General features: G+C 67.9%; 101 protein-coding genes, 2 tRNA genes and 1 pseudogene (2 of these 104 only partly in view). 40 read left to right on the forward strand and 64 right to left on the reverse strand.

Going from position 1 to position 115343, the window contains the following annotated elements; translation table 11 throughout:
* From wecB to MC45_RS01790, 8 genes are all read right to left on the reverse strand, one after another.
* A protein-coding gene (wecB, locus tag MC45_RS01755) for a non-hydrolyzing UDP-N-acetylglucosamine 2-epimerase (protein ID WP_038658762.1) crosses the window boundary here: on the reverse strand, window positions 1-170 show its 5' portion. The gene continues 967 nt to the left of window position 1, outside the view; only the first 170 of its 1137 coding nucleotides appear in the window; its start codon is at window positions 168-170; its stop codon lies beyond the left edge, outside the window.
* Window positions 171-193: 23 nt separating this feature from the next.
* Window positions 194-955 (reverse strand): HesA/MoeB/ThiF family protein, encoded by a 762-nt coding sequence (locus tag MC45_RS01760; RefSeq protein WP_038658765.1) that lies wholly within the window; start codon window positions 953-955, stop codon window positions 194-196.
* Entirely contained in the window at window positions 952-1347 is a 396-nt protein-coding gene (locus MC45_RS01765; protein WP_038658768.1) for a hypothetical protein, read from the reverse strand. The genes MC45_RS01760 and MC45_RS01765 overlap by 4 nt, the downstream gene beginning before the upstream one ends.
* Window positions 1344-1790, reverse strand: a complete 447-nt coding sequence (gene dut, locus MC45_RS01770; RefSeq protein WP_038658771.1) for a dUTP diphosphatase — start codon at window positions 1788-1790, stop codon at window positions 1344-1346. Before dut ends, MC45_RS01765 begins: the two co-directional genes overlap by 4 nt.
* A 31-nt stretch (window positions 1791-1821) precedes the next feature.
* Window positions 1822-3003, reverse strand: coding sequence for a bifunctional phosphopantothenoylcysteine decarboxylase/phosphopantothenate--cysteine ligase CoaBC (gene coaBC / locus MC45_RS01775; RefSeq protein WP_038658774.1), 1182 nt, complete (start codon window positions 3001-3003; stop codon window positions 1822-1824).
* A complete protein-coding gene (locus MC45_RS01780; RefSeq protein WP_038666218.1) occupies window positions 3000-4121 on the reverse strand; it encodes a hypothetical protein in 1122 nt (373 codons plus the stop codon). The genes coaBC and MC45_RS01780 overlap by 4 nt, the downstream gene beginning before the upstream one ends.
* A 4-nt stretch (window positions 4122-4125) precedes the next feature.
* On the reverse strand, window positions 4126-5661 hold the full coding sequence (gene ubiB, locus MC45_RS01785; protein WP_038658776.1) for a 2-polyprenylphenol 6-hydroxylase: 1536 nt from the start codon (window positions 5659-5661) through the stop codon (window positions 4126-4128).
* A gap of 292 nt (window positions 5662-5953) precedes the next feature.
* Entirely contained in the window at window positions 5954-6700 is a 747-nt protein-coding gene (locus MC45_RS01790; protein WP_038658779.1) for a class I SAM-dependent methyltransferase, read from the reverse strand.
* A 55-nt stretch (window positions 6701-6755) separates the two neighbouring features.
* Between MC45_RS01790 and mutM the strand changes: the two genes are divergently transcribed.
* Together mutM and rpsT are read left to right on the forward strand one after the other, a co-directional pair.
* Window positions 6756-7571 (forward strand): bifunctional DNA-formamidopyrimidine glycosylase/DNA-(apurinic or apyrimidinic site) lyase, encoded by an 816-nt coding sequence (mutM, locus tag MC45_RS01795; RefSeq protein ID WP_038658782.1) that lies wholly within the window; start codon window positions 6756-6758, stop codon window positions 7569-7571.
* 265 nt (window positions 7572-7836) lie between these two features.
* The gene (gene rpsT, locus MC45_RS01800) at window positions 7837-8100 is read left to right on the forward strand and encodes a 30S ribosomal protein S20 (protein WP_038658785.1); all 264 of its coding nucleotides are present in this window, start codon (window positions 7837-7839) and stop codon (window positions 8098-8100) included.
* 3 nt (window positions 8101-8103) lie between these two features.
* Here the strand turns inward: rpsT and MC45_RS19175 are convergent, their stop codons facing one another.
* Window positions 8104-8439: a hypothetical protein gene (locus tag MC45_RS19175; protein ID WP_156143755.1), complete on the reverse strand. Its 336-nt coding sequence runs from the start codon at window positions 8437-8439 to the stop codon at window positions 8104-8106.
* 93 nt (window positions 8440-8532) lie between these two features.
* Between MC45_RS19175 and dnaA the strand changes: the two genes are divergently transcribed.
* Window positions 8533-9951, forward strand: a complete 1419-nt coding sequence (dnaA, locus tag MC45_RS01805; RefSeq protein ID WP_038658788.1) for a chromosomal replication initiator protein DnaA — start codon at window positions 8533-8535, stop codon at window positions 9949-9951.
* Window positions 9952-10193: 242 nt separating this feature from the next.
* On the opposite strand, the gene trpS is transcribed toward dnaA, so the two are convergent.
* Genes trpS through secB form a run of 3 tightly spaced genes read right to left on the reverse strand, consistent with a single transcriptional unit; the run spans window position 10194 to window position 13313 of the window.
* Window positions 10194-11207 (reverse strand): tryptophan--tRNA ligase, encoded by a 1014-nt coding sequence (gene trpS / locus MC45_RS01810; protein ID WP_038658791.1) that lies wholly within the window; start codon window positions 11205-11207, stop codon window positions 10194-10196.
* An 8-nt stretch (window positions 11208-11215) separates the two neighbouring features.
* Window positions 11216-12778: a murein biosynthesis integral membrane protein MurJ gene (gene murJ / locus MC45_RS01815; protein WP_038658794.1), complete on the reverse strand. Its 1563-nt coding sequence runs from the start codon at window positions 12776-12778 to the stop codon at window positions 11216-11218.
* Between the two features lie 25 nt (window positions 12779-12803).
* The gene (gene secB, locus MC45_RS01820) at window positions 12804-13313 is read right to left on the reverse strand and encodes a protein-export chaperone SecB (RefSeq protein ID WP_038658797.1); all 510 of its coding nucleotides are present in this window, start codon (window positions 13311-13313) and stop codon (window positions 12804-12806) included.
* 195 nt (window positions 13314-13508) lie between these two features.
* Here secB and MC45_RS01825 point away from each other — a divergent pair, with 195 nt between their 5' ends.
* The 3 genes from MC45_RS01825 (at window position 13509) to MC45_RS01835 (ending at window position 16714) form a co-directional block, all read left to right on the forward strand.
* Entirely contained in the window at window positions 13509-14159 is a 651-nt protein-coding gene (locus tag MC45_RS01825; RefSeq protein ID WP_137898062.1) for a Tim44/TimA family putative adaptor protein, read from the forward strand.
* Between the two features lie 646 nt (window positions 14160-14805).
* Window positions 14806-16173, forward strand: coding sequence for a murein transglycosylase A (mltA, locus tag MC45_RS01830; RefSeq protein WP_038658803.1), 1368 nt, complete (start codon window positions 14806-14808; stop codon window positions 16171-16173).
* Entirely contained in the window at window positions 16139-16714 is a 576-nt protein-coding gene (locus MC45_RS01835; protein ID WP_038658806.1) for a Smr/MutS family protein, read from the forward strand. Before mltA ends, MC45_RS01835 begins: the two co-directional genes overlap by 35 nt.
* Here the strand turns inward: MC45_RS01835 and dapE are convergent.
* From dapE to rpmH, 7 genes are all read right to left on the reverse strand, one after another.
* Window positions 16711-17829 (reverse strand): succinyl-diaminopimelate desuccinylase, encoded by a 1119-nt coding sequence (dapE, locus tag MC45_RS01840; protein ID WP_038658809.1) that lies wholly within the window; start codon window positions 17827-17829, stop codon window positions 16711-16713. The two genes, MC45_RS01835 and dapE, sit on opposite strands and share 4 nt — an antisense overlap.
* Window positions 17826-18488 carry a glutathione S-transferase gene (locus MC45_RS01845; protein ID WP_038658813.1) on the reverse strand — a complete coding sequence of 221 codons (663 nt, stop codon included), beginning with the start codon at window positions 18486-18488 and terminating at the stop codon, window positions 17826-17828. Before MC45_RS01845 ends, dapE begins: the two co-directional genes overlap by 4 nt.
* Before the next feature lie 96 nt (window positions 18489-18584).
* Window positions 18585-19250 (reverse strand): ribosome biogenesis GTP-binding protein YihA/YsxC, encoded by a 666-nt coding sequence (gene yihA / locus MC45_RS01850; RefSeq protein WP_052075471.1) that lies wholly within the window; start codon window positions 19248-19250, stop codon window positions 18585-18587.
* A complete protein-coding gene (yidC, locus tag MC45_RS01855; RefSeq protein ID WP_038658816.1) occupies window positions 19247-20950 on the reverse strand; it encodes a membrane protein insertase YidC in 1704 nt (567 codons plus the stop codon). The genes yihA and yidC overlap by 4 nt, the downstream gene beginning before the upstream one ends.
* 16 nt (window positions 20951-20966) lie before the next feature.
* Entirely contained in the window at window positions 20967-21179 is a 213-nt protein-coding gene (yidD, locus tag MC45_RS18805; protein ID WP_081974295.1) for a membrane protein insertion efficiency factor YidD, read from the reverse strand.
* On the reverse strand, window positions 21176-21604 hold the full coding sequence (rnpA, locus tag MC45_RS01860) for a ribonuclease P protein component (RefSeq protein ID WP_425423992.1): 429 nt from the start codon (window positions 21602-21604) through the stop codon (window positions 21176-21178). Before rnpA ends, yidD begins: the two co-directional genes overlap by 4 nt.
* Window positions 21605-21660: 56 nt before the next feature.
* Window positions 21661-21795 (reverse strand): 50S ribosomal protein L34, encoded by a 135-nt coding sequence (rpmH, locus tag MC45_RS01865; RefSeq protein WP_031393806.1) that lies wholly within the window; start codon window positions 21793-21795, stop codon window positions 21661-21663.
* 224 nt (window positions 21796-22019) lie between these two features.
* Here rpmH and MC45_RS01870 point away from each other — a divergent pair, with 224 nt between their 5' ends.
* On the forward strand, window positions 22020-23528 hold the full coding sequence (locus MC45_RS01870) for a YifB family Mg chelatase-like AAA ATPase (protein ID WP_038666224.1): 1509 nt from the start codon (window positions 22020-22022) through the stop codon (window positions 23526-23528).
* On the opposite strand, the gene MC45_RS19180 is transcribed toward MC45_RS01870, so the two are convergent.
* Window positions 23521-23679 carry a hypothetical protein gene (locus MC45_RS19180; RefSeq protein ID WP_156143756.1) on the reverse strand — a complete coding sequence of 53 codons (159 nt, stop codon included), beginning with the start codon at window positions 23677-23679 and terminating at the stop codon, window positions 23521-23523. The two genes, MC45_RS01870 and MC45_RS19180, sit on opposite strands and share 8 nt — an antisense overlap.
* Window positions 23680-23943: 264 nt before the next feature.
* Here MC45_RS19180 and MC45_RS01875 point away from each other — a divergent pair.
* Window positions 23944-24028: transfer RNA gene (locus MC45_RS01875), tRNA-Leu, on the forward strand.
* 105 nt (window positions 24029-24133) lie between these two features.
* Here the strand turns inward: MC45_RS01875 and MC45_RS01880 are convergent.
* Entirely contained in the window at window positions 24134-26440 is a 2307-nt protein-coding gene (locus MC45_RS01880) for a TonB-dependent receptor (protein WP_038658821.1), read from the reverse strand.
* 84 nt (window positions 26441-26524) lie between these two features.
* A complete protein-coding gene (locus tag MC45_RS01885; RefSeq protein ID WP_038658823.1) occupies window positions 26525-27781 on the reverse strand; it encodes an MFS transporter in 1257 nt (418 codons plus the stop codon).
* Window positions 27782-28078: 297 nt separating this feature from the next.
* On the opposite strand from MC45_RS01885, the gene MC45_RS19735 reads away from it, so the two are divergent.
* The 7 genes from MC45_RS19735 (at window position 28079) to MC45_RS01915 (ending at window position 33670) form a co-directional block, all read left to right on the forward strand.
* Complete coding sequence (locus MC45_RS19735) at window positions 28079-29872, forward strand: methyl-accepting chemotaxis protein (RefSeq protein ID WP_052075473.1); 1794 nt, start codon at window positions 28079-28081, stop codon at window positions 29870-29872.
* Window positions 29873-29994: 122 nt separating this feature from the next.
* Window positions 29995-30384, forward strand: a complete 390-nt coding sequence (locus tag MC45_RS01895; RefSeq protein WP_038658827.1) for a MerC domain-containing protein — start codon at window positions 29995-29997, stop codon at window positions 30382-30384.
* 41 nt (window positions 30385-30425) lie between these two features.
* Complete coding sequence (locus MC45_RS01900; protein ID WP_038658829.1) at window positions 30426-30893, forward strand: Fur family transcriptional regulator; 468 nt, start codon at window positions 30426-30428, stop codon at window positions 30891-30893.
* Between the two features lie 53 nt (window positions 30894-30946).
* Entirely contained in the window at window positions 30947-32872 is a 1926-nt protein-coding gene (gene dxs, locus MC45_RS01905; protein WP_038658832.1) for a 1-deoxy-D-xylulose-5-phosphate synthase, read from the forward strand.
* On the forward strand, window positions 32869-33021 hold the full coding sequence (locus MC45_RS19470; RefSeq protein ID WP_169742513.1) for a hypothetical protein: 153 nt from the start codon (window positions 32869-32871) through the stop codon (window positions 33019-33021). Before dxs ends, MC45_RS19470 begins: the two co-directional genes overlap by 4 nt.
* 56 nt (window positions 33022-33077) lie before the next feature.
* Window positions 33078-33266, forward strand: coding sequence for a hypothetical protein (locus tag MC45_RS01910; RefSeq protein ID WP_245640816.1), 189 nt, complete (start codon window positions 33078-33080; stop codon window positions 33264-33266).
* A complete protein-coding gene (locus MC45_RS01915; RefSeq protein WP_038658838.1) occupies window positions 33263-33670 on the forward strand; it encodes a PIN domain-containing protein in 408 nt (135 codons plus the stop codon). Before MC45_RS01910 ends, MC45_RS01915 begins: the two co-directional genes overlap by 4 nt.
* 9 nt (window positions 33671-33679) lie before the next feature.
* On the opposite strand, the gene MC45_RS01920 is transcribed toward MC45_RS01915, so the two are convergent.
* Window positions 33680-34351 (reverse strand): RBBP9/YdeN family alpha/beta hydrolase, encoded by a 672-nt coding sequence (locus tag MC45_RS01920; RefSeq protein WP_038658841.1) that lies wholly within the window; start codon window positions 34349-34351, stop codon window positions 33680-33682.
* Window positions 34352-34554: 203 nt separating this feature from the next.
* Between MC45_RS01920 and MC45_RS01925 the strand changes: the two genes are divergently transcribed.
* From MC45_RS01925 to MC45_RS01945, 5 genes are all read left to right on the forward strand, one after another.
* On the forward strand, window positions 34555-35289 hold the full coding sequence (locus tag MC45_RS01925; RefSeq protein ID WP_038658844.1) for a TlyA family RNA methyltransferase: 735 nt from the start codon (window positions 34555-34557) through the stop codon (window positions 35287-35289).
* 89 nt (window positions 35290-35378) lie between these two features.
* Complete coding sequence (locus MC45_RS01930) at window positions 35379-35930, forward strand: TspO/MBR family protein (protein ID WP_169742514.1); 552 nt, start codon at window positions 35379-35381, stop codon at window positions 35928-35930.
* A 32-nt stretch (window positions 35931-35962) separates the two neighbouring features.
* Window positions 35963-36247 (forward strand): accessory factor UbiK family protein, encoded by a 285-nt coding sequence (locus tag MC45_RS01935; RefSeq protein WP_038658846.1) that lies wholly within the window; start codon window positions 35963-35965, stop codon window positions 36245-36247.
* 96 nt (window positions 36248-36343) lie between these two features.
* Window positions 36344-36847, forward strand: coding sequence for a type III secretion system chaperone family protein (locus tag MC45_RS01940; protein WP_038658848.1), 504 nt, complete (start codon window positions 36344-36346; stop codon window positions 36845-36847).
* Window positions 36847-37641: a pyrroline-5-carboxylate reductase family protein gene (locus tag MC45_RS01945; protein WP_038658851.1), complete on the forward strand. Its 795-nt coding sequence runs from the start codon at window positions 36847-36849 to the stop codon at window positions 37639-37641. Before MC45_RS01940 ends, MC45_RS01945 begins: the two co-directional genes overlap by 1 nt.
* Before the next feature lie 41 nt (window positions 37642-37682).
* Here MC45_RS01945 and MC45_RS01950 read toward each other — a convergent pair.
* Window positions 37683-37757 (reverse strand) — tRNA-Gln (locus MC45_RS01950).
* Between the two features lie 79 nt (window positions 37758-37836).
* A complete protein-coding gene (locus MC45_RS01955; protein ID WP_038658854.1) occupies window positions 37837-38943 on the reverse strand; it encodes a branched-chain amino acid aminotransferase in 1107 nt (368 codons plus the stop codon).
* Between the two features lie 60 nt (window positions 38944-39003).
* On the opposite strand from MC45_RS01955, the gene MC45_RS01960 reads away from it, so the two are divergent.
* Entirely contained in the window at window positions 39004-39492 is a 489-nt protein-coding gene (locus MC45_RS01960; protein WP_038658858.1) for a MarR family transcriptional regulator, read from the forward strand.
* A gap of 212 nt (window positions 39493-39704) precedes the next feature.
* On the opposite strand, the gene MC45_RS01965 is transcribed toward MC45_RS01960, so the two are convergent.
* A complete protein-coding gene (locus MC45_RS01965; protein WP_038658861.1) occupies window positions 39705-40115 on the reverse strand; it encodes a hypothetical protein in 411 nt (136 codons plus the stop codon).
* A 128-nt stretch (window positions 40116-40243) separates the two neighbouring features.
* Between MC45_RS01965 and MC45_RS01970 the strand changes: the two genes are divergently transcribed.
* The 3 genes from MC45_RS01970 to MC45_RS01980 all read left to right on the forward strand — a co-directional run bounded on the left by MC45_RS01970 (window position 40244) and on the right by MC45_RS01980 (window position 45569).
* Complete coding sequence (locus MC45_RS01970) at window positions 40244-40924, forward strand: DUF6445 family protein (RefSeq protein ID WP_038658864.1); 681 nt, start codon at window positions 40244-40246, stop codon at window positions 40922-40924.
* Between the two features lie 158 nt (window positions 40925-41082).
* Window positions 41083-43995, forward strand: a complete 2913-nt coding sequence (locus MC45_RS01975; protein WP_038658866.1) for a TonB-dependent receptor — start codon at window positions 41083-41085, stop codon at window positions 43993-43995.
* A gap of 77 nt (window positions 43996-44072) precedes the next feature.
* Window positions 44073-45569: a tryptophan halogenase family protein gene (locus MC45_RS01980; RefSeq protein WP_038658868.1), complete on the forward strand. Its 1497-nt coding sequence runs from the start codon at window positions 44073-44075 to the stop codon at window positions 45567-45569.
* 234 nt (window positions 45570-45803) lie between these two features.
* Here MC45_RS01980 and MC45_RS01985 read toward each other — a convergent pair whose 3' ends face one another.
* Window positions 45804-46856, reverse strand: a complete 1053-nt coding sequence (locus MC45_RS01985) for a LacI family DNA-binding transcriptional regulator (protein ID WP_038658871.1) — start codon at window positions 46854-46856, stop codon at window positions 45804-45806.
* Window positions 46857-47000: 144 nt separating this feature from the next.
* Here MC45_RS01985 and MC45_RS01990 point away from each other — a divergent pair, with 144 nt between their 5' ends.
* From MC45_RS01990 to MC45_RS02005, 4 genes are all read left to right on the forward strand, one after another.
* Window positions 47001-48824 carry an alpha-amylase family glycosyl hydrolase gene (locus tag MC45_RS01990; protein ID WP_038666230.1) on the forward strand — a complete coding sequence of 608 codons (1824 nt, stop codon included), beginning with the start codon at window positions 47001-47003 and terminating at the stop codon, window positions 48822-48824.
* A complete protein-coding gene (locus MC45_RS01995; protein ID WP_038658874.1) occupies window positions 48821-50428 on the forward strand; it encodes an alpha-glucosidase in 1608 nt (535 codons plus the stop codon). Before MC45_RS01990 ends, MC45_RS01995 begins: the two co-directional genes overlap by 4 nt.
* Window positions 50425-52518: a glycoside hydrolase family 97 protein gene (locus MC45_RS02000; protein WP_038658877.1), complete on the forward strand. Its 2094-nt coding sequence runs from the start codon at window positions 50425-50427 to the stop codon at window positions 52516-52518. Before MC45_RS01995 ends, MC45_RS02000 begins: the two co-directional genes overlap by 4 nt.
* Before the next feature lie 355 nt (window positions 52519-52873).
* Entirely contained in the window at window positions 52874-54379 is a 1506-nt protein-coding gene (locus tag MC45_RS02005; RefSeq protein WP_038658880.1) for an MFS transporter, read from the forward strand.
* A gap of 36 nt (window positions 54380-54415) precedes the next feature.
* On the opposite strand, the gene MC45_RS02010 is transcribed toward MC45_RS02005, so the two are convergent.
* The 6 genes from MC45_RS02010 to MC45_RS02035 form a co-directional block, all read right to left on the reverse strand.
* A complete protein-coding gene (locus MC45_RS02010; protein ID WP_245640817.1) occupies window positions 54416-57235 on the reverse strand; it encodes a TonB-dependent receptor in 2820 nt (939 codons plus the stop codon).
* 388 nt (window positions 57236-57623) lie between these two features.
* Window positions 57624-58406 carry an energy transducer TonB gene (locus tag MC45_RS18545; RefSeq protein ID WP_156143757.1) on the reverse strand — a complete coding sequence of 261 codons (783 nt, stop codon included), beginning with the start codon at window positions 58404-58406 and terminating at the stop codon, window positions 57624-57626.
* Window positions 58396-59889 carry a surface lipoprotein assembly modifier gene (locus MC45_RS02020; protein ID WP_081974298.1) on the reverse strand — a complete coding sequence of 498 codons (1494 nt, stop codon included), beginning with the start codon at window positions 59887-59889 and terminating at the stop codon, window positions 58396-58398. The genes MC45_RS18545 and MC45_RS02020 overlap by 11 nt, the downstream gene beginning before the upstream one ends.
* A gap of 28 nt (window positions 59890-59917) precedes the next feature.
* The gene (locus MC45_RS02025; protein WP_038658883.1) at window positions 59918-60700 is read right to left on the reverse strand and encodes a Slam-dependent surface lipoprotein; all 783 of its coding nucleotides are present in this window, start codon (window positions 60698-60700) and stop codon (window positions 59918-59920) included.
* 114 nt (window positions 60701-60814) lie between these two features.
* Window positions 60815-63919, reverse strand: a complete 3105-nt coding sequence (locus MC45_RS02030; RefSeq protein WP_245640818.1) for a TonB-dependent receptor domain-containing protein — start codon at window positions 63917-63919, stop codon at window positions 60815-60817.
* Window positions 63920-64093: 174 nt separating this feature from the next.
* Window positions 64094-64636, reverse strand: coding sequence for a sigma-70 family RNA polymerase sigma factor (locus MC45_RS02035; RefSeq protein ID WP_052075476.1), 543 nt, complete (start codon window positions 64634-64636; stop codon window positions 64094-64096).
* A 198-nt stretch (window positions 64637-64834) separates the two neighbouring features.
* Here MC45_RS02035 and MC45_RS02040 point away from each other — a divergent pair.
* The 4 genes and pseudogenes from MC45_RS02040 to MC45_RS02055 all read left to right on the forward strand — a co-directional run.
* Window positions 64835-65512: pseudogene (locus MC45_RS02040) on the forward strand (TonB-dependent receptor plug domain-containing protein); the annotation flags it as partial.
* A 65-nt stretch (window positions 65513-65577) separates the two neighbouring features.
* Window positions 65578-65856 carry a TonB-dependent receptor gene (locus MC45_RS02045; RefSeq protein ID WP_038658889.1) on the forward strand — a complete coding sequence of 93 codons (279 nt, stop codon included), beginning with the start codon at window positions 65578-65580 and terminating at the stop codon, window positions 65854-65856.
* A 218-nt stretch (window positions 65857-66074) separates the two neighbouring features.
* Window positions 66075-67829 (forward strand): tryptophan-rich sensory protein, encoded by a 1755-nt coding sequence (locus MC45_RS19635; RefSeq protein ID WP_156143758.1) that lies wholly within the window; start codon window positions 66075-66077, stop codon window positions 67827-67829.
* Window positions 67830-67883: 54 nt separating this feature from the next.
* Window positions 67884-68150: a hypothetical protein gene (locus MC45_RS02055; RefSeq protein WP_038658893.1), complete on the forward strand. Its 267-nt coding sequence runs from the start codon at window positions 67884-67886 to the stop codon at window positions 68148-68150.
* 13 nt (window positions 68151-68163) lie between these two features.
* Here the strand turns inward: MC45_RS02055 and MC45_RS19185 are convergent, their stop codons facing one another.
* Genes MC45_RS19185 through MC45_RS02070 form a run of 4 tightly spaced genes read right to left on the reverse strand, consistent with a single transcriptional unit; the run spans window position 68164 to window position 69484 of the window.
* Entirely contained in the window at window positions 68164-68322 is a 159-nt protein-coding gene (locus MC45_RS19185; RefSeq protein WP_156143759.1) for a hypothetical protein, read from the reverse strand.
* Window positions 68319-68501: a hypothetical protein gene (locus MC45_RS02060; protein WP_156143760.1), complete on the reverse strand. Its 183-nt coding sequence runs from the start codon at window positions 68499-68501 to the stop codon at window positions 68319-68321. The genes MC45_RS19185 and MC45_RS02060 overlap by 4 nt, the downstream gene beginning before the upstream one ends.
* 26 nt (window positions 68502-68527) lie before the next feature.
* Window positions 68528-69031, reverse strand: coding sequence for a metallophosphoesterase family protein (locus MC45_RS02065; protein WP_038658899.1), 504 nt, complete (start codon window positions 69029-69031; stop codon window positions 68528-68530).
* Window positions 69032-69037: 6 nt separating this feature from the next.
* A complete protein-coding gene (locus MC45_RS02070; RefSeq protein ID WP_052075477.1) occupies window positions 69038-69484 on the reverse strand; it encodes a winged helix-turn-helix transcriptional regulator in 447 nt (148 codons plus the stop codon).
* Window positions 69485-69535: 51 nt separating this feature from the next.
* On the opposite strand from MC45_RS02070, the gene MC45_RS02075 reads away from it, so the two are divergent.
* The gene (locus tag MC45_RS02075) at window positions 69536-70144 is read left to right on the forward strand and encodes an NAD(P)-dependent oxidoreductase (RefSeq protein ID WP_038658905.1); all 609 of its coding nucleotides are present in this window, start codon (window positions 69536-69538) and stop codon (window positions 70142-70144) included.
* On the opposite strand, the gene MC45_RS02080 is transcribed toward MC45_RS02075, so the two are convergent.
* The 15 genes from MC45_RS02080 to glpK form a co-directional block, all read right to left on the reverse strand.
* The gene (locus tag MC45_RS02080; protein ID WP_038658908.1) at window positions 70138-71331 is read right to left on the reverse strand and encodes a histidine-type phosphatase; all 1194 of its coding nucleotides are present in this window, start codon (window positions 71329-71331) and stop codon (window positions 70138-70140) included. The genes MC45_RS02075 and MC45_RS02080 overlap by 7 nt on opposite strands.
* 57 nt (window positions 71332-71388) lie before the next feature.
* Window positions 71389-73059, reverse strand: a complete 1671-nt coding sequence (locus MC45_RS02085; protein ID WP_038658911.1) for a hypothetical protein — start codon at window positions 73057-73059, stop codon at window positions 71389-71391.
* Window positions 73060-73072: 13 nt separating this feature from the next.
* On the reverse strand, window positions 73073-74149 hold the full coding sequence (locus MC45_RS02090) for a protein-glutamate methylesterase/protein-glutamine glutaminase (protein ID WP_038658913.1): 1077 nt from the start codon (window positions 74147-74149) through the stop codon (window positions 73073-73075).
* Between the two features lies 1 nt (window position 74150).
* Window positions 74151-75002 carry a CheR family methyltransferase gene (locus MC45_RS02095; protein WP_281177478.1) on the reverse strand — a complete coding sequence of 284 codons (852 nt, stop codon included), beginning with the start codon at window positions 75000-75002 and terminating at the stop codon, window positions 74151-74153.
* Entirely contained in the window at window positions 74999-75502 is a 504-nt protein-coding gene (locus tag MC45_RS02100; RefSeq protein ID WP_038658916.1) for a chemotaxis protein CheW, read from the reverse strand. The genes MC45_RS02095 and MC45_RS02100 overlap by 4 nt, the downstream gene beginning before the upstream one ends.
* Entirely contained in the window at window positions 75499-77316 is a 1818-nt protein-coding gene (locus MC45_RS02105; protein WP_038658919.1) for a methyl-accepting chemotaxis protein, read from the reverse strand. Before MC45_RS02105 ends, MC45_RS02100 begins: the two co-directional genes overlap by 4 nt.
* A gap of 103 nt (window positions 77317-77419) precedes the next feature.
* A complete protein-coding gene (locus MC45_RS18550; protein ID WP_038658922.1) occupies window positions 77420-79366 on the reverse strand; it encodes a methyl-accepting chemotaxis protein in 1947 nt (648 codons plus the stop codon).
* Between the two features lie 50 nt (window positions 79367-79416).
* Window positions 79417-79893: a chemotaxis protein CheW gene (locus MC45_RS02115; RefSeq protein WP_038658924.1), complete on the reverse strand. Its 477-nt coding sequence runs from the start codon at window positions 79891-79893 to the stop codon at window positions 79417-79419.
* A gap of 4 nt (window positions 79894-79897) precedes the next feature.
* Window positions 79898-81841 (reverse strand): chemotaxis protein CheA, encoded by a 1944-nt coding sequence (locus tag MC45_RS02120; protein WP_038658927.1) that lies wholly within the window; start codon window positions 81839-81841, stop codon window positions 79898-79900.
* The gene (locus MC45_RS02125; RefSeq protein WP_038658930.1) at window positions 81838-82206 is read right to left on the reverse strand and encodes a response regulator; all 369 of its coding nucleotides are present in this window, start codon (window positions 82204-82206) and stop codon (window positions 81838-81840) included. The genes MC45_RS02120 and MC45_RS02125 overlap by 4 nt, the downstream gene beginning before the upstream one ends.
* Complete coding sequence (locus MC45_RS18810; protein WP_038658933.1) at window positions 82203-82517, reverse strand: STAS domain-containing protein; 315 nt, start codon at window positions 82515-82517, stop codon at window positions 82203-82205. Before MC45_RS18810 ends, MC45_RS02125 begins: the two co-directional genes overlap by 4 nt.
* Before the next feature lie 292 nt (window positions 82518-82809).
* Entirely contained in the window at window positions 82810-83286 is a 477-nt protein-coding gene (locus MC45_RS02135) for a cupin domain-containing protein (RefSeq protein WP_081974299.1), read from the reverse strand.
* Complete coding sequence (locus MC45_RS02140; protein ID WP_038658936.1) at window positions 83283-84389, reverse strand: Gfo/Idh/MocA family protein; 1107 nt, start codon at window positions 84387-84389, stop codon at window positions 83283-83285. The genes MC45_RS02135 and MC45_RS02140 overlap by 4 nt, the downstream gene beginning before the upstream one ends.
* Window positions 84390-84659: 270 nt before the next feature.
* Complete coding sequence (locus MC45_RS02145; protein ID WP_081974300.1) at window positions 84660-86945, reverse strand: TonB-dependent receptor; 2286 nt, start codon at window positions 86943-86945, stop codon at window positions 84660-84662.
* A 254-nt stretch (window positions 86946-87199) separates the two neighbouring features.
* Entirely contained in the window at window positions 87200-88690 is a 1491-nt protein-coding gene (glpK, locus tag MC45_RS02150) for a glycerol kinase GlpK (protein WP_038658939.1), read from the reverse strand.
* Window positions 88691-88765: 75 nt separating this feature from the next.
* On the opposite strand from glpK, the gene glpD reads away from it, so the two are divergent.
* From glpD to MC45_RS02165, 3 genes are all read left to right on the forward strand, one after another.
* Complete coding sequence (gene glpD, locus MC45_RS02155; protein WP_038658941.1) at window positions 88766-90247, forward strand: glycerol-3-phosphate dehydrogenase; 1482 nt, start codon at window positions 88766-88768, stop codon at window positions 90245-90247.
* Between the two features lie 117 nt (window positions 90248-90364).
* On the forward strand, window positions 90365-91720 hold the full coding sequence (locus MC45_RS02160; protein WP_038658944.1) for a carboxylesterase/lipase family protein: 1356 nt from the start codon (window positions 90365-90367) through the stop codon (window positions 91718-91720).
* A complete protein-coding gene (locus tag MC45_RS02165) occupies window positions 91717-92730 on the forward strand; it encodes an SMP-30/gluconolactonase/LRE family protein (protein ID WP_245640819.1) in 1014 nt (337 codons plus the stop codon). The genes MC45_RS02160 and MC45_RS02165 overlap by 4 nt, the downstream gene beginning before the upstream one ends.
* A gap of 13 nt (window positions 92731-92743) precedes the next feature.
* Here the strand turns inward: MC45_RS02165 and MC45_RS02170 are convergent, their stop codons facing one another.
* The 5 genes from MC45_RS02170 to MC45_RS02190 form a co-directional block, all read right to left on the reverse strand.
* Entirely contained in the window at window positions 92744-93169 is a 426-nt protein-coding gene (locus tag MC45_RS02170) for a bactofilin family protein (RefSeq protein ID WP_081974301.1), read from the reverse strand.
* A gap of 4 nt (window positions 93170-93173) precedes the next feature.
* The gene (locus tag MC45_RS02175) at window positions 93174-94382 is read right to left on the reverse strand and encodes a M23 family metallopeptidase (protein ID WP_052075768.1); all 1209 of its coding nucleotides are present in this window, start codon (window positions 94380-94382) and stop codon (window positions 93174-93176) included.
* Between the two features lie 210 nt (window positions 94383-94592).
* Window positions 94593-97586, reverse strand: coding sequence for a ligand-binding sensor domain-containing diguanylate cyclase (locus MC45_RS02180; protein ID WP_038658947.1), 2994 nt, complete (start codon window positions 97584-97586; stop codon window positions 94593-94595).
* Between the two features lie 109 nt (window positions 97587-97695).
* Window positions 97696-98715, reverse strand: coding sequence for a copper resistance protein B (locus MC45_RS19895; RefSeq protein WP_038658950.1), 1020 nt, complete (start codon window positions 98713-98715; stop codon window positions 97696-97698).
* Window positions 98712-100406, reverse strand: coding sequence for a copper resistance system multicopper oxidase (locus MC45_RS02190; protein ID WP_038666257.1), 1695 nt, complete (start codon window positions 100404-100406; stop codon window positions 98712-98714). The genes MC45_RS19895 and MC45_RS02190 overlap by 4 nt, the downstream gene beginning before the upstream one ends.
* Window positions 100407-100587: 181 nt before the next feature.
* Between MC45_RS02190 and MC45_RS02195 the strand changes: the two genes are divergently transcribed.
* Window positions 100588-100863, forward strand: coding sequence for a DUF1488 family protein (locus tag MC45_RS02195; protein ID WP_038658953.1), 276 nt, complete (start codon window positions 100588-100590; stop codon window positions 100861-100863).
* A gap of 59 nt (window positions 100864-100922) precedes the next feature.
* Here the strand turns inward: MC45_RS02195 and MC45_RS02200 are convergent, their stop codons facing one another.
* A complete protein-coding gene (locus tag MC45_RS02200; protein WP_038658956.1) occupies window positions 100923-101447 on the reverse strand; it encodes a Ros/MucR family transcriptional regulator in 525 nt (174 codons plus the stop codon).
* Window positions 101448-101766: 319 nt separating this feature from the next.
* On the opposite strand from MC45_RS02200, the gene nhaA reads away from it, so the two are divergent.
* Window positions 101767-103158, forward strand: a complete 1392-nt coding sequence (gene nhaA / locus MC45_RS02205) for a Na+/H+ antiporter NhaA (protein WP_038658958.1) — start codon at window positions 101767-101769, stop codon at window positions 103156-103158.
* 157 nt (window positions 103159-103315) lie between these two features.
* Window positions 103316-106117: a TonB-dependent receptor gene (locus tag MC45_RS02210; protein ID WP_038658961.1), complete on the forward strand. Its 2802-nt coding sequence runs from the start codon at window positions 103316-103318 to the stop codon at window positions 106115-106117.
* Window positions 106118-106123: 6 nt separating this feature from the next.
* Here MC45_RS02210 and MC45_RS02215 read toward each other — a convergent pair whose 3' ends face one another.
* From MC45_RS02215 to MC45_RS02230, 4 genes are read right to left on the reverse strand one after another with little or no spacing between them, the layout of a single operon-like run.
* Window positions 106124-107185, reverse strand: a complete 1062-nt coding sequence (locus MC45_RS02215) for an LLM class flavin-dependent oxidoreductase (protein WP_245640820.1) — start codon at window positions 107183-107185, stop codon at window positions 106124-106126.
* A 28-nt stretch (window positions 107186-107213) separates the two neighbouring features.
* A complete protein-coding gene (locus tag MC45_RS19640; protein ID WP_038658967.1) occupies window positions 107214-108188 on the reverse strand; it encodes a phospholipase C/P1 nuclease family protein in 975 nt (324 codons plus the stop codon).
* A 17-nt stretch (window positions 108189-108205) separates the two neighbouring features.
* Window positions 108206-109348 carry a YdcF family protein gene (locus MC45_RS02225; RefSeq protein WP_038658970.1) on the reverse strand — a complete coding sequence of 381 codons (1143 nt, stop codon included), beginning with the start codon at window positions 109346-109348 and terminating at the stop codon, window positions 108206-108208.
* 2 nt (window positions 109349-109350) lie between these two features.
* The gene (locus tag MC45_RS02230) at window positions 109351-111882 is read right to left on the reverse strand and encodes a TonB-dependent receptor (protein ID WP_038658973.1); all 2532 of its coding nucleotides are present in this window, start codon (window positions 111880-111882) and stop codon (window positions 109351-109353) included.
* A gap of 219 nt (window positions 111883-112101) precedes the next feature.
* Here MC45_RS02230 and MC45_RS02235 point away from each other — a divergent pair, with 219 nt between their 5' ends.
* Window positions 112102-114276 carry a TonB-dependent siderophore receptor gene (locus tag MC45_RS02235; RefSeq protein ID WP_245640821.1) on the forward strand — a complete coding sequence of 725 codons (2175 nt, stop codon included), beginning with the start codon at window positions 112102-112104 and terminating at the stop codon, window positions 114274-114276.
* Window positions 114277-114425: 149 nt separating this feature from the next.
* Here MC45_RS02235 and MC45_RS02240 read toward each other — a convergent pair whose 3' ends face one another.
* Together MC45_RS02240 and MC45_RS02245 are read right to left on the reverse strand one after the other, a co-directional pair.
* The gene (locus MC45_RS02240) at window positions 114426-114716 is read right to left on the reverse strand and encodes a hypothetical protein (protein ID WP_038658976.1); all 291 of its coding nucleotides are present in this window, start codon (window positions 114714-114716) and stop codon (window positions 114426-114428) included.
* Between the two features lie 122 nt (window positions 114717-114838).
* Window positions 114839-115343, reverse strand: partial view of a LysE family translocator gene (locus MC45_RS02245; protein WP_038658979.1) — the 3' portion only. The gene runs 125 nt beyond the window's last position; the window shows 505 of its 630 coding nt (coding positions 126-630); the start codon falls outside the window, past its right edge; its stop codon occupies window positions 114839-114841.

Below are 115343 nucleotides of genomic sequence, written 5' to 3' on the forward strand. Positions count from 1 at the left end.
CCGGCGATGGCGAGCACCTGGTCGAGCAGCCCGCGATGCTGCGCGGTGACGCAGGTCACCGTCTCGATGCCGCCCGCCGCCTGTAGCGCCCGCACGACGGGGAACAGCTTGATCGCCTCGGGGCGGGTGCCGAAGACGGTGAGGATCCTGGGGCGGCTGGCGCTGGTCATGCCGGCTGACTAGCGGCCGTCGCTTAATTTCGGGCTAAGCCACAGGTCGGGCAGCCGGGATCCTTCGGCATCGTCAGCGTCCGGAAGCGCAGCGACAGCGTATCGGCCAGCAGCAGCTTGCCGGCGCTGTCCTCGCCGAAGGCATGGATCGCGCGCAGCACCTCGAGTGCGGCGAGGCTGCCGATCGCCCCCGCCATCGGCCCCAGCACGCCGTCCTCGGCACAGGTCGCGCCGGGCCGGTCGGGATCGCTGCCGACGAAGCAGCGATAGCAGGGCTTGCCCGGCTCCCAGCCGCGGAACACCCCCAATTGCCCGTCGAACTGGCCGATCGCCGCCGAGACGAGCGGCACCCGCGCGGCATGGGCCGCATCGGCGACGATCAGCCGCGTCGCGAAATTGTCGCAACCGTCGAGCACCACGTCGGCCTCGGCGAGCAATGCAGCGACGTTGCCGGCGTCGACGCGTATCGGTCGCGCCACCGCGGCGACATGCGGGTTGAGCCGCCGCGCCGCCGCCGCCGCCGTCTCCGCCTTGCCCGCGCCGATCTCGGCGGTGGCATAGATCGTCTGGCGTTGCAGGTTGGACAGATCGACATGGTCGTCGTCGACGATCGTCAGCCGCCCGATGCCCGCCGCGGCGAGATAGGGGATCGCCGGCGATCCGATTCCGCCCGCGCCGATGACCACGACATGCGCCGCGGCGAAGCGCTGCTGACCGGCGCCGCCGACCTCCTTCAGGACGATGTGCCGGGCGTAGCGGGTCAGTTCCTCGTCGGAGAGCGTCACGCCGACCAGGAGAAGGTGAGGCTGGTCCGATACCAGGTATCGATATCCGCCACGCCGGGGGCGATATTGCCGCGCGCCATGCTGGAGACGAGGCCCGCGGCATATTGCTCGACCGAGGGGCAGGCGATCGCCCGCGGCACCACCCGCTTGGGCTGGCCGCCGGCACCGACCAGCACCGCGAGATCGACCTTGAGCACATAGCCCTGTGGCGACGGCGTCGCGGCGTTGCACCGCCCCGCCTTCACCTCGGCGCGGACGAAGCTCGACAGATTGGCGCCATCGTCGGGATCGCGGCTGTAGGGCAATGGATGCAGCGCGCTCCAGTCCTGCGGCGGCATCGGCATGGGCGATGCACCGGCGAGCTGGGCTGCCAGGAGAATTGCTGTGATCATCGGCCGGTCGATCCGAACCCTCCGCTTCCACGGTCGGTATCGTCGAGCGCGTCGACGATTGCCAGCGTCGCGCGCTGAACCGGGGCGGGGACGAGTTGGGCGATGCGTTCGCCGCGGGCGATCGCGAACGGGGCCTCGCCGAGGTTGATGAGGATCACCTTCACCTCGCCGCGATAGTCCGAATCGATCGTGCCGGGCGTGTTGAGGCAGGTGATGCCGTGCTTGATCGCCAGACCCGAGCGCGGGCGCACCTGCACCTCATAGCCCTCGGGTATCGCGATCGCGAAGCCGGTCGCCACCGCCGCGCGCGCGCCCGGCGCCAGCGTCAGCGCCTCGGCCGCCACCACGTCCATCCCCGCCGCACCCGCGGTCGCATAAGCGGGCGGCGGCAGCCCCTCGCCATGCGGCAGGCGGTGGAGGCGGATGGCGATGGCTTGGCTCATGGCGCAGGGCTAGCCTGCCTGCGCGAACAGATCAAGAACCGGACAGCGTCTCGGCGATCCGTTGCGCCAGCCGCCGGGCGACGTCGGCCTTGGGCAAACGCTCCCAATGTTCGACGCCGTCGGCGGTGGCGAGATGCACGGTGTTGGCGTCGCCGCCGAACACGTCGCCCGACACGTCGTTGGCGACGATCCAGTCGGCGTTCTTGCGCAGCCGCTTGGCGACCGCCTGTTCGACGACGCGCTCGGTCTCGGCGGCGAAGCCGATCATCAGTCGCGGCCGGCGCGGCCCGTGCGCCAGCGTCGCGAGGATATCCTCGTTCTCGGCGAGCACCAGCGCCGGCGGCGCGTCGCCCTTCTTGACCTTCTGCGGCGCGGCGGCGACCCGCCAGTCGGCGACCGCGGCGACCATCACCGCCGCATCAGCTGGCAGCGCGTCTTGGACCGCCGCCGCCATCTCGGCCGCGGTGACGACGTCGACCCGCCGTACCCCCGCCGGGGTGGCGAGCGTCACCGGCCCGGCGACCAACGTCACCGTCGCGCCGAGATCGGCGAGCGCACCGGCGATCGCGAACCCCTGCCGCCCCGACGAGCGATTGGCGATATAGCGGACCGGATCGATCGGCTCGTGCGTCGGCCCCGCGGTGACCAGCACGTGCCGGCCGGCGAGCGGCGTCGCGCGCGGCGCGAGCATGCGGTCAACGGCCGCGGCGATCGCGTCGGGCTCGGGCAGCCGGCCGGGACCGAACTCGCCGCACGCCATCGCCCCTTCGTCGGGTTCGAGGATCGTGATGCCGTCGGCGCGGAGCTGCGCGACGTTGCGGACGGTCGCTGCATGCTGCCACATCCGCACGTTCATCGCCGGCGCCGCCAGCACCGGCGTATCGGTGGCGAGCAGCAGCGTCGTCGCCAGATCGTCGGCGATGCCCCCCGCCATCCGCGCCAGCAGATCGGCGGTGGCGGGCGCGATGACGACCAGATCGGCCTGCCGGCTGAGCTGAATATGCCCCATCTCCGCCTCGTCCTTGAGATCCCACAGGCTGGTATAGACCTGGTCCTCGCTCAACGCGGCGAGCGTCATCGGCGTGACGAAATGGCTCGCGCCCTCCGTCATCACGCAGCGCACCCCATAACCGCGCCGGCGCAGCAGCCGGATCAGTTCGCACGCCTTATAGGCAGCGATGCCGCCGCCGACGATCAGCAGGATACGCGTCATCGAACGATCCTCTTCACCGTGATCCGCCGCCGGTCGCTCACCGCCGCCAGCAGGTCGCGCGCGCCATCGGGCACGAAGACGAGGCCGACAAGCAGCAACGGCGCCACCAGCAGCCCCCAATAAAAGGTATCGACCCGCCCGAACACGCTCAGCACCGCGGCATAAGCGGCGATCACCACCAGCACGCGCAGCCCCAGCACGTCGCGCCACGCCGCCCAGCCGAACAGCGCCAGCCCGACCAGCGGCGCGGCGAGCCAGAGCGGCACGATCATCAGCGCGGTCGACAGCGTCATCGTCCGCACGAAGAAGCCGAAGCCGAGATGCCCCGACCAGCCCGGCGACTGCGGATCGAGCGGCCCGACCACTTCGGCCACCGCATGCGCATGTGCCGCCAGCGCCAGCGCGAGGATCGCCCCCGCCGCGATCCACGCCGCGCCTTCGCGCCGGTCGCCGCCGGCGAGCGCCAGGATCGCCATCAGCAGCAGGTACAGCCCCGCGGTCTCGCGGATCAGCGCCGCCGACAGGCCGAAGGCGACTGCGGGCAGCCACTGCCCGTCGCGATGCACGCCGAGCGACAGCGCGATTAGCAACCCCGCCCAGATCTCGTGGAAGGCGAGCAGGTCGCGCTGCACGAACGCCATCAGTCCGGCGGCAAGCAGCACCATCGCGACGATCCGCGGCGGCGGCCGCGCGAACGCCGGCGCCAGCCGCCGATACCAGGCAAGCGCCACCGCCGCGGCGAGCAGGTAAAGCAGGATCACGACAATCGCGTGCGGCACCGCCGCCTGCACCATCGCCAGCGTCGGCAGGCGAAAGGTGACGAACGGCTTGAGCGGGTAATCGCCCGCGCGCATCGCATCCGCCGCGGTGGCATAATAACCGCCGCCATGGCGGACGTTGGCGACGATCGTCTCGTACAGCACGACGTCGGCTTGATCGTCGCTGCGCTGCGCCGCATCGCCGCTCGCCGCCGGCGGGACGGGCGCGGCGAAGACCAGCAGGCACGCGAGCAGCAGCAGCGCCAGCGCGACCAGCGCCGCCGCGGCGTTGCGCGGCGCCAGTCCGGCGAACCGCGACGGCTGCGCCAGCCACAACGGGGCAGGGACGCGCCGCATCATCGCCTCAGTGGCCGACCAGCCAGGTCGCGGCGACGCTCGCCGCCGCGCTGGCCGCCGCGACCGCGGCATAGCGCCAGCCGCCGCCGATCCGTACCACCTCGATCTCGCGCAGCGGCGGGGCAGGGGGCTCGCCCCCCGGCGCCGGATAGCGCGCCTCGATCCGCCGGATCAGCTCGGGCAGGCCGGCGATCGTCTTGACGTCGGCGATCAGCCGGTCGGCGATCGCCGCTTCCGGCCCCAGCTCGGTACGGATCCACTCGCGCACGAACGGCGCCGCCGATTCCCACAGGTTGATGTCCGGATCGAGCCGCGTCGCGACCCCCTCGACCATCACCATCGTCTTCTGCAACAGCAGCAGATGCGGCTGCGTCACCATATCGAAGTCGCGCGTGATCGAGAACAGCCCGTCGAGCATCATCCCGATCGACATGTCCTTGACCGGCAGCCCGCGCATCGGCTCGCCGACCGCGCGCAGCGCCGTCGCGAACTCGGCGACATTGTGATGGCTCGGCACATAGCCCGCCTCGAAATGGATTTCGGCGACGCGCCGGTAATTGCCGGTGATCAGCCCGTAGAGGATCTCCGCCAGCCACACCCGCGCGCGCCGGTCGATCCGGCCCATGATGCCGAAGTCGATCGCCGCGATGCGGTTGCCGGGCAAGGCGAACAGATTGCCCTGATGCATGTCGGCGTGGAAGAAGCCTTCCGCGATCGCCTGCCGCAGGAACGCCTGCACCAGCGTATTGGCCAGCTTGGGCAGGTCGTAGCCCGCCGCGACCAGTGCGGCGCGGTCCGACAGCTTGATCCCGTCGATCCACTCGACGGTCAGCACCCGCGCGGTCGAGCGCTGCCAGTCGATCGCAGGCACGACGAAATCGGGCTCGGCGGTCATCGATTCGGCTAGTTCGGATGCCGACGCCGCCTCGCGCCGGAAGTTGAGCTCGCGCGCGGTCCAGCGCTTGAAATTCTCCACCGTCAGCCGCGGCCGCAGCCGCCGCGCCTCGATGCTCATCCCCTCGAGCTGCGCCGCCGCCCATTCATAGGTGGCGATCGCGCGGGTGAAATCCGCCTCGACGCCGGGCCGCAGCACCTTGACCGCGACCGTCCGGCCGTCGGTGGTCACCGCGCGATGCACCTGTGCGATCGACGCGGCGCCGACCGGATCCTCCTCGATGCTGGCGAACAGGTCGGACGGCGGCCGGCCGAAGCTGCCCTCCATTGCCGCGGCGATCGTCGCATAGGGGACCGGCGGCAACTGATCCTGCAACCGCAGCAGATCCTGCGTCGCTTCCTCGCCGACCAGATCGGGCCGGGTGGCCAATGTCTGCCCGAGCTTGATCGCCGCCGGCCCGATCGCCTGAAAGGCATCGGCATAGCGCGGCACCTTGGGCACGCGCGCACCCAGCCGCGCCACCCGTGCCAGCCGCCGCACCGGCGCCGGCGTATTGGGATCGCGCTCGATCCCGCGGAGCGCTCCGTGCCGCGCGAGGATGCGCCCCCATTTCAGGAGCCGCCAGACGTGGACGACCGAAGCGGTCATGACGGCATGGCGATCGAACCGGCCGCCGCACTCCAGTCAAGCCGTTGCCACACCCGCCACGTCACCCCGGAACAAGTCGTGACACCTGCGGAATTTCGCCAGTGCTCCTGCGAAAGCAGGAGCCCAGGGGTTCCAAGCGCCGTAAAGGGTTGTTCTGCTTGGCCCTGGGTTCCTGCTTTCGCAGGAACACTGTGGTGATCCACCAGCACCGCAGACTGTCGCTGAAGTCCCGACCGAGTCCGGGGTGACGGGTCTTGCGAGGCGGCGGCATCGAAACCGCCAAACGACCCCATCAAATCTTCCACCCGGAGTGGATCGCGACGAGCCCGCCGAGGATCGGTTCCGCCTTGGTCCGCACGAAGCCGGCATCGGCGATCATGCCCTTGAACGTCGGCATGTCGGGGAAGCGCCGGATCGACTCGATCAGATAGCGATAGCTGTCGGCGTCCTGCGCGAGCAACTGGCCGAGCTTCGGCACCATCTTGTGCGAATAGCCGTCATAGACTTCCTTGAACCCCGGCCAGGTCGTCGTCGAGAATTCGAGGCAGAAGAACCGGCCGCCGCGGCGCAGCACGCGATGCGCCTCGCGCAGCGCCTTGGGGATGTCGGTGACGTTGCGGATGCCGAAGGCGATCGTATAGGCGTCGAAGAACCGGTCCGGGAAGGTCAGCGTCTCGGCATTGGCCTCGGTCCACACCAGTCCGTCGATGCCGCGCTTGGCGGCGCGCTCCATGCCGACTTCCAGCATCGCCGGATTGATGTCCGCCACCGTCACCGACGCGCCCGACGCGGCGAGGCGGAAGGCGATGTCGCCGGTGCCGCCCGCCATGTCGAGGATCTGCTGCCCCTCCTGCGGCTGCACCCGCCGAACGAAGCGATCCTTCCACAACCGGTGCATGCCGCCCGACATCGCGTCGTTCATCAGGTCGTAGTTCTTGGCGACGCTGGAAAAGACGCCGCCGACGCGGGCGGTCTTCTCATCGGGGGCGACGTCCTCGTAGCCGAAGGATACGGTTCCGGTGGTGGCGGTGTCGGTCATGCCACCGCCCTAGCCGCCGCTTGTGGCCGGGGCAAACGCAACCTAGCTGTTTGACGTGCCAGAACTCCCCGAAGTCGAAACCACCGTCCGCGGCCTCACCCCCGTGCTCGCCGGCCAGCGCCTGACCCTCGTCGAGCCGCGCCGCGCCGACCTGCGCAAGGCGATCCCGCCCGACCTGCGCCAGCGGCTTACCGGCGCCACCGTCACCGCGCTCGGCCGCCGCGCCAAATACGGCATGATCGACACCGATCGCGGCGATACGCTGATCTTCCATCTCGGCATGTCCGGCCGCTGGCGGGTCGATCCCGCCGAACGCCTCGCCCACGACCATCTGCTCATCGAGACGGGGGAGGGGCGCAGCCTCGCGCTCAACGATCCGCGCCGCTTCGGCTTCCTCGATCTCGTCGAAACCGCTGCGCTCGCCGCTTATCCCCCCTTCGCGGCGATGGGGCCGGAGCCGCTGGGGGAGGAGTTCACCGGCGCCTATCTCGGCGAGGCGCTGAAGGCGCGCGCCGCGCCGATCAAGGCGATGCTGCTCGACCAGCGCATCGTCGCCGGGCTCGGCAACATCTACGTCTGCGAGGCGCTGCACGTCGCGCGCATCGCGCCGACCCGCGCCGCTGGCCAGATCGCTTTGCCGCGACTCGAGCGGCTCGCGGTGGCGGTGCGCGAGGTGCTGCTGGCGGCGATCGACGCGGGCGGCTCGACCCTGCGCGACTATGCCCGCCCCGACGGCGAGCTCGGCTATTTCTCGAAGCAGTTCCTCGTCTACGGCCGCGAGGGCGAGCCCTGCCATTGCGGCGGCACCGTCAAACGCCGGGTGGATAGCGGCCGGTCGACCTTCTACTGCCCGAAATGCCAGAAGAGTTGATCCCCTCCGCCTAAACCTCGTCATCCCGGCGGAAGCCGGGACCCATGGTCACGGGACGCGGGGGGAGCGTACAATGGCGGCCATACCGTATCCATAGGTCCCGGCCTTCGCCGGGGTGACGAGCGGGGTGAGGAACCGGTGGCAAAACACCCCGCAACGGTTGACCCCGACCCCCGGCTTCGCTAAGGGCGCTGCCTTCGAGAGGGCGTAGGGTGATCCGGCGCCTCTTCTGACATCGACCAATCTACTCGCAAGGACGTACCGAATGGCGAATACGCCGCAAGCCAAGAAGCGCATCCGTCGCAACGATCGCCGCGCCGAAATCAACGGTAACCGCATCGGCCGCATCCGTACCTTCATCAAGAAGGTCGAAGCGGCACTGGCGTCGGGCGACAAGGCTGCGGCGGACACGGCCCTCGCAGCGGTGCAGCCCGAGCTGCAGCGTGGCGTCGCCAAGGGCGTCCTCCACAAGAACACCGCGAGCCGCAAGTTCTCGCGCCTGACCAAGGCGGTCGGCACGCTCGCCTAAGCCTTACCGTTCAGTGAGTTTTGACCCGTCGGGACGCATGTCCTGGCGGGTTTTTTGATGTCCGGAACGGGCGCAAAAGGAACGAACCGGGAAAGCGGGAGAACACCGCGATTCGTGTTGGCTGGCATTCACGGCAGTCGTGCGGAAACGGGCAGAAAATGTAGCGTTTTCAACTGCTTGTAAGATTTCCGAACGCGTTTCTGCGGGCTTCGGGCTGTCAATCCCGTTTATTTCAACAATGTGACCTGCCGAGGGGTTGATCGACTCGGCCCAGGCTTCATAACTCGACTCCACCGCAGCGATGTTCATCGCGGTCGGGGACCTGAACAGCGTGGGCATGCCGGACGGCCGTTGGCCGTAAGGGGGATTTGTCTGTCTTGAATACGGCCGCCGGGCGACATTTCGTCGCTTTCGGCAACGAAGGGGTATGCGTTGAACGATCGACAGGCAGCGGCAGTGACGGAGACTGAGGCGCAGCGCGCCTGGGCTCGCGTCCGCTGCAACCTGCGCGAATCCGCCGGCGCGCGGCTCTTCGAGCAATGGCTGAAGCCGATGGAGCTGATCGAGGACGGCGACCCCGAATCGATCCGCCTCGGCCTGCCGTCGGCGTTCATGACCAACTGGGTCCGCAACCATTATGCCGACCGGCTGCTGCTCGAATTCCGCGCGCTGCTGCCCGACGTGCGCGGCGTGTCGATCGAGACGCGCATCGCCGCGCCGGTCGCGATCAAGCTGGTCGCCGAACCGCCCGCGCCGGTCGCCGCCGTCGCGCCGGCGCCTGCCCCGGCGCCGCTGGCGGTGGCCGCGCCGCTCCGTCCGGCTGCCGATCGCCCGCCGCTCGATCCGCGCTTCACCTTCGACCGCTTCGTCGTCGATGCCGCCAATCGCGTCGCGTTCAACGCCGCGCGCATGCTCGCCGAACCCGGCGTGCCGCGGTTCAGCCCGCTGTTCCTCCATTCGGGGACGGGGCAGGGCAAGACGCATCTGATGCACGCGATCGGCCACGCCTTCCTCGCCGCGCATCCCGACGCGACCGTGCTGTGCATGTCGGCCGAGCGTTTCATGTTCGACTTCGTCGCGGCGATGCGCGCCCGCGACACGCACAGCTTCAAGCAGCGCCTGCGCGGCGCCGACCTGCTGCTGATCGACGACCTCCAGTTCATCGCCGGCAAGGACGCGACGCAGGAGGAATTCTTCCACACGGTCAACGAGATCATGAGCGCCGGCAAGCGCCTCGTCATCTCCGCCGATCGCTGCCCGACGGCGCTCGACGGCGTCGAAGCGCGGATCGTCAGCCGCATGTCGGTCGGCCTCGTCGCCGACATCAAGGCGCCCGACCTGACGTTGCGCCGCACTATACTGGACAGGAAACTCGCAGACCTGCCCGAGGCGAAGGTCCCCAACGAGGTGCTCGACCTGCTCGCGGCGCGCATCCACGCCAACATCCGCGAGCTGGAAGGCGCGCTCAATCGCGTCGTCGCCTATGCGCAGCTCACCGGCGACAGCATCGACCTCGATTTCGCGGTGGCGACGCTCGGCGACGTGCTGCGCGGCGCGCAGCGCCGGGTGACGATCGACGAGATCCAAAAGCTGGTCAGCCAGCATTTCGAGCTGAAGCCGCTCGACCTCGTCTCCGCGCGCCGCAGCCGCGCGGTGGCGCGTCCGCGCCAGATCGCCATGTATCTCGCCAAGCGCCTGACGACGCGCTCGCTGCCCGAGATCGGCCGGAAATTCGGCGGTCGCGACCATTCGACGGTGATCCACGCGGTCCGCAAGATCGAGGAACTCCGCGACCAGGATCGCGACATCGACGCCGCCGTCCGCACGCTGATGCGCGAGCTTGAGGCGTAACCAGCGGTAGCGCGCCAGGCCACACGCACCCGCTCCCCTTGCAGGGGGCTATCGCCGACGATCAGTTGGAGTGTCCGACGGCATTTATATCGCCGTCATGCCGGACTCGATCCGGCATCCCGCTTCTTCGCGCCGTCCAAAGAAGCGGGACCCCGGATCAAGTCCGGGGTGACGGGGGCTTTGGAACGTCGGCCGAAGCCTACAGATGTCCATATGCGACAGCCCTGCCCTTACGGGAGGGGCTAAAGCATCAGCCCCATCGCCTCCTGCGCGCGGCGCAGCACCGGCACCGCCAGTGTCCGCGCCTTGTCCGCGCCCTTCTCGAGGATCGCGTCGATCGCGCCGCGGTCGTCGAGCAGCCGCACCATCTCGTCGCGGATCGGGCCGAGCTTCGCCACCGCGAGATCGGCGAGGTCGGGCTTGAACGCGCCGAACCCCTTGCCTGCATAATCCGCCAGCACGTCGCCCGGCGTCCGGTCGGCCAGCGCCGCGAAGATCGTCAGCAGGTTGCGCGCCTCGGGCCGCTCTGCCAGTTCCTCGACGGTCGCCGGCAGCACGTCGGGATCGGTCTTCGCCTTGCGGAACTTGTCGGCGATCACCTCGTCCGAATCGATCAGCTTGACCACCGACTGTTCGGACGGATTGGACTTGGACATCTTCGCCGACGCATCGCGGAGCGACATGATCCGCGGCGCCGCGGCGCTGACCAAGGGCTCGGGCAGGGTGAACAGCTCGGTGGCATAATCGCCGTTGAACTTGGTCGCGATGTCGCGCGCCAGTTCGAGATGCTGCTTCTGGTCCTCGCCGACGGGCACGTGCGTCGTATTGTAGAGCAGCACGTCCGCCGCCATCAGCACCGGATAATCGTATAGGCCGACGCTCGCGCCCTCGCGGTTCTTGCCCGCCTTGTCCTTGAACTGCGTCATGCGGTTGAGCCAGCCGACCCGCGCGACGTTGTTGAGCAGCCACGCCATCTCGCTATGCGCGGGCACGCGCGCTTGGTTGAACAGGATCGAGCGGTCGGGATCGATCCCCGCCGCCACCAGCGTCGCGGTCATCTCGATCGTATTGGCACGCAGCTCGGCGGGCGCGATCCACTCCGTCAGCCCGTGCAGGTCGGCGATGAAGTAGAGCGTCTCGCCGCCCTCCGCCTGGATCGCATCCTGCTGCGCGACCCATTGCTTCACCGCGCCGAGATAATTGCCGAGGTGGAGATTGCCGGTGGGCTTGATCCCGGAAACGACGCGCTTTGCCATGATGGGCCTTATCTGGAACGGATGAGCTGACGAATGTCCGCGGGGCGCAGCGCGCCGGTCGCGAACACGGCGAGCGCATAGACCAAGGTGCCGGTCCCGACCAGCACCGCCATCGCGCCCCAGCGCGCCAGGTTGCTCCCCGACACATAGGGCGCGAACAGGTCGTTGAGGAAGAACATCACCCCGCCCATCACCAATGCCGCGACCAGCAGCCGCGGCGCCCGCCGCGTCAATTGCGCGTCGGGCACGAACTGCCCGCGCTTGCGCAATGTATTATAGAGCAAGGCGACGTTGACCGTACTCGCGATCGCGGTGGCGAGCGGCGGCCCCATATGCTGGAGCGGCACGATCAGGATCAGGTTGAGCACCAGATTGACCACCATCGACACCGTCGCATAGCGCACCGGCGTCCGCGTGTCCGACCGCGCATAATAGCCCGGCGTCAGCACCTTGACGAGGATGTAGGACGGCAGCCCGATCGAGAAGGCGGCGAGCGCCTGTGCGGTGGCATGCGCCGCCGCGGCGGTGAACTGGCCATGCTGGAACAGCGCCGCGACGATCGGCACGCCGCAGACGATCAGCGCGACCGTCGCCGGCAGCGTCAGGAACAGCGCCAGCTCCATGCCGCGGTTCTGCGTCGTCATCGCCGCCGCCTCGTCGCCCTTGCCGAGCTGGCGCGAGATCGTCGGCAGCAGCACCGTGCCGAGGCCGATCCCGACCAGCCCGAGCGGCAATTGGTTCAGCCGGTCGGCCATGTAGATATAGGTCACCGAGCCGTGGCTGAGCAGCGAGGCGGCGAGCGCCGTCGAGACGACGAGATTGATCTGCACCGCGCCGGCGCCCGCCGCGGCGGGCCAGATCAGCGACAGCAGCTTTTTCACGTCCGGCCCGAGCCGCGGCGCCTTGACGCGCAGATGCACCCCCGCCTTGCGGCAGGCGAAGTACAGCCAGGCGAGCTGCAACGCGCCCGAGATCGTCACCGCGATCGCCTGGTTGCGCGCGGTGACCAGCGGCAGGTCGCTGTGGAAGACGAGCAGCGCGACGATCAGCGTCAGGTTGAGCAGGATCGGCGCCGCCGCCGCCACCCAGAAGCGGTGCAGCGAATTGAGGATGCCGCCGAGCAGCGAGACGAGGCTGATCAGCAGCAGATAGGGGAAGGTCAGGCGGCAGAGCTGGACGACATAGGCGAACTGGTCATGCGAGGCGTCGTTGAAGCCCCAGGTGAGCAGCCACGTCACCGGCCAGGCGGCGATCTCGATCAGCACGGTCATGCCGATCAGGATCGGCAGCAGCACCGACAGCGCGTCCTCGGCGAAGCGCACCCCGGTCGGCAGCCCGTCGCCCCCGGCTTCGGCTACCTTGCGGTTGAACATCGGGATGAACGCCGCCGAGAAGGCGCCCTCCGCGAACAAGGCGCGGAACATGTTGGGCAGGCGGAAGGCGATCAGGAACGCGTCCGAGGCGAAGCCGGCGCCGACGAAGCGGGCGAACAGCGCGTCGCGCACCAGCCCCAGCACCCGGCTGGCGAGCGTCAGCCCGCCCACCGAGCCGAGCGCCTTGGTCAGATTCACGCGATCGCGCCCCCCGCCTTATGGATCAGGCGTGGCCGACGTCGCCGACCGAGAAGGCGCCGTTCTGCTCCGCCTGCTGCAGATAGAGCTGCGCGAAGTCGATCGGCTCCAGCAGCAGCGGCGGGAAGCCGCCGTCGCGCACGCAATCGGCGAGCACGCGGCGCGCGAAGGGGAAGAGCAGCCGCGGCGCTTCGCCGAGCAGGAACGGCTGCACCGCATCGGCGGGCACGTTGCGCAGGCCGAACAGGCCGGCATAGGTCAGGTCGACGATGAACGCGGTCTGGCCCTCGACCTCGGCCTTGACGTCGATCTTCAGCAGCACCTCATGCACCTCTTCGCCGACCTGGGCGGTGCCGATGTTGAACTGCACGTCGATCGCCGGCGGATTGGCGTTCTGAAAGATGCCCGGCGCATTGGGGTTCTCGAACGAGAGATCCTTGACGTATTGCGAGATCAGGCCGGCGGCGGGGGCGGTGTCCGCGCCGTTGAGCGCCGACTGCGTATCGATCGAAGTGCCGTTGTCCTGGTCGGCCATGGGAATGATCCTCGAATGAAGCGGAAAAAGAAGGGGACCGAAGCCGCATGTCGGGCGTTCGATGCCTTTGGCGCCCGCGCCTAGCAGCGCCCGAACCGGGTTTCAACGGGCTGGGCTCAAAAGCCCGTGGGTCGAAAGCCCCGGTTTGAATTGAAGGGGTTTTGGGCCTATGTATCGATCAAGATCGGAGGCACGGTGTTTTACGTAGTTTTACTCGCGATGGTGGCGGCGTTCCTGGCGCTGCGCCTGTACAGCGTGCTCGGCAAACGCACCGGCCACGAACAGCAGCCGCTGCCACGTGCCGCCGACGATCGCCCCGCAGCGGTCGCCTTGGCGCCGCGCCCGATCGATGCCACCGCCGAATCGCGCGAGCCGGTCAACCGCAACATCGAACCGCGTGCCGAAGCTGGCCTGCGGGCGATCATCGCCGGTGAGCAGGGCTTCGACGTCAACCAGTTCCTGTCCGGCGCGCAATCCGCCTATCGCATGACGCTGGAAGCCTATTGGGCAGGCGACGAGGCGACGCTGGCGACCCTCGCCGAGCCCGACGTCGCCCATGCCTTCGGCGAAGCGATCGCCGCCCGCCGCGAGGCCGGCGAGACGCTGGAGAACCGTCTGGTCTCGATCGAGCGCGCGGTGATCGCCGATGCGTCGCTCGATGGTCGCGAGGCACGCATCACCGTCCGCTTCGATGCCGATATCGCTGCGGTGACCCGCGACGCCGAGGGCCATGTCATCGCCGGCTCGCTGACCGACGCGGTCGAAACGCACGACGTCTGGACCTTCGCCCGCACGCTGAAGAGCCGCGACCCCAATTGGAAGCTGGCGGACACCGACGAGGAATAGGGGAGCGCTGGAAGTGCGCATACGGCTGAGCTGGTGAGGCTCGGTCGTTTTCCAAATAGATTCGTCACCCCGGACTGGTTCCGGGGTCCACCGGTCCGCAGGATAACGGTATCGCTTCACGCCTTTCTCCTCGCCCCAGGGTGGACCCCGGAGAAAGTCGTTACCTCGCCGACCATCTACCAGTGCTCCTGCGAAAGCAGGAGCCCAGGGGTCTCGAACGCTGTAAGCTGTTGTTCTGCTTGACCCTGGGTTCCGGCTTTCGCCGGAACACTGCGATAGGCCAGTGAGCGAGCGGACGTTCACAGAAGTTTGGATCACGTCCGGAGTGACGGGCGGGCTTTAGAAACCACGGCTCCAACGAGCGCTTTTACGGCAGCCAGAAAGCGCCCCTGTTACCGACCCCGACCGCTGTCCTACACCCGCCGCGCTCTGCTATGCCGCCATCATGCCGGCCGACCCTCTCACCTCCGGATCACCACAGAAATGGAAACGATTCCCCGCGATCGTTTCCGTTAAGGTGTCCATCTTGTCCATGTCGTCCAACACGCCGCACCGCATTTGCGACCGCTTGGCCCTTGTCGCGACCCCTCCGCTTCGGCACAGCCGCAGCTTTCCGCAGTCGATAGGCGGACATACGGGGATCAGGATGACCGGTAATCGCGTAATCGCCAGCATCGCGCTGGCTCTGGCTCTCAGCGCCTGCGGCGGCCGCGTCGTGCCGCTCGACACCGGCGCTGCGCCGCCTCGCCAGCCCGGCCGCCAGCCGGTCAGCCAGCAGAGCCGGCCGACGACGCGCCCCGGCAGCCCCGGTCAGCAGATCGCCAGCGGCCGCAGCTTCGACGGCCGTATCCAGGGCGCGACGCCGCTGCTCGCCGCACCGGTCGTCGCCAATCCCGGCGCGACGACCGCGGCGACCGCCGGCATCGTCCCCGGCCCGAGCCTCGCGACGCTGCCGATCACCGAGGCGCAGGCCGAGGCGGCGCGACAGGCGTTCCTCACCAGTTGTCCGGGCCTGACGCGCCGTACCGACGCCTCCGGCCTCACCCGCGGCACCGATTGGCAGCCCGCCTGCGCCGCTGCCGGCGGCGTGCCGCGCGGTGGCGCGCGCGCCTTCTTCGCCAGCTATTTCGAGGCGGTGCAGGTCGGCGACGGCAAGGCCTTCGCCACCGGCTATTACGAGCCCGAGATCGCCGCGTCGCGCGAGCGCCGTGCCGGCTACACCGTGCCGATCTACGCCCGCCCCAACGACCTGATCGACGTCGATCTCGGCAAGTTCAGCGACGCGCTGAAGGGCAAGAAGATCCGCGGCCGCGTGCAGGGCAGCAACCTCGTGCCCTATTACGACCGCGCCGCGATCGACACCGGCGTGCTCGACGGCAAGGCGCCGGTGCTCGCCTGGGGCGCCGACGAGGCGTCGGTGTTCTTCCTCCAGATCCAGGGTTCGGGCCGCCTGCGCCTGCCCAACGGCGAGATCATGCGCGTCGGCTACGATACGCAGAACGGGCGCGACTATACCGGCATCGGCGCGTTGATGAAGGCGCGCGGGCTGCTCCAGCCCGGCCAGACCTCGATGCAGGGCATCGTCGCCTGGCTCCGCGCCCATCCCGAGGAGGGTCGCGCGATCATGGCGGAGAACAAGAGCTTCGTCTTCTTCCGCGAACTCGACACGCCGCCGGTCGGCGCGATGGGCTATGTCGTCAACGGCGGGATCAGCGCCGCCGCCGACGTCAAATACGTGCCGCTCGGCGCGCCGGTGTTTCTGTCGATGGACCGACAGGACGCGAGCGGCCTGTGGGTGGCGCAGGACACCGGCGGCGCGATCAAGGGCGCCAACCGCTTCGACACCTTCTGGGGCGCCGGCGCGGTGGCGGAGGCGACCGCGGGCGGCATGGCGGCGCGCGGCACCGCCTTCCTGCTGCTGCCGGTCGGCACGCTCGCGCGGACCCAGCCGCAGCGCTACATCCCCGATCCGTCGATTTATGGGACAGCGGCCGGTGCGCCAGCTCAACCCTGACGAGGCCGATCTCTGGGCCCGGGTGATGGCGACGGTGAAACCGCTCCGAGCGGTGGCCGCGCCCACGCGCCCGGCGCCCGCCGTCGTCGCGCCGCCGCCACCCAAGGCGACCAAGCCCTCCAAGGCACTGACCCGCGCGATGGCGTCGCGCACGCCGGTCGCCAAGCCGGTCGCGGCGCCGACGCCGCCGCGCCAGAACACGCTGGACGGCAGCTGGGACAAAAGGCTGACCCGCGGCATCGTCAGCCCCGACAGTTCGATCGACCTCCACGGCCACACCTTGAGCTCCGCGCATGCCATGCTCGACGACGGCCTGTCGCGTGCGATCGCGCGCGGCGAGCGCGTCCTGCTGCTGGTGACGGGCAAGCCGCCCCGCCCGGAAAGCGAACGCCCCCACGCGAGGGGCGCGATCCGGGCCGCGATCGCCGACTGGCTCGCAGCGTCGCGCCACGCCGATGCGATCGCCGCCGTCCGCGGCGCGCACCCGCGCCACGGCGGGCAGGGTGCGCTCTATATCGTGCTGCGGCGGGGGAGGAGCTAGAGCTGGGCCACCCGCCCGATGACATCGGCATAGACCGCCGCCAGCGTCTCCAGATCCGCCACCGCCACCGCCTCGTCGACCTGATGCATCGTCGCATTGACCAGCCCGAACTCGACCGTCGGACACAGCCGCGACAGGAAGCGCGCATCCGACGTGCCGCCCGAGGTCGACAGCTCCGCGACCAGCCCGGTCTGCGCCTCGATCGCCGCGCTCAGCACCGCGGTCCACGGCCCCGGCGCGGTGAGGAACGCCTCGCCCGACACCTTGCCGGTCACCACCGCCCCCGGCGCATGTTCCTGCACCAGCACGGTGACCCGCTCGATCAGCTCGTCGCCGCGCTGGCCGTCGTTGAAGCGGATGTTGACCCGCGCCTCGGCGCGCGCCGGAATGACGTTATGCGCCGGATTGCCGACCGCAATGTCCGTGATCTCGAGGTTCGACGGCTGGAACCAGTCGTTGCCATGGTCGAGCCCCATGTCCTGCAACGCCGCCAGCGCCTTGGCGAGCTTGCCCGCCGGATTGTCGGCAAGATGCGGATAGGCGACATGGCCCTGCCGCCCCGCCACGACGATCCAGATATTCACCGAGCCGCGCCGACCGATCTTCACCATGTCGCCAAGCTGCCGCACCGAGGTCGGCTCGCCGACGAGGCACAGGTCGGGCGCAATGCCGCCCGCCGCCATCCGCTCGATCAGCGCCGGCGTGCCGAAGGTCGCGGGTCCTTCCTCGTCGCCGGTGACGAGCAGGCTCAGCGTCGGTCCGGTCGCACGCGCCGCCGCCGCGACGAAGGCGGCGATCGCCCCCTTCATATCGACCGCGCCGCGCCCGTAGAGCAGGTCGCCGCGCACCTCTCCGGACCATGGCGAGCCGGTCCAGCCCACGCCCGGCGGCACCACGTCGAGATGGCCGGCGAAGGCGAGATGCTGCCCGACGCCCGCGCGCACCGCGATCAGATTCTCGACCGGCCCGTCCGGCGCCTCACCGACGACGAACCGGTCGACCGCGAAGCCGATCGGCGCCAACGCCGCCTCCAGCACGTCGAACACCGCGCCGCGCGCCGGCGTGACGCTCTCTGCCCGCAGCAGCGCCTGGGTCAGCGCGACGACATCGGTCACGCGGGTTGCTGCTCGTATTGCTCGATGACCCAATCCTCTTCCTGCGCCCCGGCGATCCAGTCCTGCATGAACGGATGGCGGATCACCGCATCGATATAGGCGGCGGCGAAGCGCGCGATCGGCAGCTGATAGGTGATGATCCGCGTGACGACGGGCGCGTACATGATGTCCGCCGCACCGAAGTCGCCGAACAGAAAGTCGCCGCCGCCGCCCCAGCGCGCGCGCGCCTGCGCCCACAATTCCATGATCCGCGCGAGATCTGCGAGCACGTCGTCGTCGGGGCGCTTGGCGGGAAAGACCTGCCGGATGTTCATCGCATGTTTGCGGCGTAGCGCGGTAAAGCTCGAATGCATCTCCGCCGCCATCGACCGTGCCATCGCGCGTGCCGCCTCGTCGGCGGGCCAGAAGCGCTCGCGGCCGACCTTGTCGGCGAGATAGTCGACGATGGCGAGACTGTCCCACACCACCGCCTCGCCGTCCCACAGGATCGGCACCTTGCCCGACGAGGGCGCGAATTCGGCGCCCTCGCGGCGGCGGTCCCATTCCGCGTCGTAGAGCGGCACGACGACCTCCTCGAAGGGAAGCGCCGATTGCTTGCACGCCAGCCAGCCGCGCAGCGACCAGCTCGAATAGGCCTTGTTGCCGATGATGAGCTTCATGGCCAAGGGACTAGCCGCGCGGGGAGGGCAGGTCCAGCGTGCTCGGGTGGGACCAGGCCCCGCCCGAACGCGATTGGCCGGGTCAGCGAGAGCCGATCAGCCCACCGCTTCCAGCACCGCCGCGCGCAGTTCGGCGATGCCCATACCGCCCTCGCTCGACGTCGCGAGGATATCGGGATGCGCCGCCGGCCGCTTGCGCGCCTCGGCCGCGACGCTGTCCATCACGTCGGCGAGTTCGGTCGCCTTGACCTTGTCCGCCTTGGTGAGGACGAGGCGATAGCTGACCGCCGCCTTGTCGAGCATCTCGAGGATCTCGCGATCCACGTCCTTCACGCCGTGGCGCGAATCGATCAGCACCAGCGCGCGCTTCAACGTATCGCGCCCGCGCAAGAAGTCGTTGACCAGGAAGCGCCATTTCCTGACGACATCCTTGGGCGCCTTGGCGAAGCCATAGCCGGGCATGTCGACCAGCCGGAATGCCAGCGGCAGGCCGACGTCGAAGAAGTTGAGCTCCTGCGTCCGCCCCGGCGTGTTCGACGTGCGCGCGAGCCCGTTGCGCCCGGTCAGCGCGTTGAGCAGGGACGATTTGCCGACGTTCGAACGCCCGGCGAACGCGACCTCGGGCACCACCGGCGCGGGCAGATGTTCGAGCGCGGGCGCCGATTTGAGGAAGCTCACCGGACCCGCGAAGGTCTTGCGCGCCTGCTCGATCAGCTCGGCCGAGAAACCCTCGTCCTCGGGGATGACGACATCCTCGCTCACTTGGCGGCCGCGATCTTGAGATCGGGGTGGCGGGCATAGAGCACGCGCTGCTGGAGGATCGCGAGGAAGTTCGAGGCGATCCAATAGACCTGCAGGCCGACCGGATAGCTCGCCATCACGAACATCAGCACCCAGGGGATGATTGCGAACACCTGCTTCTGCGTATCGTCCATCGGCGCCGGGTTCAGCTTGAACTGGAAGTACATCGAGATGCCGAGAATGATCGGCACGACGCCGATCGCGATCATGTGCGGCGGGGTGAAGTGTAGATAGCCGAACAGGTTGAGCGGCGTCAGCGGATCGGGCGCGGACAGATCCTTGATCCACGCGACGAACGGCTGGTGGCGCATCTCGATCGTCAGCATCAGCACCTTGTACAGCGCGTAGAAGATAGGGATCTGGAGCAGGGTCGGCAGGCAGCCCGCGACGGGATTGACCTTCTCCGTCTTGTAGAGCGCCATCACCTCCTGCTGCATGCGCGGCTTGTCGTCCTTGTAGCGCTCCTGGATCGCCTTCATCTTCGGCTGGATCGCACGCATCTTCGCCATGCTGGCGAACTGGCGCTGCGCGATCGGGAACATCAGGCCGCGGATCGTCACCGTCAGCAGGATGATCGCGACGCCAAAATTGCCGATCATGCGGAACAGCCAGTCGAGATAGGTGAAGATCGGCTTCTCGACGATCTCGAACCAGCCCCAGTCGATCGCCTTGTCGAGCTTGGCGACGCCGGCGTCATTCTCGTAATGCTGAAGCGCCTTCACTTCCTTGGCGCCGGCGAAGAAGCGGCTGGTCTGGGTCAGCGCGCGGCCGGCGGGCAGCAGCTTGGGCGCGAAGGCATAATCGGCCTGATAGGCGGTGTTGGCGCCGGCGCGGAACTGGCCGTCGAACTGCGCCGCCTGATCGGGGACGAGCGCGGTCAGCCAATATTTGTCGGTGAAGCCGAGCCAGCCGCCAGTCGTCGTGAACTTCTCGGGCGCCTTGTCGAGGTCCTTGAACTTGGTGCCGTAATCGGCGCCGCCGCCATGGACCGACATCGGGCCGGTGTGGATCTGCCACGTGCCGGGGTCCTTCGACACGCCGACGCGGTTGACATAACCGTAAGGCGCGACCGGCACCGGCGCGGCGCCGCCGTTCTGCACCGTCTGCCGGACGGTGAACATATATTGATCGTCGACCGACAATTCGATCGCGAAACGCTGGCCGGTCGCATTGCCGGCGGTCAGCGTGACCGGCCGACCCGGCGCGAGCAGCGGCGACGAGGCGGTCCACACCGCATCCGCGGCGGGTGGCTTGAGGCCGTCGTCGCGCCAGCCGAAGCCGGCGAAATAGGCCTCGGGCGCGCCGGCGGGCGACAGCAGCCGAATCGGCGGCGAATCCTTGGCGATCGTTTCCTTATATTTGACCAGCACGAGGTCATCGATGCGTGCGCCCTTGAGGTTGATCGAGCCCTGCAAGGTCGGCGTCTGGATGCGCACGCGCGGGCTTTCGCCCAGCACCGCCTGGCGGCTGCGCGTCGCGGCGGGCGCGTCGGCGGTGGGATCGGCGGTCTTGGTCGTCACCGGCACCGACTTGCCGTTGACGATCTTCGTCACCGGCGGATTGGCCACGGGGAAGAACTTGCCCTGGATCAGCGGCCAGGCAAACAGGATCACCGCCGCGAAGACCGCGAACAGGATGAAATTCTGGCGTTCTTTGTTCAAAATACAGCCCCGTAGCTCAAGGGACGGGATCGGGTCCGTACCCGCCCCAGGGATGGCAACGCGCAATCCGCTTCGCCGCCAGCCATCCGCCCTTGGCGGCGCCATAGCGGCGAAGCGCAGTGATTGCATAGGCCGAACAGGAGGGTTGATAGCGGCACGAGGACGGCAGGATTACCGACGGCCCCAATTGCCAGCCACGCGCTATCCATATGAGAAGCTGCGCGATCATCGGCGTGGCTTGCGTGGCCCGCGCGGCCGTGACGGCGAATCTTCACCGCGAGCGATCTTGCCCAGCGCCTTGCCGAACTCGGCCTTCAGGAGGGCATGGTCGCGCTCGATGCCGCCGTCGCGGCCGATCAGCACGTGATCGGCGCCACGGATGCCGCCCTCCGGCAACAGCTCGCGCGCCAACGCCCGCAACCGCCGTTTCAAACGGTTCCGGACGACGGCGTTGCCGATTTTCTTGGTGACGGTGAAGCCGACGCGAATCGCCGGATCGCCGTCCTTGCGATCGTGCACCAACAGGACGAAGCCCGGCATCGGTGCGCGTTTGCCCGCATTGGCCGCGAGGAAGTCACGGCGTAGCGTCATCGTGCGGATGTCGGCTGCGCCGGCCGTCGCCCGTATGTCGGCTGCGCCGACGGTCACCTGCATGTCGGCTGCGCCGACGGGAGCCCGGACGTCGGCAGGACCGACGTCCGGCACCGGACTTACGCCGACAGCTTCTTGCGGCCACGCGCGCGGCGCGCGTGGATCACCGCACGGCCGCCGACCGTCGCCATCCGGGCGCGGAAGCCGTGGCGACGTGCACGCACCAGATTGCTCGGCTGAAAGGTCCGCTTCATGATTCATTCCCTGATCGTCTGAATAGAAAAGGGCCGCCACGCGGACGGCCTTGATGGGGCGCGCTTAGCCAGACGGGGCGCGGAAGTCAACGCAAGGGCAGGGTTTCGATGCGTCATGCCGGTCGAGATAGGCAGTGTGTGTTATCCTGACAAGACGGCTACGATCGTCGCATCCGCACCGATCGTGCCCGAACGCCGCTATGGTGGAGACGAAGGGGCAAGACATGGCGGCGATCGTCCAGACGGTGGCGTATCTCGGGCTGGAGGCGCGCGGGGTCGAGGTGCAGGTGCAGCTCATCCCGGGCGTGCCTGCCTTCTACGTCGTCGGCCTCGGTGACAAGGCGGTGGCGGAGAGCCGCGAACGCGTTCGGGCGGCGATCTCCGCACTCGGCCTGGCGCTGCCGCCCAAGCGGATCGTCGTCAATCTGTCGCCCGCCGATCTGCCCAAGGAGGGCTCGCACTTCGACCTGCCGATCGCGCTCGCCTTGTTGGGGGCGATGGCGGTGATCGATGTCGAGCATCTCGCCGATTATGTCGTCGTCGGCGAACTCGGCCTCGACGGCCGGATCGCGCCGTCGCCGGGCGTGCTGCTCGCCGCGATCCACGCCAGCGCCGAGGGCAGGGGGCTGGTCTGCCCCGCGGCGCAGGGGGCAGAGGCAGCCTGGGCCGGATCGATCGAGGTGCTTGCCGCGCCCGACCTCCTCGCGCTCATCAACCATTTCAAGGGCCACGGCCTGCTCGCCGCACCGCCTGCCAGCGAGGTCGAGCCGATCGGCCACGGTCCGGACCTGCGCCAGGTGAAGGGGCAGGAGGTCGCCAAGCGCGCGCTGGAGATCGCCGCCGCCGGTGGCCACAATCTACTGATGATCGGCCCGCCGGGGGCGGGCAAGTCGCTGATGGCGTCGTGCCTGCCCGGCATCCTGCCACCGCTCGACGCCGCGGAGGCGCTCGAAGTGTCCATGGTCCAGTCGGTCGCCGGCACGCTCGCCGGCGGGCGGCTGACCCGCAACCGACCGTTCCGCAGTCCGCATCACAGCGCCTCGATGGCGGCGCTGACCGGCGGCGGCCTCAAGGTGAAGCCGGGCGAGGTCAGTCTCGCGCATCTCGGCGTGCTGTTCCTCGACGAGCTGCCCGAATTCCAGCGCGCGGTGCTCGATTCGCTGCGTCAGCCGCTGGAAGCCGGCGTGGTCAGCGTGGCGCGTGCCAACGCGCACGTCACCTTTCCGGCGCGCGTGCAACTCATCGCGGCGATGAACCCGTGCCGCTGCGGGCATCTCGGCGATGCGAGCCTCGCCTGTGCACGCGCGCCGCGCTGCGCCGCCGATTATCAGGCGAGGGTGTCAGGACCACTGCTCGACCGGATCGACCTGCACGTCGAGGTCGCCGCCGTGACCGCGACCGATCTGATCCTGCCGCCCCCGGTGGAAGGCTCGGCGGACGTCGCCAAACGGGTCGCCGCCGCCCGCGCGATCCAAAGCGAACGCTATGCGCACGAAGCGATCCGCACCAACGCCGAGGCCGATGGCGCGCTGCTCGACCGCATCGCCACGCCGGAGGAAGCCGGGCGTCGCCTGCTCGCCCAGGCGGCGGAGGCGATGCGCCTGTCGGCGCGCGGCTATACCCGCATCCTGCGTGTCGCCCGGACGATCGCCGATCTCGCCGACGCGGGAACCGTAAATCGCGTCCACATCGCCGAGGCGCTGAGCTATCGCCGGCGTGCCCCGATCAATTGACCGCGGCGATCCGTTCGGAAGACGCAGCGCGATGATGCATCAGATCGAGGCACTGGCTGAGCAGCGCGGCGATGAGGCAATCCCCCGTGGCGTCGGCCTGTTGCAGCGCGCGCACCAGCTGCTGCTCCAAATTATCCTGCTCGACCATCATGCTGTCAGCACCATCTTGAAGCGGAGCGGCAATCCAGCACGGCTGGCGACCTGTCCGCAACGACATGGATTAGCATAACGGACTCGTGGTGCTAATCCAAGACGCTTGCGATCCCTTCGCCAATTGGCTACCGGCCTTTGCCTCGTCACCGGGGTCCGGTTCGCGGACGCTGTCCGGTGATCGCTCCGGGTGACGAGCAGAGCCGTTCCGGTTACTTGCGGTGCCTTCAGGCGCTGCGAATGCGGGTTGAGTAAGCGGCTCCGTGCGGGTGTGGTGAAATTGGTAGACGCGCGGGACTCAAAATCCCGTTCCGCAAGGAGTGTCGGTTCGAGCCCGACCACCCGCACCATTTATGTCAGCCTGGATGTCGAGAGGCGGGGGTGGCAACGTTGATCCCTTGTCCCGGATCTCCGGCCCGCCGCGGGGCGAGGGGCCGTGATCGCTATCCCCTCGCTCAGAAATCCTTGCGCAGCAGCAGTCCGCCGTAACGGCGGTCGTCGCGGGGGACGAAGCGGACCGTTCCGGCGAACGTCCCCGGCGCGAGGAAGCTGGCGTAGGACGTATCGGTGATGTTCTTGACATAGGCCCGCAGCTGCCAGCCGTCGGCAGGGCGGACCAGCGCGACGCTGGCGTTCCAGATCGCATAGGCCGGCTGGATCGTGTTGGCGGTCTCGCTCAGCGAATATTGCACCTTGCTGCTGAACGTCACGTCGCTCTGCAGTTCGAACGCCAGGGCGTCCGACAGCGCGAAGCGATAGGCGGCATTCTCGTACAATTTGACGCGCGGCGCATAGGGCAGCGGCTGTCCGTCGACGTTGCAGCTCACCGGCGCACCCGGCGGGCAGAGGAAGTCGCGCACCTTGGCATCGGTATAAGCGCCCGACAGATCGACGGTGAAGCCCTTGGCCGGTCGCAGCGTCACGTCCGCCTCGACGCCGCGCGAGCGGACCGAACCGGCGTTGATCAGCCGCGTCACCTGCGCGCCATTGACCACGTCGGCGAAATTCGCCTGATAGCCGTCGAACGTCGTCGTATAGGCGGCGAGGCTGTAGCTCAGCGCGCGATCGGCGGTGCTGCCCTTCAGGCCGATCTCGAACGAGTTGGACGTTTCCGGGCTCAGCGGCAGTTCGTCGAGCGGGGTGGTCGCGTTGAGCGAGCGCATGTTGAAATAGACGTTGTAGGCCGGCCCCTTGTAGCCCCGCGAATAGGTGAAATAGGTCTGCGCACGAGCGCCGAGGTCGAGTTGCAGGCCGAGGCGATAGCTGTCGCCGCGCCGGTCGGTGCTGCCCTGCGCCCGGTGATAGGCGCGGATGCCGGGGCGATCGAGCGCCGGCGCGCCGCTGTTGGTCGGATCGGCCGACGAGGTGCGCAGATGATAGAAGGACAGATCGTCCCAGGTCGAGCGATAGCCGGCGATCCCGCGGAACGCCTTGGTGAAGTTGATGTTGGCCTCGCCGAACAGCGCATAATTGTCGTCGGTGATGCCATAGTCGGCGACGCCGTTGGTCGTCGTCTGCACCGTGCCGGCAAGGCTCGTCAGCGTCCGCGCGTAGACCTCGTCGGTCTTGGCGTGGAGGTAGTAAGCGCCGACGACATAGTCGATCAGTCCACCGCGCGGCGAGGCGAGGCGCAGCTCCTGCGAGAATTGCTCGCTGTCGACGCGGCCGTCGTCGATCCCCTGCGGAAAGGCGGCGGTGAGCGTCGGCAGGCCGTCGTAATCCTGCTGCTGGTGGTTGAGCCACTGCCGCCACGCGGTGATCGAGGTGACGCGATACTCGCCGATCGCCAGTTCGGCGGTCAGCGAGCCGCCGTAATTTTCGTCGCGGACGTTGGTGTCGATATTCGTCGCCGCGACCCGATTGCCGGCCGATGGCCGCACCCCGGCATTGGCGAGCACCGCGGCGAGCGGCGCCGAGACGCTGACGATCCCGGTGGGGTAGGCGACCTGGCGCGTCGAGGCATAGACCGGCGCGACCGTCTCATAGGTATTGAGGTAATCGCCGATCAGCGTCAGCTTGAGCGCATCGACCGGGGTCGCGACCAATTTGCCGCGCACGCCGTAACGGCGCGAGCCGTTGGTGTCGTTGCCGGTGGTCGCATTGCGGGTGTTGCCGTCGAAATCGCTGTAGAGCCCGCCGATCAGCGCCTGGAGCTTGCCCGGCACGATCGCGCCCGACACGCCCGCCTTGATGCGATAGTCTTGATCGGTCGTCGCGCCCGCTTCGCCGAAGGCGTGGAAGTCGTCGGTCGGGTTGCGCGTGACGATGTTGACGACGCCCGCCGAAGCGTTCTTGCCGAACAACGTTCCCTGCGGCCCGCGCAGCACCTCGATCCGCTCGACCTCGCCGAGATCGAGCGTCGACTGGCCCGGTCGGGTCAGCACGACGCCGTCGAGCACGGTCGACACCGATGGCTCGACGCCGGGGGACGTGGTGATCGTGCCGATGCCGCGGATGAAGATCGTCCGGTCCTTGTTCGACGCGCCGCTGCGGAAACCGACCGAGGGGATCGCCGCGCTGATCGTCTCGACCGTGTTCAACTGCCGCTCGGCGAGCGAACTGCCGCTGATCGCGGTGATCGCGATCGGCACCTGCTGGAGGCTTTCGTTACGGAAACGCGCGGTGACGACGATCTCGCCGTCCTGCGTGTCCCCCGGCGCATCGGTTGCGGTCACGGGCGGGGGCGCGTCCTGGGCGAAGGCCGGCATGGCGGCGGACAGGCAGGTGGTGGCGAGCAGCGCGAACAAACGGTTGGCGTTCATCGAAATCCCCTTTGATCGCGCGACCTTATTATCCCTCTGCGCGCTGGGGTATAAAGAAGCATCGTGGCCCCCGACAGCACGCCTTTATACCGCGTCCCCGTCCGTACCCTCCGCCAGCGGCTGCAAATGCGGCAGCAGCAACTGGATCCAGCCGAGCGCGGCGAGATAGGCGACGCTCGCGAACAGCAGCAGCGGCAGATAGCCGAGCCCCGCCGCCAGCGTTAGTCCGGCGACCTTGGCGATGCCGATGCCGCCGACATTGCCGCAGAACGATCCGAAGGCGGTCACCCGCCCGACCCGGCGCTGCGGCACGATGTCGGCGATCAACGCGAACAAATTGGTCGAGAAGGCCTGATGCCCGGCGAGCGCCAGCGCCATCAGCGCGATCGCCAGCGGATAATCGTGGATGAGCAGCGCGAAGGGGATCGGCACCACCGCCAGCGCCGCGACCAGCATGATACCCTTGCGCACGCGGTTCACCGCAACCCCCTTGCCGAGCAGCCGCGTCGACACGCTGCCGCCGACCAGCGACCCCACCGCCGCGCCGCCATAAGCGATGGCGAGCGGCACGCCGAGCGCGACCCCCGACAGGCCGAACTGGCGATGGAAGAAATCGGGTAGCCAGAATAGCAGCAGCCACCAGGTCGCGTCCGACAGGATCTTGGCGCCCGCCACCGCCCAGGTCCGGGAATCGCGCAGGATCGGGCCGTCGAGCGCCGCCAGCGGCGTCGCCGTGGCGGGCCGGTGCGGCGTGAAGCGCACGCCGCGTGCCGCGATCAGCCAGCCGCCCGCCCATATCAGCCCGAACAGTCCGGCGGCGACGAACGTCCCGCGCCAGCCGAACGCCAGCGCCACCGCGGGGATCGCCAGCGGGGCGAGGATCGCGCCGAGGCTGCTCGCCGCGTTGGTCGCGCCGAAGCCGGTCGACCGCCAGCGCGGCGACAGCACCGCGGCGACCGTCTTGGCGCCGGTCGGCGTCCCCATCGCCTCGGTCGCGCCGAGCGCGATCCGCACCGCGGTGAACTGCCCGATCGTCATCGCCCAGCCGTGCAGCAGCGCCGCGACGCTCCACGCCGCCACGCCCGCCGGATTGGCCCATTTGACGCCGAGCCGGTCCGCGATCCAGCCGCTGAACAGGAAGCCGATCGCCGCACCGGTCTGGAACCAGGCGGCGAGCGTGCCATAGTCGTCGTCGCTCCAGCCAAGTTCGGCGGCGATCGTCGGCTTGAGCACCGCGATGATCTGGCGATCGACGAGGTTGAGCACCCCCGCGGTGATGACCAGCGCGAACAGCAACCCACGATGGCGCGCGCTCAGCTCGCCTACCGTCCTCAATGCCATGGTCCATTCATGCGCCCGACCATGAGCGGCCCGCAACGGGGTGGCGAGGGAGTTTTTCTAAAGGACGCTGCGTCGTGCCGCATTGCCCGTCGCGCTCGCCCCACCCGCCCAAGTAATTGAGACAATTCCGATGATCGATGACGAACGCTTCCGCTTCCCTTGATCGAGATTTGGCCCCGCGATCGTCGATATCCGCGCAATGCGGTTTGTCGACACGCCGAGGCTTCGGCCCAACTATACTAGCAATAGGACGAAGCGATGCCGAGTGAAGTACGTCGGGGTGGGCGGATCAATCGTATGACTATTCAGGAAAAATGCCGGATCGCAGGACTATCGGCGATCGCGCTGGTGCTATTCTGCGGTGTCGTCGCCGGTTTCGGCATCGATACGATCCGGGTCGGCGGCCCGATCGCGCGTCAGAATCAGGAGATCAGCGACCTCGACGCGGACATCCTGCCGCCCCCCGCCTATGTCATCGAACCCTTCCTCGACGCGACGCTGCTCGCGCGCGATCCGGCGTCGCTGCCCCGCCGGCGTGCGTCGCTCGCCCGGGCCGAACAGGCCTTTCGCGCCAGCGTCGCCCGCTGGAAGGCGTCGTCGCTGTCGGAGCCGTCGATCCGCCAGCCGCTCGATCGCGCGGCACATGACGCCGAGCTGTTCTGGAGCGAGCTCGACCGCGTCCTGATGGCCGCGGTGGAACGTGGCGACGCCGCGGCGATGCAGGCCAGCTACGCGCGGCTCGCGACGCTCTATACGACCCATCGGCAGCATATCAACCAACTCGTGATCGCCACCGCCAAGGTCCAGCAGACGCTCGCCGAGCACGGCCAGCGTCAGCTCGCCAGGACGATCGCATTGCTGGCGCTGATCGGCCTCATTCTCATCGCACTGACCGCAGCGGCGCTCGCCTATCTGCTCCGTCGCGTGCTGAGGCCGGTCGGCGATACCGCCAACGCGATGCGCCGCATGGCGGATGGCGACCTTAGCCTGCGTCTTGCCGGCGGCGATCGGGCCGACGAGATCGGCACGATGGTCGCCGCGGTCGAGGTGTTCCGGGTCGCGGCGCAGGCGCAGGTCACCAACGCGCGCAAACAGGACGCCGTCGTTCGCGAACTGACCAAGGCGCTGGGTGAACTCGGCAGCGGTGACCTGAGCTACCGGATCGGCGACGCGCTGCCCGACGAGTATCGCGAACTGGCGCGTTCGTTCGATGCCGCGATGGAGCGTTTGTCGCAGACGCTCAGCCGGGTCGCCGAGTCCGCCACGCGGGTGAAGGTCGCGACGGTCGAGCTGCGCAGCGCCTCGGACGACCTGTCGTTGCGCACCGAGCAGCAGGCGGCGGCGCTCGAACAGACCGCGGCGGCGATCCACGAGATCACCTCGGCGGTGAGCGAGGCGGCGAGCGGCGCCAACCGGACCGACACGATCGTCGGAAACGTCCGTCGCGAGACCGAGGAATCGGGGGGGATCGTGCGTCGCGCCGTCGAGGCGATGGGCGCGATCGAGCGTTCGTCGAACGAGATATCGGAGATCATCTCGGTGATCGACGGCATCGCCTTCCAGACCAATCTGCTCGCGCTCAACGCCGGCGTCGAGGCGGCACGCGCCGGCGACGCGGGACGCGGCTTCGCGGTCGTCGCCTCCGAGGTGCGGGCGCTGGCGCAGCGGTCGGCGGATGCGGCGCGCGACGTCAAGGGCCGCATCCTCGCCTCGGGGGCGCTGGTGCAGGACGGCGTCGGCCTCGTCACCGATACCGGGCGCACGCTCGACAGCATCTTCGTGCGGATCGGCGAGGTCAGCGATCTCGTCTCCGGCATCGCCCGCTCGTCGGAGCAGCAGGCGAGGGGGCTCAGCCAGGTCAACGTCGCGGTCGGCGAGATGGACGGCATGACCCAGCAGAATGCGGCGATGGTCGAACAGGCGACCGCGGCGGCGCGCGAACTCGCCGCCGAGGCGGATGCGCTGGCGCAGGATGTCGACGGGTTCAAGCTCGATGCCAAGCCCACCGCCGGCCCGATCCGCGACGCGCGAGCCGCGCAGCTCGCGCTGGTTCATCCCGGCAACGACATGCCGTCGCTCGCCGCCAGCTGACCGCGGCCCGCCGGTGGCCGCGGGGCTGCCGGCTTGTCGATGAAAGACCGCAAGAAAATCGCTGCCGAATGCGCCATGTGATATTGTAACCTTGCAGCAACCGGCCTAGATGGTCGGCAGCAATGACGCACGGGACGCATATTGTACGCCGCTTCGGCTGGGCTTGGCTCGATCGCGCCGCGATCGCGCTGTCCGGCCTGTGCGTCGTCCATTGCCTCGCGAGCGCGGTGCTGCTGGCGATGCTGTCGGCGGCGGGCGGGCTCCTGCTCAACCCGATCTTCCACGAGATCGGCCTGACGATCGCCATCTTCCTCGGTGCGGTCGCGCTCGGCCGCGGCGTTCTGGAGCACGGCTATGTCATGCCCGCGTCGATGGGCGCCTTCGGCCTCGGGATCATGGCCGGTGCGATGACCCTGCCGCACGAAGGCGGCGGTGCCGAGACCTTGTGGACGGTGATCGGCGTCGGGTTGCTCGCGTTCGGCCACGATCTCAACCGCCGCGCCGTCATCTGACGCCGCTTGTGATCGCGGTCGACGCCACCTAAGTCCCCGTTATGGCAGCGCACGCGCATCACGATCACCACGAGCCGCAGGGCGCAGACCTCACCAAGGCCGCGCGCGCGACGCTGGAGAAGTCCGGCGAGCAATGGACGCAGATGCGTGCCAACGTCTTCGCCGCGCTCGTCGGTTTCACCAAGCCGGCCAGCGCCTATGATATCGCGGAGGCGATGTCGAAGAGCGAGGGCCGCCGCGTCGCCGCGAACAGCATCTACCGCATCCTCGACGTCTTCGTGGCGTCCAATCTCGCGCGGAAGGTCGAAAGCTCAAACGCTTACGTGGCCAATGCGCATCCCGATTGCCTGCACGATTGTATCTTTCTGGTGTGCGATTCGTGTGGACAAACGGTGCATCTCGACGACGACACGGTCACGCGTGGTGTCAGGAGTGCCGCGCAAGCCGTTGGTTTTGCACCAATTCGTCCGGTGATCGAGGTGCGCGGCAAATGCGCCGACTGCGCCTGACGTTGCGCGCGCCGACAATCGACACCCATCGTACAAGCGCGTAGACGGGTCCGATGGCCGAATTACCCGAAACGCCGCTGCTCGATACCGTCAACACACCGGAAGAGCTGCGAAAACTCCCTCCCGAGCAGTTGCGCCAGCTGGCCGACGAACTGCGGCAGGAGACGATCTCGGCGGTCGGATCGACCGGCGGCCACCTCGGTTCGGGGCTCGGCGTCGTCGAGCTGACCACCGCGATCCATTACGTCTTCGACACGCCGCGCGACCGGCTGGTGTGGGACGTCGGCCACCAATGCTATCCGCACAAGATCCTGACCGGCCGTCGCGACCGAATCCGCACGCTGCGTCAGGGCGGCGGGCTCAGCGGCTTCACCAAGCGCAGCGAGAGCGAATACGACCCGTTCGGCGCCGCGCACAGCTCGACCTCGATCTCGGCGGCGCTCGGTTTCGCGGTGGCGAACAAGCTCGCCGGCACCCCGGGCCGCGGCATCGCGGTGATCGGCGACGGCTCGATGTCCGCCGGCATGGCCTATGAGGCGATGAACAACGCCGAACAGGCGGGCAACCGGCTGGTCGTCATCCTCAACGACAATGACATGTCGATCGCGCCGCCGGTCGGCGGCCTGTCGGCCTATCTTTCGCGCATCGTGTCGAGCCGCGAATTCCTCGGCGTCCGCGACATCCTGCGCAAGTTCGCGCGTCGTTTGCCGCGGCCCTTCTACGCCGCCGCGCGCAAGACCGACGAATTCGCCCGCGGCATGACGATGGGCGGCACCTTGTTCGAGGAGCTCGGCTTCTATTACGTCGGCCCGATCGACGGCCACAATCTCGACCATCTCATCCCGGTGCTCGAGAATGTCCGCGACGCCGAGGAAGGGCCGATCCTCGTCCATGTCGTCACCAAGAAGGGCAAGGGCTATGGCCCGGCCGAGGCGGCGGCGGACAAATATCACGGCGTCCAGAAGTTCGACGTCATCACCGGCGCGCAGGCCAAGGCGCCACCGGGACCGCCGCAATATCAGAACGTCTTCGGCGATGCCTTGATCAAGGAAGGCGAGCGCGACCCGACGATCGTGGCGATCACCGCGGCGATGCCCTCGGGCACCGGCGTCGATCGTTTCGCCAAGGCGTTCCCCGATCGCGCCTTCGACGTCGGCATCGCCGAACAGCATGCGGTGACCTTCGCCGCGGGTCTCGCCGCGCAGGGGATGCGGCCGTTCTGCGCGATCTATTCGACCTTCCTCCAGCGCGCCTATGACCAGGTCGTCCACGACGTCGCCATCCAGAACCTGCCGGTGCGCTTCGCAATCGACCGCGCCGGGCTGGTCGGCGCCGACGGCGCGACGCATGCCGGCTCGTTCGACGTCACCTATCTCGCCACCTTGCCCAATTTCGTCGTGATGGCGGCGGCGGACGAGGCCGAGCTGGTCCATATGACACATACCGCAGCGCTGCACGACAGCGGTCCGATCGCGCTGCGCTACCCACGCGGCAACGGCGTCGGCGTCGACTTGCCCGAGGTGCCGCAACGCCTCGAGATCGGCAAGGGTCGCATCGTCCGCGAGGGCAAGACCGTCGCGATCCTGTCGCTCGGCACCCGGCTGGAGGAGGCGCTCAAGGCCGCCGAGGTGCTCGAGGCCAAGGGGCTGTCGACCACCGTCGCCGACCTGCGCTTCGCCAAGCCGCTCGACGAGGCGCTGATCCGCCGGCTGCTGACCACGCATGAGGTGGCGGTGACGATCGAGGAGAATGCAGTCGGCGGCTTCGGCGCGCATGTGCTGACGCTGGCGAGCGACGAGGGGCTGATCGACGGCGGGCTCAAGCTGCGCACGATGCGCCTGCCCGACGTCTTCCAGGATCAGGACAAGCCCGAGAAGCAATATGCCGAAGCGGGCCTCGACGCCGACCATATCGTCCAGACCGTACTTAAGACTTTGCGTCACAACAGCACCGAGGTGACCGAGGGCGCGCGCGCATGAAGGGGTGGACCGCGGTCGTCGTCATCACCGGCCTCGCGCTGGTAGTGCTGATCGGCCTCAACGTCCGCCTCTACCGCGCGATGAAGGCGGCGACGGCCAAGGGGCGCGAGCAGGAGCGGGAGGGAGATGTTTCGCATCCGGGCAGCTGATCTGCTATAAGTCGGGTATGAAGCTGACGAGATCTCCTGACGGGTATGTAGTCCGGGTGCCGGCCGATCTGGTTGCGGCTCTCGACTTGCATGAAGGCGACGACGTAACGATTGGGAAGATCGAAGAAATGTCGTGCGACTTGTCCGAAGCCGAGAAGGACGCCCTCGTTGCACGAATGAAGTCTCTGGCGAGACCGTTGCCGCCCGGTTTTAAATTCGATCGCGAGGAAGCGAACTCCCGGTGAGCGCCGGCTTTCTCGATACGAATGTCCTTCTTTACGGCTTTACCGCTGACGATCATCGACAGCCCGAGGCGATGCGTCTTATTCGCGCGGGTTGCGTAATCAGCGTTCAGTGCTTGAATGAATGTGCGTTCGTCGCCCGGCGCAAACTCCGCATGACTTGGGCGGAGATCGCCGACCCCCTTGCGATCATTGTGCAATTGAGCCGTCCGGTCATGCCGGTTACGATCGACCTCCATCGGCTCGGGATACATCTCGCCGAACGCTACACCCTGTCCGTCTACGACGGGATGATCGCGGCGGCAGCCGTCATCGCCGGGTGCGACATTCTCTATTCCGAAGACATGCACCACGGCCTCTTCATCGACGGACGCGTCAGGATCGTGAACCCCTTCGCGCCCGCCTGACGCGGCCGCTCACCGGCCGAGATAATGCGCCTGCGCCGCCTCGGTGGCGTTGATCGCGAGGATCGAACGCGCGTCGCTCGCCGGGCGCGCGCGGCCGCGGCTGTCGGTGCCCGCGGCGATCACCCGGTTGAGCAACTCCTGCCCCTCTTCCCACCAGCCGATGCCGCTGGCGGCGTTGAGATGCCCCTGCGGCCCGGCATCGATGAAATGACTGCCCCATTGCGCGGCGAGGCTGTGCGCGCGGTCGATGCCGATCCACGGATCGTCGCTCGACGCGACGAGGATCGACGGGAAGGGCAGGGGGGTGCGCGGCGTCGGCGCGAAGCCGCGCAATTCGTCGGGCGCGCCGGGCCGATCCACATCGGCGGGTGCCACCAGCAATGCCCCGGCGACCGGCCAGCCATAAGGCTGCGGGCTCAGCTCCGCCCACCACGCCACCGCGAGGCAGCCGAGGCTGTGTGCGGCGAGGATCACCGGCGCCTCGGCGCGGGAAATCGCCTGGTCGAGCTTGGTCACCCAGGCGTTGCGATGCGGCGTGTTCCACATGCCGAGCTCGACGCGCAGCGTGTCGGGCCGCGAATCCTCCCACAACGTTTGCCAGTGCGACGGCCCGGAGCCGCCGAGGCCCGGCACGGTCAGGATGGTCGGTTGCACGCTTTCGAAACTGGAAAATCCGGTCATGGCTGCATCTCCCTCCGTGTGAAAGGGCGTGTCGGGCCGGGGTTCGGATCCTCCGTCCTTCCACACCAGCACAACCACGAAGATAATCCTACTGTTCCACTAGGCAATTGCCGATGCGCCCAATCGAAGGCGGCGAGCGTCGGAGCGAAGGACCTGCGCATGCGGGGTGACGCGCGCGCCATTTCCGCGCTAGGGCGCGCGTCATGGCAAAGACCCGTGCGGACCAGATGCTCGTCGATCGCGGCCTTGCGGAATCGCGGACGCGTGCGCAGGCGCTGATCATGGCGGGGCTCGTGTTCGCCGGCACGCGCAAGGTCGACAAGCCGGGACAGGCGTTCCCCGACGACGTCGCGCTCGACGTGCGTGGGCGCGATCATCCCTGGGTATCGCGCGGCGGCATCAAGCTGGCGCACGGACTGGACCATTTCGGTTGGGCCGTCACCGATGCGGTGGCGATCGACGTCGGATCCTCGACCGGCGGCTTCACCGACGTGCTGCTCAGCCGCGGCGCGGCGCGCGTCTATGCCGTCGACAGCGGCACCAACCAGCTCGCGTGGAAGCTGCGTCAGGATCCGCGCGTCATCGTCCACGAACAGACCAGCGCCCGCATTCTTACCGACGCGCATATCCCGGAGCCCGTCGACCTGATCGTCTGCGACGCCAGTTTCATCGGTCTTGCCAAGGTGTTGGAACGGCCGATGGGCTTCGCCCGGCCGGGCGCGCGACTGCTCGCGCTGATCAAGCCGCAGTTCGAGGCGGGGCGGACCGAGGTCGGCAAGGGCGGGGTGATCCGCGATCCGGCAGTCCGAACCCGTGTCTGCGACGAGGTCGTCGCATGGCTGTCGGCGGAAGGCTGGCCTGCGGTCGGTGTCGTCGAGAGCCCGATCACCGGGCCGGAGGGCAATGTGGAATATTTGGTCGCCGCGATACGCGATTGATCTACAATGGGAACGATCACCGATACGGGTGCTTTACGAAGGCTGCGCGGCGCGGCAAAGCAGGCGTGAACGCTGTTGAGGAGCATCGGGTGGGGGGCATCGCTTCCAAGGGGCAGTTGCGGGTGTCTTTCCTGCGCTGGGCCATCTTTACCGTACCGCTGATCCTGTTGCTCGGCTTCGCCTCCGGACGGGCGGTGCCGGCGGGTGCCGACAACGGCTGGTACGTCGCGTTGCAGAAGCCGGCGCTGACCCCGCCGGGCTGGGTCTTCCCGGTCGCATGGACCTCGCTCTACATCCTGCTCGGCCTTGCGGTGGCGATGATCCTCCATGCGCGTGGCGCGCGCGGGCGGGGACTGGCTCTGGCTGCCTTCGCCGTCCAGTTCGTCCTCAACCTCGCATGGACGCCGCTGTTCTTCGGGATGCATCAGGTCGGCGCCGCATTGCTGGTCATCGTCGCGATCCTGATCGTAGCGACGATCACCACCGTGCTGTTCGGCCGCATCCGCCCGCTCGCCGCGTGGCTGATGGTGCCTTATCTGATCTGGATCAGCTTCGCCGGCGTCCTGACCTGGCGGATCGGCCAGCTCAACCCCGATGCCGAAACCCTTGTGCCGGCGGCGCATACGTCCCAGATGCTCTGACACGTAGCATCGCTTTTCCGGGACCCTTCGATATGCAATCCGACAACCGCCTGTTCGACGATCTGGTGAAGCTGGTGAACGGCGCCGCCGGCACTCTGGCCGGCGTCGGCCGCGAGGCCGAATCGGGCGCGCGGGCACGCGCGCGCGAGTGGATCGGCGGTCTCGACTTCGTCAGCCGCGACGAGTTCGAGGTGGTGAAGGCGATGGCCGTCGCCGCGCGCGACGAAAACGATGCGCTCAAGGCGCGGCTCGATGCGCTGGAAGCGCGGCTCGGCGCCACCCCGACGCCGTCTGCCGATCCGGTCCCCACCGCCTGATCGACTTTTCCACAGCTTTATCGACAGTGTTGTCCACGATGGGGTTGCCTGGGCGTTTTTGCCTCGGCAGCCTTGTCGTGCGATAGAGGCGTAACGATGCTCGACCACGCTGAACACGAATCCGAACCCGACGCCCCCATCGACATGCTCGAGGCCTATTATGCCGCGCATGGCTGGGAGCATGAGCGTCACGACGACGAGATCGTCGCGACGGTGAAGGGCAGCTGGACCAGCTACGAATTGCGCGCGCTCTGGCGCGAGGACGACAGCGTCCTGCAATTCCTCGCCTTTCCCGACATCAAGGTCACCGACGATCGCCGCGCCGCGGTCTATGAGGCGATCGGCCTGGTCAACGAGCAATTGTGGATCGGCCATTTCGAGCTCTGGTCGTCCTCGGGCGTGCTGCTCTACCGCCATGCCGCGATGATCGACGGCGAGGAGGAGGGGACGATGTCGCTCGGCGCCACCGAATTGCTCGTCGAATCGGCGATCGAGGAGTGCGAGCGCTTCTATCCGGTGTTCCAGTTCGTGCTGTGGGGCGGCAAGACCCCCAAGGAGGCGCTCGCCGCCGCGCTGATCGAGACGCAGGGCGAGGCCTGATGCGGCTGCTGATGGTCGGTGCCGGCAACATGGGCGGCGCCATGCTCCGCCGTTGGCTCGCCGCCGGCCTGTCGCCTGCCGACGTCACCGTCGTCAGCCCCAGCGGTCGCGCGATGCCCGATGGCGTCCGCGTCGTCCCGGCGATCCCCGACGCGGGGGAGGGGGCGTTCGACGTCATCCTGCTCGGGCTCAAGCCGCAGCAATTGGGCCTGTTGCGTGACGGGCCGCTCGCCGATCATGCGCCCCGCGTGCTGGTGTCGATTCTTGCCGGTGTGGAGGAGGCGACGCTCGCCACGCTCTGCAAGGCGGGCGCGGTGGTGCGTGCGATGCCGAACCTGCCGGTCGCGATCGGGCAGGGCGTCGTCGCGCTCTTCTCCACCGCCGCCGACGATGCGACACGTGCCGAGCTGACCGAATGGATGCGGCCGCTCGGCCTCGTCGAATGGATCGCCGGCGAAGCGCAGTTCGACGACGTCACCGCGCTCGCCGGTTGTGGCCCCGGCTTCGTCTTCCGTTTCGCCGATGCGCTCGCGCAGGCGGGTGCGGCTTTGGGCCTGTCGCAGGATCAGGCGGCGCGGCTCGCGCTGGCGACGCTCGCCGGTTCGGCGACGATGGCCGCAGAGGCCGACGTCAGCCCCGCGACACTCGCTGATCGTGTCGCCAGTCCGGGCGGCTCGACCCGCGAAGGCCTCAACGTTCTTGACCGCGACGATCGCCTCGTCACCCTGCTGACCGAGACGTTGGCGGCGTCCGCGGCGCGCAACCGCGCCATGGCGGCGGCAGCGCGGGACTAGGCCGCCGCGACCGGCGCATCGAGGTCGATGTGTCTGGATCCTGGCTGGGGCGGCAGGATTCGAACCTGCGGATGGCGGCACCAAAAGCCGCTGCCTTACCACTTGGCGACGCCCCAACGAGGAGGCGGCCTTATAGCCGTGTCGACGGGGTTGGAAAGCCCCGCCGGTACGACTTTTCGGGCCGCCCCGACGAAATCAGTCGAGCCGCTGCAACCAGCCGTGCGGGTCGGCCGCGCGACCGCGCTGGATCGCCGACAGCGCGTCGAGCATCCGCTGCGTGAGCTGACCGGTGCCGCCACCGCCGATCGTGAATCGGCCGTCGACACCGGCGACCTCGCCGATCGGCGTCACCACCGCGGCGGTCCCGCAGGCGAACGCCTCGGTCAGGCGACCGCTCGCCGCATCGGCACGCCACTGGTCGATGCCGTACAGCTCCTCGCGCACCTCGATCCCCTGGTCGCGCGCGATGCGGATGATCGAATCGCGGGTGATGCCGGGCAGGATCGTGCCGGTCAGCGGCGGCGTCACCATCGAACCGTCGTCGAACACGAAGAAGACGTTCATGCCGCCCAGTTCCTCGACCCAGCGGCGCTCGACCGCGTCGAGGAAGACGACCTGGTCGCAACCCTGACGGATCGCCTCGGACTGGGCGAGCAGGCTGGCGGCATAATTGCCGCCGCATTTCGCCTCGCCGGTGCCACCGGGCGCGGCGCGGGTATAATCCTGGCTGACCCAGATCGACACGGCGCGTGCGCCGCCCTTCCAATAGGCGCCGACCGACGAGGCGATCACCATATAGAGATAGTCGGACGACGGTTTGACGCCGAGGAACGCCTCGCTCGCGAACATGAAGGGACGCAGGTAAAGCGCGCCGCCCTCGATCTGCGGAAACCAGTCGCGCTCGGTGGCGACGAGCTGCCGGCACGATTGTAGGAACAGTTCCTCGGGCAGCTCGGGCATCGCGAGCCGGCGCGCGCTGTTGTTGAAGCGGCGCGCATTGGCGTCGGGCCGGAACAGCGCGGTGCCGCCGTCGTCGAGCCGATAGGCCTTGAGCCCCTCGAAGATTTCCTGCGCATAATGCAACACCGCAGTCGACGGATCGACGGTGATCGGCGCGCGGGCGGTGATCTTGGCGTCGTGCCAGCCCTCCGCCTCAGTGTAGCGGATCACCGCCATATGATCGGTGAAGACGCGGCCGAAGCCCGGGTCGACCAGCCGCGCGGCGCGCTCATTGGCCTCGACCGGGGTCGCGCTGCGATCGAAACGGAAGGTCGGCGCGGCGGCCGTGGAAACACGGGTCATCGATTTCTCTCAGGCATCAGGGGTTGCGGACGCGTACGGGCGGGGGCTAAACTGGTCAACATGGCTGCCACAGCTCCCTCCGCTTCCGCCCAGTTTCTCCGCGAGCCCGAATTGCGTCGCGGCATGGAACTGCTGTATTTTGGCCATAGCCATCTCACCCGCTCCGTCGATCAGGGGCTCGCAGCACAGGGATTGGGCCGCGCGCATCATCGTGCACTGTATTTCATCGCGCGCAAACCCGACCTGACGGTCAGCGAGTTGCTGGGATTGCTCGCGATCACCAAACAGTCCTTGGGCCGCGTACTCAACGAACTAACCGACCGCAAGTTGGTCGAGACCCGTCCGGGCGAACGCGACCGCCGCCAGCGTCTGCTGCGCCTGACCGAAGAGGGCGCGCGGATGGAGAACGACCTGTTCGAGGCGGTGCGGATCAAGATGTCGCAGGCATACCAGACCGCCGGGCAGGATGCGGTGTCGGGCTATTGGGCGGTGCTGGAAGGGATGATCCCCGACGTCGACCTGACGCTGGTCGAGGGTCTGCGGTCCTGACGGGCGGGGGCGGCGCTCGCGCGGCGGCTTGCCCGCCGACTGCGCCAGCTACAGCGACGCCTTGACCGCAATACGCCATCATCCGGTCGAACGCCGCCTCGCGGATCGCCGCAATCGGCTCGTAGGCGATCCAGCCGGCATTGTGGATCGGCGCGTCAGCCCGTCCGCCGACATCGACCATGATCCCTCATCCCCGTCCGGCGGCGTTGCGCTCACACCCCGTCGGACAGCCCGCCGCCGGCCAGCAGGTGGCGCGCGAGCCGTTCGGCCTCGGCGGCCGTGGCGCGTACGGCCTGCGGCGTACCGAACGCCTTGACGAGATTGGGGTACATCGCCTCCATCTCCGCCCGCCGCGCGGCATCGGGCTCGATCGCGATCACCGCGAGGCAGCGCTCGGCCAAGGCCGTCTTATTGTGTTTGAGCCACTGGCCGCGGGCGACGCGGTCGGCATGTGCCTCCTCCTGGCGGCGCGGCGGATAGATCAGCACGAACCGCCCGCCATCGGCGAGCAACCGATCCATTTCCGCGCACCAGCGCGTCGCATAGCCTTCCGTCGCCTCGCCGACGAAGCGCACGATCGGGTAATCGCGAACGTCGTACAGGGTGTAGACCGGCTCCGTCATGGCATCGCCTCCGTTGATCCCGTCGCCTTTTCATCATAGATGCTGCGACGCAATAGCAGAAGTCGGGATATACTTCCTTGCGGGTCCCGCGATTGCATTTTTCGCGCTCATGCCCGACATCGCCGGCGATGGACTGGACGGTTTCGATCACCCACCACGGCGCCGAGGCGCAGCCCGTCGTCGTCATCGACGGTTTCGCCGATGCCGCGCGCTTCCGCGACGATGCCGCCTTCCTGTCGTTCGCGCCGATCGGGTCCCATTATCCCGGCATCCGCGCCCCGGTCTCACCGCGGATGCTGCGCGATCTGCTCGCCCGGCTCGAGCCCGTCGCACAGGCGGCGTTCGGCGTCGGCGGGCTGGCGATCGCCGATGCCTTCTATTCGATCGTCACCACGCCGCCGGCGGCGCTCGCGCCGATCCAGCGCCTGCCGCATTTCGACGAAGTCTCGCCGACGCGGCTCGCGCTGCTCCACTATCTGTCGCCGGACGAGCGCAGCGGCACCGCCTTCTACCGGCATCGCAGCACCGGTTTCGAGTCGATCGACGCGACGCGGCTCGACCCGTATCGCGCCGCGCTCGACGCCGACCTGCGACGCGACGGCCTGCCCGCGGCCGGCTATATCGCGGGCGACACGCCGGTGTTCGAGCGGCTGGCGGTGCACGAGGGGCGGTTCAATCGCGCGATCCTCTATCGATCGAACACGCTGCACTGCGCCGATCTGCCGGTGGACCTCGCCTTCGATCCCGATCCGGCGACCGGGCGGCTCACCGTCAACACCTTCCTCGACGCCACGCACTTAATGATCTGACGTTGCACGAAAAGCACGGCGCGCCTGCCGCTCCGTGAATACGTATGTGGCCGACTTGGCTCCTAATCCCCCCGCGTTCACAAGCCGGGCAACCAGTCAGCTGATCATCCGCGATGGAGCGGGTGGGGGCATGACGCCACCAGGGGGAGGATTTCTTCGTGTCCCAGACCGAGTCTCTATACACGCGCCGCGCTCGTATCGCGCTGTGCTCCAGCACCGTCGCCATCGCCAGCGTGCTGCTGGTCACCGGCGGTGCCGCCTTCGCGCAGGAAGCGCCCAACCCGCAGTCGCCCACCGCCAATCCGCCCGCCGCGGCGACGGTGCAGGCGCCGGCCCCCGCCGCCGAGCCGACCCCCAATCAGGAGGCGGCACAGACGCAGACCGTCGAGGACGCCGCCACCGACAGTGGCGAGATCGTCGTCACCGGCATCCGCGCCAGCCTCGCCAATTCCGCGAAGATCAAGCGCAACTCGACGCTGATCGTCGACAGCGTCTCGGCCGAGGACGTCGGCAAGCTGCCCGACGTCTCGATCGCCGATTCGCTCGCGCGTCTGCCCGGCGTCACTGCGCAGCGGCTCGAGGGGCGCGACCAGCGCCTGTCGATCCGCGGCCTCGGCCCCGATTTCTCGACGACGCTGCTCAACGGCCGCGAACAGGTGACCGTCGGTGACAACCGCGGCGTCGAATACGATCAATATCCCTCGGAATTCTTCCGCAACGTCAACGTCTACAAGTCCGCCGACGCGTCGCTGATCGCGGCGGGCATCTCGGGCACCGTCGATTTGCGCATGCTGCGTCCGCTCGAACAATCGGGCCGCGTCTTCGCGATCAACGCGCGCGGCCAGATGAACGGCATCGACAATCTCAACCCGGATTCGTCGCGCTACGGCTATCGCGCCTCGGCGACCTATATCGACAAATTCGCGGGCGACACGCTCGGCATCGCGATCGGCGTATCGGGGACGCAGACGCCGTCGCAGGACGAACGCTACAATGCCTGGGGCTATCCGGGCACCGGCACCGCCGCCGACCCGTTCATCCTCGGCGGCGCCAAGCCCTATGTCCAGTCGAACGAGCTGAAGCGCTACGGCGCGGTCGGCACGATCGAATGGCAGCCGTCCGAGGTGTTCCACTCGACCTTTGACGCGCTCTATTCCAACTTCGAGGAAACGCAGCGGCTGCGCGGCATCGAATTCCCGCTCGGCTTCTCCGATCCGGTGCGCAGCGGCATCACCGTCAACAACGGCTTCGCGACGACGACGACGTTCAGCAACGTCTTCGCGGTCCAGCGCAACGACTATAACCAGCGCAAGGCAGAGAATCTGTCGCTCGGCTGGAACAACGACATCAAGCTCGGCGAGCGCCTCCACTTCAACGTCGATGCGAGCTGGAGCCGCGCGACGCGCACCGACTTCCTGCTCGAGACCAACACCGGCACCGGCTTCGCCAAGAGCGGCGTCGCCGACACGGTGACCGTCACGCAGAATGCCAACGGCACCTACCGGATCGTGCCGACGCTCGATTATACCAACACCAACATCCTGCGCCTCACCGATCCGCAGGGCTGGGGCAACAACGGCACGCAGGCAGTGGTCCAGTCGGGCTTCCTCAACCAGCCCAAGTTCAAGGACGATCTCAAGTCGCTTCGCGCCAGCCTCAACGGCGAGTTCGAGGGCAGCCTCGTGCGCAGCTGGGAGGTCGGCGGCAATTACAGCCGGCGCGAGAAGACCAGCGCCTATACCTCCTATTTCCTCTGCCCGCGGGGCGCCGGCACCGGCTGCACCGTCGCGAGCGGCACGCCGACCAGCGCCGCGGTGCCGACCGAGGCGTTGCTCGGCACCAACATCCCGCTCGATTATCTCGGCGTCCCGGCGATGCTGACCTACGACCCGCTTTACGTGTACAACAATGCGCTCAACGCCGCTTATGACAACCGGCCGTCGTCGCTGGTCCGCGACAATCGCGTCATCGAGGACGTCTATACCGGCTATGCCAAACTGAGCCTCGACGGCGACCTCGGCGGCAAGGCGGTCAAGGGTGCGCTCGGCGTGCAGGTGGTCCGCTCCGAACAACGGTCGGTCGGCCAGATCGCCAGCGTCGTCAACGGCGTGGTCACCGTCGCCCCGGCCGACCAGACCGAAAAATACACCAACGTCCTGCCCTCGGCGACCTTCTCGGTCGAGCTGGTCGACAACGGCTACGTCAAGCTCGGCGCATCGCAGACGATGGTGCGTCCGCGCCTCGACCAGGAGCGCGTCACGCAGGACGTGGGGATCAACCTCACCAACATCGGTCGTACCCCGGCGGGGCTGTTCCCGGTGTTCAGCTCGACCGGCGGCAACGTCGCGCTGCGGCCCTATCAGTCGACCAACATCGACCTGTCGCTGGAGAAATATTTCGACGCCGGCGGCTATGTCGCGCTGTCGGGCTATTTCAAGCACCTCACCGACTTCGTCGATCCGAACAACAGCTACGCCTACGATTTCTCGGCGCTGCTGCCGGCGCTAACCGCGGCGCAGCAGGCGCAGGTCATCGCTGCCGGCCAGACGATCGGCAACGTCAGCGCACCGGCCAACACCGGTCGCGGCGAGGTGCTCGGCGTCGAGGCGACCGTCTCGCTGCCGTTCAAGGCGATCACCAGCGCACTGGACGGCTTCGGCATCTTCGCCAGCGGCAATTACACGCAGTCGACGATCAAGTTCGCCAGCAACCCGACGCAGGCGATCACCTTGCCCGGCCTGTCCAAGTGGACCGGCAGCGGCACGATCTACTTCGAGAAATGGGGCTTCCAGGCGCGCGCCAACTATCGCTACCGCTCGGACTTCCTCGCCGAGGTCGCCGGCCTCTCGGCGTCGCCTACCTATCGCACCGCCAAGTCGGAAGGCATCCTCGACGCGCAGATCGGCTATGAATTCCAGGAGGGCTTCCTCCGCGGCTTCTCGATCCTCGCGCAGGCGAAGAACCTCACCGATCGTCCGTTCATCACCTATCAGAACGACGATCCGCGCCAGGTGATCGATTACCAGCGCTATGGCCGCGATTATTATATCGGCGTCACCTACAAATTCTGACGCCGACCTCCATTCCTCCCCGGAACCTTGGGCTGTCGTCTTGTGACGGCAGCCCTTTTTGTCGATAGGCCAAGGGCATGACTGCATCCGTCACCACGATCGTGATCGCCGGCGGCGGCACCGCCGGCTGGATGGCGGCGGCGGCGCTGGGCGGCTTTCTCGAGACCGGCTATCGCATCCGCCTGATCGAATCCGATGAGATCGGCACGGTCGGCGTCGGCGAGGCGACGATCCCGCAGATCCGCCTGTTCAATCAGGCGCTCGGCCTCGACGAGGATGCCTTCCTGCGTGCCACCGGCGGCACGTTCAAGCTCGGCATCGCCTTCGACGGCTGGCGCGAGCCCGGCCATAGCTACATGCACGCTTTCGGCGATGTCGGCCGCGACGTCGGGCTGATCGCCTTCCAGCATTACTGGCTGCGCGCCCGCCGGCTCGGCCTCGCCAAGCCGCTCGACGCTTATTGCCTCAACGAGGTCGCGGCGCGGGCCGGGCGGATGCACCGCGGCGGGCCGCTCACCGCGGCGACGATCCCGGCGATGCCTTATGCCTTCCATTTCGATGCGGGCCTCTATGCCGCCTATCTCCGCCGCTTCGCGGTCAACCGCGGCGTCGAGCGGACCGAGGGGAGAATCGCCGGCGTCGAACGCGATTCCCTGACCGGCGACGTCGCCGCGCTGACGCTCGATTCCGGCGAGCGTGTCGCCGGCGACCTGTTCCTCGACTGCACCGGTTTCCGCGGCCTGCTGATCGAGGGGGCGCTCGCAACCGGTTACGAGGACTGGCGCCATTGGCTGCCCTGCGACCGCGCGATCGCGGTACCGAGCGCCAATGTCGGCGCGCCCTTGCCCTATACCCGCGCGATCGCGCGCGAGGCGGGCTGGCAATGGCGTATTCCGCTCCAGCATCGCACCGGCAACGGCCACGTCTATTGCAGCGCTTTTACCAGCGACGAGGCCGCTGCCGACACGTTGCTCGCCACTATCGAGGGCGAGGCGCAGGGCGATCCGCGCCAGCTCCGCTTCGTCACCGGCCGCCGCAAGCGCGCGTGGAGCCACAATGTCGTCGCGATGGGGCTGGCGAGCGGCTTCCTCGAACCGCTCGAATCGACCAGCATCCACCTCATCCAGTCGGCGATCGCGCGGCTGATCAAGCTCCTGCCCGCGCTGCCCGTCGCCCCCGCCTTGCGCGACGAATACAATCGCCAGACCGGGGTCGAGATCGAGCGCATCCGCGACTTCCTGATCCTCCATTATTGGGCGAACGGCCGCGACGAACCGTTCTGGCAGGCGTGCCGGGCGATGGACCTGCCCGATACGCTGCGCGCCAAGATCGCGCTCTGGCAGGAGGCGGGGACGATCGTCCGCGAACAGGAGGAATTGTTCACCGAGGACGGCTGGCTCCAGGTGCTGGCCGGGCAGGGGGTCGCAGCGCGTGCGCATCACCCGCTCGCCGACCAGATCGACGACGGCGACCTCGGCGAATATATGGAGACGCTGGAACTGCTCTACCGTCGCGAGGCGGGCGCGATGCCGACGCACGCGGCGTTCATCGACCGGCATTGCAAGGCGCGGTGATTGTGAGAAAGGTTTTTGTTCGCGCAGGGACGCAGAGACGCGAAGGTGTCGCGCCCGGGGCAAGGCGTGGTCCTGTCTACCTCATGGCGTGAAAGGACGGACCGCGGCCGCGGCAGCCGCTTCCCCTTTGCGTCTCTGCGTCTCTGCGCGAACTCTCTTCTTTGCCGGGTTTGAAAAGGCACGAATGTTCGAGCGGGAGCGCCACCTATCCCCCGTTGCCGACGCCTAATATCGTCACGTCGATCCGCGCACGATCAGCCGCGGTTGCAACAGCGCCGTATCGGTCGGTTCGTCGGCGATGCGGCGCAGCAAGGTGTCGACCAGCACTTCGCCCGCGCGGCGATAGTCCTGCGCGATCGTCGTCAGCGGCGGCTGCGTCGTCGCGGCGGCGGGGATGTCGTCGAAGCCGACGATCGCGACATCCTCGGGCACGCGCCGCCCGGCCTCGGTCAGCGCGCGCATCGCGCCGAGGGCGATGATGTCGGAGGCCGCGAACAGCGCGTCGAACGGAATGTCGCGCGCCAGCAACCGCTTCGTCGCTTCATAACCCGAGTGTTCGACGGTCAGCGCATCGGCGTGCAGGCCGGGATCGACCGGCAGGCCATGCGCGCGCAACACGGCGCACAGCCCGCGATAGCGGTCGCGGAATTCGGGATAGTGATCGTCGGCATGGCCGATGAAGCCGATCCGGCGGCGACCGCGGTCGACCAGATGCTCGGCGGCGATCCGCCCGCCCGCGATATTGTCGCAGCCGATCGTCACGCCGAGATTGTGGCTGTCGACCGAGCCCCAGCGCACGAAATGCGTCCCCTGCGCGACCAGCGCCTCCAGCCGCGCCTTGTACAGTTCGTAATCGCCATAGCCGAGCAGGATGATCCCGTCCGCCTTGCGACTGTCCTCGTAATCGGTGTGCCAGTCGGCGGAGAGCTGCTGGAACGAGCTGAGCAGATCGTAGCCGCGCGCCGCGCAGGTGCGCAGGATCGATCCCAGCATCGACAGGAAGAAGGGGTTGATGAAGCTGCCGTCGTCGAGCGGGTCCTCGAAGAACAGCAGCGCCAGCGTCATGCTCTGCCCCCGCCGCAGCGACGAGGCGTTTTTGTCGACCTTGTAGTTGAGCTGGCGGGCGATCGCCTCGATCCGCATTCGCGTCGCCGCGCTCACCGTGCGGTCGCCGCGCAGCGCGCGGCTGACGGTCGGCTGCGACACGCCGGCGCGTGCGGCGATGTCGAAGGAGGTCGGCTTGTCGCTCGCTCCGCCCGGTCCCCGTCCTCTGCTCTTCACGGCCATGAGGGCAATCTACATCAGTGCGACGGGGCGGGATAGCGTCAGTGAATACGTATGCCCTATGCTTGGCTTGGCGCGCCCGCGTCCGCACAACGGCCCCGGATGCGGCCGGCGATGGATCGGGCGCACGACGATGCCGGGGGATGCATGCTGAAGCTCGCCACACGAACCGCGACCGCGCTTGCGCTGCTGTTCGCTGCCCCCGCCGTGTCCGCGCAGACCGCCGATTATCGCGCGCGGTTGCCGCAGGACGAGGTGATCTATTTCCTGCTCCCCGACCGGTTCGAGAATGGCGACACCGCCAACGATCGCGGTGGCCTCACGGGCGGCCCGCTCGTCACCGGCTTCGATCCGACGGCGAAAGGCTTCTATCACGGCGGCGACCTCAAGGGGCTGACCCGGCGGCTCGACTATATCCAGTCGCTCGGCGCGACGGCTTTGTGGGTCGGGCCGATCTTCAAGAACAAGCCGGTGCAGGGCGGCCCCGGCCGGCAATCGGCGGGCTATCACGGCTATTGGATCACCGACTTCACGCAGGTCGATCCGCATCTCGGCACCAATGACGATTTCGCCGCTTTGGTCGCGGCGGCGCATGCGCGCGGGATGAAGGTCTATATGGACATCATCATCAACCACACCGCCGACGTGATCCAGTATCGCGAATGCCAGGCAAAGCGCGAATGCCCGTATCGCAGCCGCGCCGATTATCCCTATCAGCGCCGGCTCGGCATCACCGGCAAGCCGATCAATCCGGGTTTCGCCGGTGACGACGTCCGCACGCCGGAGAATTTCGCGCGCCTGACCGATCCGGCCTATGCCTATACGCCCTTCGTTCCCGCCGCCGAAAAGGCGGTGAAGCTGCCGGCATGGCTCAACGACGTCACGCTCTACCACAATCGCGGCGACACGACCTATCGCAACGAGAGTTCGACGATGGGTGATTTCGTCGGCCTCGACGATCTGATGACCGAGAATCCGAAGGTCGTCGCGGGGATGATCGACATCTTCGGCGGCTGGATCGACCGGTTCGGGATCGACGGCTTCCGCATCGACACCGCGCGCCACGTCAACCCGGAATTCTGGACCGAATTCGTCCCCGCCATGCAGGCACGCGCGAAGGCGAAGGACATTCCCAATTTCCACATCTTCGGCGAGGTGTCGGATCACGAGGTGCGGCCGGCGGTGCTCGCGCAGCATACGATCGTCGACAAACTGCCCGCGGTGCTCGACTTCTCCTTCCGGCAGGCGGTGGTCGAGACGGTCGCCGGCACGCGTGGCACCGACGCGTTCGAGGCTCTGTTCGACGGCGATGCGCTCTATGCCAAGGGCTTCGACACCGCGGTGCAATTGCCGACCTTCACCGGCAATCACGACGACGGCCGCTTCTCGACCTTCGTCCGCAAGGCCTTCCCGCAGGCGAGCGACGCCGAGGTGATGGCGCGCGTCATGCTGTCCAACGCGATGCTGCTGACGCTGCGCGGCGTACCGACGATCTATTCGGGCGACGAACAGGGGTTCGTCAGCGACGGCAACGATCAGGATGCGCGCGAAGACATGTTCGCGAGCAAGGTCGCGGTCTATAACGACAACCGCCTGCTCGGCACCAATACCACCAACGCGACGGCGCATTTCGGGCAGGACAATCCGCTGTTCCGGCAGACCGCCGCGCTGGCGAAGCTGCGTCTGGCCACCCCGGCGCTCACCCGCGGTCGCCAGCAGCTGCGCGCCCGCGAGGAGACGCCGGGCCTGCTCGCCATCTCGCGTTTCGATCCGGACAGCGGCGCGGAGGTGCTGCTCGCCTTCAACACCGCGACGACGCCGCTCACCCGTCAGGTCGAGGTCGGCATCGGCGCGACCGGCGCGACCACGCTCTCCGGCAGCGGCTGCGGTGCGGTCGCCGCGCCGGGCAGCCTGACGATCACGCTTCCTCCCCTCGGCTATGCCGTCTGTGCCCTGAAGGCGACCCAATGACCCTGACTGACCGCCCGTGGTGGCACGGCGCGACCATCTACCAGATCTATCCGCGCAGTTTCGCGGACTCCAACGGCGACGGCATCGGCGACCTGCCGGGCATCACCGCGCATCTCGATCACGTCGCCAGCCTGGGCGTCGAGGCGATCTGGCTGTCGCCCTTCTTCCGCTCGCCGATGGCCGATTTCGGCTATGACGTGTCGGACTATTGCGACGTCGATCCGATCTTCGGCACGATCGCCGATTTCGACGCATTGGTCGTGCGCGCGCATGCACTGGGTCTCAAGGTGATCGTCGATCAGGTCTGGGCGCATACCAGCGACCAGCATCCCTGGTTCGTCGAGAGCCGGTCGAGCCGCGACAATCCCAAGGCCGACTGGTACGTCTGGCGCGATCCGCAGCCCGAGGGGTCGCCTCCGAACAATTGGCAATCGGTGTTCGGCGGTCCGGCCTGGACGTGGGACGCGCGCCGAGGCCAATATTACATGCACAATTTCCTGAAGGAACAGCCGCAGGTCAACGGCCACCATCCGGCGGTGCAACAGGCCTTCCTCGACGTCGCCCGCTTCTGGCTGGAGCGCGGCGTCGACGGCTTCCGCATCGACGCGATCAACTTCATGATGTTCGACCCCGATCTGCGCGACAATCCGCCCGCGCCGCTCGACGACGGCATCCCGCGCACGCGTCCGTTCGATTTCCAGCTGCACCAATACAATCAGAGCCACGATGCCATTCCCGGCTTTCTGGAGCGCGTGCGGGCTTTGTTCGACAGCTATGACGCGCGCTTCACCGTCGCCGAGGTCGGTGGTGCGGACAGCGATCGCGAGATGAAGCTGTTCACCGCGGAAGGGCGCCGCCTGCACAGCGCTTATGGTTTCGACTTCCTCTATGCGCCGACACTGACGCCGGGGATCGTCGCGGAAGCGATCGACAAATGGCCCGAACAGGACGGCGTCGGCTGGCCGAGCTGGGCGTTCGAGAACCACGATGCGCCGCGGGCGATTTCGCGCTGGGCGGGGCAGGGCGATCCCCGTGCCTTCGCGCGCATGAAGATGCTGCTGCTGGCCAGCCTGCGCGGCAATATCTTCCTTTATTACGGCGAGGAACTCGGCCTGACCCAGGTCGCGGTGCCGTTCGAGGATCTTCAGGACCCCGAGGCGATCGCCAACTGGCCGCAGACGCTGTCGCGCGACGGCGCGCGCACGCCGATGGCGTGGCGCAGCGATGCCGCCAATCTGGGCTTCTCGACCGCCCGGCCGTGGCTGCCGGTCGGTGCCGATCATGCCGCGCTGGCAGTCGACCGGCAGGAGCGCGATCCGCATGCCCTGCTGCACTGGACGCGCGAGACGCTGGCGCTGCGCAAGCGGCACCCCGCGCTGCTGACCGGCGACATTCGCGTCGTCGCGGCGGACGCGGCGATGCTCGCGATCGAACGCCGCGCATCGGACGAGACGATGCTCTGCGTCTTCAACCTGTCGCCCGAGCCGCAGCGCTGGGCGCCCGAGCAGCCCGATGCGTGGCGGCCGGTCGTCGAAAACGCGACACAGGGCTGGCATTTCGACGGATATGGCGCACTGATCGCCACCAAAATGGGAGAGGCATGATGAAGCATTACACGATCGGGGGCGCCCTCGCGCTGGCGCTGCTGACGAGCACGGCGATCGCGCAGACCGACGCCAATGGCGTCGCCCAGATCCCGACCGTCGCTGCCCAGCCGGCGGCGACCGCGACCTCGCCCGACAAATCATTGGTGGTGACGATCGCGCTCGATAACGACGGCCGCCCGACCTATGCGGTGACGCGCAAGGGCAAGCCGGTGCTCAACCCCAGCAAGCTCGGCGTCATGTTCACCGACGCACCCAAGATCGAGCGCAACCTCGAACTGATCGGCAAGACGACCGCGTCGGCGGACAGCAGCTGGACGCAGCCGTTCGGCGAATGGAAGACGATCCGCGATCGGCATAACGAGCTTGCCCTCCGCTTCCGCGAGAAGACCGGGCTGAAGCGTGAGATGGACGTCACCTTCCGCATCTTCGACGACGGCATCGGTTTCCGCTACAGTTTCCCCGACCAGCCCAATCTGCATCAGGCGAACATCGCCGACGAGCTGACCGAATTCGCCTTCGCGCAGAACGGCACGGCATGGTGGAAGCCTGCGCTCCAGTGGAATCGCGAGGAATATCTCTACGAGAAGACCCCGCTCGACGCGGTCGGCACCGCGCAGACGGTGATGACGGTCAAGCTGGCCGACGGCACGCATGCCGCGGTGCACGAGGCCGCGCTGATCGATTATGCCGCAATGAATCTGGCGCGCAGCGAGGGCAATACGTTCAAGGCGGCGCTGACCCCCGGCGCCGGCGCGCCCAAGGTCGTGCGGACCGCACCCTTCGCCTCGCCGTGGCGGACGGTGATCCTGTCCGACGATGCGCCCGGCCTGTACATGAGCCACCTCGAGCTCAACCTCAACGAGCCGAACAAGCTCGGCGACGTCAGCTGGATCAAGCCCGGCAAGTTTGTCGGCGTGTGGTGGAACATGATCAAGGGCGACTGGACCTGGGCAACCGGCCCGAAGCACGGCGCGACCACCGCCAACGTCAAGACCTATATCGACTTCGCCGCCGCCAATCGCATCCCCGGCGTGCTCGTCGAGGGCTGGAACGTCGGCTGGAACGGCGACTGGTTCGGCAATGGCAACGACATGCAGTTCGACCAGCCGACCCCCGATTTCGACGCGGCGGAACTGTACCGCTACGCCAAGGCGAAGGGTGTCTATCTGGTCGGCCATAACGAGACCGGCGGTTCGGCGAGCCATTACGACGCGCAGCTCGACCGCGCCTTCTCCTATGCGCGCGACCACGGCATTCCGGTCATCAAGACCGGCTATGTCACCGACGCCGGCCAGATCGAGCGCGTCGATGCCGACGGCACCAGGAAGCGCGAATGGCACGAGGGCCAGTGGATGGCGAACCACTATCTGCGCGTCGTCCAGACCGCCGCCAAATACAAGGTCGGCATCGACAGCCACGAGCCGATCAAGGACACCGGCCTGCGCCGCACCTATCCCAACTGGCTGAGCCGCGAGGGTGGCCGCGGGATGGAATATAACGCTTGGCCGGGCAAGAACCCGCCGAACCACGAAGCCAATATGTTCTTCACGCAATGGCTCGGCGGCCCGATGGACTTCACCCCCGGCGTGCTGAGCCTCGAGGGGTCGGGCGGCAGCCCGTTGCTGTCGACCGAGGCGAAGCAGCTCGCGCTGTACGTCGTGATCTACTCGCCGGTGACGATGGCGGCGGACACGCCCGAGAATTACGCCAAGCACATGGACGCCTTCCAGTTCATCCGCGACGTGCCGGTCGACTGGTCGGAGACGCGCGTGCTCAATGGCGAGGTCGGCGAGTACGTGACGGTGGCGCGCAAGGACCGCGCCGGCGAAGATTGGTATCTCGGCAGCATCACCAACGAGGCGCCGCGCATGCTCACCGTCGCCCTCAACTTCCTTGATTCCGGGCGTAACTATACCGCTGAGGTGTATCGCGACGGCGCGGGCGCGGATTACCGGACGTCGGCGCGCCATGCGATCGCGATCGAGAAGCGCAGCGTGAAGAAGGGCGACACGCTGTCGCTCGCGCTGGCGCCGGGCGGCGGACAGGCGATCCGCTTCGTCGCCGCCGGCAAGGCGCGGCGGCGGTGATCCGCCGGGGGCGGGCGCGCGCGACGGTTGCCAAACCCACGCCGTCATGCCGGACTCGTTCCGGCATCCACCGGCTCGCAGATGCGGAAAGCGTTGCTCACCGGGGTGACGGAGGGTTTGGGGAGGCCGGTTGCCGGGCCCCGTACAGCCGCGGCATCGCCTATGGCCGATCGGGTGTCGCGGCGGTTCCCACATCGTTCGTCATGCCGGACTTGATCCGGCATCCCGCTTCCTCTTGGCGTCGTGCAGCAAGAAGCGGGACCCCGGCGCAGGGCCGGGGTTACGGTGGGACGCGAGAGCGTGCGAGGCCAGCATCGACCCTATACCAAGTCCCCGCGATCCACCGGCGCGCGCCATGACCGCCGTCGCACGGCCGCGGCAGAGCTGGGCGGGTCTCTGGAACATCTCGTTCGGCTTTTTCGGCATCCAGATCGGCTTCGCGCTCCAGAACGCGAACATGAGCCGCATCTTCCAATCGCTCGGCACCAGCCTCGACGATCTGCCGGCGCTGTGGGTCGCGGCGCCGCTGACCGGGCTGCTGGTGCAGCCGGTGATCGGCCATCTCAGCGACCGCACCTGGCTGGGTCGCCTCGGCCGGCGGCGGCCCTATTTCCTCGCCGGCGCGATCCTCGCCGCGATCGCGCTGCTGCTGATGCCCGAGAGTCCGGGGCTGCTGATGGCGGCGTTGCTGCTCTGGCTGCTCGATGCGTCGCTCAACGTCTCGATGGAGCCGTTCCGCGCCTTCGTCGGGGACATGCTCGACAAGGACCAGCATGCCGCCGGCTATGCGGTGCAGACCGCCTTCATCGGTGCGGGCGCGGTGTTCGGGTCGATTTTCCCGTGGCTGCTCGAACACCTCGGCGTATCGAACGTCGCGGCGAGCGGCGGCATCCCCGATACGGTGCGCTTCGCCTTCTGGTTCGGGGGCGCCGCGCTGTTCCTCGCGGTGCTGTGGACGGTGCTGACCACGCGCGAATATTCGCCCGCGGAGATGGCGGGATTCCACGGCGAGGCCGATGCGGAGGATCAGGCGCAGGTGACGCGCACACTCGCTGCGCGCCGGCTGGCCGGCAGCAGCGTGTGGATCGCGACGGGGGCGATCGTCGTCGCCGGCGTCGCGGTACTGAGCCTTGAGAAGGAAGTGTATCTGCTCGGCGGCCTGCTGATCGCTTATGGACTGGCGAGCATTCTCGCCATCCTGCGCGCGCGGGGCGGACGGCCGGTCGACATGCTCGGCCATATCGTCGGCGATTTCGGCGGCATGCCGGTGCTGATGAAGCGGCTGGCGGTCGCCCAATTCTTCAGCTGGTCGGCGTTGTTCATCATGTGGATCAACACCACGCCAATCGTCGCCGGGGCCTTTTACGGCGCGCCCGACGCGCGCAGCCCGCTCTATCAGGCCGGGGCCAACTGGGTCGACGTGCTGTTCGCCGCCTATAACGGCATCGCTGCGGTGGCGGCGCTGACGCTGCTGCCGCTGCTGGCGCGGCGGATCGGGCAGGCGCGCACGCATATCGTCGGGCTGCTGTGCGGCGCGGCGGGCTTCGCGAGCTTCTTCGTCGTCACCGATCCGAGATGGCTGCTGGCGAGCGAGATCGGCATCGGCATCGCCTGGGCGTCGATCCTCGCCATGCCCTATGCGATCCTCGCCTCCAGCCTGCCGCAGCGCAAGCTTGGCATCTATATGGGATTGTTCAACGTCTTCGTCGTCGTGCCGCAATTGCTGGTCGCGACGGTGATGGGCTCGATCACCAAGCATTTCTTCCCGACCGAGCCGATCTGGACGCTCGCCTTCGCCGCCGGCGCGTTGCTGCTCGCCGCGCTGGCGATGACGCGCGTGACGGCAGGCGCGACGCGATGAACGGCGCCGGACACGACGGTCCGGCGCCGTCGACCGTCAGAAGGTGATGCGCGCGACGCCGGCGATCTGCCGGTCGCTCATGATCGCATCGCGCGGTCGGGTGGTGACGCCGTAATAGGTCGACCGCACCGTATTGGTGAGATTGGTGCCGTTGAGTGTCAGCGACAGATGCGGCGTCACGTTGGCGGTGATCGACGCGTCGAGCTGCCCGGACGATTTCTGGAAGATGGGCAGATTGCCCGTGCCGTTGGCCGAGGTCGTCACCAGGAACTTGTTGCGCCAATTGTAGGCGACGCGGGCCGAAATCAGGCCATGTTCGTAGATACCGACCAGATTGTAGTTGTACTTTGACAGGCCCTCCAGCGGCAATTGCGTCACCGGCCCCTGGCTCGCCGGGCTCGGCGCCTCGGAGTCGACGTAGGTGAAGTTCGCCTGCATGCCGAGGCCGCTCAGCGCGCCGGGGAGGAAGTCGAAGAACTGCTGATAGGCGATCTCCGCGCCCTTCACCTTGGCCTTGCTGGCATTGTCGTAGGTCGTCACGTCGTAGAGCGCGGTGACGCCGTCGGTGAAGGTGACGCTACGCGGCACGATCACCGTCTGGATGTAGTTGGAGATGTTCTTGTAGAAGCCGGCGACGCTCACCGACCCGGTCCGCGCGAAATACCATTCGAGCGAGGCGTCGAGGTTGCTCGACCGCATCGGCTTGAGGAACGGATTGCCGGTCGAGGTCGTATGCTGCTGGTCGATCTGCGCAGTGCCGGGCTCGGTGATCGTCAGCGTCGGGTTGAGCTGGTTGAAGTTCGGGCGCGAGATGTTCTTCGATGCGGCGAACCGCAATTGCAGCCGCTCGGTGAGATGCGCGCGCAGGTTGAGGCTCGGCAGCACCGACGTGTAATCGTTGCTCTGGTCGTTTGCCGTGAAGGTCGGTGCGGCGGTCTGCTGCGTGCCGTCCGGCGCTGTGATCAGGTCGATCTGCTGGTAGAAGCCGGTCACCGCCACCTTGGTGCGGACTACGCGGACGCCGACGTTGCCGTCGATCGGCACGGGCAGCGCGTCCGCCTTGAAGAAGGCGGCGAGATAGCCCGTATAGGTCTTCTGCGCCTGCGTATTGGTTCCGCTGGGCTGGAAGGTCGGCGTCGAGGTGATGCCGAGCGTCGCCCGCGTCGCATCGTAGTTCAGCACCGTCGGCAGCGAGAAAGCCTGGATGTCGCCGAACAGATTGGCGTCGCCACGAAAGAAGTCGCCGAGGTCGACATAGCGGAGATTGCCCGCCGGTCCGGTCAGCCCGGTGTAGCGATAGCCGGTATCGTTGGTGCGGTTGCGGCGATCGGCGTAGCGGACGCCGGCCTTGATCGAGCTGAGGATGCCGCCGTCGAAGCGATATTCGCCGTCGAGCCGGCCGACCTTGTCGGTGCCCTTCGAATTGTTGAGATTGTCGAGGTAGAAGCCGTTGCTGTAGGTCGCCGGGCTGGCGAGCCCCGCCGCCGAGGTGATCTGGAACGACGGAATGTCGCCGCGGATATCCTGGGTCAGCGTCGTCGCAGTGCCGCTCAGGCCGACGATCGAATTGAGGTTGTTGGTCTTCGAGTCGACGTACTGGCCGTCGGCGGTGATCGTCAGATTGGGTGTCGGCCGCCATTTGGCGTTGAGCGAATAATCGGTGGTCACCGAATGGCGCGCGCCGATCGAGGTGTTGTTGCCGATCGGCACGTTGACGAAGGTGCCGCTCTGGAAATCGCCGTTGGGTGCATAAGTGAAGGGCGCACCCGCCTGCGGCGTGATCGCGACGCCGCTGGTATAGGCGAAATAGCTGTAGCCGTAGGAGCGCAGCTTGTAATCGTTGCGGAAATATTCGCCGGTGAATTCGAGCGTGTCGGACGGCCGCCATTGCAGCGAAACGTCGACACCGAAGCGGCGGCGGTCGCCGGGCACTTCGCCGATGCCGGTGCCGTGCGGCAGCGTCGTCGTCTGGCCGGTGCGGCCGAGCGTCGCCAGCGTCGCGGCATCGCCGGCGTTGGTCGGATCGAGCGTGTAAAACGGCTCGGTCGAGATCGTGTCCTGGCGGAAGGCGGTCTTCTGATAGGAGGCGCTGGCGAGGATGCCGATCTCGCCGATGCCGGTCGACCAGCGATCGCTGAGCAGCAGCGACGCCGCCGGCTTGCTCCGGCGTGCGAGATCGTAATAGGTGTTGGTCACCGACGCGGACGCCTTGGCACCGTCGAAGTCGAACGGCTTGCGGGTGCGGAAGTTGATCGTGCCGCTGAGCTGATCCTCGATCAGGTCCGCCGACGGATTCTTGTAGACGTCGATGCCGGCGAGCAGCTCGGACGGCACATCTTCAAGGCTGAGCGAGTTGCTCGATCCGCTGGCGGTGAAGATGTCGCGGCCGTTGAGCTCGGTGCGGACCTGGGTTAGGCCGCGGATCGCGACCGAACTGCCCTCGCCGAACGCCCGCTGGATCTGGACGCCGGAGATGCGCTGCAAGGCCTCGGCGATATTGCGGTCGGGGAGCTTGCCGATGTCTTCCGCGACGATCGAATCGACGATCTGCGCCGCGTTGCGCTTGATGTTCTGCGCCGACTGGAGGCTGGCGCGGACACCCGTGACAACGATGTCATCGCCGGCCGAAGGCGTGGTGGGGCTTGGGTCGACGGCCTGTCCCTGATCGCCGCTCGGGGCGGCGGTGCCGCTGTTCTGCTGCGCTTCGGCCGCTGCGACGGGGGCGGGGCCGTCCTGCGGCGGCGCCGTCTGCGCCTGTGCGGCCGAGCCGGCCAGAGCGATCGCCAGCAGCGATACCGTCGCGTGGAAGCCCTTGTCGCGACCCAAGCGCGTGCGCACCATCGAACCCGTCATCATTCTCTCTCCAGCCGATCCGGCCGCGGCGATACCGCCGCGCCTGACTTGCAGACGTCGTGCTCGGCCCGTCGCGAACGTCTCGGGGCGCCGCCTAATCCACTGGAAAACGCATTTATACGACAAATGAGAATTTACAGGCGAATGTTCTAGCGCATTGGTAAAAATGTCGCAGAAGGGCCTGTTCGGGCTGATCCATGTGAAGCGAGCGGTGTATGCGAGCTAACGTATGGAGATCGGGTGGTCATGTCCCGCGCAGGGTGGCTAGGTTCGGCTGGTCATGCCGCTGGGGCTGCTGCTGTCCGGCCTCACCATCGGCGGCGTGGCGCGTGGATGACCGCGCTTGAGCTATGGCTAATTCAGACAAATCCATCGCACGTGAACGATGGGGTCAGCCCCGCAGGCTGAACTGGATCGGCAGCTCGACCGAGACCGGATCGCCCGGAATATCGGGCGTCGGCGCGGGCAGGGGCGAGCCGCGCCTGATGGTCGCCAGCGCTTCGCCATCGAGCAACGGATAGCCGCTGCCGCGCACGATCCGCGCCGAACGGACGATGCCCTGACGATCGACGCCGATCGCGACCAGTGCCACGCCCTGCTGCCCGTCGCGTTCGGCGACGCGGGGATAGCGCAGCAGCGGCCGGAGATGCGCGAGGATATCGCCCTGCCAATTGGCCCGCGCCGCGCGTTCCGCCGCGGCGGTTCGCCCCGATGTGGGTTGCGCGGCGGCAGGAGCGGCGCTTGCCGGGGTGGTGGCGTCGGCGGGCTGGTCGCTGTGCCCCTGCGGGCGGGGCAGCGCGGGCGTCGCGGGTTCGGCCGGAGCGGGATGCGGGGCGGGGAGCTGGACGAGCGGCACCGGCACCGGCGGCGTCGGCGGCGGCGTCTCGGTCCGGCGCGGCATCTCCTGCGCCGGGGTGGTCGCCTGCGCGGTCGCGGATGCGTCTTGCGCGGCAGGGGGGACGTCGAACACGGCCAGCGCGGGCGCCGGCCGACTGCTCGGTGCCGTGGAGGGGGCCGCCCAGTGCCAGAGCGCGATCGCCGCCAACACGACATAGACCAGCGCCGTGCCGCCGAGCCCGAGCAAATTCTCGCCATGCCGGCGCCGCGCGGCATAGGAGGCGGTGGGCCAGCCGGTCGCCATCGGCGCCGGCGCGAATGCTAGGTCAGAAGACATGATCCATCCTCAGGCTGACGCTGGTGCGCCGGTAGGAATAGAGCCAGTCGACGTTGCTGCCGACGCGGCTGTGCTGGACGAGCAGGCTGGGGCTGAGGCCCGCGACCTTCGCGCCGGGGAGGCGGGCGAGCATCGTGTAATTCCGCTCGACGTCGCGGCGTCTGGCGTCGAGCAGCGGGCTGAACGCGCCATAGTCGCGGCGGCGGAGCGAGGCGGTCAGCAGCAGGTCGACCGCCGCGCCGATCGTCCGGTCGAGCCCGAGCCGCGCGCCATATTGGCGATAGGCGTTGACCCGATCGCCGGCGCGCTTGTCGAGCAGATCCGGCCCGCCGAACACCGTCCAGCCGTGCGGCAGCGTGTGGAAGCCGGTCAGCCACGCATCCGCCTGCCGCCCGTCGTAATCGCGATAACCGTCGCGCCGGTAGCGATAGTCGCGCCAGTTGCCCTCGACCCGGACGAGCGTGCGCGACCCGAACCCGCGGCTATATTCGCCGTGCAGACCCCAGGCATCGTAGAGCCGCTGGCCCCCCAGCGTGCCGAGATCGAACGAGGGGGCGAGGACCAGCCCGGTAGCGGCGGTGCGGCGGTCGTAGCCCGCGTACAGCGACAGCGCGGTCTGGCTGTAGCGGCCGTGGCCGGGAAAGAGATCGCCGAAGGCGAGCGCCCGGCCGCCGATCCCGTCATGGCCGGCGAGCGGCAGGCGCAGCGTGGCATTGCCCTCGATATTGATCCCGCGCGCGGCGATCGGATCGGGCACCTTGCGGTCGAACAGGCAATCCCCCGAGGCGCCGGGGATCAGGCAGGTATAGCTCGCCGACGACTGGTTGAGGTTGGAGCTGTATTCGGGGCCGAACGACACCATGCCCTGCACGCCGCGCCTTTTGCGCAGGGCGGCGAGAAAGGTGTCGACCGTCCGCACCACGCCCGCCGCCTTGTCGCCCTGCGCGAGCAGCGCGCCGCGCACGCCGGCGAAGGCCTGCGCCGCCTCGCGATCGCGGCGGTCAAGGAACAGCACGCGCGCCAGTTCGAGCCGGCCGGGCACGAAATCGGGCTGCGCCGCGACGAGCGCGCGATAGGCGCGCTCCGCCCCCGCCATGTCGCCCGCCTCGCGCGCGAGGCCGCCTTCGGCGTAGAGGATCAGCCCGTCCTCGTGACCGGGGAGGGCGCGATAGGCGGCGAGGAAGCGACGCACGTCCGCCCAGCGTCGCCGCATGATCGAGACGTAGAGCGCCGCGCCCGTGTCGCTGGCGTTGCGGCCGACGGCATAGGTGGTGCCGTCGATCTCGACGCTGGTCGGATCGAGCCGCTCGGTCTCGTCGCGCACCCGCGTTTCGGCCTCGGCCTTGCGCTGCTCGACGGTCTGGTCGAGGCGCAGGCGCGTGTCGCCGCTGCCGGCCTGCTGGGCGAGCGCGGGCGAGGGACAAGCGGCGGCCAACAGGGCGCCGGCGATGCCGACGCCCCGCGGGCCAAGGACGGAGGCCATGACGGCCCCCGTCCCCCGACGCATCGGATCAGTTCTTCGTGCCACCGAAGGCCGCGTTGTACTGACGGGCATTGTCGAACTTGACCAGACCGGCCAACGCCGCGGCGTTCGCGCCGTAGAAGCGGCCCTCGACCGCACCGCCCGAAGCGACCGTCGTCCCCGACTGGGTCGCGCTCGCACCGGTTCCGCCGAAAGTCGAGTCGGTCTTGATCGTGGCGGTGCCGATGTTCACCCCATAGCCCGACGCGCTGTTGGCGATGCTGCCGGTCAGCGTGCCCGACGAGCCCGAGGCGAAGTTGGCGGTGAAGGTGCCGGTTAGCAAACCCTTGTTGGCATAGTCGCTGATGCCCCGGACCGCATAGGTCGCCGAGCCGCTGGTCGGCACGGTCGTGCCGGTCGTGGTGCCGGCATAATAGACCGTATGATCGGTGCTGCCCGAGCTGGCATTGCTGCTCCACTCGCCGAACCAGACGTCATTGTTGCCCGCCTGCGCGAAGTGGAACAGGCCGAGGTTGCGATGATCGTCGGGTCCGGTGGTCGGATTGTTGATCGTCGTCACGCCGTTCAGGTCGGTCGAGCCGTTGCCCTTCAGGTCCTGGAAGGCGACATGATTGTCGATACCCGTCGCCTTGGCACCGAGCCCGGCTTTGCCTTCTGTCGGATGCGACGGGCCAAAGGCCGAACTTACTCCAACCGTGATGTTCGTTAAGTCGCTCGTACCGCCTTTAACGTCTTGCGCATGAGCGGTGCCGGCGAGCGACATCGCAACGGCGGCGGAGGCGGCGAACAGCTTGAAGTTGGTCATTTTCATGATACGTCTCCTGCTTGGTAACGCATCCGGCCATTCCGGATGCGGGTATCCGGCAGTCGCTGCCCGGCCATGGGTTTGCATGTCAGGCGCGGCGGCGGCTGCCGAATTCGGGTGTCACAGCCTCCCCGTCAGGCTGAGACGCAGCGTCCGTCCCGGCGAGGGATTGAGCGTGCGGCTGAGCGGGTCGCTGTAGTAATGATCGGTCAGATTGGTGCCGTTGATCTCGGCGGTGAAGCGATCATCGACGCGGAAGCGGACATAGGCGTCCACCGTCAGGTTCCTGCCCCATGCATAGGGAACGTTGAGCGCATAGCCCTGGACCGGATCGGGGGAGTTTAGCAGCGTGTCGAGCAGCGGGTTGTTATACTGGCTGTACCAGACGAAGCGGGGGCCGAATTCCAGTCGACGATCGAGCAGCCGCGCACCCAGCGTCAGGTTGAGCGAGTCGTCCGGCGCGGCCTGCGTCAGCAAATAACCTTGATAAAAGCCATATTTGACGCAGGCTGGAATCTTGCCGAGCCAAGTAGAACCGGAGTCCGTTACCAATGCTCTGGTTTCGTCGCAGACGCGATTGGTGAAGACGTGGGCATAACCGATGTCGCCGAACACGCTGCCGTTATCGTATCGCGCCTGCGCCTCGATGCCCGACAGGATTTGCTTGTCGAGATTGGAGGACTGAAGGTTGGTGTTGCGATCGATCACGTCGGTCGTGACGTTGCGATACCAGGTCAGGCGAAAGTCCGCCTTCCGGCCGTCACCGAGCCGGAGCAGGGGGCGCAAGTCCTGAATATAGGCGGCCTCGAGCGAATGCATATGCTCCGGCCTCAATGGATAGTCGGCGTTGAGCGATTGTGAAAAGCCCGACGTGCTTTCGAATAGGCTGGGATACCGGAAATATTCGGCATAGCGGACATAAGCGCGTGCCGAATGGCTCAGATAGGCTGTCGCTGATGCTGTCGGCGCCCAGTCATGGCCGGAAAGCCGCGTATCGGCCATCGCAAGGTTCCGAAAGGCGAATATCTGATCGATAGCGCAAACGCTTCGACCAGAGTAATCCGGTCTATAGCGCGAACTGTCGCTATATGCCCCGTTCAGACAGTCGATCTGCGATCGTGTGATCTTGCCTCGCGCATCTGGATAGAATGGATCGAAATAGGCATAACCAGTCCAGCCATTAAGCTTTGGTGTGTAGTTGGCAGCTGCGGTGTCGGCCAGCAGGGTGGCGTCGGCGATCGAATTTCCCCAATAGATGGCCTTGCCATATGTATCGCGTCGGTAATCGTCTTTGCTCTGGATCTTGAACGATCCCACCCTGTTCACATATCCCGCTACGCCTCTGACCAACAGCTTGTCGCCCGCCGCGATCGCTGCGCGAAGCTTGTCGTCGATTGCGTGGAATCCAGCATAGGTGACGCCGGCATCGAGCTTGAGGAAGCTGGCCGGGCGCCATTCGGCCTTCATGTCGATGCGATATTCGCCGCGCCGCCCCGAACGGTTGTTGCCGCAGAAGAAGCCGCAATAGCTCGCCCCGCGCGCGACCGCGGACTCGCCGGTCGGGCGCAGCACCTCGCGCTGCCAGTTGCCCTGCAGCAGCAGGTCGAAGCGCGAACCGAATTTGAACTGGTTGCTGGCGATCGCGCCGAAGCGGTCGTTGCGCTGGTGCAGGATCGCGGTGTCGCGCAGGATCGGGTCGCTATAGGATGCGGCCTGCGGATAGCCGCCGTTGCTGTTGGTGTCGCTGAGCGTGTGTGTGTCCCAGAAGCTCGCCTTGAAGTCGAGCCACCAGAGGTTCGGCTTCAGTTTATAGTCGACGTTATACGCCTGCGAATGGACGTGGCCGAGCGTCCACTGGATTGATCCGATGTCCGCACCGCCCCAGCCGACCACGCGCGACGGCAGGATGTCGCCATAGGTCGAGCGCGTGTCGCGGAACCCGGCCTTTAGGTAGGAGGCATCGTCGATGTGCCAGACCGCCTTGGCCAGCCATGACGACGTCCGCGACGAGGTGTTGGTGACCTCGTAGCCGGGCCGGTAGTTGAACGCCATGCGCTGGATGAACGTGCCTTGCTTCTTGGGATCGGCATTGACCTGCGAATAATAGCCGGCGTCATGCTCACCGGCGAAATAATTGCCGCGGGTGCGATAGGCATAGGCGCCGAGCAGATCGATCGTGCCCAGCCGGCCCGCCACGGCGATGCGCGCCGCCTTGTCGCCGAACGAGATGAGGTCATTGTCGTTGGGACCGCGAGCTTTGACCTGCACCGCCGGGTCGCGCGACGGATAATTCACGAGCCCCTCGGTTTTGCCGTTGCCGGGGAACAGGGGGAGGTCGCGATAGCTCTGCCCGAGGCTGAGCCGGGGGAGCCGCGGCGCGGTGGAATTGTCGCCGCCTTCCAGCTTGGCCTCGATGCCGAACGTCTGCCCCTTGCGCAGGATATCGGTGGCGTCGAGCGTGTGGACGACGACCGCGCCGCCGCTCGATCCGTCGACGCCGCGCTCCGACACCGGCCCCTTCGCGACCTGGATGCCCGCGATCAGATTGGGATCGATATAGGCGCGGTTGCTCGCGCCGTTATAGCCGCGCCAGACGGTCAGCGCCTGTTCGGTGCCGTCGATGATCACCGGCACGCGGCCGGGGCCGGAAATGCCGCGGATGCTCGGGTCGATGCCGCCGCCGTTGCGCGCGTCGCCGCTATAGACGCCGAGCATGCCCTTGAGCACGTCCGCCGGGGTCACGCCCTTGTACCGCTCGACCTCGTCCTTGCCCATATAGGTGGTGGTCGTGTCGCGGTCGTAGATGTCATCATAGCCGCGCGCGTCGCGCGCGCTGCCGCCCTCGGCGGTCTGCTGGCCCTCGACGCGCAGCGCATCGGTGGTGATCGTGTCCGCCGTCGCGGGCGCGGGCAGCCGCTCGATCGTCACCCGGTCGCCGCGCAGCCGCCCGGTGAAGCCGGTTCCCGCCAGCAGCCGGGCGAGCGCCGCCTCCGCCGTCCGCCGCCCGCTGACGCCCGGCGATGCCGCCGCCCGGATTGCGTCGTCCGGCGCGTCGATCTGCACGCCCGCCTGCTGTCCGAACGTGATCAGCGCCTCGCCCAGCGGCCCCGCGGCGATGGCGAAATCCCGCGCCCGTGCCTGCTCTGCTTGCTGTGCCGCGGCCACGCCCGGCGCCACCACCCCCGCGAGCGCGGTCGCGCCCAGCCATGTCGCACGCCACACCACGATCGCCGCGCACCGCCCCCGCAGTCCGCCGCTGGTCCGTTCCGTCCTTCGCACTTGCTTACCCCCATTTCACGTTCCGGCCGTTGATGCGAACGCGTCGCATTAGCCTATATATGGAACGCAGTGGCGGCCGGGATTTTCGGAGAATAATGCGCGACGAACACCGCGCGGCGGTCATTTCGGCTGACGCAGCGCGCTGCGGCAGCGGGCGACGCCCTCGGCGACGAGGCCGTGTGCGGTCGTCACCGACACGCTGAGCCGTTCGGCGATCTGGGTCAGCGTCGCGCCTTCGATCCGGTGCATCTCGACCGCCCGCCGCATCCGGACCGGCATCGTCTCGAACAAAGCGGCCAGTGCGCGCAATTCGTCACGGGCGATGGCCTGGCTTTCCGGCGACGGATCGAGGCTTGGCACGTCGACGGGCGGCGTGTCGGCGTTATCGGCAAACAGCGACGACTGGACGGAACGCCGACGCCGCCAGTCGCGGCTGAGATTGTCGACGACGGTGCGTAGATAGGGCAGGGTCTCACGCTGCGCCTGACCGGCGGCGGCGGCGTCGAAGCGCAGCCAGGCGTCCTGCAGCAGATCCTCCGCGATACTCCCGTCACCGGTGAGTCTGACGGCGCGCCCGAGCAGCTTGGCGCGCGACACCAGATAGAGCCGCAGCCGCCGCTCGGCGGCGGTCATGCCCTGCTCCATGTCGACGTAGCGGGTCATACCGAAGTGGACCTAGTGTATATGCTAACGACTCGCAATATCCTATCGGCTTAGGACAGGCACTCGTTGGTCGTGGTTACGGTCGGCGACATCGCGAGAGTCGGAGAAGCCTCTATTTTTCCAGCCAGCCCGTTTCCCGGTGGTCCGCTCCTAAAATGGATCGCGAGAGCGTCAAAAGGGGTAGGCTTGGTGACATTGGTGAATTCCGCGTTTTGCGCCGTGCGACATGGCGTATCGGCTGCCGCCCTCGTGACGGCGATCGCCGCACCGGCTTATGCGCAACAGGCGCCGACGGATGCGGCTTCCGCCGATCCCGCTGCAGCGCAGGACGCGCCCGCTCAGCAAACCGCGACCGTGGCCGCGCCGTCCGATCCCGGCCAGGGCACGGAGATCGTCGTCACCGGCACGCTGTTCCGCGATTCGAACGCGACCTCGATCTCGCCGGTCACCGTGCTCAGCGCGGAGACGCTCCAGCGTGCGAACATCACCACTGCGCAGGACGCGATCCGTTCGGTATCGGCGGACAGCGCGGGATCGATCTCGACCGGCTTCCGCAACGGCTTCTCGGCCGGCGGCGCCGCGGTGTCGCTGCGCGGCCTCGGCGTCTCGTCGACCGTGGTGCTGATCGACGGATTGCGCTCGGCGAACTTCCCGCTCAACGACGATGGCCACAATGCCTATGTCGATCTGAATTCGATTCCGTTCAGCATCGTCGACCGGATCGAGGTGTTGAAGGACGGCGCATCCTCCACCTATGGCGCGGATGCGATCGGCGGCGTGGTCAATCTGATCAGCAAGAAGCATTTCGAGGGAGTCGAAGGACCGGTACAGGGCGGCGCGACCGAACGCGCCGATGGGTCGCACTATCGCGTGACGCGACAACTTACCACTTAGATTGGATCAAGCAGGTCGCGGCCGACGAGATTGCGCCCGTCAACGGCGTGATCGATCTCTCATGCGAGAATACGCTGGCGCCCGTACCGTCGGACGGCGACAAGGCCAAGCAATGCTACGTCCGTCCGTTCATCTACGTCGACCTCAACGCCGGCGTGCAGGTGAACGACCAGTTCCGGTTCTTCTTCAACGTGCAGAACCTGACCGATGCCCGCGCGCCGCTGGCATCGGGCGCCTATGCCAGCAATCCGAACTATCTCAGCAGCTGGCATTATGCAGGCCTCGTCGGCCGGAATTTCAGTGCCGGGGCCAGTTTCAATTTCTGAAATCAGTTGCCGACTGTAGCGCCTCGAGGCGGCTCTGCCGTCCCGATGCGTCACCGGGATCGCTCCAACGGCCATGACGTTGGGCGAGTAATTAGCTTGTGGCCGACGTGGCGGCCCGATGCGAACACAACGATCGGGATCGACGCCGTCCGACGGAGTACGAACGAACGCGACCTTCCGTCAGCTCGACCGTTGTGCGGGGCAGAGGAGAGTCCGCCATGTCCCGCCGTATCCTGATCACCGGTGCCAGCGTCGCCGGCAATACCGCGGCGTGGTGGCTCGGCCGTGCCGGCTTCGATGTCGAGGTGGTCGAACGCGCACCGGCGTTTCGCGACGGCGGCCAGAATATCGACGTGCGCGGCGTCGGCCGCGAGGTGCTGCGGCGCATGGGACTGGAACAGGCGGCGCTCGATCATGGTACCGGCGAGGAAGGCACCGCATGGGTCAAAAGCGACGGCAGCGTCGCCGCGCAGTTCATCACCGCCGAGTTCGGGGCCGACGGCCCCACTGCCGAAATGGAGATCCTGCGCGGCGATCTCGCCCGCTTGGTCTACGAACCCGCTGCCGCGCGTGCCACCTATCGCTTCGGCGACAGCGTGGCGGCGATCGACGAGGATGACGCGGCGGCGGTGGTCACCTTCGCCAGCGGACGCACCGCGCGATACGATGCGGTCATCGTCGCCGAGGGCGTCGGGTCGGCGACCCGCTCACACGTCTTCGCGAACGAGAATGCGCCGCGCTGGATGGATCTGACGATCGCCTATTTCACGATCCCGCGAACCCAGGACGACGGGCAATTGTGGCGGTGGTACAATGCGACCGGCGGGCGCAGCGTGTCGCTGCGGCCCGACCGTTACGGCACCACCCGCGCGATGCTGTCGGTACAGCAGCAGCCGGGCGGCGAGCAGGATTGGAGCACGGACCGCCAGAAGGCGTGGCTGCGCGAGCGGTTCGCCGAAGCCGGCTGGCAGACCGACCGCGTGCTCGACGGCATGGCGACGACGGACGATTTCTATTTCGACGTGCTGCGTCAGGTGCGGATGAAGCGCTGGTCGAAGGGCAGGGTGGTGCTGACCGGCGACGCCGCATGGTGCGCGACGCCGATCGCCGGGATCGGCACGACGCTGGCGATCACCGGCGCCTATGTGCTGGCGGCGGAGCTGGCGCGGCACGACGATGTCGCCGCGGCGTTCGACTCCTATGAGCAGGCGATGCGCCCGATGGTCGAGGACGCGCAGGGCGTTCCCAAGATCGCACCGCGGCTGATGAACCCGCAGAGCCGGCTCGCCATCCGCCTGCTCCATGGCGCGCTCGCGGCGGCAAGCCGGCCCATCGTCCAAAAGGCGATGGGCAAAATGTTCGGGGGCGGCCCGAAGGAGCCCGATCTGTCCCGCTACGATGACGCCATCCCGACCGATGTGACGATCGTCGCCTCGGAACCGGCGCCATCCGGCGTCGCGGCGCCGGCGGCGGGCGGGCTGTCGCCGCTGCTCGCGATCGGCGCGGTCGGCGTCGTGCTGGGGGCGAGTGCGGTGCTCGGGCGGCGCAACGCGCCCGATCCGTCGCACGCCGCCATCCGGCGCTGGTATCGCCGGCTCGACAAGCCCGGCTTCACCCCGCCCGATGCGGCCTTCGGCGCGGTCTGGCCGGTGCTGGAGACCGGCCTGGCGGTCGGCGGCTATCGTCTGCTGCGACGACCGGCGGGGCCGGCGCGCAATGCCGCGGTCGGGCTCTGGCTGCTCAACACCGCAATGGTCGGCGGCTGGACGCACTTGTTCTTCCGCGAGAAGAAGCTCGGCGCGAGTGCGGCGGCATCGGGTACGATGGTCGCATCGGGTGCCGCCTATGTCGCGACCGCCGCACGCGTGGACAGGCCGGCGGCGGCGGTCGGCGTGCCGTTCGTCGCGTGGCTCGGCTTCGCCACGCTGCTCGCCGAGCGGATCTGGCGTGACAATCCGGCGGAGGAAGGATGAGCCGCGACCCTTGCGGGCTTGCCGCCGGATGATCCGCCGCTAGGAGGCTCGGCGATGGACCTCGACGACCAGATGCGCCGCTATTTCGGCACCGACCAACTGGCAACGGTGCCGCCTGAGGCGATCGCCGCCGGGATCGAGCATATGAGGGTCGATCTCGGCCTCGAGCGCGACCGGGCGCGGCGGTTCGCGTTGTGGACCTTGCTCTACATGCTGGACGCGGCGCCGGCGCTCGACGCGGTCTTCGAGGAGGAGGCCGATCGCGACGCGGCGCGCAACCTGATGGACCTGTCCGCCCGGATGATGCCCGACGCGGACTGAACCGCGACGGCGCTCAACTCCGGTAAAGCGCGATGCCGAGCGCCAGCATGCCGGCCATCGATACGGCGAGGAAGGCGATCATCACGATGATCACCCGCCGGATCAACGGGCGGTTGCCGGCAGCGCCGTCGCGCCGGCCGGCATCCTGTCCGAAGGTGTCGCGATCCGTCATTGTTCGAGGGGGTCCTTGACGAAGCCCTTCAGGTCGTCCGCGTCGAGATCCTCCTGCGCCTTGCCGACGTGCTTATCGTCGGTGCCGCTGCTGCCCGATTCCTCGACGGCGCGGGTCGTCTTGCCGGCGGTGTCGTCGGCATCGAGGCGGTCGGTGGCGTCGTCCGGTTGGTCGGTCATGATGATATCCTTGGCGTTGCTGCTGCTCAATGAGCGGCCGGCGGCATCGGGGCCAGCAATTCGGCGAGCGTGACCGGCGCGAAATCGCGGGCGTCGACGCCGACGTCGAACTGGCGCGGCATCGGTTTCAGCCGGCCGTGGCTATGGCCGTGCAGGTTGATCGCGCGGCGATGCTGGCCGTTCCAGCTGCGGAAAGGATAATGGCAGAGAACGAGCGCGTGGCCGTCGAGCGACAGCTCGGCATAATCGCCGACGCTCGCCCAGCCGGCGACGACGCGGGTACCGTCGGGATCGTTGTTGCCGGCGAGCAGATGCTTGCTGCCGTGCAGCCGGTCGAGCAGCCCGGCGACATCGCCGGCCCGGCGGGCGACGTCGCCAAGATGCCAGACGATATCGTCCGGCGCGACGCGCGCGTTCCAGCGCGCGATGAGCGTCGCGTCCATCGTCGCGGTGTCCGCGAACGGCCGGTGCTGGATGTTAATCGTGCGATGATCACCGAAATGCGTGTCGGCGGTGAAGAAGACGGCCATCGCGGATCAACGCGCCGGGAGGACGGACGATGCGGGATCCGCCGCGGCGCGCGTGTCGTAGCGACCCTGCGCCGCCGCCACCTCGGGCATGCGCGTCTCCGCCCAGTCGATCATCAGCCGCAGCGCGGCGAGCAGGTCGCGGCCGAGCGGGGTGACGCGATAGCTGACGCTGACCGGCACCGTCGCGACGACGTGGCGCGTCACCAGCCCGTCGCGTTCGAGCGCGCGCAGCGTCTGGCTCAGCATCTTCTGCGAGATACCGCCGATCCGCTGCTTGAGCTGGCCGAAGCGCAATTCCCGGTCGCCGAGCAGCAGCAGGATCAGCACGCTCCATTTGTCGCCGATCCGATCGAGCAACTGGCGCGTCGGGCAGTCGCGCGCATAGGCGTCGCCGCGTCCGGTGGCGGTTTCGCCCAAGTGACCAAGGGAGTCGAAAGTGCCGTCTTGCTTCATGGGTCACCTCTAGCGATGTTGGTCACCGATGGAAACCAATGGAGGTGCGACATGCAGATAGCGGTATTGGGTGCGAGCGGTCACGCCGGGTCGGAGATCGCCACGGAGCTCGCCGCGCGCGGCCACAAAGTGCGGGGCATCGCCCGAAACCCGGCGGCGATCCCGCAGGCGGAGGGGATCGAGGCGGTGGCGGGCGACGCGTCCGACCCGGCGGCGCTCGCCGAGCTGATCCGCGGCAGCGATGCGGTGATCAGCGCGCTGCATTTCGACGTCACGGCGGACACGTTGCTGGCGGCGGTCAAGCGGGCGGGCGTGCCGCGATTGCTGGTCACCGGTGGTGCCGCGAGCCTTGAGGTCGCACCGGGTCAGCGGCTGTTCGACACACCGGACTTTCCGGAGGAATGGAAGCCGTTCGCTGCCGGCGGGATCGCCTTCCTCGACGCGTTGCGGGACGAGCAAGAGGTCAACTGGACCTTCTTCTCGCCGGCGGCGCAGATCTTTGAAGGGCCGCGGACCGGCCGGTATCGCACCGGCGGCGATCAGCTCGTCGTCGATGCGAATGGCGAGAGCAGGATCAGCTTCGCGGATTTCGCGATCGCGATGGTCGATGAGCTCGAACGGCCGCAGCACAGCCGCGGCCGCTTCACCGCGGCTTATTGAACCGCGGCGAGACGGCGACGGATCATCCGGTCGAAGGTCGCGAGTTCGCATAGACCGGTCACGCCGCAGCCGGGGATCGGCAGCGGCGTGACCGTCACCCTCGGCGACAGGCGGCGCAGATCATCGGGTGATTGCGTTCGGTAGGAGGCCCGGACGTATCGCCGCTTGCGCGAGGGATCGTACAACCGTTCGAGCCAGATCGCGCCGCCGGGGGCGACATCGCCCTCGGCATAGCCCGGCGCGCGCAGCGGGACGTGCAGGACGGCGGCAAGCGAGGTGACGTTGGTGTCGTGGCCGACCAATATGTCGACCGGAGGGGCATCGGCGCCGGTCAGCCCTGCGAGCATGCGACGGCCGAGGACCGCGGCCTGATGCGCGGCCATATAGGGCGGACGGGTGAAGACGTCGAACAGCGCGGCGTGGAGCGCGCCGACCCGACGGAGCGCGGCCGCGTCGATCCGGGGCCAGCCGCGCGGGTCGAGCCCTTCGGCATATTGCAGCAGGAGCACCTGCGCCGTGCCCGAGGTGGTGCGGATCGGCCCGCTCAGCTCGATGCCCCGGCCGTCGGCCGACGCAACGATGCGCGAGGGCGTAACCGGGCTGCATCCCTGCGGCGCGGCGCAACCCAGCAGCATGTCGAGTTGCGCGATCGCTGCGGCATGGCGGCGGGCGAGCGCGTCGACGCCGCCGGTATAATGCTGGATGTCGGCGATCGCGGTCGCCGGGTCGAACCGGGTCGCACCGGCGCGCAGCGGCTCGAACAGCGGATCGGCGCGATCGGGCGCGAGGTGATCCACCGGGATCGTGCAGCCCGGCGCGAGGCCAGCGGCGAAGGCGGTTCCGCTGGCGATCGTGCGCTCGGCGGTGTTGGCGTGGATGCGCACCGTGCGCGGGGCAGGACAGCCGACGCGCGGCAACAGCCCGGCGGCAATCAATGCGCGGCGATCTTCCGCGCCGAGGATCGTCATCGCCCGCGCGCCATGCGGCGTCAGATGCTCGGCCGGCACGGGCCAATGCGGCCATGGCGCCGCAGTGCGCGTCCCCTCCGGCGCCTCGCCGTCGATCGGCGCACGCACGCCGTGCCGCATCAGTACGACGACGCGCTCGACGGTGAGTACCGGCCGCGCGGCGAGCGGTGCGGGTGCGGCGAACAGGAACAGGGCGGGCAGCAGGCGGAGGAGCATCATCCGCGGCGGGCTAGCCGCGGATTGGGTCAGGCCGGTGACGGTCCGCGCCGAGGCGGCTCAGAACAGTCCGTCGTCGTCGTCATCGTCGTTGGCCGCATGCGCCGTCGGCGCCATGCCGGGCAGCAGGAAACGGGCGTGGACGTCGCGCTCCGCGGCCATCGTGTAGAGCTTGGCGATGGCGGGCAGGACGGCGTGCAACGCGCCTTCGTCGTCTTCCGTCAGCGTGGGCAGGTCGCCGGCGCGTTCCGCCAGGATCGCCGACGCCTCTTCCATCGTGCCGGCCAGCGCCAGCTCCTGCGCGAGGTCGACCGCGGTCGCCTCGACGAGCTCGACCAGCCGCTGCGCATCGTCGCCACCCTGCAGCACGACCTGATCGGTCCGGCGGCACGCCTCGCGGATGACGAGGAGCGCGCGGGCGAGCATCGTCGCGACATCCGGCTCGTCATTGCTCAGCGCCAGCGACACCTCGGCATCGCCGAGCCGCCCGATCGTATGGCCGACGTCGATCGTCGTCGCGCCGAGGTCGCGCGCATAGGCATCCACCTCCTGCGCGACGACCGCGACGGCCCGACCGACGGTGCCATGCCGGCGGCAGAGCAGGCGGGTGTTGGTGGCGATATCCTGTACGTCGGTGCGGATCGCGCTCAGCCGGCCGACGCGCTGCGTCAGCTCGGTGACGGTCGCATCGATCAGCCCGGTCATCCCCTCCGCCTGCCGATGTGCCGATTGCAGCTGGACGATGATCCGGTCCATGCCGGTGACGCTCTCCTCCAGCCGGGTGAGGAAGCCGCGATTGTCCTCGCCGGCCTGTTCGGCGATCAGGTCGAGCAAGGCGCGGCCATCGGGGATCAGCGCGTCCAGCGAGTCGACCAGCGCGCCCGTCTCGCGGCCGAAGTCATGAACGACGGCGTCGAGCTGTGCGGCGAGCAGGCGATCGACATGCGCCGCCGCCCCCGGGCCGCAGCCGTGCGATTCGACCAGTTGCAGCGCGGCGACGACGTGTTCCAGCCGCTGACGGGTGCTGTCGCCGACCTGCAGCGCGCCGAGCAGCACCGCCACCTTGGTCTGGATGCTGCGCGCGATCGCGGCGACGCGGCGGGCGAGCTGCGCGGCGCCCTGGAGGTGGACGCCGAGCGCGGCGGCGTCCGCGGCGAGGCGCTGCGGCACCGCCGGCACCGCCTTGACGCATTCGGCGGTGAGCAGGCGATCGACCTGCTGGACGCTGGCGAGCCCCGTCTCCAGTTCCTTGAGCTTGCTGATCACCTCGGTCAGCAGCGTCTCGCCGGCGGCGAGCTTGCCGTTCATGCCGTTGACGAAGCCGACGAATTGCGGCTCGCCCGAGGCGGCGATCTTGATGTTCATGCCGTAGATGCCGAGCACGCGTAGCGAGCGATGCATGTCGAGCACATGCTGGCGCAGCAACGCGGCAATCGCGGCGATCGTCTTGACCCGGCCGGTGCGCCCGGCGAGCGTGGCGGGCAAAGCGGTGATGCGCGCGGCGACCTCGGCGAGATCGGCGGCGGCGGCGCCGGCGTTGCTGGCGTCGAGCGCATCGACGATCGTGTCGAGCCCGCCGACGATCCGGTCGATCATCCCGATCGCATCGGCGAGCGTCGTGCCCGCACGCAGGAAGCGCGTGTCGAGATTGGCGGCGAGCTGCGCCAGCCCCCGCCGCATCGGGCATTCCGCCGGTTCGACCACGACCAACGCGTTGCTGTCCTGAAGCATCGTCTTGTCCTAATTATCGTGCGGCGGCGAGCAGCAGTTCACGGGCGATCGCGCCGAGCGGCACGACGCGATCCGCCGCGCCACGGGCGATCGCTTCCTTGGGCATGCCGAAGACGATCGAGGTCGCCTCGTCCTGCGCCAGCGTGCGGGCGCCCGCCTGTTTCATCTCGAGCAGCCCGCGCGCGCCGTCGTCGCCCATGCCGGTCATGATGATGCCGACCGCGTTCGATCCGGCGTTACGTGCGGCGGAGCGGAACAGCACGTCGACCGACGGCCGGTGCCGCGACACCAGAGGCCCCTCGCGAACTGCGGCGACATAGCGGGCGCCCTGGCGTTCGAGCATCATGTGGCGCAGGCCGCCCGGCGCGATCAGCACCCGGCCGCGCATCACCGTGTCGCCGTCCTCGGCCTCCTTGACGTCGACCTCGCACATGCCGTCGAGCCGCTTGGCGAAGGCGCGGGTGAAGCTTTCCGGCATGTGCTGGACGACGACGATGCCCGGCGAATTGGCGGGCAGCGCGGTCAACACCTCGCGCAGCGCCTCGGTCCCGCCGGTCGAGGCGCCGATGCACACCACCATCTCGGTGGTGCGGCTCATCGCGCGGCCGCTGGGTGGCGGCAGCACCGCGTCGGCGGTCAGCCGCTGCTGCGGTGCCGCGCTGGCCGGTTGGCGGCGGCCGAGCCGCGCCTTGGCGGCGCCCTTCACCGTCTCGCAGATATGCAGATGCGCCTCGACCAGATGATCGGCGACGCCGACGCGCGGCTTGAGGATGACGTCGACCGCACCCGCCTCGAGCGCCTGCAGCAACGTCTCCGAGCCTTCCTCGACCAGCGACGAGCACATGACGACCGGCGTCGGGCATTGCGCCATCATCCGGCGCAGGAAGGTGATGCCGTCCATCCGCGGCATCTCGACGTCGAGGGTGATGACGTCGGGCACCTCGGCCTGGATGTAGCGCGCCGCGGCGAAGGGATCGGCGGCGGCGGCGATCACCTCGATCTGCGGATCGGCGGAGAGGATCTGGGTCATCGCCTGGCGCACGCTGGCGCTGTCGTCGATGATCAGGACGCGGACGGGCTTGGCCGGCATGTCAGTGGCGCCTGAAGATGGTGTTGCCCACCAAAGTGAGCGGAAGGTCGAGGTCGGCGATCGATTCCGAATGACCGAGGAACAGATGGCCGCCCGAGCGCAGATTGGCGAGCAGCCGCCGCACGACCTTCTCCTGCGTCTCGCGATCGAAGTAGATCAGCACGTTGCGGCAGAAGATCATGTCCATCGGCGCACCGACGGGATAATGATCGTCCATCAGGTTGAGCGCTGCGAAGCCGATCGCCGCGCGCAGCGCCGGGGCGATGCGCACCTCGTCGCGGCCCGGCGCGGTCGGGCGCAGCACGTAGCGTTGCTGGAGCAATGGCGGCACCGGCTCGACCGCGGCGCGCGGGAAGATGCCGCGCCGCGCGACTGCCAGCACGTCGGTATCAAGGTCGGTGGCGAGGATGCCGAAATCCGGCCCGCCGCGCTCCTGCGCGAAGGCGTCGAGCAGCATCGCCAGCGTATAAGGCTCCGCGCCGGTCGAGCAGCCGGCGCTCCACACGCGCAGACGGTTGCGTCCCTCCGCCACCAGCGCCGGCAGCAGCGTGCCGGTGAGATAGTCGAAATGGCCGGGCTCGCGGAAGAAATCGGTCTTGTTGGTGGTCACCGCGTTGATCAGATGCTCGGCTTCCACCGCCATGCCGCCCTCCTCGAACAGCCAGTTGCAATAATCGGCGAGCGTCTCGTGGCCGGTCGCCCGCACCCGGCGGCGCAGCCGGCCGCTGAGCATCGAGGATTTGTTCGACGGCATCTTGATGCCCGACACCTCCGTCACATAAGCGGAGATGCGGGCGAAATCGCGCGCCGACAGCAGATCCTCGACGATCCGGTCATAGCTTAAATCGCTCACGAGACCGCCGCGACCGGGGGCGCCGCGCCCGACTGGGCGAGGATCTGCGCCATACCGGCCAGGACGCCGTCGAGTTCGAGCAGGCCGACGAAGCCGCCGTCGCGGCGCAGCACGCTGACGACATGGCGCGAATGCCAGGCGGTGCCGGTGTCGGGGAGTGGCTCGATCGCCTCGCGCGACCAGGTGCTGACGTCGAGCACCCGGTCGACGACCAGCCCGATGACGAGCGGGCGCTCGCCGCCGGTGTCCGATTCGACCACCAGCACGCGCGTCGCCGGCGTCACCGCGACGCTGGGCAGGCCGAGGCAGATGCGGAAATCGACCATCGGCACCGACAGGCCGCGTACGTCGCATAGGCCGATCAGCCAGTCGGGCGCATTGGGGACGCGGAACGCCGGGCCGTGATCGAGGATTTCGCGGACCACGCCGATCGGCAGGGCGAACAGTTCGTCGCCGATGCCGAAGACGATCGTCTGCAGCGTGCCGTCACCGCCGCTCATGCCGCGCGTCCGAAATCGGCGTCTTCCGCATCCGGACCGCCGTTGGCCAGATCGAGCGCGAAGCCGCGCACGCGCGTCTGCTGATCGGTGATCGTCCCGGGCTTGGGCTTCGACAATCTGGCCATTTTGGTTCCCTTGACGTCGGCACGACGCACCACGGCGGTCGTCGCGACGCGTCGCGTCTGCGGGGCGCTGTCCCGCCGATCGTCGGCGAGCCGGAAGAAGGCGATGCTGTGCTCCAGTTCCTCCGCCTGATCGGACAGCGCTTCCGAGGTCGACGAGATCTGCTCGGACGCCGAGGCGTTCTGCTGCGTGACCTGATCGAGCTGCTGGATCGCCTGGTTGATCTGCGATGCGCCGATGTCCTGTTCGCGGCAGGCGGCGCTGATCTCGGCGACCAGCTCGGCGGTACGGCGGATGTCCGGAACCAGCCGGATCAGCATGTCGCCCGCTTCGGTCGCCGCGCCGACCGTGTCCGAGGACATCGCGCTGATCTCGGTCGCGGCGGCTTGGCTGCGCTCGGCGAGCTTGCGCACCTCGGCGGCGACGACCGCGAAGCCCTTGCCGTGATCGCCGGCCCGCGCCGCCTCGACCGCCGCGTTGAGCGCGAGCAGATCGGTCTGACGGGCGATTTCCTGCACGAAGCCGATCTTTTCGGCGATCGTCCGCATCGCACCGACCGCACGCTGCACGGCGGCGCCGCTGCGCTCCGCCTCGGTCGAGGACTGGCGCGCAATCTTCTCGGTCTGCGCGGCATTGTCGGCATTCTGTTTGATGTTCGCGGCCATCTGTTCCATCGACGCCGAGGCTTCCTCGGCGGCGGCGGCCTGTTCGGTCGCGCCCTGGCTGACCTGCTCGGAGGCCGAGGACAATTGCTGGCTGCCCGCGGCGACGCTGGCCGAGGCCTGCGTCGCATCGCCGACGACGGAGCGCAGCTTCTCGATCATCGTGACCAAGGCATGGCCGAGCGTATCCTTGTCGGACAGTGGCTTGTGATCGATGGTGAGATCGCCGGTCGACACCGACTGGGCGAGCTGCGCGCTCTGCCGCAGGTTGATCGTCATGCGATTGACGGTGTCGACCAGATCCTTGATCTCGTCGTTGTTGGTCGCGGCGATATCATGGTCGAGATCGCCGATCGCCACCGCGTCGATCGCCGCGCCGATCCGCTTCAGGCCGCGCGACACCAGGGTCGAAATCCAGACCGCGCAGGCCGCCGCGAGCAGCGTCGCGGCGACGCCGACGCCGATCAGCAGGTTGCGCGCGTCGGCATAAAGCACGTTGGTCTCTTCGTCCGCCTCGTGCATGTGCGCGCTCTGCCGATCGACGATGGCGCTGACATCGCGTGTGATCGCCTCGACCATCTTCTTCTGTTCGGTTTCGGTGAGTTCACCCGCCTTGGCGTTATCGTTCGCGGTGCCGAGGGCGCTGATCCGCTCGTAGACGGGCTTCAGGGCTTCCCAATCCTGCCGCACCTGGCGCCACAACGGCTTGTCGTCCGCCGCCGCTCGGCTCTCGCCATCGGCAAGCAAGGTCTCGAACTGACGCACCCGGCGAGCGGTGTCGATATTGTAGCCGGCCATGATCTGCTGATCGGTGTTGAGCGCGAGCGCCTTCTGGTTCGACAGCATGTAGCCGAGATGGGTCTCGACCTGCTGCGCCGTCTGGAGCTGCTTGGCCGGACCGGCGATGACGTCGGTGATCGCGTCGTTGAGGGTGTTCGACTTGGCGATGCCGAGGCCGATCACCATCAGCAACATCGCGGTCAGGATCGCAAAGGCGATCCCCAGCTTCATCTTGATCGTGGCTCGCATGGGAAAATCCTAGAGGTCGGAGGCGCTGCGTCGCGCGTCGAATGGGGGGCGTCGTGACGCCGGTGGTGGATCGGATGGCGATCGAAATGCCATCCGATCCCGGTCAGGCTGCGCGGCCGAAGTCGGCGTCCTCGGCATCCGGGCCGCCGGTGTTGAGGTCGAGCGCATAGCCGCGCACGCGCGACTGCTGGTCGGCGATCGTCCCCGGCTTCGCCTTGGTCAGGCTGGCACTCTTCGTGCCTTTGATCGGCACGCGGCGACGCGTCGAAGCGGTGGCGGCGATCGCCTTGCGCGCCGGTTGCGCGGGACCGACGTGATCCGCGTCGGCAAGACGGAAGAAGGCGATGCTCTGCTGCAATTCCTCCGCCTGATCGGCGAGCGAATCGGAGGTCGACGAGATCTGCTCGGACGCCGAGGCGTTCTGCTGCGTGACCTGATCGAGCTGCTGGATCGCCTGATTGATCTGCGCGGCGCCGATGTCCTGTTCGCGGCAAGCGGCGCTGATCTCGGCGACCAGCTCGGCGGTGCGGCGGATGTCGGGGACGAGGCGGATCAGCATGTCGCCCGCCTCGGTGGCGGCGCCGACTGTGTCCGTGGACATCGCGCTGATCTCGGTCGCGGCGGCCTGGCTGCGCTCGGCGAGCTTGCGCACCTCGGCGGCGACGACCGCGAAGCCCTTGCCGTGATCGCCGGCCCGCGCCGCCTCGACTGCCGCATTCAGCGCGAGCAAATCGGTCTGACGGGCGATTTCCTGCACGAAGCCGATCTTCTCGGCGATCGTCCGCATCGCGCCGACCGCGCGCTGCACGGCGGCGCCGCTGCGCTCCGCCTCGGTCGAGGACTGGCGTGCGATCTTCTCGGTCTGCGCCGCATTGTCGGCATTCTGTTTGATGTTGGCAGCCATCTGTTCCATCGACGCCGAGGCTTCCTCTGCGGCGGCGGCCTGTTCGGTCGCGCCCTGGCTGACCTGTTCGGAGGCCGAGGACAATTGCTGGCTGCCGGCGCCGACGCTCGCGGCGGCGGCGGTCGCATCGCCGACGACGGTGCTCAGGCGCGCGATCATCGTGACCAGCGCACGGCCGAGGACATCCCTGTCGGACAGCGGCGTGTGATCGACGGTGAGGTCGCCGTTGGCGATGCGGTCGGCAAGCGTCGCCATCGCGTTGAGATTGACGGTCATCGTCGTCAACAACCGGCCGACCTCGCTGCTCAGGCCGCCATAATCGCGGTCGAGCCGCTGCGAGAGGTCGCCGACCGACACCGCGGCAACGACGTTCGAAATGTCGCGGAACGCCGCCTCGACCGCCTGTGCGCTGCCCAACATCCGCCCGACCTCGTCGCGGCGATCGGTCGCGAGCGGGGTGGCAAGCGTGCCAAGCAGCTCGGCGACGCGGCCGACGGGGCGCGCGATCGTCACCGTCATGCTGAAACCGATCGCGACGAGCAGCACCAGCGTCAGCGCGGTGCCGATGAAGATCGCGCGTTCGATGGTGGCGAATGCAACCGTCTGATTGGCCTGACGCTCGGTCATCAGCCGGTTTTCCTCGTCGGTCACCGCGGCGATCTCGGCGCGCAGGCTGTCGAACACCTGCTTGCCGGCGCCGCTGATCTCGATCTGGCGTGCGTCGCCGACGGTCTGCGGATTGCCCATCAGGTGGATGGCACGCTCGGCGACGCGGTCGTGCCAGTCGTCGACCAGCGTCTTGATCTTCTGCAACCGCTCCTGCTGGCGCGGATTGTCCGCGGTCAGTTTGCGCGCCTCGTCCCAGGCGGTAGCGAGATCGGTCGCGCCCTTGCGATAGGGTTCGAGGAATTTGGCGTCGCCCGACAGCAGATAGCCGCGATAGCCCGTCTCCTGATTGACCGCATTCTCCTGGATCCGATTGGCAGCGCCGATCACCGCGAACGTGTGCTGGTTCATCTCGGTCGCCGCCCTCAAGTCGTTGGACTTGTTGTAGATGACCGTATTGGCGCCGATCGCGAAGAGCAGCAGGATCGTGAAGCAGACGATCAACTTCTTCGGTATCGACAGATTAGTGAATGCGTTCATGGCGGTTTCTCCCCCCCCGGGTGATTATCGTGCGGCTGTCGGCCGGCAGGTCAGTGGACGACGGTCGCGAAGATGGCGTCGAGGTCGGGCAGGACGACGATCTCGCCATGGTGCTGGATGAGCCCGCGGATGTGGTCGCGGCGCCAGCGCATGCCGATCGCCGGTGCCGCTTCGCAATCGGTCGACGACAGGGTCGTCACCTCGTTGACCCGGTCGGCGCGCAGGCCGATCAGTTCGAGCGTCTCGCCGACCGGCCGCTCGATCACGACGATGCGATTGTCGCGGGTGGTGTCCGCCGGCGCCATGTCGAACGCCCGGCGCAGATCGGCGAGGGGAATGACGCGGCCACGGAAGTTGATGACGTGGCCGACCAGCGGATCGGCGCCCGGCACCGCGGTCTCGGGCATCAGGTCGAGGATCTCCTGCACCAGCACGGCCTCGATCGCGAAGGTCTCGCCGCCGACGCCGAAGGACAGGACCTCGAGCGTGCCGTCGGCGGTCCAGGGGAGGGGAGTGGAATCGGTCATGGGCTTATCCCGCGGCCTGCAGCCGCTCCTCCCGGGGCTGGGCGAGATCGACCAGATGGCCGATGTCGAGGATGAGGGCGACGTTGCCGTCGCCGAGGATGGTGGCGCCCGAGAAGGAGCCGATGTCGCGATGCAGCGCCGACATCGACTTGATGACGGTCTGGTGGTTGCCGATGATCTGGTCGACGACCAGCCCGACGCGTTCCGCGCCGATCGAGACGACGACGATCTTCTGATAGGGGTCGGGCGCCGTACCGGTGGCGAACAGGTCGCGCAGCCGGACGAACGGCACCAGCCGGTCGCGCAGGCTGATCAGGCTGCGCCCGCGCGAGCGGATATCCTCCCCGGGACTGAGTTCGAGGCATTCCTCGACCGCGGCGAGCGGCAGCACGTAGCGGCCTTCGCCGACGCGGATGAGCAGCCCGTCGATGATCGCCAGCGTCAGCGGGATGCGCAATGTGATCGTCGAACCCTCGCCGTCGACCGAGGCGACATCGATCGTGCCGCGCAGCGTCTCGATCGTGCGCTTGACGACGTCCATGCCGACGCCGCGGCCCGACAGGTTCGTAACTTGCGCGGCGGTCGAGAAGCCGGGTGCGAAGATCAAACCCAGCAATTCCCCGTCGGTCAGCACCTGGCCGGGCTGGACGAGACCGTTCGCCTCCGCCTTGGCGCGGACGCGGCCGCGGTCGATGCCGCGACCATCGTCGCGGATCGTGATGACCACCTCGCCGCCGGCCTGATGCGCCGCCAGCCGGACCGTGCCGGTGGCGGGCTTGCCCGCGGCGGCGCGGACATCCGCCGTCTCCAGGCCATGGTCGCAGCTGTTGCGGACGATATGGACGAGCGGATCGAACAGGCGTTCGACGACGGTCTTGTCGATCTCGGTCGCCTCGCCGTCGGTGACCAGCTCGATCGCCTTGCCGGTGTCGCGCGCCAGATCGTGGACGAGGCGGCGGAAGCGGCCGAACAGCGTGCCGACCGGCACCATGCGCAGCCCCATCATCGTGTCGCGCAATTCGCCCGACAGCCGCTCGATCTCCTCGGACACCGAGCGCAGCGCGACGCCGCCGTCCTGATGCGCGAGCTGCGACAGCCGGCTCTGCGCGATGACCAGCTCGCCGACGCGATCCATCAGCAGGTCGAGCCGCTCGGCGGGCACGCGGACGCTTTCCGCCGCCGGCTTGACGGGCAGCTTCGCCTCGTGCTGGCCTTCGTCGTCGACCGGCGCGGCGGCGACCGCCTCCGCAGCCGCGGCATCCGGCGCGTCCGGCTCGATCGCTTCGATCTCGAGCGTCATGTCGTCCATCACGAAGATGAACACGTCCTCGATCGCCTCGCGGCTGATGTCGCCGGTCAGCGTCACGTCCCAGCCAAGATGGCAGTCGGTCGGCACCAGCACCGGCAGCGGCGGTACCGCGTCGGTCCGCACCGCGATCGTGCACGCGCCCAGCTCGCGCAGTTCGTCGAGCAGGGTCAGCGGGTTGGTGCCGTTGCGCATTGCATCGACGGGCAAGCGGAAGAACAATTTCCAGCCGCGCTGCGCCGCGGCGGGCGCCGCGACAGCGACGCCATCGGTCTGCGCGGCGGCGACCGCATCCGCCAGCCGTGCGAGGATCGCCTCGCCTTCGCCGGTATCGGGATCGCCGTCGACCAGCGCGCGCATATGATCGCCCGCCGAAAGGATCACCGCGACGAGCTCCTCGGTCGCAGGCACCTCGCCCTTGCGGACCTTGTCGAAGGCGCTCTCGCAATGATGGGTGAAGGCGGCGAGCGCGTCGAAGCCGAACATCGCGCCCGAGCCCTTGAGCGTGTGCAATCCGCGGAACACCGCGTTGACCAACGCGGTGTCGCCGAGGTGATGGCCGAGGTCGAGCAGCCCCTGCTCGACCTGGTCGAGCAGTTCGGCGGCCTCGACCCGGAAGGCGGCGGCGGGATCCTCGGTCATCTGCCGAGCACCTTGCGCGCGGTCTTGACGAGCTGTTCGGGCACGAACGGCTTAACGAGCCAGCCGGTGGCGCCCGCCGCCTTCGCCTGCGCCTTGATGTCGCCGTCCGATTCCGTCGTCAGGAACAGGATCGGCACGCCGGCCTGTTCGGGCTGCTTGCGCAACTCGCGAATCATCGTCAGCCCATCCATGTTGGGCATGTTGAGATCGGTGACGATCAGATCGAACCGCGTTTCCGCGGCCTTGGCGAGCCCCTCGACGCCATCGCCCGCCTCGGTCACGGCATAGCCCGCGCCCGTCAGGGCGATACGGATCGCCATGCGCAAACTGGCGCTATCGTCGACGGTCAGGATGGAAGCGGTCATTGCGGCAATTCTCCGTGGAACCAGAAGGTGATGTCGGCAGGCGACGCCGCCGCCAGGAAGCCGGCGCGATCCAGCAGCGCGGCGAGCGCCGGCGAAGCGGGCTGGGCAAGCGTCACCGCCGCGCCGCCTTCCGCAGCATTTCGCCGCGCCGACTCAATTAGTTGCAAGATACTAAGGTCCATATTGCTGGCCGTGGCGAGATCTAGGCAAATGCTGTCATGCTCGGACGCAGCATCCCGTAGACGATCGGCAATATCCCCGACCGTCTTCAGGCATGCGTCATCATTGAGCACCAACGTCATGGTGGTCATGTCTCGATCGCCTCATTGAATTATAGCACCGCAACGCCGTTTGCCGGCAGGCCGATGCTAAAGCGGGCGAGACAGCTAACGACTGCCTTTTGGTCAGTAATGGATTTAAAAGGCGTTAATGCGCCAGGTGCCGCTGCTGCGAAATCATCGCGTGCGTGCAATTCGGCCGTTCGCGCTTGTACCGGCGACAGTCGAGGACGGTTCTTAGATTATAGCGCGGGCGCGGTGCAACCGATCCGCATTTGCGGCGGATCGGTTGCGACGGCGAGGCAGGATCACCGCGGGTCGATCGTCATCGGGCGGTGGACAGTTTGGTGCCGAGCAGGACCAGCCGCTCGCCGGTGATGCCGAACCAATGCGGCACGCCGGCGGGCACGAGGAAGACGTCGCCGGGCTTCAACGTCCGCGTCGTCCCGCCGACGATACGGCTGCCCTCGGTGAGATCCGGGCGGGTCGGCTTGGCGTCGGCGAGCGTCCCGCCCGAGATCATCGTACCGGCGCCGTCGACGACCATGACATATTCCGCCTGTGCGGGATGGACCGCGGGACGGCCGGGCGACTTCCAGATCTCGAGCGCGGCGACATGGCCGTCGGCCTGCACCAACGGCTGCCACGCGAACCCCTGGCCCGGCTTCATCGCCTTGGCCATCGTGGCGATCTGCGTCCGCACGTCCGCGGCGGCGGCGAAGCGGGCAGGGTCGCTGGTCTGCGCCGCCAGCGGCGCCGCGACCAGCATTGCCAGTGCGGTGCAGAGACGCAGGCCGGTCATGCGCGGCCGTCCAGCCGGATCGTCCGGCCTTCGCGTGCCGAGCGGTAGATCGCTTCGACGATGCGCATGTCACGCAGCCCTTCCTCGCCGGAGACGATCGGTTCGCGTCCGCTGCGCACGCATTGTGCGAGGTGGTCGAGCTGGCCGGCAAATTGCGTCTTCGCGGGGCCGGCGGGCGGCGTCACCTCGCGCTCGCGGCCGTCGCGCCCCAGCCACATGTGGTTGCCGTCATAGCGCGTCGCCGGCTCCAGCTCGATCCGGCCCTTGTCGCCCATCAGCAGGATATGGTTCTGGTTGGCGCTGTACATCGACTGGCAGCCGGCGATCGCACCGGACGGAAATTCCAGCGTCCATTCGATCATGTCCTCCACCTCGGTGAAGCGCGGATCGCGCCGATCGGTGGATTCGCGCGCGGTGACCGCGATCGGCTCCTCGCCGGTCATGTAGCGCGCCGCCTGCAGACTGTAGACGCCCATGTCCATCAGCGAGCCGCCGCCCGCCAGCGCGCGCTTGAGCCGCCACGCCGACGGGCTGCCCTGGGTGAAGCCATGCTCGGTACGGACGTAGCGGATCTTGCCGGCGGCGCCGGTGCGGGCGAGCCGCATCGCCTCGAGGTTGAACGGCTCGAAATGGCAGCGATAGCCGATCATCAGCTTGCGGTTCGCCTTCTTGCAGGCGGCGATCATCGCCTCGCATTCGGCGACCGACACCGCCATCGGCTTCTCGCACATGACGTGCTTGCCGGCCTTGGCGGCGCGGATGGTATATTCGGCGTGCATCGAATTGGGCAGGCAGACGTAGACGATGTCGACGTCGGGATTGTCGCGGATCGTGTCGAAATTGGCGTAGGAATAGACCGATCGGGCGGGCAGGCCGTGCTCCGCCGCGACGCGCTGTGCCTTGGCGGCATCGCCGCTGACCACCGCGGCGAGGCGGCTGTGCGTGCAATTGGCGAATTGCGGGATGATGACGCCGAGGCCGTAGCTGCCGAGCCCGACGATGGCGTAGCCGAGCGGCCGGTCCGGCGCCGCCCGCCCGATCGCGCTGGAGCCGACGGTCAGCGCCGCCGCCGAGAGTAGGAGGTCACGACGTCCGATGTCCATGTCAGGCTCCGATGTGCAGGATAAGCGGCGCGCCGGATGATGCGCCTGCCGCGGGCCGCGACGGATCGAACGCCCGCATCGTGCCGCACCGGGGGTGGCATCCGATCGCCATCATCCACCTCCTCCCGACCGGGGCTCGCCCGGCCTGTTGCGCCGCTTCGACGAGCGATCTGTCTGCCGCCGCGACTCACGGCTCGCCACCTTGGTAGTCGAGGCGGTCAGACAGATACAAGCGGGATTGTCGTCTCTTATCCGAGACTTATACTCAGGTTAGAAGTTGAGCCCGACGCGGAGGCCGCCGTAGCGGCGATAGTCGCGCGGCAGCATCGCGACGGTGGCGACGCGATTGTCGAAGTTGCTCGCGACGTTGACCATCGCGCTATAGTGGCGCTGGTCGAACACATTGTCGAGGAAGGCGACCGCTTCCCAGCGATGCGCCTGATCGCGCACGCCGAGATTGACGTTGACGATGTGATAGGCGTTCTGCAGCACCTGCGGGTCGCGCGGCGCGTAATAGAGCGCACCCTGATATTGCCACGCGACCTGGATCACGCCGCGCCGCTGGTCGTCGAGCGCCGGCGAATAGTCCGCGATCGCATTGATCCGCCACGTCGGGGCCTGTGGCAGCCGTTCGCCGCTGAGGTTCTGGCGACGGGGATTGCCGGTGCAGCCCAGCGCCTCGCTCTGCAACGCATAGCAGGGCGCGGAGGGGAAGGAGACGTAATTGGCGCGCAGATAGGTCGCATTGCCGGTCAGCGTGACATCGTCCGTCGGCCGTACCGAGCTTTCGACCTCGATGCCGCGGGTCACCAGCCGGCCGACGTTGGTCAGCCGGTTGATGAACGTGCCATCGGGGAAGGTCTCGATCGTCTGTGCCTGCAGATCGCGATAATGGGTGTTGAAGAAGGTGAGGTTGAACGTCACGTGACGATCGAACCACTGGCTGCGCACGCCGATCTCCTTGTCGCGCGAGCGTTCGGGCCGGATCGGGCCGCTGTCGGCGCGCTTCTGGTCGAACCCGGTCGACAGGTCATAGGCCTGCCCCTTGTAGCCGGTCGCATAGCTGCCGAAGAGCATCAGGTCGCGGGTCGCCTGATAGTCGAGGCCGAGACGGTAGGTGAAGACGTTGTCGCTGTCGTGGCCGGCGAAATAGCTCTTCGCGGTCGGATCGCGCCGGGCGAGCAGGCGATTGGCATAGGTGTAATCGACGCGTTCGTTCTGGATGCGGCCGCCGGCCGTGGCGGTGAGGTGCGGCACGAACTCCCAGTCGATCTGGCCGAAGCCGGCGATCTGCCGCGAGCCCGCGGTGGCGTACAGGTTGGACAAGGCGAAACCGGGGCCGCGATCGAACGGGCGTTCGAAACCGGTGTTGGCGTAATAGACGCCGAGCGCATAGCGGAACGCCGCATCGTCGGGCGACAGCAGCCGCACCTCCTGACTGAACAGCCGCGACCGGAAGGTGCCGATCTCGCGCGCATTGCCGACGCGCTTCCTGGCGGCGGTATCGTCATAGTCGAAATAGTCGTCGAGCTTGAACCGGTCGTAGCTCGTCAGGCTGAGCAGGTTCAGCGTTCCCAGACTGAGCTCGGTCCGCAGCAGTCCGCCGCCGCCGTGATATTGCGTACCCGAGCGGGCGTTGTAGGCGACGTTCTGATTGTCCGGACCGATCACGACCCCCGGCAGCACGACCGCGCTGGTGAGGGCGGGATCGCCGCGCAAACGCGCGTCGGGAGACATCGCCACGAACGGTCGCGCGGCGGTGGAATTGCCGGTCAGGTAATTGCCCGACAGGGTGAAGGTGAGCCCGGGACTGGCCTTCCAGCGCAGCTTGGCGCGCGAGTTGAGCGTCTCGCGGCCATTGGCGCGCTTGCCGTTGTCGAGGTTGCGGGCGTTGCCGTCCCAATGCGTGTAGCCGCCCGAGAAAACGAAGCCGAGCGTATCGGTCAGCGGCCCGGTGACGCTCAGCTGCTCGGCGAATTCGTGATCGCCGGTGATGCGCGCGTTGGCGCGGATATGCAGCTGGTCGGTCGGCTGCGTTGTCATGATCTTGATGAGGCCGGCCGAGGCCGACTTGCCGTACAGCGTGCTTTGCGGCCCGCGCAGCACCTCGATCATCGCGACGTCGGGCAGGTCGGTGATCGCACGCGCCAGAAACGCCACCGGCGCGCCGTCGACGGTCACCGCGACGCTCGATTCCACCCCGATCGCATAAGCGAAGGTGCCGATGCCGCGCATCGCCACGTTGTAGTTCACCGGATGGTTCGCCGGCCGAATGACGAGCGACGGCATCACCTTGTCGAGATCCTGGAAGTGATGCGCGCCCTGCGCGTCGAGCTGCGAAGGCAGCACCACCTGGACGGGCATCGGCACGTTCTGGAGGTTCTCGAACCGCTTCTGCGCGGTCGTGGTGACGATGATCGCGCCATCGGCGTCCTCGGTGACGGTCCCCGGTCTGGGCGCGGGCGCCTGCGTCTGGGCGGCGGCCGGCGCTGCCGCGAGTGCGGCAGCGGAGGCGGCGATCAGGCATCGCGCCTGACGCGAACGACGATAGTGCATCAAAGTCCCCCTGGTTCGTGATATTTGTCCAGGTCTTGTAGAGACTCCGCGAGGCTCGCCGGCGCAGCGGCGTTGCTTTTCACCGATTATGGGTTTCTTTTCAAAGCGGCCGTATCCTTACGGACACTGGGAGCGCCCGCGATGGAAAATAGAATTTAGCGTTTGTTGCGATATGTTTGGCCATGGACATCGCCGTCTAAGGCCACGCTTGACTTGCCGTTGATGCTCCGGATTTCCGATCGCTGCGCCTTAACTTAGCGCGTACTCAACGTCCGCCGTACGGCATCATGCCAGCCCGCGGCGAGCGGCGCGCGTTCCTCCGCGCGCATCGTCGGCACGAAGCAGCGGTCGCGCGACCAGAGGCGGGCGAGATGATCGAGCCCCGACCAGACGCCGGTGGCGAGGCCGGCGTGGAAGGCGGCCCCGCGTGCGGTCGTCTCAAGGTCGGTCGGGCGTTCGACCGGGGTGTCGATCATGTCGGCGAGGAAGCCGCACAGCCAGTCGTTCGCCGCCATGCCGCCATCGACGCGCAGGATCGCCGGATGGCCGCCGCCGTCGGCCGCCATCGCTTCGGCGAGGTCCATCGTCTGGAACGCCACCGCCTCCAGCGCGGCGCGGGCGAGATGCGCCGCGCCGGCGCCGAGCGTCAGCCCGAAGATTGCACCGCGCGCGTCCGGGTCCCAATGCGGCGCACCGAGCCCGGTGAAGGCGGGGACCATGTAGACGCCGTGATTGTCGGGAACGCGGGTGGCGAGATCGTCGGTCTGGCTGGCGTGGGTGATGACGCCGATGCCGTCGCGCAGCCATTTGACCGCGGCGCCGGCGATGAAGATCGATCCTTCCAGCGCGTAGAAGGTGCGTCCGTCGAGCCGATAGGCGGGGGTGGTGAGCAGCCGATGCTGCGAGGCGACCGCCTCCGTTCCCGTGTTGAGCAGCATGAAACAGCCGGTGCCATAGGTCGATTTGGCCATGCCGGGCTCGAAGCACGCCTGCCCGAACAAGGCGGCCTGCTGGTCTCCGGCGATCCCCGCCACCGGCACCGCGGCGCCGAGCAGGTCGGGCTGCGTGATGCCGTAGACATAAGCGTTGTCATGCACCTGCGGCAGCATCGCCGCGGGCACGCGCAGCAATCGGCACAGCTCGGCGTCCCAGTCCTGACGGTGGATGTCGTAGAGCATCGTCCGCGACGCGTTGGTGATGTCGGTGGCATGCACCGCGCCGTCGGTCAGCCGCCACAGCAGGAAGCTGTCGATCGTCCCGAAAGCGAGCTCGCCACGCTCCGCGCGGTCACGTGCGCCCGCCACGTTGTCGAGCAGCCAGGCGACCTTGGTCGCGGAGAAATAGGGATCGATCAGCAGCCCGGTGCGCGCGCGAACCAGATCCTCGGCATCGTCGGCCTTCAGCTCCTGACAGCGTGCCGCACCGCGCCGATCCTGCCAGACGATCGCCCGATGGATCGGCTCGCCGGTGGCCCGGTCCCAGATTACTGCCGTCTCACGCTGGTTGGTGATGCCGATCGCGGCGAGATCGGCGGCGGCGAGGCCGCTGTTCGCGAGTGCGGCACGCGCGGTGGCGAGCGCGTCGCGCCAGATGTCTTCCGGATCGTGTTCGACCCAGCCGGGTGCCGGATAATGTTGCGCGAATTCGGCCTGGGCGATGGCGACGCGGCGGGCGGCGCCGTCGAAGACGATCGCGCGCGTCGAGGTCGTGCCCTGATCGATGACCAGAATGTGCGTCTTGGCCATCCGTCTCTCCTGTGCTTCGTTTCGCTCCGGGATGCGGTATTGCTCGCAGCGCGACGAAAGCGAAGGATTTTGACGATGGAACGGGGGCCGGACGAGAGTGTCGACGTGCTGGTCGTCGGCGGTGGCATCAACGGGACCGGCATCGCACGCGACGCGGCGGGGCGGGGGCTGTCGGTGCTGCTGGTCGAGCAGGACGATCTCGCCAACCATACCTCGTCCGCCTCGACCAAGCTGATCCACGGCGGGCTGCGCTACCTCGAATATGGCGAGTTCCGGCTCGTCCGCGAGGCGCTGATCGAGCGCGAGCGCCTGTGGGGGATGGCGCCGCACATCATCTGGCCGCTGCGCTTCGTACTGCCGCAGACGCATTCGCCGCGGCCGGCGTGGATGGTGCGGGCAGGGCTGTTCCTCTACGATCATCTCGGCGGCCGCCGCAAACTGCCGGGGACGCAGAGCGTCGCGCTGGCGCGGTCGCCGTTCGGGCAGGGCCTGTCCGAACGGGTCGGCAAGGCATTCGTCTATTCGGACTGCTGGGTCGAGGACAGCCGGCTCGTCGTGCTCAACGCGCGCGACGCGGCGGAGCGTGGCGCGCGTATCGCGACCCGGACGCGGCTGGTGCGCGCGCAGCGCGGCGCGGACGGCTGGACCGCGGAGATCGCCGACAAGGACGGTCACGTCCGGATGGTCCGTGCGCGGGCGCTGGTCAATGCGGCGGGGCCATGGGTCGCCGACGTGCTCGGCCGGACCGCGGGAGCGCGCAACGATCGCGGCGTGCGGCTGGTCAAGGGCAGCCATATCGTCGTGCCACAGCTCTACGAAGGCGATCATGCCTTCATACTCCAGAACGACGACCGGCGGATCGTCTTCGCCATCCCCTACGAAGGGCGGTTCACCCTCGTCGGGACGACCGACGCCGCGTGGGACGCGCCGCCCGGTCGCGCGGCGATCGATGCGGCCGAGACGCACTATCTGCTCGACACGATCGCCCGCTATTTCGAGCACAGAGTCGAAGCGGACGACATCGTCTGGAGCTATGCGGGCATCCGGCCGCTCTACGACGACAAGGCGGCCAATGCCTCGGCGGTGACGCGCGACTATGTGCTCGATCTCGACGCGGGCGAGGGGCAGGCGCCGATGCTGAGCGTCTACGGCGGCAAGATCACCACCTATCGCAAGCTCGCGGAACATGCGCTGCGCGATCTCGCGCCGCTGCTCGGGTCGCAGGCGCCGGCGTGGACGGCGGGGGCGGTGTTGCCCGGCGGCGATCTGCCGGATGCCGATTTTGTGGGCTTCCTGACCGGTTTGCAGGCGCGCTATCCCGAGGTGTCGCGCGATCTGCTGCGGCGGCTGGCGCACGCGTATGGCACGCGCGCGACTGCGATCCTCGACCGCGATCCGGGGCAGGATCTCGGCGGCGGACTGTTCACCACCGAGGTCGACTATCTCGTCGCGCAGGAATGGGCGCAGACCGCCGAGGACGTGCTGTGGCGGCGCAGCAAGCTCGGCCTGCACGTGCCCGCGGGCACGGCGGAGCGGCTTGCCGCCTATCTCGGATGACGCCGCGGCGCCCCTCGACTTTGGTCGGGGTGGCCGGGCCGGATCAATCCAGTCGTTGCCCAAGGGGGCACCGGCGTGTCATCGAGGGGCGGACGAGAAACGACCGGAGAGCGGTGCATGATATCGAAATATGTTCGGCTGGCGCTGCTGCTCGCGGCGGTGCCGGGCGCGGTGGCGGCACAGGACGCGCCGGTGGTGCGCACCGTCGACGGCCCGGTGCGCGGCGCGCGTGCGGACGGGGTCGTCGCCTTCAAGGGCATCCCCTTCGCCGCGCCGCCGGTCGGTGCATTGCGCTGGCGGGCGCCGCAGCCGGTGGCGCGCTGGACCGCGGTGCGCGACGCGACCGCTTATGCCGCCGATTGCATGCAATTGCCGTTCCCGAGCGACGCCGCGCCGCTCGGCACCGCGCCGGCGGAGGATTGCCTCTACGCCAACGTCTGGCGGCCGGCGGGCGACGCCAAGAAGCTGCCGGTGATGGTGTGGATCTACGGCGGCGGCTTCGTCAACGGCGGGTCGTCGCCGCCGACCTATAGCGGCGCGGCGCTGGCGCGGTCGGGCATCGTGGTGACGAGCTTCAACTATCGGCTCGGCCGGTTCGGCAGCTTCGCCCATCCCGGCCTCAAGCCCGCCGACGCGGATTACGGGTTGCTCGATCAGCTCGCCGCGCTGCGCTGGGTGAAGGCCAATATCGCGCGCTTCGGCGGCGACCCCGACAACGTCACGATCATCGGCGAGAGCGCCGGCGGCATGTCGGTCCATGCGATGCTCAGCTCGCCGGCGGCGGCGGGATTGTTTCAACGCGCGGTGATCCAGTCGGGCGGCGACGGGTCGAACCACGGCATTTCGCTGGCGACCGCGGAGGCGGCGGGCGTCGCCTTCGCCAGCGGCAAGGGCATCGCCGCCGACGATCCGCAGGCCGCCGTCAAGCTGCGCGCGCTGCCCGCCGAGCAGGTGGTCAATGGCCTCAATCTCGCATCGATGGGGCAGGGCGGCTATAGCGGGCCGGTGCCCGACGGGCGCACCTTCGTCGATCCACGCACCGCCTACGACGCCGGCCGCTTCGCCAAGGTGCCGGTGATGATCGGCGCGACCAGCGCCGACATCGGCGGTCCGACCGGCGCGATGATCGCCGGCGCGCGCGACATCGCCGTGCTGCTCGCGAGCAAGAATGTGCCGGTCTATCATTATCGCTTCGACTATGTCGCGACCTCCGCGGTGACGCCGCAGACCAAGGGGGCCGGGCATGCCACCGACATCCCGTTCTTCTTCGACACCGCCGCGATCAAATATGGCGCCGCGACCAGCGACACCGATCGCACCGCGGCGCAGACGATCAGCCGCTATCTGGTCAATTTCGTCAAGACCGGCGATCCGAACGGACCCGGCCTGCCCGCGTGGGGCCGCGTTACCGCGACCGCGCGACCGATGCTGACGCTGACCCGCGCCGGCACCGCGCAGGTGGCACCGGAATGATGCCGCTCGATCGCCGCACGATGCTGGCCGGCGGGCTGGCGCTTCTCGCGACGCGCGCCGGTGCGCAGACGCCGGCGGCGCCGCGCGTCCGCCGCATCGCCCCCGGCCTCGACCGGATGATCGTGCCCGGCACGCAGCCCGAGGTGATCGCGACCGGCATCCGCTGGGCGGAAGGGCCGGTATGGGTGCCGGCGGGGGGCTATCTGCTGTTCTCCGATCCGCCCGCCAACCTCATCCGGCGCTGGCAGCGCGGGCGCGGCGCGACGCCGTTCCTCAGCCCGTCGGGCGCCGCGGGCACCGACCCCAAATTGGTCCGCGAAGCGGGGTCGAACGGGCTTGCGCTCGATCGCGGCGGCGGGCTGCTGATCGCCAACAGCGGCGGGCGCAGCATCGACCGCGTCGATCTCGCCACCCGGCGACGGACGGTGCTGGCGGATCGCTACGACGGCAAGCGCTTCAACAGCTGCAACGACCTGCACGTCGCGCGCGACGGCAGCATCTGGTTCACCGATCCGCCCTATGGCTTCGCCGACGGCGATGCCTCGCCGCTCAAGGAGCAATCGGTCAACGGCGTCTACCGGCGCCACCCCGACGGCAAGGTGACGCTGATCGAGGGCGGCCTGACCCGCCCCAACGGCATCGCCTTGTCGCCCGACGAGCGGCGGCTCTACGTCTCGGTCTCCGACGAGGCGGCACCGCGGATCATGGTCTACGATCTCGATGCCGCCGGCAGGCCGGGGGCAGGGCGGGTGCTGCTCGACGCGAAGGCGATGAAGGCGGCCGGCGGGCCGGGCCTGCCCGACGGGATGAAGGTCGCGCGCGACGGGACCCTGGTCTGTTCGGTACCGGGCGGCATGATGCTCATGACGCCCGAAGCCGAACCGCTCGGCCTGATCGAAAGCGGCGCGCCGATCGCCAATTGCGCCTTCGGCGAGAAGGGCCGCGCCCTCTACCTGACCGCGAACGACCGCGTCCTGCGGCTGGCGCTGCGGCCCGGCTGGCAGGGGTAGCCGGGCCCGTGGGTCACTCCGCGGTCCCGTCGGGGTCGTCGCCCTGCCACGTCAGCGGCGGGTTCTCATAGGGTTCGCGGGCGGCCGGCTCGACAGGGATCGTCGTGCCCGGGGCCTCGGCGCCGCCTTTGGCGAACGTGCCTTCGACGCGGGCGCCCTGTTCGATCGTCAGCGTCTCGTAATGCACGTCGCCAGTGATATGCGCGCTGCGCTGGATGACGAGGTCGACGACGACGATGCTGCCGCGCACCGTGCCGGCCAGATGCGCCGACTGGGCGGTGATCGTGCCGATCATCTCGCTGGCCGCACCCTGCACCAGCGCGAGGCAGTTGACGTCGCCGTGGATCCGGCCGTCGATATGCACGTCGGCCGAGGCGGAGAGGTCGCCGGTGATGACGACATCGGCGCCGATCATTGAGAACGTGGCATTCTTGCTCATGGCTTCAGTCGCTACCCTTGTCTGGACCGGAATCTTCGGCGGGGCCGGTGGCCGGGGCTGGGCCGGCAGATTGGCGGACGATCTTCGATGAAACATGGCTGCGCGCCTCTAGGAATGGACGGGGGTTGGTGGGACGGTTGTTGATCCGCACCTCGAAATGCAGATGCGGTCCGGTCGAGCGCCCGGTGGAGCCGATCGCGCCGATCGTCTGCCCCGCGACCACCTGTTGGCCGACATGGCTGCGGAACGCGGACATATGCGCGTAGCGCGTGACGAGGCCGCTACCATGCGTCACTTCGACGCAATTGCCGTAGCCGGAGCGCTGGCCGACGAAGCTCACCACGCCGCGCGCCGCGGCGTAGATCGGCGCGCCGAGCGGGCCGCGGAAATCGAGGCCGGGGTGGAACGATCCGTGCCGCGTGAACGGGTCGGAGCGATAGCCGAAGCCGCTGGAGATCGAATCGACGCTCGCGGGCAGCACCTGCGGCATGCGGGAGCGTGCCTGATCCAGCGCGCTCATCCGCGCCAGGCTGGCGCCGAGCCGGGCGAAGCGCGGATCGATCGAGCCGTCGGCGTTGGTCGACAGCGTGAACAGCGGCCCGCCCATCGCCTCGCCATCGTCGCGCGCGGCGAGCAGCATCTGCGGGTTGATGCCGAGCTTGCGCATCGTCGCGGCATCGGTCGCGGCGCGGCGGTCGGCATAGCGCGTCAGGCTCTCGACGAAGGCGATCTGACGCGCCTCCGCCCGCGCGAGATTACCGGCCTCGGGCACCGCAGCACTGACCTTGTCGATCGTCCGGCGCGCTTCGCCGCTGCTGTTGGTGACGGTCTCGTCGCGCTTGGCGTCGCGCGGCAGCTTGCCGAGATGCGCCTGCGTCACCTTTTCGATGAAGTCCTGCCGCCGCTGCAGGTCGGACGCGACGCCGTCGAGGTTCTTGCGATAGGCGGAAACGCGATTCTCCGCCTTCTCGACCCGCGCCTGGCGGGTGAGCAGGGCATCGATGTCGTAGGAGTCGCGCCAGCGGATCACCGCGAGCGTGGCGATCGAGCCGACATAGGCCAGCACCAGCACCGCTGCACCCATCGCCGCGCGCTTCTGCGTGCGCGCGGAGATGCGCAGGAACCGCACCTGCCCCTGCGAGCGCATGATGAACTCGCGGTCGGGGAACCATCCGTCGATCCGCCCCCGCGCATGGGCAAGCCTGTGACGCAAGCGAGCGCGAGCGAAGCGCTGCCCCGCCTGCCGCGGTTTCGGCTTGTTCAAAGCGATCCCGCTTCCCTTACCCCTGACCCTAGGACGCTTTATAGCGGGCGCGCCGATCCCGGACCGGCGGTTAGGCCACGATGCGCCGCCATCCACGTCGAGGCGCTCCGTACGCACGATGAAGCGAGCGCGTCGGGCGACCCAGACGCGTGTGTGCCGTCAGACGTCCGGGTCGATCGGCGAGAGGCGCCAGGTGCCGCGGCCGGCGCGTTTGGCGTCGTAGAGCGCGAGATCGGCGAGCTTGTAGACCGCCTCGGTCGACATCCCCTCCGCCCGCGCGACGACCGCGCCGATGCTCAGCGCGACCTGAAGACGGTGGTTGCCCGCGCTGACCGGCGCGGTGAAGGCGGCGTAGAGGCGGCGGCACAATTCGTCGATCGCAGGCGCGCCGTCGAGGCCGGCGAGGATGATCGCGAATTCGTCGCCGCCGAGGCGGAAGATGCTGTCGTGCTGGCGGATCGTCGCGCTCAGCCGGTCGGCGACCTCGATCAGCAGCGCGTCGCCGACATCGTGGCCGAGCGCGTCGTTGACCTGTTTGAACCGGTCGAGATCGATCAGCAGCAATCCGAACGGCGCATGCCGCGCGTCGCCGAGGTGGCGGGCGAGCATCTCGCCGTACAATCGGCGGTTGCCGAGCCCAGTCAGCGTGTCGGTGTAAGCGAGCTTCTCCAGCTCGGAGCGGCTGACGAGCAGCTCGGCGGTACGCCGCTCGACCAGCGATTCGAGCTGCCGCTCGCGCTTGCGCGCCGCGCGCAACCGCAGGTTGAGCAAAGCGAGCAGCGCCGCGACGATCGCCGCGGCGGCGGCGATGCGGAACGCGCTCGTCTCGAACCAGCGCGTCTCGACGTCGATCTCCAGCGTCAGCGGCGCGCCGACGACGTGCAGGCTGCCGCGATCGTCCGCGCCCAGCGCGCGGACGACCAATGTCGACCGGCCCGGCGGCAGATTGGTGTAGCGCGCGCTGCGGTGCATCGCATCGACCCGCGTCCAGTCGGTCTCCTGCGGGAACAGACGGTAGACGTAGACCTGATCGCGTGCGGCGGCGTAATCGAGCCGCGCGAAGTCGGCGGTGAGGCTGCGTTCGCCGGCGCCGATGGTCAGCATCCGCCCCGGCGCCGGCACGAAGGCCTTGTCGTTGCCGCGTACCGTGGTGAAGCGCAGCGGCGCGTCCGCCGCCTCGCGCGGCGGCACGGCGGGATCGATCATCGTCAATCCGCCGAACCCGGCGAACACCAGCCGGCCGTCGGGCAGCGTGGCGCCGGCGCCGGTCCAATAAGCGGTGAAGGGGACGCCGTCGGACGCGCGGAGCGGCGTGATCGTCAGGCTGGCGGGGTCGATCCGCGCGATGCCGCCATCGGTGCTCGCCCAGACGTCGCCGTCGCTGCCGAGCAGCAATTTGTCGACGGTATCGTGCGGCAATCCCTCGCGGCGGCCGAGATGCGCCACCGGCCGCCATGCGCCGGCAGTGCGCGCGAAGACGGTGATGCCGCCGCCGATCGTCCCCGCCCATAACCGTCCGTCGCTGTCGCACAGCAAGGTGCCGACGAAATTGGCGCGTAGCCCGTTGGCATTGTCGTCGCCGGGGCGGATGCCGACGACGCGACCGCTGGCGGGATCGACGCGGTTGAGGCCGCGTGCCGTTCCCACCCACAGCATGCCGTCGGGGGTGAAAGCGAGCGAACGGACGCGCAGGTCGGTGAGCGCCTTCGACCAGGGCAGGGGGCGCGGCGGCCCCGGATGGCGCGCATCGACCAGCGCGACGCCGAGGCCGTTGCCGACGTAGAGCCGGTCGCCGTGCAGCAGCACCCGCGACCAGGCCTGCGCCGACAGCCGCTGCGCGCGCCGCCCGTCGAGCGACAGGCGGAACAGCCCGCCCTCGCCGGCGGTGAACGCGGCGTCTGGGGCGAAGGCGATCGACTGGACGTTGCGCACTGCCGCCGGCAGCCGCTGCGGCGGCGCGAGACCGCCACCGGCGGCGGGAGCGAGGCGCGATCCCGGAATGTCCGGCGAGCCGTACCAGAGCGCGCCGTCCGGCGCGACGCCGAGCGACCAGGCGCTGTCGGGCTGTTGCCGCGGACCGGCGCGCAGCGCGTTCACGAGGCCGAGCACGCGGCGCGGGGCGGGATCGACATAGGAGAGCGTCGCGTCGCCGACGATCCACACCAGTCCCGACCGGTCGCGGATCAGATGGTTGAGCCCGTCTTCGGCGAGGCTGGCGGGCAGTTGCGGATCATGCGCGAGGCGCCGCATCCGCATCGTCGCCGGGTCGACCGCGATGATCCCCGCCCGCGACGCGGCCCACAGTTCGCCGTTGCCGGCGTCGATCATCGCGCCGAGCGGCACGGCATGCCCGTCGACCGTGACCGGCAGGTGACGGATGCCGCCGTCGGGCGCGAGGACGTGGAAGCCCGACCCGGCGGTGGCGATCCACAGCCGGCCGTCGCCATCGGCATGCAGCGCGGTGATCGTCCCCACCACGCCGGGGACCGGCACGCCGACGAAGCCGCCGGTGCCGTCGCGGCGGAACAAGCGCGATTCGTCGCCGACCCACAATTGCCCCTTGCGGTCGCGATGCACCGCGCCGATCCGGCCCGGCGGCAGACCCTTGACGAGCGTCGCGCGATGGTCGGAGCCGCGGATGTGGCTCAGCCCGGCCTCGCTGCCGACCCACAGGCCGCCGGCGTCGTCATCAATGATCGCCATGACATGGGCGCGATCCAGCGGCGTGCGGTTGGGCGGGCGATGGAAGCTGTCGGTAAGCGGATCGCGCCACAGCAGCCCCTCGGCGCTCATGCCCAGCCACAGCCGGCCGCCGCGATCCGTGAACAGCGTGTTGACCATCAGCTCCGGCAGCGACCCGGCGCCGTCCGCGGGTTCGGTCGAATAGGTCTTGAAGCCGGTGCCGTCCCAGCGGGCGAGGCCGCCGTCGGTGGCCAGCCAGATGAAGCCGTCGCCGTCCTGCGCGACCGCGCGGGGGAGGCCGGCGTCGGGAATGGCGTCGTCGCGCGCGGCGACCTTGAAGAACAGATCGGCGGCGGCGGCCCAGGGGTCCGCGGTGCGTGGCGCAACGACGGTGACGGGGCGGGCAACGGGGGCGGCGGTCGGGCGTGCCGCCGAGCCGGTCAACGCGCATGCGGCACCCGCCAGACCCATAGCAAAGGAGCACCACCGCCACCGCATGATGCTCCTTTGCCGCGTCGGCGTTGAAGACTGCTTAAAATATGTTGTTCTGAATGGCTTCTATCGGGTTTCGTGCTGACGCTCAGAACCAGCCGCGCACGCCGAACACCAGCGCCGCGCCGCCGGCATCGTCGTGCGTCGTCGGCCGCCGGCGGTGCTCCCACGATAGGCCGACGTAAGGCGCGACCTCGCGTCGTATCTCGTAGCGCAGACGCAGGCCGAGCTCGGCCTCCGACAGTCCCGCGGCGATGCCGCTCGCCGGCACGTCCTGCGCGGCGACGTTGAGTTCGGCGCGCGGTTGCAGGATCAGCCGCTGGGTGACGCGCTGGTCGTAATAGGCCTGGACGCGGCCGAGCAGGTCGCCCTTGTCCGACAGGAACAGCGCGCCCTCGACCTGAAACCAGTAAGGCGCCAGCCCCTCGACGCCGACCGTCGCATAGGTGCGTCTGGCACCGGCGCCGAGGTCCTGCCGCAGGCCGCCCTGCAGATCGACATAGGGGCCGATCGCGCGCGAATAGAGCGCCTGTATCTCCGCCCGATCGATCCGGTCGGTGCTGCCGTCGCCCTCGCTCTTGACGACCAGCCGGTGGATGTCGCCGCCATACCAGCCCTCGCCGTCCCAGCGCAGGCCGTCGCGGCCGTTACGCACCTGCACCTCGGCGAGGTCGAACAGGATCTGGCCGAACGTCATGCCGCCGTGTTCGGCGCGCATCCGCCGGTCCGCCGCCGCCATCGCCGCCGGATCGTAGAAGCGCGCGGCCGCGAGATCGCGCGGCGGTGCGGGTGGCGGCGCGTTGCCGGCGGGCTGGTCGGTGCCGGTGGCCGCCGCTGCCGCGGGAGCGGGGGCCATTGCGGGCATGTCGGGCATCGCGTCTGGGGGGGCGGCTGCGGTGCAATGGCCCATCGCGGCGTGTTCGGGCGGGCAGGCGGTGGGTGCGGCGGGCGCCGTGGCGCGGGGCGTCACCGGCCGCGCCTTGGGCTTCGCCTTCGGCTTGGCTTTGGGACGCGCGGGTGCGGGCATCTGCATGCCGGGCATCTGCATCCCGCCCATGTCATGCATCTGCGCCGCGGCGAGCGCGAGCGCAGGCAGCAGCGCGCTCATGCGCCCGCTCCGGCGGCGGGGTCGGGGCGGACGCTGACCACCTGCATCATCCCGGCATGCATGTGGTAGAGCATATGGCAGTGGAACGCCCAATCGCCCGGCGCATCCGCGGTGAGATCGAAGGTCGCGGTGCCGCCGGGCGCGACGTTGATCGTATGCTTGCGCGGGCTGTGGTCGCCATGGCCGGTGACCAGTTCGAAGAAATGGCCGTGCAGGTGGATGGGGTGCGCCATCATCGTGTCGTTGACCAAGGTCACGCGAACCCGCTCGCCCTCGCGGAACGCGATCGGCGCGGTCACCGCGTTGAGCTTCACCCCGTCGAACGCCCACATATAGCGTTCCATGTTGCCGGTCAGGTGGATGCGAAGTTGCCGCGACGGCGCGCGCGGATCGGGATTGGCCTCCTGCGCGACGAGATCGCGATAGACGAGCACCCGGTGGCCGACATCGGCGAGGCCCTGCGGCGGCTCGCCGGTCCGGTCCGTAGGCATCGGCGCGATCGTCTGTACGACCGGCGTCCTCGGCACGTCCGGCGCGGCGGCGAAATCGCGCATGCCGTGATGCATGCCGGCCATCCCCGCCATCTCCCCCATCCCCATGTCGCGCATCGTCGCGAGCGGACGCCGGCGCAGCGGCGGCACCGCCGCGCGCAGGCCGAGCCGCGGGGTCAGCGTCGCCCGCGCCATCCCCGACCGGTCCCACGCCTCTGCGACCAAAGTATAGGCGCGATCCGCCGGCGTGACGATCAGGTCATAGGTCTCGGCGACCGCGATCTGGAGTTCGTCGACCGTCACCGGCCGCACGGTCTGCCCGTCCGCCTGCACCACCGTCAGCGGCAGGCCGGGGATGCGCAGGTTGAAATTGGTCATCGCGGCGGCGTTGACGATGCGCAGCCGTACGCGCTCGCCGGGTGCGAACAGCGCGGTCCAGTCGTCCTTGGGGCCATGACCGTTGACCAGATAGGTATAGGTGGCGCCGGTCACGTCGGAGACATCGGTCGGGTCCATCCGCATGCCGCCCCAGGCGAGGCGATCCCTGGCCGGCTGGTCCCGCCCGGCGAGCAACCCGGCCAGCGTCTGCTTCTGATAGTTGAAATAGCCGCCCTGCTGCTTCAGCTTGGTGAAGATCGCATGCGGGTGCAGCGGGCTGTGATCGGAGAGCACGATGACGTGTTCGCGGTCCGCCGCGATCGGATCGGCGCCGGCGGGATCGATGACGATCGGGCCGTAATGCCCCATCTGCTCCTGCAGGCCGGAATGGCTGTGATACCAATAGGTCCCCGCCTGCACGACGGGGAATTCGTAGGTGAAGGTGGTGCCCGGTGCGATGCCGGGAAAGCTGATCCCCGGCACGCCGTCCATCTGGAACGGCACCAGCAGCCCGTGCCAGTGGATCGACGTCTCCTCGGCGAGGCGGTTGGTCACCGCCAGCCGCACCCGCTGCCCCTCGCGCAGGCGCAGCAAAGGCGCCGGCAGCGTGCCGTTGACGCCGATCGCATGCGTCGGCCGGCCGTCGATCGTCGCCATCAGGTGATCGACGGTGAGCGTGATATCGGGGCCGGTCAGCGTCGGCAGCGCCGGCGCGAGCCCCGTCGACACCGGCTGCGCCCAGGCCGGCAGCCACGGCACGGCGAGTGCGCCGACACCGAGACCGGCATCGCGCAGGAAGCCGCGGCGGGAGGATGAGGTCATGCCGGGCCATTTGCGCATTGGCCGCCGCGAAGGCAAGGCCAGTGAGGCATCGCGACCCGATCGCACTTTTGATACGGGCGCGTTATGGTCGATGGCGCGCCGGCATGGAACATCATCCGACGCCCAGCGCTATCCGACCTGACCCGCCGATCGCGGGATGATTTGACGAAAGAGGTACCACGTGGCCGCAGACAAGCTCGAAATCGACAATGCTTCCATCCTCGACAATCCGAACGAGCGCCAGGTCGAATTCTCCGGCGAGGTCGACGCCGAGGAACTGCAATTCGCCGTGCAATATGACGTGCTCGAGGCGTTGAGTGGCGACGCACCCGAGGAAGACGATGCGGTCGAGATGTTCAACCGTTTCTCGGACGAGATCGCCGAGGCGGGGCTCGCCGCACTGGCGCGCAATCCGGATCAGCCGTTGATCGTGATCAGCGAAAACGATCTGGAATGAGGGACCGTGCCACGGGCGGCCCTCGCTGAGGGCCGCCCGTGGTGTGCATCGCGAGGGTCTTATTCCTCGTCGGTGCCGAGCGTATCCTTGGCCGCCTGCAGCGCGGCCTTGCCGCCCTTGCGCGGCGCCTTGGCGGCACCGGCCGCGGCGCCAGCGCCCTGATCGACCTTCTGGCCGGCCTTGCGACCCAGGCCGATCGTCTTCGCCATCGCGCTGCGGCTTTCGCTGTAGGACGGCGCGACCATCGGATAGTCGGGCTTCAGGCCGTAACGCTGGCGATAGTCGTCCGGCGTCAGGCCGTGCGTGGTCAGGTGCCGGCGCAGCGTGCGATACGGCTTCCCGTCGATCATCGAGATGATGTGATCGCGCGACGCCAGCGATTTGCGCACCGAGACCGCGGGGACATAGTCTTGCGCCGCCTGCTCGGGCTCGGCGGCGTCAGGGCTGGCGAGACGGCCGACCGCGGCATGCATCGACTGGAGAAAGGCCGGCACATCGTCGGCGTTGGTGCGGGTGTTGGGATTGCTGAGCCAGGCAATGGTCAGCTCGGTGGCCAGTTCGACCGTGTTGGTTTCCGTCGTCATGGGGGGTACTCGCTTCGTCGGACAAAAGGCGCCGGACACCCGGGGGAGGGTCGGCTGTAACCTACATGCCCTTTGACGGTCGAAAGTCAAAGGAACAATTTCAGGCCTGCGTCCCGAAATGGCTTCGACACTTCAACGATCCGGTACAAAGCATGATCGTCGCATTGTCGGCAGCGTCGCTCAGGCAAAGATCGACGAACAACTCGGCTGCTAGATACGTCTAATCTGCACCACCAAGGCTTACGAGGGTCAGCGCGGCCGGGAACGCACCGGAGTGCTTATCCGTATCATTTCCCAAGGTTTGCTGAACAGGAATTCCATGGCTCTCAACCCCCGCCTGTCCGGGCGCGTCGCGGCACGGGCCCATCATTCGCCCGCTGCGGCGATCCTGCAGAAAATCGAACCATTTTTCGCGATCGGCCAGGTCTCGGGCGGGCCGCTGCTGATCGCGACGATCGTCGCCTTGGTCGTCGTCAACTCGCCGTTCGGCGCCGGCTATGCCCGGTTGTGGGACCGGCCGGTAAGCTTCAGTTACGGTGCCTGGACCTTCGGCCGGCCCGCCGCCGAATGGATCAACGACGCGCTGATGCCATTGTTCTTCCTGATCATCGGCACCGAGGTGAAGCGGGAGTTCGTCAAGGGATCGCTCGCCTCGTGGCAGACCGCGATATTCCCCGTCGCCGGCGCGATCGGCGGGCTGGTGGTGCCGGTCGCTCTCTATCTCGCCTTCAATTACGGCACGCCGACGCAGCACGGCTGGGGCGTCGTCGCGGCGATGGACACCGCCTTCAGCCTGGCGATCGTCGCGATGTTCACCACCCGCCTGCCGCCGGCGGTGCGCGCGGTGCTGCTCGCCTTCGCCGCGATCGACGACGTGTTCGGGCTGCTCGTCATCGCGGTCGCCTATACCGCGACGATCGACTGGTGGTTCGTGGCGCTCGCGGCGGCGGGGTATCTCGGCATCGTCGGCCTGCTACGGCTGCGCTGGGTCGCGTCCATCCCCTATGTCCTGCTCGGCCTCGTCGTGTGGATCGGCGTGTTCGGCTCGGGCATCCATCCGACGATCGCCGGGGTCGCGGTCGGCCTGCTGCTGCCGACCAGCTCGCGTCTGTCCGAAGGGGTGTTCGCCGAACGCGTGCAGCGCCCCGTCGACCAGTTCAAGGAAGCCGTCGCCGCGGCCGAGGATACCGACGATCCCGCGGTCAAGGAAGAGGCGCGCGATCACGCGCAACAGCGGCTCGGCTACATCCACGAAATGGCCGCGGCAACCGACGAGGCCGCCGAACGGCTCGTCCGGGTCCTGACCCCGTGGGTCTCCTACATCGTGCTGCCCTTGTTCGCGGTCTCCAACGTCCGCATCCATTTCTCACCCGAGCTGGTCGGCGAGGCGCTGCATTCACCGTTGAGCGCGGGTGTCGTCGTCGGTCTGGTGATCGGCAAGCCGCTCGGCTTCCTCGCCGCGACGTGGCTGGCAACGCGACTGGGGCGGGCGACGTTGCCCGATGGCGTTACGTGGCAGATGGTGCTCGGTATCGGCGGTGTCGCCGGTATCGGCTTCACCATCTCGCTGTTCATCGCCGAACTCGCCTTCGCCGATGTCGCCGAGACCGAACAGGCGTCGCTTGGCATTCTCGTCGCATCGATCCTGTCCGGTCTGCTCGGCTATTTTATCTTTTGGCGGGCAGCGACGCCCAAGTCGGAAACCGAATAGGACGAGTTTTAATTCAACGATTTACTTGCGATCTCACGCCGGGCGGGTGTCACCGCTTTGCAACATTGACGCTCCGTCTACGTATACGATATCCACTTTCCTGGGAATGCCGACAGATAACAGTCTGATTCGGTGCAAATATCAGGGGAGTTTGATCATGAAGGCTGCGACGTTCCTCCTATCCGTGGCGCCGCTCGCGCTCTTCGCGGCGCCGGCGCTGGCCGCGCCGAACGGCCAGACCGACAGCGCCACGCCGCAGGGCAGCGAGACGGAGGAGCGCACCGGCGATCAGGACATCATCGTCACCGGTTTGCGTGCCAGCCTGCAATCGGCGCAGCGGATCAAACAGACCTCGGACTCGATCGTCGATGCGCTGGTTGCGCAGGACATCGGCAAGCTCCCCGACAATCAGGCGGCGGAAGCGCTGGCGCGGCTGCCCGGCGTGCAGGTCACCCGCTATGACGACGAGGCGACCGGCGTGCTGGTCCGCGGTCTGCCAGACGTGACCTCGACCTATAACGGTCGCGAGATCTTCACCGCGCAGAACCGCAACGTCGCATTACAGGACTTTCCGGCGCAGGCGCTCGCCGGCATCGAGGTCTATAAATCGGGCACTGCCGACCTGATCGAGCCGGGCCTCGCCGGCCTGATCAACGTTCGTTCGCGGCGGCCACTCGACTTCAAGGGCCTGTTCGTCGGCGGCGGTTTCCGCGGCACGTACAACGACCAGAGCAAGAAATACGACCCGACCGGCAATATCCTCGTATCGGATCGCTGGACGACGCCGATCGGCGAGATCGGCATCCTCGCCAACGTCACCTATGCGCAACAGCAGTATCGCAACGCGGTGCGCTACAACGACCAGTCGGTGCAGAAGGTCAGCTCGCTGTCGCCGGTCACGCCGGCGACTGCCGGCAATCAATTCTATTATCCCTATTCGGTCGGCCTCTACAGCAGCGGCGGCCGCCGGTATCGCCCGTCCGGCAATATGGCGCTTCAGTGGAAGCCGTCTGACAAATTCGAAGTCTATTTCGACGGCATCTATCAGGGCTATCGCGGCCGGCAGGCGACCGACTGGTTCGCCGCCGATCTGCGGGGGATCGACAGCGTTCGCGGCGCGCCGGTCATCTCCAACGTCGTGCTGATGCCCGGTCGGACCGATCAGGCGGCAAGCCTGACCAAGAGCGGCGGTGTCGCGCCGACCGCTTATCGCAGCACCGGCGCCGATTATACCAACACCTATCAGGGCGCGTTCGGGGCGATCTGGCATACCGACAAGGCGGTGCTCTCGACCGATCTTGCCTATACCAGTTCCGAATATGGCGCGCGCAGCTGGAGCTTCGATAGCGCCTTCGCCAATTCGCCGACAGTCAATGCCGCGTTCGACGTGCAGGACGGCTCGTCCTTCGACTTCGTCGGGTTCGACGCGAAGAACCCGGACAATTATATCTGGCGCGGTTATTACGAAAGCCGCGGCGTCGCCAAGGGCAAGGGTTGGCAATGGCGCGGCGATCTCGTCCTCGACACCGAGATCGAAGCGCTGCCCGAGATCAAGTTCGGCTTTCGCTACACCGATCGCGACGCATCGGCGAATAACGGCAATCGTTATGCCTATACGCTGCCGCTCAACGTCCCACTCGCCAGCCTTCCCGTGGGCCAGCTTGAGCTGATCCAGAATACGTTTCGCGGCGACGCCCAGAAATTTACCCAATATCTGATGCCGACGCGTGACGGTATTGCCGGGAACGTCGCGGCGCTGCGCACGCGGTCGATTGCCGCCCTGCGTCAACTGGTCGCGCTGAACCCGACGGATACCGGTTATCGCGACGCGCTGACCAAATTCCTCGCCGACGACGTGCCGATCCAGCCGTACGACCAGTTCTACGCGAAGGAGCAAAGCTACGCGGCTTACGCCCAGAGCAAATATCATTTCGATATCGGCTCGGTGGGTTTCGACGGTACGTTCGGCGTCCGGCTGGTCAATACGGCCGGCACCTATTCCGGTACGTCGCGCATCTACAACAATGATGTCGAGACTCTGACGCCGCAGACGATCAAGCAGAATTACGTCGACGTGCTGCCCAATCTCAGTCTGCGGATCAAGCCGCTCGAACAATTGCAGCTCCGCTTTGCCTATACGAAGACACGCACGCGGCCCGACTTCGGCACGCTCAACCCGGCGCTCGTCATTACCCAGAATATCGCCGGCGGCGTCGTCGATCCCGATTCGCCGCTGCTCAACGTCAACGCCACCGGATCCGGCGGCAATCCTGACCTGAAACCGCTGACCTCGAACAATTACGACGTCAGCGCCGAATATTATCCGACCTCGACGTCGAGCATCACCTTCGCGGCCTTCTATCGCGACCTGTTTGGCTTCATCGGCAATTACGAACGCCAGATCCAGGACCCGGTCTTCGGCGTCGTCCGCCTGTCGCGTCCGGAGAACGCCGGCAAGGGCAAGATCAAGGGGTTCGAGGTCGGCGGCCAGACGTTCTTCGACTTCCTGCCCGGCGCGCTCAGCGGTTTTGGCGTGCAGGGCAACGTGACCTTCATCAACGGGCGGAACGCCTTGCCGGAGGTGCTTGGGGTCGGGACGCCGCTGGTACGCCTGACGGGCGTATCGAAATGGTCTGGTAATGCCTCCGTCTTTTACGAGAAATACGGGGTCACGACCCGCCTCTCGTACAATTACCGGTCCGACTATATTTCCAATTACCGGCAGAATACCGACGGTTCGCAATATACCGGGGTCGGCGTCCGGGCGATCAAGCGGCTCGACTATTCGCTGAGCTACGACGTGCTCAAGCAGGTGACGCTGAGCTTCGACGTGACCAACATCCTCGCTGGGCCGTTTAAGAACTTCAACAACTATACCGCGACACGGACCTATCCAGTCGATGTGCGCTACGAGGGGCGCTATATCGGGCTTGGTTTCCGGTTCCGCTTCGGCGAGTAACCGCGCTCAGCGCCAGCCGAGCGCGGGCGCGACGTGGCGGAGCACGGACTCGATGACGTGGGTGTTATACGCCACGCCGAGCTGGTTGGGCACCGTCAGCAGCAGCGTGTCCGCCTCGGCGATCGCCTCGTCGGCGCGGAGCTGGTCGATCAGCGTCTCGGGTTCGGCCGCATAGGAGCGGCCGAACACCGCGCGCATATTGTCGATCACGCCGATCTGGTCGCTGCTGTCGCCGCGGCCGAAATACTGCCGGTCGCGATCGTTCATTATTGCGAAAATCGATCGCGACACCGAGACGCGCGGGGTGCGGGCATGGCCCGCCTCCTGCCAGGCGGCGCGATAGGCGCGGATCTGCTTGGCCTGCTGGACGTGGAACGGCTCGCCGCTCTCGTCGGCCTTGAGCGTCGAGCTCTGCAGGTTCATGCCCTTTTGCGCCGCCCAGATCGCGGTGGCGTCGCTGCTCGATCCCCACCAGATCCGCTCGCGCAGCCCTTCGGCATGCGGCTCGAGTCGCAGCAGACCCGGCGGGTTGGGGAACATCGGCCGCGGATTGGGCTTGGCGAAGCCCTTGCCCGCGAGCAGTTCGTGAAACAATTCGCCGTGGCGGCGGCCCATGTCGGCGTCGCTCTCACCGGACGCGGGGGCATAGCCGAAATGACGCCAGCCCTCGATCACCTGTTCGGGCGAGCCGCGGCTGATGCCCAGTTGCAGCCGCCCGCCGCTGATCAGGTCGGCGGCGCCGGCATCCTCGACCATGTAGAAGGGGTTCTCGTAGCGCATGTCGATCACGCCGGTGCCGATCTCGATCCGCTTCGTCCGTGCGCCGACCGCGGCGAGCAGCGGGAAGGGCGAGGCGAGCTGCTGCGCGAAATGGTGGACGCGGTAATAGGCGCCGTCCGCGCCGAGTTCCTCCGCCGCGACCGCGAGGTCGATCGACTGGAGCAGCACGTCCTGCGCCGAGCGGGTCGCCGAACCGGGGGCGTCGGACCAATGGCCGAACGAGAGAAAGCCGATGTTCTTCATCGCGACAAACTGGGCGTGATCGAGAGCCGTCGCAAGATTGCGCACGGAATGGCTGCGTTTCCGAAAACTTCTTTCAGCCCGGCGCGGACCCCGTCTCGGGATCGAAGCGGGGGTTGTCGAAGTCGATCGGTGACGGCTTGACCTCGGCCGGCGGCACCGCGCTTTCCGCCCAAGCGCGGCACAGCATGTCGCGCAACATCGTCGCGCCGGCGCTGGTCCGCTCGTAGATCAGCGCGCGCACGTCCTTGTCGGCGAAGTCGCGAAAGCCGTTGCGCCGTTCGAGGATGTAGACGCGCTCCATCTGGTCGCCGGCGTTATCGAGGAAAGCGAGGATCGCGTCGAACATGTCGCCGCTGCGCCGTCCCGGGGCACCGATGCGCGGCGCGAGATCGGCGGCGGTCAGCCGCATGCCGTCGACGAAGCCGCTCTCGAACCGGCCGTGGATCGAGCGATCGGTCGTATAGCCCTTGGGATTGGCGCCGCGCCAGCCGTCGCTGTTGACCGAGTCGTGCAGCGGCTGCGCGCCGTCGCCGATATAATGGCCGAGGCGGATGACGTCGAAGGCGCAATGCTGTTCGGCGAAGGCGGCATCGTGCTGCGCCGCCTGCGCCGCGCGGACCTGCCGCATGCAGACGATGATCCGCTGATATGCCTCCATCGCCGCATAGGGGAGAGTGCCCGTCCAGCGCACGTTGGTGCGCGCCGCGGTGGCGGGATCGCTGCGCTTGATCGCTTCATAGTGTTTGAACAGCGCGATGACGAATTCATAGCGCGAGCGCGGGATCGGCTTGAGGAAGGTGAATTGCTCGCGGAACCAGCCGTGGTTCGGGTCTTCCTCGATCTTCGCGAAATTCTCCGCGGCGTTGCGCCACGCGTCGGGCAGCGCGGCGGAGCTGGCGATATAATCGACGTGCCGGCGCAGGAAGACCGGGCCATCGTCGGGGATCGCCGCGATCGCGGCACGGTCGATCACCGCGTGCGCGGTGCCGCCCCAGGCGAGCGCGGGCGTCGGCAGCAGGGCGAGGGCGGCGAAGAGGAAGCGGCGCATCGGCGGAGGCTTTCGGATCAGGGGTCGAGTGGATCGCGCGGATCGATGCGCAGCGATTTGGGCGACGGGCGGAATTCCAGCTCGGTCGGTGACAGACGCCGGCCGACGGTGCCCGGCTCGTAGCCGAGTTCCGTCAGGTTGCGTTGCGCGAAGGCCGGGCTGGCGATCGTCTCGCTCTGGCCGGGATTGCAGACGATCAGCGTGTCGCGGTCGAGCGGCGCGCCGATTGCGGCAAGCACCCGTGTCGCGTTGCGCAAATTGGTCGTGGTGTGGCGCGCATAGGGTTCGATCAGGATCGCCTCGGCGGGGATGCCGTAGCGGTCGATCAGCGCGCTGCGCATCTGCTCCGCCTCGGTGAAGCGCGTCGCGCGGGGATGGGCGCGGCCACCGGTCAGCAGGATGAAGGCGATATCGCCGCGCGCGAACCGGTCCGCGGCGAGGCGGACGTGATATTTGCCATAGGGGCTGAGCGCCGCGTCCGGCGTCTCCGGACCGACGCCAGTGAGGATCAACGCGCTATACCGCCAGCGCGACCAGTCGAGCGTGCGCGCGCGCCTGACGGCGGGGGCGTTGAAGCCGCCGGTGATCGGCTCGAAGCCGATCGCGTCGGTGCGGTCGCTGACGTCGAGCAGCGCCAGCGTGAATTCGACGCTCGGGTCGAGCGCCTGCGCCGACCCGTCGCGCGGCGTCCGCGCCAGCCAGTCCGCCGCCTGCACCCGCGCGCGCAGCTCAAGCGGATCGAGTATGCCGGCGCCGTCGATCTGCGGGTAGCGTGGCACCTGATTGAGCGCATAGGTGCGCAGGATCGTGTTGATCCCCTCGATCTCGCGCGCCGCCTGCGCGCGTGCGCCGTCATCGGCACGGCTGGCGTTCGCCGGCACCGCCGCCGTGAGCGCAGCGCCGTCTTCGGGCGTCCACACCATCGCCTGCGCGAGACAGGCGAGATCCTGCGCGCAAGCCGTGCGCCGCGCAGCGCGTGCCGCGAGCATCGCCGCAACGCCGGGTTGTGCCTCGAGCCGGGCGGTCGCCACCGGGTCGCCGCCGAGTGCGTCGAGCAGCGGGAACAGTCGGTGCGACAGCGCGGCGACGACGCGGTCGCCGGCCGGCGCGGCGGCGGCGGGCACGCATGCCAGCATCAGCGCCGCCGCCGCCAGCCGCATCCTCACCACGATTTGCCGACGACGAGGCGGACGTTGCGGCCGAAGATCGGCCGGCCGTAGATCGCCTCCGGGCTGCCTTGGCCGCTGACCTGATCGGTGCGCGTATTGCCCTCGGTCAGGCCGTGCGCATTGAACAGATTGTCACCGACCACCTGCAACTGCCACGTCCCGTGCCGCACCGTCACGCCCGCCCCCGTCGTGCCATAAGCGGGCAGCGCCGTGCGATTGTAGAAGTCGACATAGCGCTTCCCCATATAGGTGTAGCGACCGTACAGCGAGATCGCATTGCCGCCCAGATCGAAGTCGAAGCTGGGGCGGATGTTGCCATAGATCTTCGGCTGGCGGACGATCTGTTTGCCCTCGGCCTGCGCCGGGTCGGCGCCATTGGCGTTCTGGAAGTTGCGATATTCGGGGTCGCTGACCGTCAGCGCGCCATTGAGCATGAACCATGGCGTGATCGCCAGCGCGCCGTCGAATTCGACGCCCTTGACCTTGGCCTTGCCGATGAAGGGGACGTTGACGTCGTTACGCCCCGTCGTCGGGTCGAAGGCGAGGAACGAGGCGTTGAGCGGATCGAAATTGGTGTAGAAGCCGGTGACGTAGAGGTACGAACGGCCGGCGGCGAGCTTGAGGCCGGCCTCATATTGGTTGGCGATCGTGGTGATGATCGTCGGGTTGATGCTCATCACGGTCTGCACGCTCGGTGGCGTTTCGAGATGCGCGGCGCGGCCGTAGACGCCGATATGCGTGTTGAAGTCGTAGTTGGCGCCGGCCGTCCAGTTGGTGGCATGCGTCTTCAGCCGCTGGTTGATGATGCCGCCGGTGAAGGCGCGGGTCGCATCGTCGGCCAGCGTGGTGGCATCGCCGAGGTTCGCCGCACCGGTAAGCAAGGCATAGCCGTTGTAGTTATAGCGCTCGTGACGGATGCCCGCATCGATGCGCAGTCCCGGCACGATCTCCCACGTATCGTTGGCGAAGACCGCGACCATCTGTGCGTCGGAATCGCCCTTGGTCAGCGTCGCGGCGTAGCTGAGCGCGCCATTGTCGGTGACCCGACCGATCCGCGTACCGGCGGCATTGTAGGCGACGAGATCGAGCGTGCGGGGCCGGCTCGCGACCTCGATCAGATAGTTCTGGTAGATCGTCCGGCTGTCCTCGCCATACAGACTGCCGTACAGGCCGAGCTTGAGGTCGTGGCTGCCGAAGCCGGTCTCGAACTTCTTGGCGACCGACAGATTGATCTGGTTCGAATAGAATTTCGAATGGATGTCTCGATACTGGCCCTGCATGACCAGCCCGGACGCGCCATAGGGATCATAGACCGTGTTCGTGCCTGCCAGCACGTAGCCCAGCGACGTGACGGGGCCGAATGCAGTCGTCGCCCGCGCCTGATAGCCGCTGGCGAAGGCATTCGCATCCGCCGGATTGGTCGTCGAATAAAAGGCGGTGAAGTCGAGTTTGCCCATCGTGAAGCCGGCCTTGGCGGAGACCAGCCAGCCGTCGAATTCGGCGTCATATTGCGCGCCGACGTTGACCATCCGCATGTGTCGGCCGTCGCCCAGATCGCTCGCCTCGTTCTGCACGACGCCGGCGCCGTTGCGGTAGCGCAGGTCGACGTTGCGCAACGCCGGCGAGTTCAGCGTGCCGCTGAAATAATCGATGTAGCGGTCGAGCGACACCGACGGATTGCGCGGGTCGGCGGTCGGGATCGGCAGGTAGAAGACGTTGTGGTCGTTGACGTAGTTGACGCTCACCCGCAGCGAACCGTTGTCGAGGTCGTGCTTGATGTTGGCGCGGAACTGGCCGCCCTTGTCGTTGGGGAAGCCGTTGTCGCGATAGCCGTCGTGATAGCGGACGAAGCCGCCGACCGCATAATAGGTCCGGTCGCCGAGCGGCCCCGACTGGACGAAATCGCCGCGATACAGGCCGGTATCGCCGAGCGTCAGCTGCGCCTTGCCGCGCACCGTGTCGCGGCCGGTGACCTCGATCGCGTTGACGATCGCGCCCGAATAGCTGGCATAGACCGGTGCCGGGCCGCCGCGGACCACCTCGACGCGCTCGGTCATCAGGTCGGGCTTGAGGATCGCGTCGCCGCGGAAGAAGACGCCGTCATTCTCGTGAAACAGCGGCAGGCCGTCCTGCTGGAAGCTGACGAAGCCGCCGTCGTTGGGCAGGCCGCGGATGCGGTAGATGTTCTGCACCTCGCCGCCGGTGATCTCGGTCTGGAAGCCGGGAAGCTGGCCGATGAGGTCGGCGAAATTGACCGGCGCGATCTTCTCGATGTCCGCCTGCGTCACCGTGTTGATCGCATAGGAGGCGTCGAAGCGGCGCTGCGCGCGCGTCGATCCGGTGACGATGATGTCGCGATCCGCCGGCTCGGGCGTGGTGGCACCGGTCTGTTCGGGCGCCGTCGCGGCGTCGGCCGTCTGGGGTGCATCCGGCTGGGGCGCCGCGGTCTGGGCGGAGGCCGGCGCGGCGAGGATCGTGCAGAGCGAGACGAGCGCGGTGCTGGTGGCGAGAACGGATTTGAACATGAGGCCCCACTGTTGATCGTTCGATGTGCTGATCGCTGCCGTCGTTGCGGCGTGCCGCGTCCCCTTGGTCAAGGATTGTGACATTCCCGCTTAAACCGCGAAAAAACTTTCGAGCCGGGAGCGGAGGTTGAGCGGATCACCCGTTGAAACGGCCGACAGCGCTATTGCGAACGCTTAGCGTTTGATTACGGGGCGCCGTTCGAAGGGGGAACGGCAATCATGAACATCTGGAGCAGCGGCCTGTTGGCCGCGGGCCTGGCGGCGGCGACGCCCGCCGTCGCGGCGCCGTCATCGGCGGCGGACGACCGGCCGCCGCCGACCGGATTGGGGCAGGACATCGTCGTCACCGGCCGTGCCTCGCCCGCACCGAAGGGCGCCGACGATCGCTACCAGCCGACCCCCGATGCCTCGACGTTGCGCTCCGCCGCGACACCGCTCGACACGCCGCAAGCGGTCAACATCGTCCCCGCGCAGGTGATCCGCGATCAGCATCCGCGCTATCTCGACGAGGTGCTCGCCAACGTCAGCGGCATCACCCAGGGCAATACGCTCGCCGCGACGCAGGATACCGTGCTCAAGCGCGGCTTCGGCGGCAATCGCGACGGATCGGTGATGCACAACGGCATGCCGCTGGTGCAGGGCCGCGGCTTCAACGCCGCCGCGCAGAGCGTCGAAGTGCTCAAGGGGCCGAGTTCGCTGCTCTACGGCATCATGGACCCCGGCGGCGTCATCAACATCGTCAGCCGCAAGCCGCTGCTCGCGACGAACGGCTCCGTGGCATTGACCGGATCGAGCTATGCCGCGGGCCGCGCCGGGCTGCAGGCGACCGTCGATCTGACCGGGCCGATCGCCGGCGCGCTCGCCGGCCGGATCGTGCTCGATCATCAGGACGAGGATTATTGGCGAGTCTTCGGCACCCGCCGCGACACGCTCGTCGCGCCGTCGCTCGGCTGGTACGGCGCCACGACGCAGGCGGTGTTGTGGTACGAATATCGCCGCTTTTCCTATCCGTTCGACCGCGGCATCGCGCTCGATCCGCGCACGCTGACGCCGCTGGCGATCCCGCGCCGCCGGCGGCTCGACGATCCCGTCAACCGGATGTGGGGCGACAGCCATCTCGTCCAGCTCGCGGTCGACCATCAGCTCGGCGACGGCTGGGCAGCGCATCTCGCCGCCAGCTTCAACAGCGAAAGCTATGATGCCGGCCAGTTACGCGTCACCGGGATCGACACCGCCAAGGCGACGCTGACCCGCAGTAACGATGCCACCCGCGGATCGCTCGGCACCGACGCCTATGTCCAGGCCTATGCCGATGGCCGTTTCGGTCTCTTCGGCGCGGAGCACCACGTCATCCTCGGCGTCGAGGGCGAATATCGGCGCTACTATCGGCGCGACCTCATCCGGCAGAAGGTGCGTTACGGCTTCAACGTGCTGCGGCCGGTCTACGGTCGCGAACCATTCCCGACCACGGTCTCGCCGACGGACAGCGACCAGACCGACCGGCTCAACAACGTTTCACTGTTCGGGCAGGACGCGATCCATCTCGGCGACCACTGGATCGTCACCGCCGGCGGCCGGCTGATCAGCTTCCGGCAGCAGGCGGGGAAGGGGCGGCCGTTCGTCACCAACACCGATCTCGACGGCTGGTCGTTCGTCCCGCAGGCGGGGCTGGTGTGGAAGGCGGCGGACGTCGTTTCGATCTACGCGAGCTACACGCGCTCGCTGAAACCCAATTCCACCGTTGCGCCGCTCGATGGCGGTGCCGTCATCACCTCCGCCATGCCGCCCGAGCGCGGCCGCTCCTACGAGGTGGGCGCGAAGCTCGATCTGCCCGACGGCATCACCGCGACACTGGCGCTGTACGATATCGACAAGCGCAACGTGCTGGTCCGCCAGTTCGACGCGAAGACCGCGCTCAACGTCTATCGCACCGCGGGTCGCGCCGCCTCGCGCGGCGTCGAGCTCGATCTCGCAGGGCAGGTGACGCGGACGCTCAGCCTGATCGGCAGCTATGCCTATACCGATGCGCGGACGACGGAGGATCCGGTGTTTGCCGGCCGGTCGCTCGCCAACGTCGCGCGCGATACCGGCTCGCTGTTCTTCGCCTATGACGTCGGGGCGCTGGCGGGAGACGACCGGCTGCGCTTCGGCGGCGGCGGGCGCTATGTCGGGCGGCGTCCCGGGGACAATGCCAATAGCTTCTGGCTGCCCGCTTATACCGTCGTCGACGGCTTCGTCAGCTACGACACGACGCTCGCCGGGCGGACGGTGGCGTTCCAGTTCAATCTCAAGAACGTCTTCGACCGCACGTATTATACGTCGGCGGTCAATGCCTATGGGGTGGCGATCGGCGATCCGCGCCGCGCGGTCGGCACCATCCGGTTCGCGCTGTGACGGTCGCGGTGAATCGCCGGCGACGACCGAGGCGTTCACGAAGCTTCGTCGATCGCCTCAAGAAAACCATCACCCCGGAACCAGTCCGGGGTGATGGGTGGTAGCTACAACTTGCCGCCGGCCTTCTTACAGACGACGGCGGCGACGGATCAGTTGGTCTTCACCGCGACCTTGCGGTCGCCGTTCGAGCTGACCGAGGTTTCGCGCACGACCTTGTGCTTGACCGTCTTGTGGCCGACCTTGACGCCGAGCACCTTCTTGGGACGGTGCGTCTTGCGCTTGCTGGTTTCGGTCACCTTGGTCGTGGTGGTGGCGACGCCGTCATGCACCTTGGTGTCGTGATCGACCTTCGTCTCGCGGACGGTCTGCGCTAAGGCCGGGGCGCCGCAGGTGAGGGCGAAGCTGAGGGCGGCGGCGACGGCGATATGCTTGCGTGTCATCTCATGTCCTTCCGAATGCGTCCGGCACCCGCGCGGGGCCGGCCGACCCGCATCAACTCCGCGCCCGTCGTTCGGTTCATTACCGTTTCGGACTATTCCATACGGATGCGGGCGGATGACGCTCAGGCAGATTTGGCGCGCAGCAGCGCCGCGCCGAAGCCGATGAAGATGATGCCGGTGAGGCGGTTGAACGCGCGCTTCACCGTCGGCCGGGCGAGATGCGCCGACAGCGAGCGGCCGCCCATCGCATAGACGCCGTACCAGAAGCATTCGAGCGCCGCGAAGGTCACCACCAGGATCGCGAATTGCGGCCCCTGCGGTGCCGTCGGCGTCACGAACTGCGGCAGGAAGGCCGCAGCGAACAGCAGCAGCTTGGGATTGCTGATGCCGATCGCGAAGCCGCCGCGGAACAGCGCGGCGAGCGATACCGTTCGCGGCAGCGTGCCAGCGCCGACGTCGATCGGCGCGACGTCGGCCCGCCACGCCTTGACGCCGAGGACGATCAGATAGGCGACGCCGGCATAGCGCAGCACCTCGAACGCCCCGGGCAGCGCGAGCAGGAGCGTGGTGAGCCCCGCGGCGGAGGCGGCGAGCACCAGCACCAGCGCGGTCAGGCATCCCGCCATT

It is taken from the genome of Sphingomonas taxi, from assembly GCF_000764535.1.
In the GTDB taxonomy this organism is placed as follows: Bacteria; Pseudomonadota; Alphaproteobacteria; order Sphingomonadales; family Sphingomonadaceae; genus Sphingomonas; species Sphingomonas taxi.

What these genes read in the sequence shown, in the direction of transcription:
- MC45_RS01945 (WP_038658851.1), top strand. Translation starts at nt 36,847, where the DNA reads ATGCGGCTGCTGATGGTCGGTGCCGGCAACATGGGCGGCGCCATGCTC.
- MC45_RS02085 (WP_038658911.1), bottom strand. Translation starts at nt 73,059, where the DNA reads ATGCTTCAGGACAGCAACGCGTTGGTCGTGGTCGAACCGGCGGAATGC.
- MC45_RS01940 (WP_038658848.1), top strand. Translation starts at nt 36,344, where the DNA reads ATGCTCGACCACGCTGAACACGAATCCGAACCCGACGCCCCCATCGAC.
- MC45_RS01880 (WP_038658821.1), bottom strand. Translation starts at nt 26,440, where the DNA reads ATGAACGCCAACCGTTTGTTCGCGCTGCTCGCCACCACCTGCCTGTCC.
- MC45_RS19175 (WP_156143755.1), bottom strand. Translation starts at nt 8,439, where the DNA reads ATGCCCACGCTGTTCAGGTCCCCGACCGCGATGAACATCGCTGCGGTG.
- MC45_RS01960 (WP_038658858.1), top strand. Translation starts at nt 39,004, where the DNA reads ATGGCTGCCACAGCTCCCTCCGCTTCCGCCCAGTTTCTCCGCGAGCCC.
- nhaA (WP_038658958.1), top strand. Translation starts at nt 101,767, where the DNA reads ATGGCTCTCAACCCCCGCCTGTCCGGGCGCGTCGCGGCACGGGCCCAT.
- MC45_RS01765 (WP_038658768.1), bottom strand. Translation starts at nt 1,347, where the DNA reads ATGATCACAGCAATTCTCCTGGCAGCCCAGCTCGCCGGTGCATCGCCC.
- MC45_RS02035 (WP_052075476.1), bottom strand. Translation starts at nt 64,636, where the DNA reads ATGACCCGCTACGTCGACATGGAGCAGGGCATGACCGCCGCCGAGCGG.
- MC45_RS02080 (WP_038658908.1), bottom strand. Translation starts at nt 71,331, where the DNA reads ATGATGCTCCTCCGCCTGCTGCCCGCCCTGTTCCTGTTCGCCGCACCC.
- MC45_RS02225 (WP_038658970.1), bottom strand. Translation starts at nt 109,348, where the DNA reads ATGCGGCTGGCGGCGGCGGCGCTGATGCTGGCATGCGTGCCCGCCGCC.
- mltA (WP_038658803.1), top strand. Translation starts at nt 14,806, where the DNA reads ATGACCGGTAATCGCGTAATCGCCAGCATCGCGCTGGCTCTGGCTCTC.
- MC45_RS02000 (WP_038658877.1), top strand. Translation starts at nt 50,425, where the DNA reads ATGATGAAGCATTACACGATCGGGGGCGCCCTCGCGCTGGCGCTGCTG.
- rpmH (WP_031393806.1), bottom strand. Translation starts at nt 21,795, where the DNA reads ATGAAGCGGACCTTTCAGCCGAGCAATCTGGTGCGTGCACGTCGCCAC.
- trpS (WP_038658791.1), bottom strand. Translation starts at nt 11,207, where the DNA reads ATGGCAAAGCGCGTCGTTTCCGGGATCAAGCCCACCGGCAATCTCCAC.
- dut (WP_038658771.1), bottom strand. Translation starts at nt 1,790, where the DNA reads ATGAGCCAAGCCATCGCCATCCGCCTCCACCGCCTGCCGCATGGCGAG.
- MC45_RS01900 (WP_038658829.1), top strand. Translation starts at nt 30,426, where the DNA reads ATGGCAGCGCACGCGCATCACGATCACCACGAGCCGCAGGGCGCAGAC.
- MC45_RS18545 (WP_156143757.1), bottom strand. Translation starts at nt 58,406, where the DNA reads ATGTCTTCTGACCTAGCATTCGCGCCGGCGCCGATGGCGACCGGCTGG.
- MC45_RS01980 (WP_038658868.1), top strand. Translation starts at nt 44,073, where the DNA reads ATGACTGCATCCGTCACCACGATCGTGATCGCCGGCGGCGGCACCGCC.
- MC45_RS02120 (WP_038658927.1), bottom strand. Translation starts at nt 81,841, where the DNA reads ATGACCGAGGATCCCGCCGCCGCCTTCCGGGTCGAGGCCGCCGAACTG.
- coaBC (WP_038658774.1), bottom strand. Translation starts at nt 3,003, where the DNA reads ATGACGCGTATCCTGCTGATCGTCGGCGGCGGCATCGCTGCCTATAAG.
- MC45_RS01935 (WP_038658846.1), top strand. Translation starts at nt 35,963, where the DNA reads ATGCAATCCGACAACCGCCTGTTCGACGATCTGGTGAAGCTGGTGAAC.
- MC45_RS02210 (WP_038658961.1), top strand. Translation starts at nt 103,316, where the DNA reads ATGAAGGCTGCGACGTTCCTCCTATCCGTGGCGCCGCTCGCGCTCTTC.
- MC45_RS01835 (WP_038658806.1), top strand. Translation starts at nt 16,139, where the DNA reads ATGGGACAGCGGCCGGTGCGCCAGCTCAACCCTGACGAGGCCGATCTC.
- MC45_RS01985 (WP_038658871.1), bottom strand. Translation starts at nt 46,856, where the DNA reads ATGGCCGTGAAGAGCAGAGGACGGGGACCGGGCGGAGCGAGCGACAAG.
- MC45_RS02140 (WP_038658936.1), bottom strand. Translation starts at nt 84,389, where the DNA reads ATGGACATCGGACGTCGTGACCTCCTACTCTCGGCGGCGGCGCTGACC.
- MC45_RS02065 (WP_038658899.1), bottom strand. Translation starts at nt 69,031, where the DNA reads ATGGCCGTCTTCTTCACCGCCGACACGCATTTCGGTGATCATCGCACG.
- MC45_RS01845 (WP_038658813.1), bottom strand. Translation starts at nt 18,488, where the DNA reads ATGAAGCTCATCATCGGCAACAAGGCCTATTCGAGCTGGTCGCTGCGC.
- MC45_RS02230 (WP_038658973.1), bottom strand. Translation starts at nt 111,882, where the DNA reads ATGTTCAAATCCGTTCTCGCCACCAGCACCGCGCTCGTCTCGCTCTGC.
- MC45_RS02190 (WP_038666257.1), bottom strand. Translation starts at nt 100,406, where the DNA reads ATGACCTCATCCTCCCGCCGCGGCTTCCTGCGCGATGCCGGTCTCGGT.
- MC45_RS02235 (WP_245640821.1), top strand. Translation starts at nt 112,102, where the DNA reads ATGAACATCTGGAGCAGCGGCCTGTTGGCCGCGGGCCTGGCGGCGGCG.
- MC45_RS02075 (WP_038658905.1), top strand. Translation starts at nt 69,536, where the DNA reads ATGCAGATAGCGGTATTGGGTGCGAGCGGTCACGCCGGGTCGGAGATC.
- MC45_RS19180 (WP_156143756.1), bottom strand. Translation starts at nt 23,679, where the DNA reads ATGATGGTCGAGCAGGATAATTTGGAGCAGCAGCTGGTGCGCGCGCTG.
- MC45_RS02180 (WP_038658947.1), bottom strand. Translation starts at nt 97,586, where the DNA reads ATGGGTCTGGCGGGTGCCGCATGCGCGTTGACCGGCTCGGCGGCACGC.
- MC45_RS01965 (WP_038658861.1), bottom strand. Translation starts at nt 40,115, where the DNA reads ATGACGGAGCCGGTCTACACCCTGTACGACGTTCGCGATTACCCGATC.
- MC45_RS02125 (WP_038658930.1), bottom strand. Translation starts at nt 82,206, where the DNA reads ATGACCGCTTCCATCCTGACCGTCGACGATAGCGCCAGTTTGCGCATG.
- yidD (WP_081974295.1), bottom strand. Translation starts at nt 21,179, where the DNA reads ATGATCGCGCAGCTTCTCATATGGATAGCGCGTGGCTGGCAATTGGGG.
- MC45_RS01925 (WP_038658844.1), top strand. Translation starts at nt 34,555, where the DNA reads ATGGCAAAGACCCGTGCGGACCAGATGCTCGTCGATCGCGGCCTTGCG.
- MC45_RS02240 (WP_038658976.1), bottom strand. Translation starts at nt 114,716, where the DNA reads ATGACACGCAAGCATATCGCCGTCGCCGCCGCCCTCAGCTTCGCCCTC.
- MC45_RS02060 (WP_156143760.1), bottom strand. Translation starts at nt 68,501, where the DNA reads ATGACCGACCAACCGGACGACGCCACCGACCGCCTCGATGCCGACGAC.
- MC45_RS01995 (WP_038658874.1), top strand. Translation starts at nt 48,821, where the DNA reads ATGACCCTGACTGACCGCCCGTGGTGGCACGGCGCGACCATCTACCAG.
- MC45_RS01885 (WP_038658823.1), bottom strand. Translation starts at nt 27,781, where the DNA reads ATGGCATTGAGGACGGTAGGCGAGCTGAGCGCGCGCCATCGTGGGTTG.
- MC45_RS19185 (WP_156143759.1), bottom strand. Translation starts at nt 68,322, where the DNA reads ATGACGGATCGCGACACCTTCGGACAGGATGCCGGCCGGCGCGACGGC.
- MC45_RS19895 (WP_038658950.1), bottom strand. Translation starts at nt 98,715, where the DNA reads ATGAGCGCGCTGCTGCCTGCGCTCGCGCTCGCCGCGGCGCAGATGCAT.
- rpsT (WP_038658785.1), top strand. Translation starts at nt 7,837, where the DNA reads ATGGCGAATACGCCGCAAGCCAAGAAGCGCATCCGTCGCAACGATCGC.
- MC45_RS02165 (WP_245640819.1), top strand. Translation starts at nt 91,717, where the DNA reads ATGATGCCGCTCGATCGCCGCACGATGCTGGCCGGCGGGCTGGCGCTT.
- MC45_RS18810 (WP_038658933.1), bottom strand. Translation starts at nt 82,517, where the DNA reads ATGACCACCATGACGTTGGTGCTCAATGATGACGCATGCCTGAAGACG.
- MC45_RS01895 (WP_038658827.1), top strand. Translation starts at nt 29,995, where the DNA reads ATGACGCACGGGACGCATATTGTACGCCGCTTCGGCTGGGCTTGGCTC.
- MC45_RS02010 (WP_245640817.1), bottom strand. Translation starts at nt 57,235, where the DNA reads ATGATGACGGGTTCGATGGTGCGCACGCGCTTGGGTCGCGACAAGGGC.
- MC45_RS02090 (WP_038658913.1), bottom strand. Translation starts at nt 74,149, where the DNA reads ATGCCGGCCAAGCCCGTCCGCGTCCTGATCATCGACGACAGCGCCAGC.
- dxs (WP_038658832.1), top strand. Translation starts at nt 30,947, where the DNA reads ATGGCCGAATTACCCGAAACGCCGCTGCTCGATACCGTCAACACACCG.
- MC45_RS01790 (WP_038658779.1), bottom strand. Translation starts at nt 6,700, where the DNA reads ATGACCGACACCGCCACCACCGGAACCGTATCCTTCGGCTACGAGGAC.
- MC45_RS01870 (WP_038666224.1), top strand. Translation starts at nt 22,020, where the DNA reads ATGGCGGCGATCGTCCAGACGGTGGCGTATCTCGGGCTGGAGGCGCGC.
- MC45_RS02055 (WP_038658893.1), top strand. Translation starts at nt 67,884, where the DNA reads ATGGACCTCGACGACCAGATGCGCCGCTATTTCGGCACCGACCAACTG.
- MC45_RS02005 (WP_038658880.1), top strand. Translation starts at nt 52,874, where the DNA reads ATGACCGCCGTCGCACGGCCGCGGCAGAGCTGGGCGGGTCTCTGGAAC.
- MC45_RS02145 (WP_081974300.1), bottom strand. Translation starts at nt 86,945, where the DNA reads ATGCACTATCGTCGTTCGCGTCAGGCGCGATGCCTGATCGCCGCCTCC.
- glpD (WP_038658941.1), top strand. Translation starts at nt 88,766, where the DNA reads ATGGAACGGGGGCCGGACGAGAGTGTCGACGTGCTGGTCGTCGGCGGT.
- MC45_RS01970 (WP_038658864.1), top strand. Translation starts at nt 40,244, where the DNA reads ATGGACTGGACGGTTTCGATCACCCACCACGGCGCCGAGGCGCAGCCC.
- MC45_RS19640 (WP_038658967.1), bottom strand. Translation starts at nt 108,188, where the DNA reads ATGCGCCGCTTCCTCTTCGCCGCCCTCGCCCTGCTGCCGACGCCCGCG.
- MC45_RS19635 (WP_156143758.1), top strand. Translation starts at nt 66,075, where the DNA reads ATGTCCCGCCGTATCCTGATCACCGGTGCCAGCGTCGCCGGCAATACC.
- MC45_RS01920 (WP_038658841.1), bottom strand. Translation starts at nt 34,351, where the DNA reads ATGACCGGATTTTCCAGTTTCGAAAGCGTGCAACCGACCATCCTGACC.
- MC45_RS19470 (WP_169742513.1), top strand. Translation starts at nt 32,869, where the DNA reads ATGAAGGGGTGGACCGCGGTCGTCGTCATCACCGGCCTCGCGCTGGTA.
- MC45_RS02135 (WP_081974299.1), bottom strand. Translation starts at nt 83,286, where the DNA reads ATGACCGGCCTGCGTCTCTGCACCGCACTGGCAATGCTGGTCGCGGCG.
- MC45_RS02160 (WP_038658944.1), top strand. Translation starts at nt 90,365, where the DNA reads ATGATATCGAAATATGTTCGGCTGGCGCTGCTGCTCGCGGCGGTGCCG.
- rnpA (WP_425423992.1), bottom strand. Translation starts at nt 21,604, where the DNA reads ATGCAGGTGACCGTCGGCGCAGCCGACATACGGGCGACGGCCGGCGCA.
- MC45_RS02070 (WP_052075477.1), bottom strand. Translation starts at nt 69,484, where the DNA reads ATGAAGCAAGACGGCACTTTCGACTCCCTTGGTCACTTGGGCGAAACC.
- MC45_RS01780 (WP_038666218.1), bottom strand. Translation starts at nt 4,121, where the DNA reads ATGATGCGGCGCGTCCCTGCCCCGTTGTGGCTGGCGCAGCCGTCGCGG.
- MC45_RS01990 (WP_038666230.1), top strand. Translation starts at nt 47,001, where the DNA reads ATGCTGAAGCTCGCCACACGAACCGCGACCGCGCTTGCGCTGCTGTTC.
- MC45_RS02170 (WP_081974301.1), bottom strand. Translation starts at nt 93,169, where the DNA reads ATGAGCAAGAATGCCACGTTCTCAATGATCGGCGCCGATGTCGTCATC.
- MC45_RS02020 (WP_081974298.1), bottom strand. Translation starts at nt 59,889, where the DNA reads ATGGCCTCCGTCCTTGGCCCGCGGGGCGTCGGCATCGCCGGCGCCCTG.
- MC45_RS19735 (WP_052075473.1), top strand. Translation starts at nt 28,079, where the DNA reads ATGACTATTCAGGAAAAATGCCGGATCGCAGGACTATCGGCGATCGCG.
- ubiB (WP_038658776.1), bottom strand. Translation starts at nt 5,661, where the DNA reads ATGACCGCTTCGGTCGTCCACGTCTGGCGGCTCCTGAAATGGGGGCGC.
- MC45_RS18550 (WP_038658922.1), bottom strand. Translation starts at nt 79,366, where the DNA reads ATGAACGCATTCACTAATCTGTCGATACCGAAGAAGTTGATCGTCTGC.
- secB (WP_038658797.1), bottom strand. Translation starts at nt 13,313, where the DNA reads ATGGCCGACCAGGACAACGGCACTTCGATCGATACGCAGTCGGCGCTC.
- MC45_RS02025 (WP_038658883.1), bottom strand. Translation starts at nt 60,700, where the DNA reads ATGAAAATGACCAACTTCAAGCTGTTCGCCGCCTCCGCCGCCGTTGCG.
- MC45_RS02100 (WP_038658916.1), bottom strand. Translation starts at nt 75,502, where the DNA reads ATGAGCGGCGGTGACGGCACGCTGCAGACGATCGTCTTCGGCATCGGC.
- MC45_RS02200 (WP_038658956.1), bottom strand. Translation starts at nt 101,447, where the DNA reads ATGACGACGGAAACCAACACGGTCGAACTGGCCACCGAGCTGACCATT.
- MC45_RS02115 (WP_038658924.1), bottom strand. Translation starts at nt 79,893, where the DNA reads ATGACCGATTCCACTCCCCTCCCCTGGACCGCCGACGGCACGCTCGAG.
- glpK (WP_038658939.1), bottom strand. Translation starts at nt 88,690, where the DNA reads ATGGCCAAGACGCACATTCTGGTCATCGATCAGGGCACGACCTCGACG.
- MC45_RS01955 (WP_038658854.1), bottom strand. Translation starts at nt 38,943, where the DNA reads ATGACCCGTGTTTCCACGGCCGCCGCGCCGACCTTCCGTTTCGATCGC.
- MC45_RS02105 (WP_038658919.1), bottom strand. Translation starts at nt 77,316, where the DNA reads ATGCGAGCCACGATCAAGATGAAGCTGGGGATCGCCTTTGCGATCCTG.